Origin of the sequence: Eikenella sp. Marseille-P7795 (assembly GCF_916618725.1) — a bacterium.
Classification (GTDB): Bacteria; Pseudomonadota; Gammaproteobacteria; order Burkholderiales; family Neisseriaceae; genus Eikenella; species Eikenella longinqua.
Genome location: NZ_CAKAJZ010000002.1, coordinates 171,739 through 283,559 on the forward strand (window position 1 = coordinate 171,739; position 111,821 = coordinate 283,559).

119 protein-coding genes, 3 tRNA genes, 1 other RNA gene and 1 pseudogene (2 of these 124 only partly in view) are annotated in these 111,821 nt (G+C 57.3%); 38 read left to right on the top strand and 86 right to left on the bottom strand.

Annotated elements, in window-relative coordinates; genetic code table 11:
* The 22 genes from LG371_RS04180 to LG371_RS04285 form a co-directional block, all read right to left on the bottom strand.
* Positions 1-210, bottom strand: the 5' end (the start) of a protein-coding gene (locus tag LG371_RS04180) for a lytic transglycosylase domain-containing protein (RefSeq protein ID WP_225747806.1). It extends 501 nt beyond the left edge of the window; 210 of the gene's 711 nt are visible here — the first part of the coding sequence; its start codon is at positions 208-210; its stop codon lies off the left edge, out of view.
* Positions 211-1,049: 839 nt separating this feature from the next.
* Positions 1,050-1,379, bottom strand: coding sequence for a lysozyme inhibitor LprI family protein (locus tag LG371_RS04185; RefSeq protein WP_197903085.1), 330 nt, complete (start codon positions 1,377-1,379; stop codon positions 1,050-1,052).
* A 10-nt stretch (positions 1,380-1,389) separates the two neighbouring features.
* Positions 1,390-5,976, bottom strand: coding sequence for a conjugal transfer protein TraG N-terminal domain-containing protein (locus LG371_RS04190; protein WP_225747807.1), 4,587 nt, complete (start codon positions 5,974-5,976; stop codon positions 1,390-1,392).
* Positions 5,977-6,011: 35 nt separating this feature from the next.
* Entirely contained in the window at positions 6,012-7,544 is a 1,533-nt protein-coding gene (locus LG371_RS04195; protein ID WP_225747808.1) for a conjugal transfer protein TraH, read from the bottom strand.
* A 12-nt stretch (positions 7,545-7,556) separates the two neighbouring features.
* Complete coding sequence (gene traF / locus LG371_RS04200; protein ID WP_080984513.1) at positions 7,557-8,522, bottom strand: conjugal transfer protein TraF; 966 nt, start codon at positions 8,520-8,522, stop codon at positions 7,557-7,559.
* A gap of 12 nt (positions 8,523-8,534) precedes the next feature.
* The gene (locus LG371_RS04205) at positions 8,535-9,587 is read right to left on the bottom strand and encodes a tetratricopeptide repeat protein (RefSeq protein ID WP_225747809.1); all 1,053 of its coding nucleotides are present in this window, start codon (positions 9,585-9,587) and stop codon (positions 8,535-8,537) included.
* Positions 9,588-9,597: 10 nt separating this feature from the next.
* A complete protein-coding gene (locus LG371_RS04210) occupies positions 9,598-10,830 on the bottom strand; it encodes a TraU family protein (RefSeq protein WP_153716126.1) in 1,233 nt (410 codons plus the stop codon).
* 13 nt (positions 10,831-10,843) lie between these two features.
* On the bottom strand, positions 10,844-11,755 hold the full coding sequence (locus tag LG371_RS04215) for a TrbC family F-type conjugative pilus assembly protein (protein WP_225747810.1): 912 nt from the start codon (positions 11,753-11,755) through the stop codon (positions 10,844-10,846).
* A gap of 115 nt (positions 11,756-11,870) precedes the next feature.
* Positions 11,871-12,392 (bottom strand): S26 family signal peptidase, encoded by a 522-nt coding sequence (locus tag LG371_RS04220; protein ID WP_049258605.1) that lies wholly within the window; start codon positions 12,390-12,392, stop codon positions 11,871-11,873.
* An 11-nt stretch (positions 12,393-12,403) separates the two neighbouring features.
* On the bottom strand, positions 12,404-12,976 hold the full coding sequence (locus LG371_RS04225) for a TrbI F-type domain-containing protein (RefSeq protein ID WP_049258604.1): 573 nt from the start codon (positions 12,974-12,976) through the stop codon (positions 12,404-12,406).
* A 20-nt stretch (positions 12,977-12,996) separates the two neighbouring features.
* Positions 12,997-15,486, bottom strand: coding sequence for a TraC family protein (locus LG371_RS04230; RefSeq protein ID WP_225747811.1), 2,490 nt, complete (start codon positions 15,484-15,486; stop codon positions 12,997-12,999).
* 58 nt (positions 15,487-15,544) lie between these two features.
* Positions 15,545-15,976 (bottom strand): single-stranded DNA-binding protein, encoded by a 432-nt coding sequence (locus tag LG371_RS04235; protein WP_049258602.1) that lies wholly within the window; start codon positions 15,974-15,976, stop codon positions 15,545-15,547.
* A gap of 123 nt (positions 15,977-16,099) precedes the next feature.
* Positions 16,100-16,528 carry a type II toxin-antitoxin system VapC family toxin gene (locus LG371_RS04240; protein WP_049258601.1) on the bottom strand — a complete coding sequence of 143 codons (429 nt, stop codon included), beginning with the start codon at positions 16,526-16,528 and terminating at the stop codon, positions 16,100-16,102.
* Positions 16,525-16,764, bottom strand: a complete 240-nt coding sequence (locus LG371_RS04245; RefSeq protein WP_225747812.1) for an antitoxin — start codon at positions 16,762-16,764, stop codon at positions 16,525-16,527. Before LG371_RS04245 ends, LG371_RS04240 begins: the two co-directional genes overlap by 4 nt.
* A 127-nt stretch (positions 16,765-16,891) precedes the next feature.
* Entirely contained in the window at positions 16,892-17,182 is a 291-nt protein-coding gene (locus LG371_RS04250) for a hypothetical protein (protein ID WP_153716122.1), read from the bottom strand.
* A gap of 164 nt (positions 17,183-17,346) precedes the next feature.
* The gene (locus LG371_RS04255; RefSeq protein WP_064087632.1) at positions 17,347-17,892 is read right to left on the bottom strand and encodes a hypothetical protein; all 546 of its coding nucleotides are present in this window, start codon (positions 17,890-17,892) and stop codon (positions 17,347-17,349) included.
* Positions 17,870-18,970, bottom strand: coding sequence for an AcaB family transcriptional regulator (locus tag LG371_RS04260; protein ID WP_049258597.1), 1,101 nt, complete (start codon positions 18,968-18,970; stop codon positions 17,870-17,872). Before LG371_RS04260 ends, LG371_RS04255 begins: the two co-directional genes overlap by 23 nt.
* A 352-nt stretch (positions 18,971-19,322) precedes the next feature.
* Positions 19,323-20,924, bottom strand: coding sequence for a hypothetical protein (locus LG371_RS04265; RefSeq protein ID WP_155733302.1), 1,602 nt, complete (start codon positions 20,922-20,924; stop codon positions 19,323-19,325).
* Between the two features lie 17 nt (positions 20,925-20,941).
* Complete coding sequence (locus LG371_RS04270) at positions 20,942-21,694, bottom strand: hypothetical protein (RefSeq protein ID WP_049258595.1); 753 nt, start codon at positions 21,692-21,694, stop codon at positions 20,942-20,944.
* Entirely contained in the window at positions 21,691-22,293 is a 603-nt protein-coding gene (locus LG371_RS04275) for a DUF2857 family protein (protein ID WP_049258594.1), read from the bottom strand. The genes LG371_RS04270 and LG371_RS04275 overlap by 4 nt, the downstream gene beginning before the upstream one ends.
* Positions 22,286-23,902, bottom strand: coding sequence for a ParB N-terminal domain-containing protein (locus LG371_RS04280; RefSeq protein WP_049258593.1), 1,617 nt, complete (start codon positions 23,900-23,902; stop codon positions 22,286-22,288). The genes LG371_RS04275 and LG371_RS04280 overlap by 8 nt, the downstream gene beginning before the upstream one ends.
* A complete protein-coding gene (locus LG371_RS04285) occupies positions 23,899-24,819 on the bottom strand; it encodes a ParA family protein (RefSeq protein WP_218042256.1) in 921 nt (306 codons plus the stop codon). The genes LG371_RS04280 and LG371_RS04285 overlap by 4 nt, the downstream gene beginning before the upstream one ends.
* Positions 24,820-25,085: 266 nt before the next feature.
* Between LG371_RS04285 and LG371_RS04290 the strand changes: the two genes are divergently transcribed.
* Positions 25,086-25,871 (top strand): hypothetical protein, encoded by a 786-nt coding sequence (locus LG371_RS04290; RefSeq protein WP_225747813.1) that lies wholly within the window; start codon positions 25,086-25,088, stop codon positions 25,869-25,871.
* Between the two features lie 206 nt (positions 25,872-26,077).
* Here LG371_RS04290 and ruvX read toward each other — a convergent pair whose 3' ends face one another.
* The 3 genes from ruvX to LG371_RS12240 are packed head-to-tail and all read right to left on the bottom strand — an operon-like array spanning position 26,078 to position 27,251.
* Positions 26,078-26,533 carry a Holliday junction resolvase RuvX gene (gene ruvX, locus LG371_RS04295; protein ID WP_067589754.1) on the bottom strand — a complete coding sequence of 152 codons (456 nt, stop codon included), beginning with the start codon at positions 26,531-26,533 and terminating at the stop codon, positions 26,078-26,080.
* Positions 26,526-27,074 (bottom strand): YqgE/AlgH family protein, encoded by a 549-nt coding sequence (locus LG371_RS04300; protein ID WP_225747814.1) that lies wholly within the window; start codon positions 27,072-27,074, stop codon positions 26,526-26,528. The genes ruvX and LG371_RS04300 overlap by 8 nt, the downstream gene beginning before the upstream one ends.
* A gap of 54 nt (positions 27,075-27,128) precedes the next feature.
* Positions 27,129-27,251 (bottom strand): hypothetical protein, encoded by a 123-nt coding sequence (locus LG371_RS12240; protein WP_255593073.1) that lies wholly within the window; start codon positions 27,249-27,251, stop codon positions 27,129-27,131.
* Positions 27,252-27,255: 4 nt separating this feature from the next.
* Here LG371_RS12240 and LG371_RS04305 point away from each other — a divergent pair, with 4 nt between their 5' ends.
* The gene (locus tag LG371_RS04305) at positions 27,256-27,444 is read left to right on the top strand and encodes a hypothetical protein (RefSeq protein WP_225747815.1); all 189 of its coding nucleotides are present in this window, start codon (positions 27,256-27,258) and stop codon (positions 27,442-27,444) included.
* Between the two features lie 15 nt (positions 27,445-27,459).
* The gene (locus LG371_RS04310; RefSeq protein ID WP_305054841.1) at positions 27,460-28,329 is read left to right on the top strand and encodes a low specificity L-threonine aldolase; all 870 of its coding nucleotides are present in this window, start codon (positions 27,460-27,462) and stop codon (positions 28,327-28,329) included.
* 34 nt (positions 28,330-28,363) lie between these two features.
* Here the strand turns inward: LG371_RS04310 and LG371_RS04315 are convergent, their stop codons facing one another.
* The 3 genes from LG371_RS04315 to LG371_RS04325 all read right to left on the bottom strand — a co-directional run bounded on the left by LG371_RS04315 (position 28,364) and on the right by LG371_RS04325 (position 29,841).
* The gene (locus tag LG371_RS04315; RefSeq protein WP_225747816.1) at positions 28,364-28,756 is read right to left on the bottom strand and encodes a hypothetical protein; all 393 of its coding nucleotides are present in this window, start codon (positions 28,754-28,756) and stop codon (positions 28,364-28,366) included.
* Positions 28,757-28,771: 15 nt separating this feature from the next.
* A complete protein-coding gene (locus tag LG371_RS04320; protein WP_225747817.1) occupies positions 28,772-29,185 on the bottom strand; it encodes an alpha/beta fold hydrolase in 414 nt (137 codons plus the stop codon).
* Between the two features lie 257 nt (positions 29,186-29,442).
* Entirely contained in the window at positions 29,443-29,841 is a 399-nt protein-coding gene (locus tag LG371_RS04325; RefSeq protein WP_225747818.1) for a hypothetical protein, read from the bottom strand.
* Positions 29,842-29,977: 136 nt separating this feature from the next.
* Here LG371_RS04325 and gpmI point away from each other — a divergent pair, with 136 nt between their 5' ends.
* The 7 genes and pseudogenes from gpmI (at position 29,978) to LG371_RS04360 (ending at position 37,269) form a co-directional block, all read left to right on the top strand.
* Complete coding sequence (gene gpmI / locus LG371_RS04330; RefSeq protein WP_067589766.1) at positions 29,978-31,498, top strand: 2,3-bisphosphoglycerate-independent phosphoglycerate mutase; 1,521 nt, start codon at positions 29,978-29,980, stop codon at positions 31,496-31,498.
* A gap of 63 nt (positions 31,499-31,561) precedes the next feature.
* Positions 31,562-32,152: a manganese efflux pump gene (locus LG371_RS04335; protein WP_225747819.1), complete on the top strand. Its 591-nt coding sequence runs from the start codon at positions 31,562-31,564 to the stop codon at positions 32,150-32,152.
* A 21-nt stretch (positions 32,153-32,173) separates the two neighbouring features.
* A complete protein-coding gene (locus LG371_RS12330) occupies positions 32,174-33,502 on the top strand; it encodes a murein hydrolase activator EnvC (RefSeq protein ID WP_305054839.1) in 1,329 nt (442 codons plus the stop codon).
* A 285-nt stretch (positions 33,503-33,787) separates the two neighbouring features.
* Positions 33,788-34,672, top strand: a complete 885-nt coding sequence (locus tag LG371_RS04345) for a hypothetical protein (RefSeq protein WP_225747820.1) — start codon at positions 33,788-33,790, stop codon at positions 34,670-34,672.
* Positions 34,673-34,997: 325 nt separating this feature from the next.
* Entirely contained in the window at positions 34,998-36,440 is a 1,443-nt protein-coding gene (locus tag LG371_RS04350; protein ID WP_225747821.1) for a S41 family peptidase, read from the top strand.
* Positions 36,441-36,498: 58 nt separating this feature from the next.
* A pseudogene (locus LG371_RS04355) lies at positions 36,499-36,606 on the top strand (IS5/IS1182 family transposase); the annotation flags it as partial.
* Between the two features lie 132 nt (positions 36,607-36,738).
* Complete coding sequence (locus tag LG371_RS04360; protein WP_225747822.1) at positions 36,739-37,269, top strand: inorganic diphosphatase; 531 nt, start codon at positions 36,739-36,741, stop codon at positions 37,267-37,269.
* 265 nt (positions 37,270-37,534) lie between these two features.
* Here LG371_RS04360 and dxs read toward each other — a convergent pair whose 3' ends face one another.
* On the bottom strand, positions 37,535-39,409 hold the full coding sequence (dxs, locus tag LG371_RS04365) for a 1-deoxy-D-xylulose-5-phosphate synthase (protein ID WP_225747823.1): 1,875 nt from the start codon (positions 39,407-39,409) through the stop codon (positions 37,535-37,537).
* Positions 39,410-39,560: 151 nt separating this feature from the next.
* Here dxs and rsgA point away from each other — a divergent pair, with 151 nt between their 5' ends.
* Together rsgA and LG371_RS04375 are read left to right on the top strand one after the other, a co-directional pair.
* A complete protein-coding gene (rsgA, locus tag LG371_RS04370) occupies positions 39,561-40,436 on the top strand; it encodes a ribosome small subunit-dependent GTPase A (RefSeq protein ID WP_067589790.1) in 876 nt (291 codons plus the stop codon).
* Between the two features lie 187 nt (positions 40,437-40,623).
* Positions 40,624-40,818 (top strand): hypothetical protein, encoded by a 195-nt coding sequence (locus tag LG371_RS04375; RefSeq protein ID WP_067589793.1) that lies wholly within the window; start codon positions 40,624-40,626, stop codon positions 40,816-40,818.
* Between the two features lie 49 nt (positions 40,819-40,867).
* Here the strand turns inward: LG371_RS04375 and ffs are convergent.
* The 19 genes from ffs to LG371_RS04470 all read right to left on the bottom strand — a co-directional run bounded on the left by ffs (position 40,868) and on the right by LG371_RS04470 (position 58,479).
* Positions 40,868-40,965, bottom strand: an RNA gene (gene ffs, locus LG371_RS04380) — signal recognition particle sRNA small type.
* A gap of 244 nt (positions 40,966-41,209) precedes the next feature.
* Entirely contained in the window at positions 41,210-42,079 is an 870-nt protein-coding gene (locus LG371_RS04385; protein WP_067589796.1) for an endonuclease/exonuclease/phosphatase family protein, read from the bottom strand.
* Between the two features lie 156 nt (positions 42,080-42,235).
* Entirely contained in the window at positions 42,236-42,784 is a 549-nt protein-coding gene (locus tag LG371_RS04390; protein ID WP_067589799.1) for a carboxymuconolactone decarboxylase family protein, read from the bottom strand.
* A gap of 241 nt (positions 42,785-43,025) precedes the next feature.
* Entirely contained in the window at positions 43,026-44,738 is a 1,713-nt protein-coding gene (locus LG371_RS04395; RefSeq protein ID WP_225747824.1) for a proline--tRNA ligase, read from the bottom strand.
* 142 nt (positions 44,739-44,880) lie between these two features.
* Complete coding sequence (locus LG371_RS04400) at positions 44,881-45,684, bottom strand: outer membrane beta-barrel protein (RefSeq protein ID WP_225747825.1); 804 nt, start codon at positions 45,682-45,684, stop codon at positions 44,881-44,883.
* Positions 45,685-45,998: 314 nt separating this feature from the next.
* Positions 45,999-47,018: a UDP-glucose 4-epimerase GalE gene (gene galE / locus LG371_RS04405; protein ID WP_067589808.1), complete on the bottom strand. Its 1,020-nt coding sequence runs from the start codon at positions 47,016-47,018 to the stop codon at positions 45,999-46,001.
* A 130-nt stretch (positions 47,019-47,148) separates the two neighbouring features.
* The gene (locus tag LG371_RS04410; protein ID WP_225747826.1) at positions 47,149-48,384 is read right to left on the bottom strand and encodes a sugar transferase; all 1,236 of its coding nucleotides are present in this window, start codon (positions 48,382-48,384) and stop codon (positions 47,149-47,151) included.
* Positions 48,385-48,438: 54 nt separating this feature from the next.
* Positions 48,439-49,317, bottom strand: a complete 879-nt coding sequence (locus LG371_RS04415) for a glycosyltransferase (RefSeq protein ID WP_082890665.1) — start codon at positions 49,315-49,317, stop codon at positions 48,439-48,441.
* A complete protein-coding gene (locus LG371_RS04420) occupies positions 49,314-50,162 on the bottom strand; it encodes a beta-1,6-N-acetylglucosaminyltransferase (RefSeq protein ID WP_225747827.1) in 849 nt (282 codons plus the stop codon). The genes LG371_RS04415 and LG371_RS04420 overlap by 4 nt, the downstream gene beginning before the upstream one ends.
* On the bottom strand, positions 50,159-51,262 hold the full coding sequence (locus LG371_RS04425; RefSeq protein ID WP_067589814.1) for a glycosyltransferase family 52: 1,104 nt from the start codon (positions 51,260-51,262) through the stop codon (positions 50,159-50,161). The genes LG371_RS04420 and LG371_RS04425 overlap by 4 nt, the downstream gene beginning before the upstream one ends.
* Complete coding sequence (locus LG371_RS04430; RefSeq protein ID WP_067589817.1) at positions 51,255-52,451, bottom strand: oligosaccharide flippase family protein; 1,197 nt, start codon at positions 52,449-52,451, stop codon at positions 51,255-51,257. The genes LG371_RS04425 and LG371_RS04430 overlap by 8 nt, the downstream gene beginning before the upstream one ends.
* Before the next feature lie 84 nt (positions 52,452-52,535).
* Positions 52,536-53,588: a pseudaminic acid synthase gene (gene pseI, locus LG371_RS04435; protein WP_225747828.1), complete on the bottom strand. Its 1,053-nt coding sequence runs from the start codon at positions 53,586-53,588 to the stop codon at positions 52,536-52,538.
* A gap of 145 nt (positions 53,589-53,733) precedes the next feature.
* Positions 53,734-55,335 (bottom strand): UDP-2,4-diacetamido-2,4,6-trideoxy-beta-L-altropyranose hydrolase, encoded by a 1,602-nt coding sequence (pseG, locus tag LG371_RS04440; protein WP_225747829.1) that lies wholly within the window; start codon positions 55,333-55,335, stop codon positions 53,734-53,736.
* The gene (gene pseF, locus LG371_RS04445) at positions 55,332-56,069 is read right to left on the bottom strand and encodes a pseudaminic acid cytidylyltransferase (RefSeq protein ID WP_225747830.1); all 738 of its coding nucleotides are present in this window, start codon (positions 56,067-56,069) and stop codon (positions 55,332-55,334) included. The genes pseG and pseF overlap by 4 nt, the downstream gene beginning before the upstream one ends.
* Positions 56,070-56,394: 325 nt before the next feature.
* Positions 56,395-56,784, bottom strand: coding sequence for a VOC family protein (locus LG371_RS04450; protein ID WP_067589831.1), 390 nt, complete (start codon positions 56,782-56,784; stop codon positions 56,395-56,397).
* A gap of 10 nt (positions 56,785-56,794) precedes the next feature.
* Positions 56,795-57,520, bottom strand: a complete 726-nt coding sequence (locus tag LG371_RS04455) for a nitroreductase family protein (RefSeq protein ID WP_067589832.1) — start codon at positions 57,518-57,520, stop codon at positions 56,795-56,797.
* A 97-nt stretch (positions 57,521-57,617) separates the two neighbouring features.
* Positions 57,618-57,779 carry a hypothetical protein gene (locus LG371_RS04460; protein WP_156503454.1) on the bottom strand — a complete coding sequence of 54 codons (162 nt, stop codon included), beginning with the start codon at positions 57,777-57,779 and terminating at the stop codon, positions 57,618-57,620.
* A 101-nt stretch (positions 57,780-57,880) separates the two neighbouring features.
* Positions 57,881-58,078, bottom strand: a complete 198-nt coding sequence (locus tag LG371_RS04465) for a hypothetical protein (RefSeq protein WP_067589835.1) — start codon at positions 58,076-58,078, stop codon at positions 57,881-57,883.
* Positions 58,066-58,479: a YqaA family protein gene (locus tag LG371_RS04470; protein ID WP_067589840.1), complete on the bottom strand. Its 414-nt coding sequence runs from the start codon at positions 58,477-58,479 to the stop codon at positions 58,066-58,068. The genes LG371_RS04465 and LG371_RS04470 overlap by 13 nt, the downstream gene beginning before the upstream one ends.
* A gap of 77 nt (positions 58,480-58,556) precedes the next feature.
* Here LG371_RS04470 and LG371_RS04475 point away from each other — a divergent pair, with 77 nt between their 5' ends.
* A complete protein-coding gene (locus LG371_RS04475; protein ID WP_067589842.1) occupies positions 58,557-58,787 on the top strand; it encodes a DUF1653 domain-containing protein in 231 nt (76 codons plus the stop codon).
* A 200-nt stretch (positions 58,788-58,987) separates the two neighbouring features.
* The gene (locus tag LG371_RS04480) at positions 58,988-59,800 is read left to right on the top strand and encodes a formate/nitrite transporter family protein (protein WP_067589847.1); all 813 of its coding nucleotides are present in this window, start codon (positions 58,988-58,990) and stop codon (positions 59,798-59,800) included.
* Positions 59,801-59,910: 110 nt separating this feature from the next.
* On the opposite strand, the gene LG371_RS04485 is transcribed toward LG371_RS04480, so the two are convergent.
* From LG371_RS04485 to pseB, 7 genes are all read right to left on the bottom strand, one after another.
* Positions 59,911-60,309 carry a hypothetical protein gene (locus tag LG371_RS04485; protein WP_225747831.1) on the bottom strand — a complete coding sequence of 133 codons (399 nt, stop codon included), beginning with the start codon at positions 60,307-60,309 and terminating at the stop codon, positions 59,911-59,913.
* A 49-nt stretch (positions 60,310-60,358) separates the two neighbouring features.
* On the bottom strand, positions 60,359-61,516 hold the full coding sequence (gene pseC, locus LG371_RS04490; protein ID WP_225747832.1) for a UDP-4-amino-4,6-dideoxy-N-acetyl-beta-L-altrosamine transaminase: 1,158 nt from the start codon (positions 61,514-61,516) through the stop codon (positions 60,359-60,361).
* A 133-nt stretch (positions 61,517-61,649) separates the two neighbouring features.
* Positions 61,650-62,144: a hypothetical protein gene (locus tag LG371_RS04495; protein WP_225747833.1), complete on the bottom strand. Its 495-nt coding sequence runs from the start codon at positions 62,142-62,144 to the stop codon at positions 61,650-61,652.
* Between the two features lie 42 nt (positions 62,145-62,186).
* Positions 62,187-63,083, bottom strand: coding sequence for a DUF5984 family protein (locus tag LG371_RS04500; RefSeq protein ID WP_067589859.1), 897 nt, complete (start codon positions 63,081-63,083; stop codon positions 62,187-62,189).
* An 84-nt stretch (positions 63,084-63,167) separates the two neighbouring features.
* A complete protein-coding gene (locus LG371_RS04505) occupies positions 63,168-63,710 on the bottom strand; it encodes an Sbal_3080 family lipoprotein (protein ID WP_225747834.1) in 543 nt (180 codons plus the stop codon).
* Between the two features lie 134 nt (positions 63,711-63,844).
* Positions 63,845-64,234 (bottom strand): hypothetical protein, encoded by a 390-nt coding sequence (locus LG371_RS04510; protein ID WP_225747835.1) that lies wholly within the window; start codon positions 64,232-64,234, stop codon positions 63,845-63,847.
* Positions 64,235-64,358: 124 nt separating this feature from the next.
* Positions 64,359-65,357, bottom strand: a complete 999-nt coding sequence (pseB, locus tag LG371_RS04515; RefSeq protein WP_067589868.1) for a UDP-N-acetylglucosamine 4,6-dehydratase (inverting) — start codon at positions 65,355-65,357, stop codon at positions 64,359-64,361.
* Positions 65,358-65,692: 335 nt separating this feature from the next.
* Between pseB and LG371_RS04520 the strand changes: the two genes are divergently transcribed.
* The 3 genes from LG371_RS04520 (at position 65,693) to rpsI (ending at position 67,267) form a co-directional block, all read left to right on the top strand.
* A complete protein-coding gene (locus LG371_RS04520; protein ID WP_067589871.1) occupies positions 65,693-66,220 on the top strand; it encodes an alpha/beta hydrolase in 528 nt (175 codons plus the stop codon).
* A gap of 213 nt (positions 66,221-66,433) precedes the next feature.
* Positions 66,434-66,862 (top strand): 50S ribosomal protein L13, encoded by a 429-nt coding sequence (gene rplM / locus LG371_RS04525; RefSeq protein WP_067589874.1) that lies wholly within the window; start codon positions 66,434-66,436, stop codon positions 66,860-66,862.
* Between the two features lie 12 nt (positions 66,863-66,874).
* Complete coding sequence (rpsI, locus tag LG371_RS04530; RefSeq protein ID WP_067589877.1) at positions 66,875-67,267, top strand: 30S ribosomal protein S9; 393 nt, start codon at positions 66,875-66,877, stop codon at positions 67,265-67,267.
* A 328-nt stretch (positions 67,268-67,595) separates the two neighbouring features.
* On the opposite strand, the gene htpG is transcribed toward rpsI, so the two are convergent.
* The 5 genes from htpG to LG371_RS04555 form a co-directional block, all read right to left on the bottom strand.
* Positions 67,596-69,494, bottom strand: a complete 1,899-nt coding sequence (gene htpG / locus LG371_RS04535) for a molecular chaperone HtpG (RefSeq protein ID WP_225747836.1) — start codon at positions 69,492-69,494, stop codon at positions 67,596-67,598.
* A 276-nt stretch (positions 69,495-69,770) separates the two neighbouring features.
* On the bottom strand, positions 69,771-70,415 hold the full coding sequence (locus LG371_RS04540) for a response regulator transcription factor (RefSeq protein WP_225747837.1): 645 nt from the start codon (positions 70,413-70,415) through the stop codon (positions 69,771-69,773).
* Between the two features lie 243 nt (positions 70,416-70,658).
* The gene (locus tag LG371_RS04545) at positions 70,659-72,518 is read right to left on the bottom strand and encodes a histidine kinase (protein ID WP_225747838.1); all 1,860 of its coding nucleotides are present in this window, start codon (positions 72,516-72,518) and stop codon (positions 70,659-70,661) included.
* A 217-nt stretch (positions 72,519-72,735) separates the two neighbouring features.
* Positions 72,736-72,999: a 30S ribosomal protein S20 gene (gene rpsT / locus LG371_RS04550; RefSeq protein ID WP_003823349.1), complete on the bottom strand. Its 264-nt coding sequence runs from the start codon at positions 72,997-72,999 to the stop codon at positions 72,736-72,738.
* 200 nt (positions 73,000-73,199) lie between these two features.
* Complete coding sequence (locus LG371_RS04555; protein ID WP_067589888.1) at positions 73,200-74,273, bottom strand: AI-2E family transporter; 1,074 nt, start codon at positions 74,271-74,273, stop codon at positions 73,200-73,202.
* A gap of 246 nt (positions 74,274-74,519) precedes the next feature.
* Between LG371_RS04555 and LG371_RS04560 the strand changes: the two genes are divergently transcribed.
* The gene (locus LG371_RS04560) at positions 74,520-75,356 is read left to right on the top strand and encodes a DUF1853 family protein (RefSeq protein ID WP_225747839.1); all 837 of its coding nucleotides are present in this window, start codon (positions 74,520-74,522) and stop codon (positions 75,354-75,356) included.
* A gap of 190 nt (positions 75,357-75,546) precedes the next feature.
* Here LG371_RS04560 and LG371_RS04565 read toward each other — a convergent pair whose 3' ends face one another.
* The 7 genes from LG371_RS04565 to LG371_RS04595 form a co-directional block, all read right to left on the bottom strand.
* A complete protein-coding gene (locus LG371_RS04565; protein WP_225747840.1) occupies positions 75,547-76,197 on the bottom strand; it encodes a MarC family protein in 651 nt (216 codons plus the stop codon).
* Between the two features lie 23 nt (positions 76,198-76,220).
* Positions 76,221-76,757: a cysteine hydrolase family protein gene (locus LG371_RS04570; RefSeq protein WP_067589897.1), complete on the bottom strand. Its 537-nt coding sequence runs from the start codon at positions 76,755-76,757 to the stop codon at positions 76,221-76,223.
* A gap of 265 nt (positions 76,758-77,022) precedes the next feature.
* A complete protein-coding gene (rodA, locus tag LG371_RS04575) occupies positions 77,023-78,135 on the bottom strand; it encodes a rod shape-determining protein RodA (RefSeq protein WP_225747841.1) in 1,113 nt (370 codons plus the stop codon).
* A gap of 3 nt (positions 78,136-78,138) precedes the next feature.
* Positions 78,139-80,196 (bottom strand): penicillin-binding protein 2, encoded by a 2,058-nt coding sequence (mrdA, locus tag LG371_RS04580; protein ID WP_067589903.1) that lies wholly within the window; start codon positions 80,194-80,196, stop codon positions 78,139-78,141.
* Positions 80,193-80,696, bottom strand: coding sequence for a rod shape-determining protein MreD (mreD, locus tag LG371_RS04585; protein ID WP_225747842.1), 504 nt, complete (start codon positions 80,694-80,696; stop codon positions 80,193-80,195). Before mreD ends, mrdA begins: the two co-directional genes overlap by 4 nt.
* A 2-nt stretch (positions 80,697-80,698) precedes the next feature.
* Complete coding sequence (mreC, locus tag LG371_RS04590) at positions 80,699-81,574, bottom strand: rod shape-determining protein MreC (protein WP_225747843.1); 876 nt, start codon at positions 81,572-81,574, stop codon at positions 80,699-80,701.
* Positions 81,575-81,688: 114 nt separating this feature from the next.
* Complete coding sequence (locus LG371_RS04595) at positions 81,689-82,723, bottom strand: rod shape-determining protein (RefSeq protein WP_067589912.1); 1,035 nt, start codon at positions 82,721-82,723, stop codon at positions 81,689-81,691.
* Between the two features lie 197 nt (positions 82,724-82,920).
* Here LG371_RS04595 and gatC point away from each other — a divergent pair, with 197 nt between their 5' ends.
* The 13 genes from gatC (at position 82,921) to LG371_RS04660 (ending at position 93,682) form a co-directional block, all read left to right on the top strand.
* On the top strand, positions 82,921-83,211 hold the full coding sequence (gene gatC / locus LG371_RS04600) for an Asp-tRNA(Asn)/Glu-tRNA(Gln) amidotransferase subunit GatC (protein WP_067589915.1): 291 nt from the start codon (positions 82,921-82,923) through the stop codon (positions 83,209-83,211).
* A gap of 93 nt (positions 83,212-83,304) precedes the next feature.
* Positions 83,305-83,811 carry a hypothetical protein gene (locus LG371_RS04605; protein ID WP_225747844.1) on the top strand — a complete coding sequence of 169 codons (507 nt, stop codon included), beginning with the start codon at positions 83,305-83,307 and terminating at the stop codon, positions 83,809-83,811.
* Between the two features lie 179 nt (positions 83,812-83,990).
* Complete coding sequence (locus LG371_RS04610) at positions 83,991-84,713, top strand: hypothetical protein (RefSeq protein ID WP_225747845.1); 723 nt, start codon at positions 83,991-83,993, stop codon at positions 84,711-84,713.
* 56 nt (positions 84,714-84,769) lie between these two features.
* A complete protein-coding gene (locus LG371_RS04615) occupies positions 84,770-85,375 on the top strand; it encodes a DUF4240 domain-containing protein (protein WP_067589924.1) in 606 nt (201 codons plus the stop codon).
* A gap of 47 nt (positions 85,376-85,422) precedes the next feature.
* A complete protein-coding gene (locus tag LG371_RS04620; RefSeq protein ID WP_225747846.1) occupies positions 85,423-86,004 on the top strand; it encodes a DUF4303 domain-containing protein in 582 nt (193 codons plus the stop codon).
* A 68-nt stretch (positions 86,005-86,072) separates the two neighbouring features.
* Positions 86,073-87,521 (top strand): Asp-tRNA(Asn)/Glu-tRNA(Gln) amidotransferase subunit GatA, encoded by a 1,449-nt coding sequence (gene gatA / locus LG371_RS04625; RefSeq protein ID WP_225747847.1) that lies wholly within the window; start codon positions 86,073-86,075, stop codon positions 87,519-87,521.
* A gap of 30 nt (positions 87,522-87,551) precedes the next feature.
* Complete coding sequence (locus LG371_RS04630) at positions 87,552-87,935, top strand: hypothetical protein (RefSeq protein WP_225747848.1); 384 nt, start codon at positions 87,552-87,554, stop codon at positions 87,933-87,935.
* A gap of 84 nt (positions 87,936-88,019) precedes the next feature.
* Complete coding sequence (locus LG371_RS04635) at positions 88,020-88,643, top strand: trimeric intracellular cation channel family protein (RefSeq protein WP_067589933.1); 624 nt, start codon at positions 88,020-88,022, stop codon at positions 88,641-88,643.
* 85 nt (positions 88,644-88,728) lie between these two features.
* On the top strand, positions 88,729-90,159 hold the full coding sequence (gene gatB / locus LG371_RS04640) for an Asp-tRNA(Asn)/Glu-tRNA(Gln) amidotransferase subunit GatB (RefSeq protein WP_225747849.1): 1,431 nt from the start codon (positions 88,729-88,731) through the stop codon (positions 90,157-90,159).
* A 236-nt stretch (positions 90,160-90,395) separates the two neighbouring features.
* Complete coding sequence (tig, locus tag LG371_RS04645; protein WP_225747850.1) at positions 90,396-91,700, top strand: trigger factor; 1,305 nt, start codon at positions 90,396-90,398, stop codon at positions 91,698-91,700.
* Between the two features lie 128 nt (positions 91,701-91,828).
* Positions 91,829-92,449 (top strand): ATP-dependent Clp endopeptidase proteolytic subunit ClpP, encoded by a 621-nt coding sequence (gene clpP, locus LG371_RS04650; protein WP_067589942.1) that lies wholly within the window; start codon positions 91,829-91,831, stop codon positions 92,447-92,449.
* A 220-nt stretch (positions 92,450-92,669) separates the two neighbouring features.
* Positions 92,670-93,035 (top strand): STAS/SEC14 domain-containing protein, encoded by a 366-nt coding sequence (locus tag LG371_RS04655; RefSeq protein WP_067589945.1) that lies wholly within the window; start codon positions 92,670-92,672, stop codon positions 93,033-93,035.
* Positions 93,032-93,682 (top strand): triacylglycerol lipase, encoded by a 651-nt coding sequence (locus LG371_RS04660; RefSeq protein WP_067589947.1) that lies wholly within the window; start codon positions 93,032-93,034, stop codon positions 93,680-93,682. The genes LG371_RS04655 and LG371_RS04660 overlap by 4 nt, the downstream gene beginning before the upstream one ends.
* A 168-nt stretch (positions 93,683-93,850) precedes the next feature.
* Here the strand turns inward: LG371_RS04660 and rplI are convergent, their stop codons facing one another.
* The 7 genes from rplI to LG371_RS04695 form a co-directional block, all read right to left on the bottom strand.
* On the bottom strand, positions 93,851-94,303 hold the full coding sequence (gene rplI, locus LG371_RS04665; protein WP_225747851.1) for a 50S ribosomal protein L9: 453 nt from the start codon (positions 94,301-94,303) through the stop codon (positions 93,851-93,853).
* An 18-nt stretch (positions 94,304-94,321) separates the two neighbouring features.
* Positions 94,322-94,552 (bottom strand): 30S ribosomal protein S18, encoded by a 231-nt coding sequence (gene rpsR / locus LG371_RS04670; RefSeq protein ID WP_064089792.1) that lies wholly within the window; start codon positions 94,550-94,552, stop codon positions 94,322-94,324.
* Between the two features lie 5 nt (positions 94,553-94,557).
* Positions 94,558-94,854 (bottom strand): primosomal replication protein N, encoded by a 297-nt coding sequence (priB, locus tag LG371_RS04675; protein WP_067590345.1) that lies wholly within the window; start codon positions 94,852-94,854, stop codon positions 94,558-94,560.
* Between the two features lie 8 nt (positions 94,855-94,862).
* On the bottom strand, positions 94,863-95,240 hold the full coding sequence (rpsF, locus tag LG371_RS04680; protein WP_067589952.1) for a 30S ribosomal protein S6: 378 nt from the start codon (positions 95,238-95,240) through the stop codon (positions 94,863-94,865).
* Between the two features lie 219 nt (positions 95,241-95,459).
* A tRNA-His gene (locus tag LG371_RS04685) sits at positions 95,460-95,535 on the bottom strand.
* A gap of 13 nt (positions 95,536-95,548) precedes the next feature.
* A tRNA-Arg gene (locus LG371_RS04690) sits at positions 95,549-95,625 on the bottom strand.
* Between the two features lie 39 nt (positions 95,626-95,664).
* Positions 95,665-95,742 (bottom strand) — tRNA-Pro (locus LG371_RS04695).
* 302 nt (positions 95,743-96,044) lie between these two features.
* Between LG371_RS04695 and folD the strand changes: the two genes are divergently transcribed.
* From folD to LG371_RS04715, 4 genes are all read left to right on the top strand, one after another.
* On the top strand, positions 96,045-96,908 hold the full coding sequence (folD, locus tag LG371_RS04700; protein WP_225747852.1) for a bifunctional methylenetetrahydrofolate dehydrogenase/methenyltetrahydrofolate cyclohydrolase FolD: 864 nt from the start codon (positions 96,045-96,047) through the stop codon (positions 96,906-96,908).
* Positions 96,909-97,397: 489 nt separating this feature from the next.
* Positions 97,398-97,874 (top strand): LPS assembly lipoprotein LptE, encoded by a 477-nt coding sequence (gene lptE / locus LG371_RS04705; RefSeq protein ID WP_225747853.1) that lies wholly within the window; start codon positions 97,398-97,400, stop codon positions 97,872-97,874.
* Positions 97,874-98,881 carry a DNA polymerase III subunit delta gene (gene holA / locus LG371_RS04710; protein WP_067589960.1) on the top strand — a complete coding sequence of 336 codons (1,008 nt, stop codon included), beginning with the start codon at positions 97,874-97,876 and terminating at the stop codon, positions 98,879-98,881. The genes lptE and holA overlap by 1 nt, the downstream gene beginning before the upstream one ends.
* A 179-nt stretch (positions 98,882-99,060) precedes the next feature.
* Positions 99,061-99,507 (top strand): hypothetical protein, encoded by a 447-nt coding sequence (locus LG371_RS04715; RefSeq protein WP_225747854.1) that lies wholly within the window; start codon positions 99,061-99,063, stop codon positions 99,505-99,507.
* Between the two features lie 64 nt (positions 99,508-99,571).
* On the opposite strand, the gene LG371_RS04720 is transcribed toward LG371_RS04715, so the two are convergent.
* The 5 genes from LG371_RS04720 to LG371_RS04740 all read right to left on the bottom strand — a co-directional run bounded on the left by LG371_RS04720 (position 99,572) and on the right by LG371_RS04740 (position 102,276).
* Complete coding sequence (locus LG371_RS04720) at positions 99,572-99,766, bottom strand: DUF1737 domain-containing protein (RefSeq protein ID WP_067589966.1); 195 nt, start codon at positions 99,764-99,766, stop codon at positions 99,572-99,574.
* Between the two features lie 109 nt (positions 99,767-99,875).
* Positions 99,876-100,367, bottom strand: a complete 492-nt coding sequence (locus tag LG371_RS04725; RefSeq protein WP_067589969.1) for a hypothetical protein — start codon at positions 100,365-100,367, stop codon at positions 99,876-99,878.
* Positions 100,368-100,398: 31 nt separating this feature from the next.
* Positions 100,399-101,007, bottom strand: coding sequence for a BON domain-containing protein (locus tag LG371_RS04730; protein ID WP_067589971.1), 609 nt, complete (start codon positions 101,005-101,007; stop codon positions 100,399-100,401).
* A 57-nt stretch (positions 101,008-101,064) separates the two neighbouring features.
* Entirely contained in the window at positions 101,065-101,655 is a 591-nt protein-coding gene (locus tag LG371_RS04735; RefSeq protein ID WP_067589974.1) for a phosphoheptose isomerase, read from the bottom strand.
* Positions 101,656-101,928: 273 nt separating this feature from the next.
* Entirely contained in the window at positions 101,929-102,276 is a 348-nt protein-coding gene (locus LG371_RS04740; protein ID WP_067589977.1) for a YraN family protein, read from the bottom strand.
* A gap of 58 nt (positions 102,277-102,334) precedes the next feature.
* On the opposite strand from LG371_RS04740, the gene rsmI reads away from it, so the two are divergent.
* Positions 102,335-103,213, top strand: a complete 879-nt coding sequence (rsmI, locus tag LG371_RS04745; protein ID WP_225747855.1) for a 16S rRNA (cytidine(1402)-2'-O)-methyltransferase — start codon at positions 102,335-102,337, stop codon at positions 103,211-103,213.
* Positions 103,214-103,388: 175 nt separating this feature from the next.
* Entirely contained in the window at positions 103,389-103,658 is a 270-nt protein-coding gene (locus LG371_RS04750) for a hypothetical protein (RefSeq protein ID WP_156503456.1), read from the top strand.
* 28 nt (positions 103,659-103,686) lie between these two features.
* Here LG371_RS04750 and LG371_RS04755 read toward each other — a convergent pair whose 3' ends face one another.
* From LG371_RS04755 to gshB, 6 genes are all read right to left on the bottom strand, one after another.
* Positions 103,687-104,112 (bottom strand): hypothetical protein, encoded by a 426-nt coding sequence (locus tag LG371_RS04755; RefSeq protein ID WP_225747856.1) that lies wholly within the window; start codon positions 104,110-104,112, stop codon positions 103,687-103,689.
* 231 nt (positions 104,113-104,343) lie between these two features.
* Complete coding sequence (locus LG371_RS04760; RefSeq protein ID WP_225747857.1) at positions 104,344-104,787, bottom strand: hypothetical protein; 444 nt, start codon at positions 104,785-104,787, stop codon at positions 104,344-104,346.
* Between the two features lie 351 nt (positions 104,788-105,138).
* On the bottom strand, positions 105,139-105,603 hold the full coding sequence (locus LG371_RS04765) for a copper chaperone PCu(A)C (protein WP_067589990.1): 465 nt from the start codon (positions 105,601-105,603) through the stop codon (positions 105,139-105,141).
* A 24-nt stretch (positions 105,604-105,627) separates the two neighbouring features.
* On the bottom strand, positions 105,628-105,990 hold the full coding sequence (locus tag LG371_RS04770) for a diacylglycerol kinase (protein WP_225747859.1): 363 nt from the start codon (positions 105,988-105,990) through the stop codon (positions 105,628-105,630).
* Positions 105,987-106,706, bottom strand: coding sequence for a DUF6796 family protein (locus tag LG371_RS04775; RefSeq protein WP_225747860.1), 720 nt, complete (start codon positions 106,704-106,706; stop codon positions 105,987-105,989). The genes LG371_RS04770 and LG371_RS04775 overlap by 4 nt, the downstream gene beginning before the upstream one ends.
* A 377-nt stretch (positions 106,707-107,083) precedes the next feature.
* Positions 107,084-108,037, bottom strand: a complete 954-nt coding sequence (gene gshB / locus LG371_RS04780; protein ID WP_067589999.1) for a glutathione synthase — start codon at positions 108,035-108,037, stop codon at positions 107,084-107,086.
* 212 nt (positions 108,038-108,249) lie between these two features.
* Here gshB and folE2 point away from each other — a divergent pair, with 212 nt between their 5' ends.
* Positions 108,250-109,032, top strand: coding sequence for a GTP cyclohydrolase FolE2 (folE2, locus tag LG371_RS04785; protein WP_067590003.1), 783 nt, complete (start codon positions 108,250-108,252; stop codon positions 109,030-109,032).
* Positions 109,033-109,174: 142 nt separating this feature from the next.
* On the opposite strand, the gene LG371_RS04790 is transcribed toward folE2, so the two are convergent.
* On the bottom strand, positions 109,175-111,821 hold the 3' portion of the coding sequence (locus tag LG371_RS04790) for a type I restriction endonuclease subunit R (protein WP_225747861.1). Its footprint extends 518 nt past the window's final position; the window shows 2,647 of its 3,165 coding nt (coding positions 519-3,165); its start codon lies beyond the right edge, outside the window — the gene reads right to left on this strand; it ends in the stop codon at positions 109,175-109,177.

A 111,821-nucleotide genomic window follows, 5' to 3' on the forward strand; every position in this document is an offset into this window, starting at 1 on the left:
GGCAATGCGTTCAATGGCTGGAGCGTGCTGCCAATAATTCGCAATCATACGTCGGCAGTCTGGCGTGTTTGAAAAACCTTTCAGGCAATTTGAAACTCCATCCGATAAGGCAGGATAGCTAATAAAAAGTAATAGTAGAGCGAACCAAATGTAGCTTGGCTTTGTGAACAAAAAAGGATTTTTAAATGTTTGATCAGAATAATTCTTCATCTTTTAATCATAGCTCGTTAGATATGAATCGGCATACCAGTCAGAGCTTTTCTCACGAGTCTCATAATATTTGGTACCATACAAATGCCAACCCATTTAGAAACGTCGATATTGCTAACTCTAGCTACTCCAACCTACCTCGTCGGGGAATAATAAAGTCCTTTGGTGGCCAACCACAAAGAATAGGACTGGAAGAGATTATAGATACCCTAGGCAATAATAAATGGTTGCGATATGCACTATTATCAGCGCTTGCATTGGCGTTGATATCATCATATTTTTAATATTGCTTAACTAACTAAATTTAATAATATTAATAGATTCAAAAAATGGGTGCCAAATGTTAAAGCGAAAATTTAAGTATTTATCTAGCACTATTGTGATTGCATTATGTGTTGTTCCGTTGTGTGTAGTAGCCAAAAGTATTTCGGATGGCACAAAACAATCTGAGCGTGGAGACTTGGTCATCGACCACGTTGCCTGCACTCTGGAGGATGGAAGATACTTACTCGTACATCCTATCCCTAATAATTATTCAAGATATTCTTGGCAAGCAGATATTGGGCAAGGGGAATCTATGATTAAGCTGCGCAGGGGTTCGTATGATTATGTAGAGGATGGCAATGTCAAAATGGACTATCTATTCACGCAAGGCGGATTAAAATACCAGATCCACTTCGATTATGATAGCTTTTGTGAGAACCGTAGTAAAGGATATATTATTATCAGAAATAGAAATAGAATAATTTCCCGCATTCACTGCAAAACAACCCCAAAGTTTTGGGTTGAATAGATTATTTAGTTAAACCCGAATATCTTTCTCGATATTCGGGTTTATTTTATCTGTAATTATTTAAAATTTCCTGCATTTCCTTAGCTCTACGTGCATTCATATTTGTAAGGCATTCTATTTGCCCAGTAACATTTCTTCCATAATATCGGCAATTAGCATCTCTATAATCAATCCACTTTCTCTGAACAGCATCAAATCCTTGAACCTCAGCAACCGGCATACTCTGTCGCATTTGCTGGTATATACGGTTCATCTGTATTTTTGTTTGATTGTAAGCATTTTCTAATTGCCGCAGTTGTTCATTAGGGCCAACGCTTGGACCAGCGAAAGCACTAAGCGGAGTGAGTAATAGTAAAAAGTAAACTTTTTTGCTCATAGATCCTCCTTTAAAGGAAATATTTTCTGCGATGCTGTTTGAATTCAGGCGCTTCAACCATCTCGCCTTTTTCAATCACGTTATTTCTATTGGTATCCCATACAGAATTCAATTCGTATGCTGCTGATCCTTTCCTATACCCATATCCAGATACGGCAGTATAAAGATCGGCAATATTAGTTGGTTTATTTGCTCTAAATCCACGATCTTTGAAATAGTTTTCAACAAAGCCCATCTGTCTCTCAAATGATAGAGCGCCGAACTGATCCCGTGTCATGCCAAAATATAGCCCATCTTTTCTTCCATCTGTATATTCCATAAACTGGATCAGGCCTGTTGCAGATGAATGAGGGTTCTTTATGCTCGGACTGAATGTTCCTACTGTTTCAAAAGAAATAACAGCAGCCAAATCATTAGGGTTTGCCCCTATATTCCTAGCCACTCGTTCAATTATTGCAGCTTTTTCAGGTGTAAATCCCCTGATATTGGTTGCATATGAGTGTTGTGAACTTGGATTAGCTGGGTGATCTAACGGTACAGTCGTATTAGATAAACCTTTAAATCGAGCTACTACAGGCGTAATTCTGCCTGACGCTATGGCATCCTCATATGTTTTCCCTGGCGCTCCCCATTTACGCTCCTGTTCGAAATCAGAAACCCATTTTCCAGTATGTGCATTATAAATGGCTACGTGACCAGGAGCATTAGGGTTCCTTGGGTTAACAAGGGAAATTACATCGCCATGTTGGAATTGCATATTCCGATCAAAAGGAACACGTTCATATTGACTGGTAGAAAGCAATCTAGCTGCAACATTTTTCCCATCCCCCAATCCTGTGCCCTTGCCGAATGGGTTCATACCACTATCATCCAGTATCATGCGTACATTCAATGCACAATCCCCATCACCAAATCTCTTATGCCCCTGCCACTCTTTTGTCATATGGCCATTTGCATATTCTCTAAAGGTAAATCCGTGGTCATGCCGGTTTTGGAATGCGGCATCAAGTTTGGCATAAGTGGCATTGGATTGGCTGTTATGTTTTTCTGGTTCCACTCTATTGTCTAATGCGGAAGTGTTCTTATGCAATCTACCGTGCGCTGAAGCATGCTGATTAGCGGGGGAATGTTCTGTCCCGGTAGGCTCATGTGATCTTGATGTTGTTGCCTGCGAAGAGTCTGCTTGAGGCGTTAGCTTATGTCCGATAACCTCCTCAATTGGTTTACCATCAATTGTCTTCGTTGCATCGGACATATTGAATCCTTCCATCATTCTTCTATTGGCAGCCACTTGGTTGATTTTTTCATTCAACTCAGGATCAAGGGTAGCTGCCGGCATCCCGTCTTTACTATCCTGGGTGCTACCGAACATATCCCGCAAAACCCTACCACCACCTAATGATGCTGCATCTAATGCGCTGACTGCATAGCCAAACGTGGCACCAACGTAATCTCCTTGTTCCAGCTGTTCTCCTGCGCTATGCCATGCACTCCATGCGCCTGTCTGGGAGTAATCCAAGAACTTCTGTACAGGACCTCGTTCACTGAGCTCCTTCGCAACATTATTGTTAAATTCAGTCATCTCTGCCATTTTGGCACGGTTATAGGCCAAAATTTTCTGTCTATCCTCCAATGACAGATTATTTTGCTCCTTGCCATCACTATTATGGCGTGTTGCGAATGCTGATTCGGTACGGCCATGCGGATTGGCTTCCTCCAGCACTTCCTTGTTGCCCAGCGGTGCAGCAAACTTGCCAACACCTTCTGCTCGGTCAGCAGATATCTGAGCATCAATGGCCTCTTGGTTACTACTGTGCAACTTATTTGCATTTGTATGTACAGCCAATGCCCCTGCAGATAGATTGTGATAGGCCTGGGCATGAGCTGATGGATTAGCAGATGTCATACCGTGGATGGCAGCAAGAGCAGCCGCTTGTTCGTTACTTGATCCAGTGTACAGACGGGTTAGTGTGTTGAAGTATTCGCTATTATTGCCAATAGCATTTTGCAATGCAGCCCCAGCAGCCCTATCATATTTAGCTGCTTCGGTCGCACCTGCGGACAAGCGATTTTGTGTAACAGCTGCACTAGTGGGCTCAAGCAACGAGTCAAATGCAGTGCGATTGATACTACTACTGAACCCATGGCTAGTGGTGCTACTGGTTGCATGTTCGATACTGCGCATTTCTTCCCTAGCATCAGACAAGCCTTGTTGAACAGAGTGACTAATCTGATGAGAGTCAAGCTTACCAAATGCAGTCTGAATACCCTCAGTATCATCTAATCTAGTACCAACTTTCATATCGTGGCTTTGACCATTGCTGTCGGTATAGGTAACTGTATCTTTAACCTCTCCACCAACACCGGCAGTAATGATTTTCCCGCCTGAGGCGCCCACTACAAACGACTCTCCAGATTGGACAGCATGATCTCCCTGACGGGCAATACGTGCAATATCTTCACCACTCTCTGTTTTTGCATACACAATACCAGTAGTTTTTACTACTCCATCACTATCAATTTCCGCCAATGTACGGCTTTCTGTTGCGCCTTCCATCATCTGTATCTTAGACGAGACTGCATGACGGGCACTTTCGATAGAGTCTTGACTGGTCTGCAAGTTAATAGAGCCAGGATTAGAGGCATCTGCATTATGAACAAGGTTCTGACTAAAATTATCCGTAGTCAGCACCCCGCCAGCAGAACTGTTGGCAATCATTCGAGCAGTACCTATAACTTCCGATTGATCCAATTTTGGTGCAGCCTTATCCTCATCGACAAAGTCTTTGCCAACCATATTGGCGCGCTGTGCCAGTTGCACCAAACCGTAGATAGATGCACTCATCAACGACAGCATGACCAGTGGTACGGATGACATCATGGTGGATGCCGAAGCCAACATATCTTGGGTTCCATCAAAAATGCTGCTGATGACCGTTGGCGAATAAACTCTAGATGGTTCATTAGAGGCAGCAATCGTCAAAATCAAATCACGCATCCGGTTGTTATAGCTTTGCAGCATATAATAGGCAATGGCGCTATTCAGTGGTAGCCAAGAGTTGATCCAAGCTGCGAACATCAGGTAGCCGCCCATAATGCGGATGCCGTTCCAGCCCATAACCAGAATGATGAAAATCATGATTGGGGACATCACAATATAAATGAACATCAAGATGTTCATGCTATGCCCCATGAAATTCTGAAACAAAGATGCCTCACCGGCTGCATCAACGGCGGAACGGTTACGTGCTTCGGTCAACATAAAGGCTTGTCGTGCACAATTGGCATCATTGCTGCCGATACAGCTTTGCACGATGTGTGAGAAAATCATATTGGCTTCGATTTCGGCCACACTGACTGAATTGCCCGCAGTAAATACCTGAGCCAAGGCTGCAGGCTGTACCTGACCTTGTTGGATCTGGCTGCGTACGGTATTAAGGATGGCGGTCGGATCGTTTATCCCCATTGCTGCACCGCTGCGGCTGGTATCCCCGCTGGCGGCTGCAGCCATGGCTGCCGGCAGTTGGTCCAATTCTGATTGAGCGCGCTCATAACGTTTCGCGTCGCTGACACTCCCACCCTTTACGGTGGCCAGGTTTCGATTGTCAATAGCACTGACAGCTGTTTGTGAATAGTTTTTCCCAGGCAAGTTGACTACGTTCTGCACCATCATCAGGGAAATAATCTTGCCGGCATCGGAGCAACCGACTAATCCGATAACAGGAGGATCACCTGCTTTTTCTGCAGGAAGGGCTATTCGTACCATGCCAGTCTGTTTTCCGCGTGCCAACACATTGAAAATTCCCCCTTTATCTGCCTCACCCCAGCGATTCGACCAATTGCAGGTTTGTGAGGCATTAGCCAAATTGGCCAGCAGTAGGGTATTTTCCGGGCCTGAAAACTGATTCCGGAGTCTCAGTACAGTTTTCAGGGGGCTAAAGTAGCCTTCCGCCCCGTGGGTCAGGATGCCGCCTTCCGGAGCAGTAGTGCCGCCGGTCATGGCACTGTCCGGCATAACCTGCATCCCTGTGTCATACTGTTCGGTCAGCCGTTTGGAGACATAGGAAAACATTCCCAAGGGGTAGGCCACCCCAATCGGCACATTGTCCACTTTACGGAAACCAACTGCCCCGCCCGCGGCTCCACCAGTGGCATCATAATAGGATGCTACCCACACCGAAGTTTTGGGGATGAACAACGCCGATACGATGATGATCATTAGGAAGTTGTTGACTGGTTGCATGGTGCGCTTGGTAATAAACTGTACCAGCATCGAGGTCAGCGCCATCAGCGCCCCCAGCTGCAGCAGGCTGATCAGTGGCGAACCCGTGCCCGCACCGTTGAAGAACATAGCAACTGCATCCAGTCCTTTGGCCAAAACATCAATATCGCCCACTACCCATAATGTCGTGATATCTTGATCCGCGCCTGCATCGATGGATGCTGGCAGTGCATCCGCCCAAGCCGGCAGCTGAATCAACAGCATCATTATCAGGGATATGATTTTCCCGATACGGGTGCGGTTGTACAAAAATCGGCCTAATGGAAAGGCGGCTGTATTGAAGGTGGAGCGGATGAAGTGGGGACGGCTGGACATGGCTTTTCCCTTTATCGACATATTTGGTGTATTTGTTATTGAGATAATCCAGAGCTATTACCGGCCAGTAATACCGCCCCTCGCACCATGGTTACGAAATTCCGGTGTGCGGCGGCGCGGGTACTGCTGTCAGCATAACGTTCAGCTTGGGCCGTTAGTTCTGTCAGCTGTTTCTGTTGATTGGGTGATAAGCCGACGACACGTTTCCCGTTAGAGGTAATATTGGCTGAATAGGCAATAGAAACGATTTTATTCATTGCCATCACCATTTCTGCTGCCATTTGTTCGCCGTACAGGTGTGCGGCGGCATCGGCTGCTTGGATGGCTGTCTGCGGACCACCACGTGCGGCTTGGCTGAGCACATCAAGATCCTCTTTAGGCAACCGTCTGAGGAAGGCGATTTGTTGTTCAGTCAGCTGTTGGTTGTTATCGACAAAATAGGCCATGATCGAACCTTCTTGAATTTGTGATGGTATCGAATCACCTAATTTATTGCCGTCACCGAAGGCGGTCTGTTTGCCAATCAGAAGATTGAGAATGTAGCGGTGGGTTCCAGGATATTTTGAGTCGTTAGTTACCACCTCTTGGCAGCTGTCTGCTTTATGGATATCGAAATCCTTACATTGGTATTCGCTAAGTGCCGCACCGGTTGGTGCGCCATTGACTAAATCTTTAAACGACCAGATTGGAGCCAGGTCTTTGTCTACGCGCTCAGTGGATCCTTGGACAAATTGACCCCCAGCTGAGGAGGAAGTCGCCTTATCGCCGGTTAAGACAATTTGCGTACCATACAGACTCATGGCCATTTGCAGGAAAGCCTGATCGCCGCCATACGGGCGGGTATCGATCGCACCATCACCGGAAGATTTGAATACGCCGGCGGAAACCAAAGTATTCATTAGGTTGTTGCCATATTCGGTAGATTGGTCTGCCGCATCCGTCGGCCGATTGGCATTGCGGCCATCGTAGGTGCGGCTATCGTTCGCGGCAGCATAGTCTTTGGCTTTCCCGGAGGAAGCAGCCATTGCGGCTTCGGCCTGCCCCTTGCTGTCGTCGCCGAAGGCGGATGGGTTACGGTTACCACGTAGGTAGTCGATTCCCATGGTACCGAGTTGGCAGGTATTTTTGGCTTGGCTGTTGATTTTGGTGGTCCAATCTTGCAGGCCGGACATGATGTTCTGACAAGGTGGGCAGAGGTTATCCAGGGCAATCTTGATGGCATAACCCGTACCATTGGCCACAATGGCACGAACTAAGTTTTGCATGTTTTTTTCCGAGATCATGGAAAAACTGCCGAAATAGGCATCAATACCACCGCAACCCGCTCCGAAGCGTGGCGGATCAAAGGCCATTACATTGAAACTGCGTACCGGTGTGCGGACCGATAGCCCCCCTAAAGTGCCGCCGTAATTATCGTTGACTGCACCCACAGAGGGAGCGGTTTGGTTCCACATGGCATCCATGCCACCAGAAACATCGGCTTGTGCTGTAACACTTGTACCAAGCCATAGTGATAAGGCCAGCATGGTCGGTATGACGTATTTTCTAGTGTTCAAATAATTTTTCATGATTTCCTCCCGTTACATTCTGCGCTGTATCATTTCATTCAACATTTTGACCAGTTCGTCGGTGTTGTTCGGGTTACGTATCCGCCGCCGTACATCAGCCATGTCACCCGGTGTCAGGATACCCCTGTCTTGCAGCTTGGCAATGTTACTCAACTCGGGATTGGCAATCTGCATATCGATGGCCGCCAATACGATTTTTTCTTCCAACTCAGCTTGAGACATTGCGCCGTGCGCCACAATCGCCATTTTGTCCGGCGGAGCAACCAAGACCACGGCTGGGGTCAGTTTGATACCCAAAGAACGGGCGCGCGATGCACCACGGTCATATAACAGCTGTGTGGCAGGCATACCTTGGATCACACCGCCGTCGGTACTGATATAGCGCACCGGCAGGCCGTATTTCTGCGACAACATTCGGGTAACCGCAAACTGGCTGTGGCAAAAGCGGCATTGTGAATCGAAGAACAGCCATAGGCCGGCTTTGCTTCTCAGGTCGCGGATGATGCCCTCGCGGGCACGGCTGATCTGCGACAAGGCCTGCGCTCTGGCCATTGATGAAATCGGAAACCTTACCGACTCGTCCAGCATCGGATCGGTGCGCACCACTTGTTCGCTCATGTTGGCGTAGTTGGTGGACATGTCCAATGCCACTCGCTCCATATATTTATAGGCACGTACATTTTCTTCGGTCGGGTTGGTCATGGCACGGTCCAGCAAAATTGGTAGCTGCTGTCGTACCCAAGCAGCCGAAAACGGCTCAGGGCCGGTAGATTCCGGCTGCGCGGCTCTCGCTGGAGCGGCTGGCTGCGGAGCTGGTGGCCGCCGAGGTACCGGTTTAGGCTGCGCCGGTGTTTCTTCATACCACAGCCAGCCGCGTGGCGCGGCGCGCCGATAAGCATTGTCAGCATAAACGCTCGGCACAGTCACCAAGGTGGTCACCGTAACAGCAATCAGGATATTTTTAAGTCGGTATCGCATTGCCTTCCCTATTTAACGTTGCGGAATGGTGTCATTAATCGGCTGTCTCCAATCAAAAACCTTAGGAACAGTACCGTGCGTACCAAGCCAACTGCGCACTTGTGAACGTACCTGTTGCTGCTTTGGCGACGGCAGTGCTGCCAATGCCCGCTCTGCTCGACGGTTATGCCGGCGGTCGGCTACAGCAGCAATCATCAGCCATTTGGCGGCATCCACCGGATTAGCCTCACGCAGCCGGTCGCCCCTGCCCTGGTAATCGGCCAGCGCCAGCATGGCACCGACATGCCAGCGGTCGGCGGCCTGTACCAGCAATGGATAAGCGCGGTATGGGTTTTGAACACCGCCACGACCATTCAAGATAGCCATGCCGTAGCCGTACAGCCCCTCAGCTTCGTTGGCTCGTGCTGAACGTTCCCAATACTCCAATGCCTCACGTTCATTTTTTGCTACGCCGTAGCCCCGCTCCAAGATCTGTGCAATATAGACAGTAGCTGGCCAAAAAGCCTTGTGTTGGCCACCAGTTTTATAGGCACTTTCAGCTGCTCGAAACCAGCGCAATGCTTCCGCACCGTTGGTAGGCACGCCCTGACCGTAGTAGTACATCAACCCCATGTTATAGGCGGCTGCATAATTACCGTTGATATCTGCCAGCCGTCCACCATCCATACGTTTGGAGGCCAGATTGTAGGCCCGAGCAGCAGTGGCATAGTCAGGACGGCCACCCAGCCCAGGCAGTTTGCCAGTGTGTGCTAGGTAGCCATACTGCAATGCTGCCCAGCGATTACCTTGGTTAGCAGCATTTTTCAGATCGGTTGCAGCCGCACTGTCGCCGCCAATGACCCGACGGTACATGCTAAGAGCGAACTCCTGATCACGCTGCCACATCCGCTGCCGGCTTTCCGGTCGGGCAGCCTGGGTACGGGGGGCAGTATTGGTATTGGCCTGTCCAGCCAAACCCCTGTTACCGAATACTTGGTTGGGATTGGTTGCCGGCGTACCGAACGATAGGGAGGGCAGGCAGCACAATATCGCCGCCGTAACTGCCATCCTGTACTTCGTGGACATCTGTTTACTCCTAATTGAACTCACAGCAGTCCACCCAGCGCCACAGCAGGTAAACCGCATCGGAGTCGTTATTGTTTAAAGCCTGATCGCTACGCCCAATGGCCCAGGAAAAATCACTGGCACCGAGTCGGTGCGCACCTTTACTATTCAGATTGAAGAAATTGGCCACTTCTCCGCTCAGCTGGCCAAACAGCGTACCGTTGTCAATGCCACTGCCTGCGGCACTGCTGTTGGCTGACTGTGCTTCAGGGTAAGGGAACAGCATGGTAGCTTTGAATTCGGATTTGGATGGAAACGGCACGGGCACCGGGGTGCACAATGCTTTATCCCCTACGGTGGATACCGAGGCGAAACCTCCAGTGCGGTTGGACAACAGGATTGAGCGATTGAGGATGGTGGACGTGCCAATGATGCTGTTTTTCTCAGCTGACATCGAGCCGGCTGCCGGCAAATTGTTGCCCATACAACCACCCAGCCAGTAGGCAGCATCATCGGCCGGCCCCCAGCCAATACCGGTGGTATTGGCTACGCAGGAAGCAGTATGTGCCGGTATATCGAACAGCGGGTTATTGACCACGTTGCCGATAGCCATCCATTCCGGATACAGCAGGTTCATAAATACCGGATCTTTCGCCGACCAGGTAGGTTGTGTAATTGAGGTTTCCAGGTTACCACCCTTGTGGAAGCAACGAGGGCTCCAGCCATATGGATTGAATGGAAACTCCCAGCTGTGAAAATGGCGGAATGAGGTGTCGTAACGGCCTGCCGATCCTTCGCCGGCCGTTTGTAACGTAACCGGTTTCAGCGTGCCGGATAATCGTGCCATTTGGCTCAGCATAGGTTTGACTGATGCGCCGTACACCGGCGAGCAGTCGGCGCGGCGTACCACCTCAACAAAACGGGTTGGCAGCCACATACCGCGTGTGTAGCCGTACACCGCATAAGGTTCCTGCCCGCATTTGCAGGTAGACTGGTTGGTTGCGCCCGGGGGATGTGGTACATCGCTGCCAGCCACGGTGGTATTGCCCATAATCCGCAAAGGGAAACCTGAGTCATAGTTGAAATTCATCAAAGCGTTATAGCCGGCATTCGAACAGCTGCCGCTATCTGAATTGTCGCTTTTGGTACTGCCACTGTTTTGGGTGGTGCCTCCACTTGATCCGGTTGTTCCAGTGGCGTTCAGGCTGCCTGAAAATCCCAACAGTACGGCAGCCAGGCTTATAACAAAGTATCTGATCTGCATGATATGGCCTCAATTAATCAAACGGCGGAACAGAAACCATCCGCCAAGCGGTTCCTTGTTGCTGCATGTAGGTCGGCACAGTACGAAGGTTAAGTCGACCAGCTAGAGGGGGAGTCAACGGCGAAGCAGGCAGGCCGGCATCGGCCAGGCCACCCAGGCGGGTATAAAACAGGATGGTTTGCGGCCGCTCGCGCATAATCCGTTGTGCATAACGTACTTGACGAGCATCACGGCCATCTATAACCAATATGGAGCGGTGACCGACCGGGTCTAGCGCCAGTACGTTGAACCGTGTGCCTTTCGGATAGACGACCGCCCCAGTAGAAGGATGGCGGATCTCGTGGTCGGCGGCCACATAGGGGGTAAACAGACGGTTACTGATGGTGGTAGCTGTTGGTAAATCCATTGTGCCTGCCATTTGCCGGTTGAGTGCCTGCGAGGTTTGGCGGGCGTACGATCGCCAATCAAAGCGGGCGGCAGCCGAGCGCATCACTTCGGCTTGATCCGGCTCAGTCACGCGCCATTGCCGACCGAGCCGACGGTTGAATTCTTTTCTTTCTACCGCCCGTATGGCAGTAGCTAAATCAGGTACACCCTGCACCAGATACCATTTGCCACCATCCAAGTGCAGCATGGCAGGAACGTATCCGATGCGGTATTGTCGGAATGCCTGTGGCATGACCATGATATTGGGCGGATTGCGCCGGGCCGCTTCAGGCAGTTTGCGCACTAGGTGTTCGGCATAATCGAAAGCTTTGTCTGCCCCGCCGCTACCCCAGCCCCGGTATAGAAAAACCGTATCTTTACGACCTGCCCCTTGCGTCAGCAGCTTCAACAAATCCGTTTCCGGCATAGCGCGGGAAACGAATACCACAGTCTTTACCTCAGCCAGCTGCCGCATGGCAGGGTTCTGTCCAGACGGCATCAGCATCTCATTGGGGCGCAGTGGCAGACCGTTCAGGCTGCCTGAAAACTGTGCCGCACGCCGGTGCTGCGCCTCTAACAGATTTTGCAGACCGCCGTCTCCAGCTGCGGCATGGCTAGAATACAGGCACCAGACGGCCGCGCACCATAGAGAGCGGATAAGGCCCCCAATAGCGCGAGTCCCAAGAATGCTGTTCGGAGCCGAATACGAAAACTTCATCTCGATCCAATCTGTAAGTCTTGTCCCAAAAGGTCGGCGGTTTGCCCAGTTTGGCCGCACCGTAGCGTACATCGGCAATCAGCCGACCGTTGATGTAGACATTGCCGCCGGCAATGCGCACTTCGTCGCCGGGCAGTCCGGCCACCATCTTGCCGATCGGCTGGCCGTCGGCGATCACCGGTGCCATACCGCGTGCCGGAAACAGGATGATGTCACCACGCTGCAGAGGTCGTCTTTCCTGTTGTTTGTCATACCAGTACAGTTGCCAAGGTAGACAGCCCTGCACTTTGGCTTCAAATAACAAAGCACCACGTTGCTGCAATAATGGGCGTGCCGCCCAAGCAGCAGTAAAAACTGCTATGCCAATAGCAGAAACCAGCAAACGAATTTTGAGTGGCGGTAAAGCCTGTTTCGGCATACGCTGCCACCTTAATCCAATTGGCTACCCAGCCGTCCTTCAGAAGCTGCTGCGGGTAGAGCATCATGCCCGACAGGGGTAATGGCAGGAGAAGAAAGTGTCGGTGCGGGTGCAGGTGTGGTGGCAGATGCAGGTATGGGCGACAGTTTGATACCTAACTCAGCCGCCACCTGTTCAGTCATGTCGGCTTCCGGTGGATAGGTCAACACTGCCGATTTACGAACCACAATCCGACCGTCAGCGGCCAATTCATCTAATTTGGTTTGGATGCCGGCCAGCTGTGCCGCCAGTTTCTGCTGTGCCTGTTCCGGGCTGTCAGATTGGATATTGGCCAATGCCTCCTGCAGGTAGGCGGCAGCCAGGCGGTCTGAGTCGACTACGGCGATGCCGCCGGCAGCGTGACTGGGGAAAATGGTGCGGTAAAAGCTGTAGCCGCCCAGTAGTACTGCGAGCACCACCAACACAGTCAGTAGGGTATTGCCATTGCCGCCGGTTTGGCGCGACGGAGAAGCCTCCTCTGTTTTGATGGCAGGGGCGTGTGTGGAAGCGACCGGGCTGTCGGCCTGGGGATGTTGTTCTGTCATGATTCGTCCTTTTATAGCTTTTAGGAAGTGCCGTCGCCGTACAGCCTATTGGCTTCGGCTTCGACCAAATGAGTGATTTGTTCACCACCGCGCACGCGTCGTTGCAACTCTTTAAACAGATCACCTTCGGTGGAAAACAAGACTCGGTTAAACGGAGTTTCGATCAATCGGGCAATACCAGCACTGCTGCCGCTACGTACCAAAATTTCACTATATTGACCTTTGGCCGTCTGTACTTCGCGCATCAGCTGTTCGGTATAGGCATCTACCTGGATCCATTTTTTCTCGATCGCCTGGGCAATCGCCTCCGGCGTTTGCTGCATATGGAACTTGGTATGCGCCGAGGCCATGATGGCCGAGCCGTGCGGCGTGCTATAAATTTGGGCGAAGGTTTGCACTACCACACCGACCGAACCGTCTTCCTTGCGCACTTTGGAGTTCAGCTGGGCGATAAATTTGGCAAATGGTTCATCGGTTACCCGATCGCCACCCTCTTCGACCACCAGCATCCGGCGGCGCCCATCGCGACTGGTAAACATTTCTTGGGCGATGGTAGTAGACAGCATCATCAGTACCACGTCACATAGATGCTTGTTGGTGGTCAGGCCGGACAGTTCAATCACAGTCCAGTCGGCTTCAGTGCGGAAATTGTTTGCTCCACGGAACCAGCGACCCATCGATCCAGTTGAGCTGAACGGTGAGAGCAGCATCGCTAGTTCGTGCTGCCGGTCGGCCATACGGCCGGTTTGATTATTCAGAAATTGAATGACATCGGTAATTTCGGCCTGATTGCCCTTATTGGCATACACCGATTTAACTGCCTCTTCGGCCAAGGCACGCAGCGTATCGTCGAGACCTTCCTTCGGTTTGGCCATCTTGCCGATAATCGGCAGGATCAGCTCGATTTCACGGTCGATATTGGAAATCTTGGTAAACGGATTCAGACTGACTTCCGAATAGAAATCAAAGTCGATGATTTGTGCACCCGCCGCCCGGGCAGCGGCCAGATAGGACGAACCGGTATCCAGCGTCCAGATTTTGGTCCCCATTGACAGCTGGTCCTGGATCAAGCGCTGTACGGCAAAGGTTTTACCGGTACCGGAACCGCCGGTCCAAACCCAGTTGTAGTTGAGGTTGCGCGGGTCGAACAAGGCATAGCGAAACGGGCGGCCGATACGGGTGGTCAGCAGCATTTCGTTACCGAAGCCTTGCCATTCGTCGGTAACCGGCAACAAGTGGGCCGCATGGCTGCCGCCCATGGTTTTAAAACGGTGGGTATTCTTAATGGATTCTGGAGAAGCGTTCAGCGGCAGCTGGTTGAAGAAAGATACTTCCGGCATATAGCGCTCCGGCCGCATCACGAAACCAAGCCGTTTGTAATAGGAGGATAAGGTGGATTGAGCACCGCGAATGGCGTTGGCTGACGCATTGAATAAGCAAAGACTGGTGCTGACTTCCACCAGGTTGCCTCCCTCGACCATCAACTGAGCCAGCTGCTGATAGCCTTCGCGTTTTTTCTTTAGTTTCGGCGACCATTTCAGCATCAGCTGGTTGGCGGATTTCTCCACTTGACCCTGCATGGCACGCACCTTGGCTGCTTTGGTCTGCTGTTCCGGAAAATGGATGGTAGTGCACAACGCATAGGGCATACCAATCTGTGGTCCTTTCCCTGGCGGATTGCCTAACAGTTCAATCATGCGTGAAAAGTGGAAAGGCTTCTCCGAGCCTGGATAGCGGTCGATAGCCAGCAGACCGATATATTGCCGTTCATGCGAATAAGAAAAACCAGAGCAATGAAGTAAGTCGTGACGGCGGTTGTCCCAGTTCATGCGAGAACCGACTGGGAACAACTGTTCGTTCAAAGGTGTTTCCTCTTCCACACCGGTATCCCAATCTTCATACACCGAGAAATAGCGGCGCAACACACCCATCAGTGCCCGGGTAGATAATACGTTTACCTCGATACCCATCACAGCCAGCTGCGATAGCACGCGGTTGCGCAACTTCAAAAACTCATCACACTCCTTGCGGAAGGCATCCGTTTCTTTCGGACTACCTGAAAACGGATTCTGCGTTTTAAGTGGAATTTTGAAAGTCCACAGGCAGTAACTTCCCAAAATACGTGTTTCCGTGGTGGGCACCAACCGATGACGGCTGCCACGTTCGATAAAGGCAGCACGCTCGTGTACTCCGTACTGGGCGGTTTGTACCGCCGAGTCACCAGATATGCCCAAACGTGCCTGAGTATAAGCTTCGGTAACTGGACGGATATAGGGCGAACCAAAATGGATGAATTGCATGATGGTGCCGCCAGGATAAGGCTCATTCAATAGCACCGATGCTGCGTCCGGGGTTTTATCATCCCAGCCGGCTAGAGGGGGAAACATGCAAGCTGAACCGATGGCATTGTCCGCTTCACAATAGAAAATGCCGTCTTCGTCATTGCCGGCGGTTAAAGATACATATTGCCAGCCGACATCGCGCTGTTCATTTGATTGGAAAATATTCATACCGCTGTATGCATCTCGCTAAGCGGCAGCCGCATTCTGCAGGCTGCCGCAGAATGGGTCAGAGGGGGTTGTTATTATCGTCCGCAGCTGCAGCCTGATCCGATGTACGTGACGGATTCAGGGTAATGGATGCGATGCGTTCGGAATTGAGATTGAGGTATATGTTTTCCACGCGGATTTTGCGAGTCTTGATTGTTTGTCCGTCTTTTTCGTAGGTTTCGGACAGCTCCTCGCCTTCCACCACCACCGGCATACCTTTGACCAGCAGGCTATGCAGATGCGCCGCGCGGCGGTTCCAATACTCGCACTCCAGCCACTCAGTCGGCCCGGCCGCTACATAGCGGTCCTGACCGTCAACTTTTTGCCGTTTGAACCGGTTGGAAGCAATAGAAAAGTTCAGGACGGTACTGGTTTCGCCGTCGCTGCGATTGATTTCTTTGAGTTCGAAAGACTGTCCGAGATTACCTCGGACAACGATAGAAATAGACATACGGCCTGTCTCCACGTGGGAAACGGCCGAATTGTGAATAACAGATTGGCAATCAACCCGTTTTGTTGCAGATGGGGGTAAGGGGAGTGTAGTCTGGCATGACAGGTCTGTCAAGTGGGGTATTTACCCAGCATCAAACAGCCAAGGGTTAATTACCGCCAAACCGGCTGCTTCAAACGGCGAGGTATCCCGGGTTGCCACCATCAAACCGGCGGCATGGGCGGTAGCGGCAATATAACCGTCGGCTGCCGATACCCCCCGGCCCCGACGGCGGGCAGCAGCCATCAATTCGGCATACGATATCGCTGCTGCGCCATCAAAAGGCAGGATACGCCCCTCGAACAGGGGTAGTACCGACTGCTCCAGCCCGTTATGCAGCACTTGCCGCTTCCTGCCTTCCGGCAGTACGGCAATGCCGTAGCGCAGTTCGGCCACCGTCACGGCCGACAGATAAAGCGTTTCGATCGACTGGGCATCCATCCAGCGCACAACGGCAGGATCGGGCTGCTGCCGAAGGGTCTCGGAAATGACGTTGGTATCGACTAAAATCATTCGAATGACACCGGTCGTGCGACGGAAGGATCACGGACGGTTTCCAAATCCACCCCGCCGGCCTGCCGGCCCAAACCGGTCAGCAGCGAGCCCAATTTAACCCGCCGCTCGGGACGGGCAGCCTGCTCCAGAATCAGACGGATTTCCGCCTCGGTGCTGCGCCCGGACAAAGCCGCCCGAGCTTTCAGGGCACGGTGAGTTTCATCAGACAGGTTGCGGATGGTAATGGCGGCCATGACAGACTCCTTTGCGGGAATACGGGATGCTGAAATGCTATCATTTTTTAAAACTGATAGCAACCATACTGAACAGCAACCAACCACGGATCGGATGGTTTGTTAGGCTATGGTTTAATTATTCTCATCATTTTTCTTCTGATTTTAGCTTATATTCTAATGCACTGATAACAGCCATTGTTTTTCTTAATAACCTGAAACCTCTCACAACCATATACCCAAAAAATAAACTAAATCCAAGAAGCACTAAAACAAATGGCAATACCCATTCATCACTATTTAACTTAATAATTCCTAAAATAAGTGACAATATCGATATAATCTCCATTAATAATGCAAATCTATAATCTTTCTTCAAACCATCTCTTAGTTCATAGGTTTTAGATAATAATCCATTCAGATTTTCTTTTTCTTCCATGATGTACTCCAAATTATGATAAGTCTTAACCTCTGTTATTGCTGTTATACTGCACAAACCCATAATTGCCAAAAAACGTACTTAGAATAAATATTTTATCTATCTTTTCCTAATCCAATTATTTCTATCTGAACCTCAATGTCCTGTGTATCTTTATGTTCCTTTCACTTTGCACCAACCACCACCGAAACTGGAATATTTTGTGACGCCGACATAAACTCCAACTCATTCAGAAAAGCATAATCTGATTTCAACTGCTCCAGCATCCGTTTTACTTCATCATGGTACTGCCTCATGGCTAGGTGCACACGCATATGCAGCAGCCTTTCGTCATATGAGGCATTGGCGGCATCTAATTGTGCTGCAATAGTTGCCCAATCTGTGATGTCTTTTCGTTGTTTACCGATATATTCCGCCCAACAAATACTCGGGACGTGAAAGTCTTTGTTGGGGTATGCCGGCAAAGAGGCATGGTTTATCGGTGTGGCGCGATAGGCCACGCGGCGCACCAGACCCATTCGCCGAGCTGACTGCACAAACTGCTTGGCTTCACTTACCAGTCGATATACTTCTCCCTCGATGGAAGCAATTTCCACTGCTACAGCCGTCGGTGCCCTAACCTTCAATTGGCCACACTCTGCATCCTTACCATCAGAAAACAAATCGCCCATAACTGCCTCGAAGTTATCATTTATCAACAGCCGGAACATTGGCAGCTGCTTCAGTTAATCCTAATTCGAATGCGGCAGTTTTCAATGCAGCCAACGCTACCTCATCGGTTATGACTTGCTCAATAAACGCATAGGCCGGTGATACACGATACAACAGCACTGCTTCTGGTAATGGCGGTAATGCTCTAGCAGTCACGGCAGCAGACAGTTTGGCTGACATTTTCGGATCGTCCAGCAGGGTTTGTCTCGTTACTCCCTGGATTTGCCGCATTTTCATGGCGGCCGTATACAGTCCTTGTAGCAAGGAACGTATCCTACGGCCACCTTCGTAAATAATCCGATTGCTTTCAGTGTTACTGGTCAAACCTTTGCTGCCCATCGTTAGAGCTAAACGCACCAACATATCGTAGGACATCAAAAGTTGCAATAACCTGAAACCATACCCACGCATGGAATCTATCTTGATCAATAGTGGGTCACGATTAGCCATGACAGCAATATGGATGCCGGTGGCCGCGTAATCAGCAATCTGCTGCCTCATCTTCCCGGTTTCTTCTTCTAGGTAAGTTGCCACTGCCGCCAAATCCTGCTCAAAAGTCAGAAGTTCAGCGTGAGCAAATGGATTATCCTGTTTGGCTGCACGTACTAGTTCGCCGGATAGTGCCATACCGTAGCGAATACCTGGCCAACGGTGGCTTTTACGGTCATTTTGTCCTTCCCACATTCGCACTGCATGTTTGGTCTGCAACTCGAAGGTATCACCGCTGCCGCTCAGCTTACCCATGTCATCGAAAGCCTGGTCTTCAGATAAATAAACCTCGTAATCGTCCAAATTAATCGAAGAGGGAGAGCGGGAACGTGCCCGCCCTGAATGAATACGTAAACGCATGATGTGCTGCTTCAGCAACAATTCGTGTTCTGCCAATATTGCCAAATCGGCAGCATCGGTTCCGTCGCCATCTCCATTGGCAGTAGCCGCCAAGCGAGAGCGCTCCCGCAACCAGTCGTAGCCGTTTGAGAATACCGATTGCTCAGATGTTGGGAAGGGAGCATCGAAAGTTTGGGCCACTTGAATGGATTTTGGTTTGATAACCAACTTCTGTTTGTTGCGGGACATGCTGAATACTCCTATCTGTTGTGCGGTTGGTGACCGCAAAATAAAGATTAATATTTTCGGATCCGGTTACTAAGTTTTGGAAAAGCGAGTTGTGCTCTAAGCTACTGGTTTGTGACCAGTGGTCACAACTGTCGGGCGGCCTGGTTTAATACAAGCATGATTTCTGCCTCAGGGACTTTGGGAAAGATCCTCTTCTTTATTGGCGTTGTCATCCCACCAATTCTAGTTTGTGACCAGTGGTCACAAATGCCAGTTCGCTTGGATTATCGTTGGCCCAGTTCCCCCTTACCCTTAAAAGGCTTTTGTCGCACAAAATATCCTTACGGCGAGCTATTAAAGCCCATCACCTGCACTAACTGCTATTTTCTGTAGATCGTATCCCAACCGTACGTAATACCGAACGGCGTAAATCTTCCGTGTTGGTGGTACGTTTTACATCATTACCTGCTGTATTACCTGCTGTCGCAGTACCCTGCTTTTGCAGTGATTGTTCCTGCTCCAACCTGAATTGCTCCCAAGCTTGTTGTTTTTCTCGTTTATCCCGTACTAACGGAGCCAAGATGCAGAGTAATTCGCCAGCAGCAGCTTTGCGACAGAGCACGGTCAGTAGGCCGAGGGGGCTGGTTACGGGTTTGGTTTGGCCAGCGATCTCATCCAATATCTCCTGCAGGGTTTCGTTGGTAGCGGTGGGTAGCAGTTTATCGAACAGCTTGCGGCTTTGTGTTTTTAAGCTGCTACCAAAATTCTGTGGGTAAACTAGGCCGTCGAAGCGGTTTTGTGTTGAAATGGTGGCGGGGTTTTCATCTTGCGAAGCAGACACTCCTCCTACATCTGCCACACACTCTACCGCTTGCCTGTTTGGGTCGGAGGTTATGTTGTAGTTGTTCCCGATAGGGAACTGGGAGTAATCACAATCTATAATAATTTCCCCTTTTGTACCTTCCGTATTTTCTTCTTTGTAGTTTCCTAATTTCCCTTTTTGTTGTTTCTCGTTTTCCTGTTTTGTTACAGCTGTATTATCCCTTTTGTCGTTTCTGTTCTCTTGTTTTGTGACTACTGGATTAGGCTCTGCATTGTCAGTATTCTCCTGAAAATGCACTCCTGTATTTTCCCTTTTGTTCTTTCTGCGATAATCAAAGGGATAGGGGTCTGATTGGATTTCAGGTGAGTCTAGGGCGAGTGTAGTGTTCCGCTCATCACAGATACTCTGTTCTAATGCTGACCAGATGGCTCTACCATTGAGGAGAGTAAAGATGCGGCGTGAAGCGAAGAAATGTTTTTCGATAATGAATTGCATGTTCTTCAGCTTATTGCGGGCGGTCAGCTGGGTTTTATAGGGCAACAATAAATGGCGCTGCCAAGCATGGATATCAAAACTGACAAACCAGCGTTCCTCCGAACCCACCCCCTTAGCCACGCTCTGTTGCATAATAAAGGAAAGCATAATGGCCGAGTGGATACAGCCAGTCAGGGTGACTAAATCTCGATGGTAGGCGATACGTTCTTTGAAATAACGCAGAAAGAATAGATCGGATGGTTGCCGGAAAGTAGCCAAATCAATGGTTGAGTCAGAAGTGCTGCTGTTAGCATGGCAGAGAGCGGTGGCTAAGGCTGGTAAATTTACCCGCATTTCAAGCCGGGCACCGAAGCCAAAGCGGCGCGTTTCGATTAGGTTACGCTCCAGCAGTTTCTGTTTGCAGGTACCCTGTTCGCGCTTGTTCAGGCCGGTTTCTTCCTCCATTTGAGCAATGGATTTGAACAACCAACCGTCCCGCTCTACCACTGACACACCGTGTCGTGTCCAATAAATTAATTGCGACAGGAACACCGCTGCTTTAATCGAACCAGTTATGTCAACCAAAGATTTATAGACAGCAATAGTTCGCCCACCCTGCAATGCCTGCTTGCAGCGCATGATATCGCGATTGAATTGGGCGGGGGCGGGTAGTTTCACAGTTATCCCTTGTGCCATCAGATCGTTATGGTCTGCATATAGCTGTCACTTAGCTCCGCTAGCCGCTGCAAACTGTAACGGCAGTGGCGTATACGTGGGAAACCGTCGTATTTAGTTTCCAATACACCGATATTGCGCAAGTCTTCAGCGGCTCGCCGCTGTTCGGTACGGCTCAGAAAAGTACGTTCGGTAACCACTTGCTCCGGTAACGGCACCCATGGGCTGTAAGCCTGTCTATCGGCCAATGCGGTGTGGGGTGTATCTGCCTGTACTACTGCGAGCAGCAGGCAGGTTTTGAAAGATAGACCATGGTGCAACAGCGTTTTTAGATGTAGGCGGTTGAGCGATACTGGTGCGGCTGCAATAGCGCACAGCGATAAATCTGCATGTTGGCGTAGCAAGCTTTCCAGTCTATCTCCGTTCAACCGGTACATTGACACACCGATATCACGTTCGTTGGTCAGGATTCCAGCATTCAGTAGGGTATCGCGTACCTTGTACCAACGTCCTCTTCCCAATCCGGTTTCCTGTCGAACAATATCTTCGTTCAGACTAACCCATTCATCCGGACGGTAACGCTCAATATAACAACTAAGGAAGTAGCCTGCTGTCACTGAATCTAAAGCTTGGGCGAATTGCACCACATAGGTAACTGGTTCTTCCCACAATGCAGCCAAGTAGGCGGTATTGCGGATGTCCAAATACGGGTATCCGCTGCCAAACGACTCAGGCGGCAGAGTGGCGACTAGTTCGCTGGTTGCGGGTTTCACGGGCAGCCCCCTTCAATAGCGGCAACTGTGCTGTACAGCTGGCCAAGCGTATAGTCTGGATAGAGTTCGGATAAGCGCTGATAACGTAGGAAGGTATCAGGCTCATCAACCATTGCCTTCCAATCGGCGGCCACTGATAGCTGAGTTTCCAATGGCAATGCCGGTAATCTGCCCTTATTGACTGGAATACACAACCGCTGGCGCATTTGCCGAACGTCATCAGCACAGAGCACTGGGCACAGCAGCAGGATCATGCGGTTGCTGCCGCCGTGGCGGATCAGCCATTCACAGCGTTGCATGTAGTATTGGTGTCGTTTTTGACTACCAACCACTTCATGCACTGCTTTGTGCAATGCGGATGGTGATAAATGGATTTCTGCTGCACCATCCAGCAACCCGGCCACCGCATGCAGCTGCTCAGGTGGTAGGTGTGCCAACAGGTCAAAGGTGTCGGTATATTTGTTCAGGATATCGGCGTTGGTTGCCTGTTCAGCTTTGCTTTTAGGCAGGACTAGTGTGGAAATCAGCAATGCTAGTATTTGGCCATGTAGCGGACAGTGGTTATCCAAACTTAGTCGGTAGACTTTTGCTTCAAGCATGGCTACCTCCCATGTCAAAAGCACGAACAGCACGCATGGCCGTTAAAATGGCTGCCACCGGCGCGGTGTAGGGGGTATCAGCAGTCTGCCACTCCAAGACCCTGTCTAGTAGGTACACCCGTTCGCCGATACCCATCGTACTGTATTCGTCCAAGATGTCGGCATCCTGATAGGCCGCTCGCACAGCTGAGGTTTTAGGCAGCATAAGGATAGGATTTTTTGCTTCCATAAAGGCACTGCCCATCAGCATATCTTGACCGGAAACACGGCACAAAAAGGCGAATACGTTACCTGCCTCTTCGTGTAGGTGGTCGATGGCGAATACTGCCTGCGGGTTGGTCTGAGGGATATTTTGAAAATCAGGGTATTCGAGATAGAAGCTGTAAGGGAAAGCTTGGTGTCCGTGAAAGCAGCCTTCCAGCCCCACCATTGATAGCAGGCCGCGTACAGCGTGATGCAGGGCTTGAAGCGCTGTCTCACGGTTGGCATAGAGAGAAGTAGCAGCAGTTGCTATAGCCGAACGGGCATCGTGCCGTTGTGCCACCGCATCGAGCGGCTGCACAACGGTGGTAGTAGTATCCGGTGTAGTTGGCACGTTGGATACCGTCTCAGCCGGTTTGACGGTATCTGCTGCTGTGACAGCAGATTTGATGGTATGGTTGTCGCTTTCAGGTAGTCCCGAATCGAGAGTGGTTTTTGCAGCTTGTTGCCCCTGTATCTGTTGCAGTGCCATATCGCCAAATGTTTCAGCAAAACGCTGTTGCAGATAACGATTCAGGGAGGCTATATCCAGTTCCCGCGTCTCTCTACCACTCTGCTCGATCGCCCATGCGCTCAGGTTGCTGCTCCAGAAACCATCTAACTGTGGAAGTGAGCCAATAGTTTTAAGGGCATCTTGGAATTGATTGTAAAGTTTGCGGATATCAAAGGTCTTGGGATTGGACAGATGCTGCGCCAGTATTCCTAGGTCATTGAGATGATCAGCAGCAAAGAACATCAATCCTAATGTTTTGTAAGATAATGACAATCCATGTGTTAGAAAGAGCTGTTCCAACTCACGCAGACTGAGCCGTTTCTCACTTTCAGCCTGAAACATTCCCCGTATCGCGACATAGGCCTGCGCCTTGTCCCAAAAGCACATCTCCGCACGTTGTTCGTTCTCGATCAGATGGGCAATCTGAATATCAGCTTCCGATGTGTATTCGGCAAAGATTGCCGGGATGACGGCGAAACGCTCGTCGCCGGTTTCGGCAAATAGTTCCTGTACGATTTTAAGACGGGTGTTGCCGCCCTGAGCCAGCACGAAGCGGCTGTCGCCGGGGCGGCGGGTAATATGTACCGGCTGCTGCACACCGGTTTCGCGGATGGACTGTTTGATGTGGCCGTATTGCTCCGGGTCATGGTGGATACGCGGGTTTTTATCGAAGAAATCGATTTCGTGTATTGATACATTCATAAACAGCCCAGGAAACACATCGTCCTTGGGCGCAATGTCCATTCCAGTTTGCGCTGGAGGAGCGACTAGCAGGCTGGCGAATGCAGTTTCGGCATTCAGCTGCAATTTCGGCCCAGTACGTTTTATTGTGCCAGAACGGTTGCTGCTACTCATGATCGCACCTCTGCTGACATATTATCCGTACCGGTATCGGCTGCTGTTTCTTCAGGCAACAGATTTTCCAGATGTTCGCCGAACAGATGACATTCCACCTGCTGTTCTTGAATCGGCGGGAACAGTTCGTATACCAACCGAATCATCTGTTGGCGGGCAGATTCCGATTTGCCCGAATGCTTCCATTCGTGGCAATGCACTGGAATTCGCAGCGTGGCTGCTTCTTTGTAGGCTTTGGCATAGGGGATTTCTAAAGGCAGTAGCTGTTTTTTACCGTCCAAGCTCTGGTTGAAATAGGCCTTGATGCCCTCGGTAATGATGCGCGCATCTTTAGTGCGGTCGCGGGCATAAATTAACGCCCGCAGCGGTGGAATCGGCAAGTTCATTACTGCGCCATGCGCCAGCCGATCTAAAGCTTCTTGTGTGCCTGAAACGAATTCCCGCGCACTCAGTGTTTCCGGCATGATCGGCGAGAGCAGCAGGTTGGCAGCAAAGCAGGCTGCATCCTGAATCACGCCGACCGAGCCTTTGGTGTCAATTAACACTGCGTCGTAATTCTCGGCAATGCAAGGGTGCACCAGCTTGCTGCGCAGCAGGAAGGCCCGGTCGGGGCGGTTCTGCACCTTGTTTTGCACGTCGTCGCGGATATTGTTGGACAGGACAATGTCCAGATTGGGATAAACCGTATTGGAGATGGTCGATTGAATGACGGATTCGTCGTTTTTACCCAACAAGAGTTCTACTACACCGTTTGGTGCACGGTAGTGTATTGGGTAGAATTTGCTGAGCGATGCTTGGGTATCAGTGTCGATCATCAACACTCTGAAACCCATATCGGCCAGCACAGCCGACAAATTGGCGGTTACAGTTGTCTTACCAATGCCACCTTTGGTAGAGACTACAGTTAAAATTACCATAGCAAATATCCTTTTCTATCAAAAGCATATTCGCTTGAGGACAGTTAAAACCTATCGCACCGCATCTATTGAACTTACAGAAAACGATGTTTCCGAAAGAAGCAGAGTTTCTGCGCAGTTAAAACGATGTCTTGGCGCAGCCAAAGCAGAGTTTCTGCAACGCTAAAAACTGAAAACAACTTTTTCAGGTAGCCCTTTCCCCTTGAAGGCTACCTGAAAAACCGTTTACCATCCGCCCCACCGCACACCACACTCAAGGAAACAACATGAAACTCCGCATCCCCGCCGCCCTCCTTCCTGCCGCCGCAGCCGCCCTATTCTGGGCACAACCCGCGGCCGCCCAATGCAACGGCCACACCTGCAACGGCGTGCCCACCCACATCCTCCACGAATCGCAGCAACGCGCCATCGAGCAAGCCCGGCAAAGCCAATACCAGCGGCAGCAGCGCGAACAGCAAGCCCTGCGCGGCCCCCGCCCCATGACGGCCGAAGAAGAACGCGCCCTCGAAATCGTATTCAACGGCGACCCCAAAGCATCCCGGGGCTGCAATCCCACCCTGCAAGACGGCCGCCTCTCCTGCTGGGAATACATCAACGACCCCAGAATGAGCATGGTCTTCTTCTCCCACGTTACCCCAGTCACCGACCTGAACGACTGCATCCGAAACCCCCGGAGCTGCCACAGGCACGGCCTGAAATACACCTACGGCACCGACGGCCGACTCTACGACATCGAAATCTACGACCGAGGCATCCTCCCCAAAGGCGAAAACCGATACGATTTCCTCCCCAACGGCAGCGTTGAAGTATCCGACCTCAAACGCAGCAACGACCGCGACAACCTCCGCAACAGCTACACCATCACCCCCGACGAAGCCCTGCGCCGCCTCGGCCTGCCGCGCAGCCTACTCAACATCGGCCGCCTCACGGTGAACACCAGGCTGCTGGCCGGGAAAGCCGCCCAACTGCCCGCCGGCTGCCCCGGCACCGCCGAAAGCGGCTCGTGGTCTGCCGTGTGCAACATCAACCTGCTGTGGAAAAACGGCAGATAACACCACCGCCCGAGCATGGCAAAGGCTACCTGAAAACCCGTTTCCGGTTTTCAGGTAGCCTTTTTATTGGCCGCAGGGGGTGCTTGCTGCCTGCAAGCCGTTCAAGAAACGGCTTTTCAATACGCGCCAACCGGCAACGCCAAGCGCATGGGCAAGCAGTTGCCCGCCTGCTGCAAATATTTTTCAGGTAGCCTGCCGCCCTGCCGCTAGCCGTGGAATTCTTCCACCCAGCCGCCTTCGAAAAAGCCCTGCAAAATCGCCTGCGCGGCCACTTGGTCGAGCGCGGGCTTTTGTTTGCGGCCGCGCAGCCCAGCTTCGTTGAGCAGGTCGGAGGCGTAGAGGGAGGTGAGCCGCTCGTCGGCCCAATACACAGGCAGGCCGAAGCGGCCGTGCAGGCGGTGGCCGAAACGCCGTGCCAGGCGGGTGAGCTCGTGCTCGCTGCCGTCGGTGGAGAGGGGCAGGCCGACCACGAGCTGCACGGGCTGCCATTCGCGGATAAGCTCGGCGATGGCGGCGAATTTGCTGTTGTTGTCGGCGCCGCTAACGGTGGCGAGCGGGTGGGTGATGCCGAGCTCGGCGTCGCCTTGCGCTACGCCGATGCGGGTTTCGCCGAAGTCAAAGGCGAGGGTGGTGCCGCGGGGGATGGTGGGGGTGTTAGGCATGGCCGCCGATGCGGATGAGTTGTTCGGGGGTGATGTTGAGCAGGGCGAGGGCGGCGTGGTAGCGCTGGTCGGCAGGGAGCTCGAACAGGATTTGCTCGTTGGCGGGCACGGTGAGCCAGCTGTTGTCGGCCAGTTCGCGTTCGAGCTGGCCGGCGCTCCAGCCGGTGTAGCCCATGAAGAGGAGGGATTGCTTCACTTGCTGTTCGTCGTGCAGGTGGTTGAGGATGTCGCCGGAGGAGGTGAGGGCGAGATTGTCGTTGATGGCGATGCTGCTGAGCCAGTTGCCCACGGGGGTGTGCAGCACGAAGCCGCGGTCGGCCTGCACGGGGCCGCCCACCAGGATGTATTCGTCGGCGGGGCGCACGGGCAGCTCGTGCTGCTGGGCGGTGAGCACTTGGCGCAAGGGCAGCGGGGAGGGTTTGTTGATGATTACGCCCATGCAGCCTTCGGCGGAGTAGGAGCAGATGTACACCACGCTCTCGGCAAAGAAGTTATCTTGCATATCGGGCATGGCGATGAGGAAGTGGTTGCTTAAATCCATGATGGCTCGGCGTGTGTGGGAATAGGGTTGGATTATATAGCGGTTGTGCCTGATTTAATACTGCGCGGCGGGCGTTGGGCGGCGGTTTTTCAGGTAGCCTGTTTGGCGCTTGAGGCTACCTGAAAATAGCGAGCCTCCCGCTGCCGCCTTATAATCTCGCTTTTTTACAGGGAACACCGCCATGCCTTCCTTCGGCAACGACTACCTCGCCGGCTGCCTCCCGGCCATCCTCGAGCGCCTCGCCGACACCAACCTCGAGCAAACCCCCGGCTACGGCCTCGACCCCTATTGCGAATCCGCCCGCGCCAAAATCCGCGCCGCCATCGGCAGCGAAACGGCAGATGTGCACTTCCTCGTGGGCGGCACGTAAACCAACGCCACCGTAATCACCCACATCCTGCGCCCGCATCAAAGCGTGATCGCCGCCGCAGAAGCCCGCATCGCCACCCACGAAACCGGCGCCATCGAAGCCGGCGGCCACAAAGTGCTCGCCCTGCCCTCAGCAGACGGCAAGCTTAGCGCACGGCAAGTGCAGGATTTCATCCAGCAATACTACACCGGTAGCAACATCAAAGAACACATCGTCCAGCCCGGCATGGTGTATGTATCCCAGCCCACCGAGCTCGGCACCGCCTACAGCCACACCGAGCTTGCCGCCCTCGCGCAAGTATGCCGCCGCCACGGCCTGCCCCTGTTTGTGGACGGCGCCCGCCTCGGCTACGCCCTGCAACCCGAAGTGAGCGACCTCACCCTGCCCGCCCTCGCCGAGCTGGCCGACGTGTTCTACATCGGCGGCACCAAATGCGGCGCCCTGTTCGGCGAAGCCGTCGTCATCACAAACGATGCCTACCAGCCCCATTTCCGCGCCAGCATGAAACAACGCGGCGGCCTGCTCGCCAAAGGCCGACTGCTCGGCATCCAGTTCGACACCCTGTTTACCGACAATCTGTACCAAACCATCTGCCACGGCGCCATCGCCCACGCCCGCCGCATCCGCCAAGCCTTCGAAGCGCGCGGCATCCGCTTCTATGACGCCTCCACCACCAACCAGCAATTCCCCATCCTGCCCGAAGCTCAGGCCGACTATTTCATCCGCGAATTCGGCTTCGCCGCCTACTGGCCGGCAGAACACGGCTGGCAAATCGTGCGCTACTGCACCAGCTGGGCCACCACCGAGCGCGATGTGTCCGCCCTGCTGCGCGCCATCGAAAGCCTATCACCATCTGAAAATAAGGACGAATCGACACAAAAATAAGCGAGCCCGCTGCATTACGCTGGCTCGCCTTAAATTATTCCATTCTCAATCCATATGCTGCTCGACTCCTCTTTTGCAAATCATCAACAGCCTGGATAAAGATCGCTGCTTTTTCAGCATGGATATCGTGGCCACTCTGAATGTTATCTATTAAGTGATTGTTTGGTAAAAGTCTGTCCACTCGCTTAGCATCCTCGCCATCCATGGCACTCAAGAGAATGCCCTCTTTATCATAATAACCTTTCTGATTCGATGGCGGAGCCACATGAAGCAAAATAGACGGACATTGGACTTTTTTCAAGATTTCTTCCTGATGAAACCCCTTGAACCAAGAAAAATCATAAAACGTAGTGCCAAAACGAAAATCATAGCTTCCTGTTCCATCCTGCAGATTGGCCGTCAAATCATAAATTAAGTTTATCTGCAATCCTGGCGGATAATATCAAATTCTAGGAATCTGACCTGGGTGGGACTTCATATACTTTAGAGCAGGATTTTTAACAATCTTATTAAAGTTTTCTTGGCCAAAAATCGACCTTAGATAAGTATGCTCCAAAAAATAAGCCGTATAATTTTTTTCACCATTTTTAAAAAAATCATACATATCTTTAAAGCCTAACCAAGCAAAAGTAGATGTTGCCCGATTGGGTTCAGTTGAAAAGAACGGCGCATCTTCTATTAACAACCCTCTAACAGACTCAGGAGCCAGTGCAGCTATTACAGTTGCAAGAAGACCTCCTGATGAATGCCCTGAAATCAAAACAGGTTTTTTGATAATATTCTTGATAAACCAAATCCTGACTGTTTTCAAGGGCTGTATATTTGGCTGGATTTTTACTAGACCCACCATGCCCATAACAATCTATGACATAAACATGATAACTCTTGGACAATTCTCCAAAAACCTTCGCATAATCCTTCCAATCAACCTGCTGTCCGTGAATCAAGAGAAGAGGCTGCCGCCCATACTTAGGTCCTTCGCCATAATTAATAACGGATCCATCAGGTAAAATCACTTGCTTTTCAACAATTCTAGCTCGCTGGATTCGGTAAAGATTAATTTTATCATAATAAAGATTGTGACAAACAAAACAAGCCAGACCAACCAGCAAACTAGCTAGAAATAGCAAAACCAAAATCATTATGCTCTCCTTTCCAGTGATATAACCCTACTTTAAATGCTGCATGGTTTGCGTGAAGAACCTTGCCAAAAAAGGCCTCGGTGCGCCGCTTTATCTCGGGAAATCGGGATACTTTGTCTCGAATAAAATCAAAATCCATCCGCCCAATATCGGCCGACTCCAGCTGAACCGCCACCGGCATCCCCAGAAATTTTCCGATCAGGAAAACACTGCCCGCCGTCTCTTCCCACACCATTTCCCATGCGCCCAAAGGCGTGGCCAAGCTATCCATCATCATTCCTCCTATACCAAACGCCGCCAGCTTATACCGCATTCCGCCGCACCGCCAGCCCAGGCTACCTGAAAAACGCAGTTTCAACTGAATGAACACAAACGCAGCCAGTTTCCGCACAGCCAAAACCAATTTTCAGGTAGCCTTCCGCTTGCCAGCCCGCCATCCCCGCATTCAATTCCCACCCAATCCGCTATATAATGCCCCATCCCCACACCATCCGAAGCGCACACCCATGAGCACGCTCACCAAACCCATCGTCCTCCTCATCCTTGACGGTTTCGGCCACCGCCTCGAAGGCGACGACAACTCCGTCCTCCTCGCCCGCACCCCCAACCTCGACCGCCTCAAAGCCCAATACGCCTACGGCACCATCGACGCCTCCGAGCGCATGGTCGGCCTGCCCGCCGGCCAGTTTGGCAACTCCGAAGTCGGCCACCTCAACATCGGCGCCGGCCGCGTGGTGGAGCAAGACATCACCCGCATCGACATGGCCATCGAAAACGGCAGCCTCGCGCACAATCCCGCCCTCACCGCTGCTTGGCAAGCGCCCACGCACACCGTGCACCTGCTCGGCTGTTTCTCCGACGGCGGCGTGCACAGCCACATCGAGCACTTCTTCGCCGTGGCCGACGCCGCCATCGCCGCCGGCGTACAGAAAATCGTATTCCACCCCTTCCTAGACGGCCGCGACACCCCGCCGCAAAGCGCCGAAGGCTACCTGAAAAGATTGCAAAGCTATTGCCAGCAGCACCCGCAAGCGAAAGTGGGCAGCGTGATCGGCCGCTTCTTCGCCATGGACCGCGACAACCGCTGGGAACGCGTGGAGCAGGCCTACCACGCCCTGTTCGGCCAAGCCAAATTCCAAGCCGGCACCCCGCTGCAAGCCCTCGCCGCCGCCTATGAACGCGGCGAACACGACGAATTCGTGCAGCCCACCGTGATCGACCCCGCCTGTGCCCTGCACGACGGCGACGCGGTTATCTTCATGAACTTCCGCGCCGACCGTGCCCGCGAGCTTACCCAAGCCCTGCTGTTCGACGATTTCCAAGGCTTCGAGCGTCGCCAGCGCTTCCACCCCGGCTACTTCACCTCGCTCACCAGCTACGGCAAGCAATATGACTTCCCCGTGCTCTTCGCCCAAGAAAGCATCCGCAACGGCCTGGGCGAATACCTCTCCGCCCAAGGCATCAGCCAGCTGCGCATTGCTGAAACCGAGAAATATCCGCACGTTACCTATTTTCTCAGCGGCGGCCGCGAAGAGCCCTACCCCGGCGAAGAGCGCATCCTCGTGCCCTCGCCCAAAGTGGCTACCTACGATTTGCAGCCCGAAATGAGCGCGCCGCAAGTGTGCCAGCACATCCTCGACAGCCTCGCTGCCAAGCGTTTCGACGTGATCTTGTGCAACTTCGCCAACGGCGACATGGTCGGCCACAGCGGCGTGCTGGCCGCCACCATCAAAGCCGTGGAAACGCTGGACGACTGCGTGGGCAAAATCGTGGCCGCAGTGCAGGCCGCCGGCGGCGAAGTGCTGATTACCGCCGACCACGGCAACTGCGAGCAGATGTTCGACCCCGCCAACGGCCAGCCGCACACCCAGCACACCACCAACCCCGTGCCCTTCCTGTATGTCGGCCGCCCCGCCCGCATCAAATCCGGCGGTGCGCTGAAAGACATCGCCCCCACGCTCCTGGCCATGCTCGGCCTGCCCAAGCCGCCCGAAATGAGCGGCGAGAGCCTGATTGAGTTTGCCTGAGCGCGCATCACGCCCAACCCGTAAAAGGCTACCTGAAAATTTCAGGTAGCCTCCCCGAGCGCCATGAGCTTCCTCACCATCCTCGCCCTCGCCTTCGGCATGTCGATGGACGCCTTCGCCGCCGCCATCGCCCAAGGCGCCGCCATCGGCAGCCCCACCCGCCGCGGCATCCTGCGCACCGCCGCCGTGTTCGGCAGCGTGGAAACCGTTACCCCGCTTATCGGCTGGGCGCTCGGCTCGGTGGCACAGCGCTACATCGACGACTGGGACCACTGGATTGCCTTCACCCTGCTGCTCCTGCTCGGCCTGCGCATGATCTACGGCGGGCTGCGTGCCGGCCACGGCGCCGAAGAACACACCGCAAACGGCCGCTCCTGCCCACGCCACCCGCCCGGGCGCCTCATGCTCGTGGCCATCGCCTTCGCCACCAGCATCAACTCCATGATTGTCGGCGTCGGCCTCGCCTTCCTCGAAGTCAACATCCTGCTCACCGCGCTGGCCATCGGCTTCGCCACCACCCTCATGGCCGCCATCGGCATCCGCCTGGGCAGCCTGCTCGGCAGCGCCATCGGCAAACGCGCCGAAATCCTCGGCGGGCTCGTGCTCATCGGCATCGGCATCCTGATTTTGGCCGAACACCTGCACAGTCCCTAACCACCGTTTTCAGGTAGCCTCATGAACCCCAGCAAAATCCTCATCCCGCTCATCCTCCTGCTCACCGGCCTGCCCGCCCCCGCCGCCCCCAAAGACGACCTGCGCCAAGTGCAGCGCGCCATCCACGAAAGCCACCGCAAACTCCAACAGCAGCAAAGCGAACAGCGCCAGCTGCAAAGCAACATCCGCCAAACCCAAAGCGAGCTCGACAGCATCCGCCGCGAGCTCGACCAGCTCACCCGCCGCCGCCAAACCGCCTGGCGCGAGCTGCAAGCCATGCAAGCCAAGCTCGACAGCCTGCAAACCCGCATCCAAGGCACCCAAGCCCAAGCCGCCCGCCTGCTCAACAGCCGCTACCGCCAACCCCAGCCCAACGCCGTCACCCTCTTCCTGCAAAACACCGACCCCCAGCAAAAAGGCCGCCGGCTCGAATACTTGCGCCACCTCAACCAAGCCAACAGCCAAGCCCTCGCCCAGCTCCAACACAACCGCCAAGAGCTCAAACAGCAGCAAGACAGCATCAACCAGCAGCTCCAGCGCCTCGACAGCCTCAAACGCCAGCAGCAAAACACCGCCGCCCGCCTCGGCCGCCAGCAGCAGCAACAGCAACGCCAACAGCAAACCCTCGAACAAGACATCAGCCGCGAAACCGCCAAGCTGCACACCCTGCGCCAAAACGAAAGCCGCCTCAACAACCTCATCGCCAGCCTCAGCCGCCGCTCCGCCCAGCGCCAAGAAGCCCAACGCCGGCAACGCGCCGCCGCAGCCCAACAGCGCCGCCAGCAGCAAGCCGCCCAGCAAGCCCAAGCCCGCAGCCAGCCCAAGCCCCAAAGGCTACCTGAAAGCGAGCGCAGCGAGCTTCGCCAAAACGACCCCGCCGCCCCGCCATACAACACCCCCAACCCCAACACCCTCACCGCCGAAGACCTCGCCCTAGAAGCCCCCGCCGCCCCGAACCGCAAAGCCAAGGTTTCAGCCGCATGCAAGGCCGCCTGCCCCGCCCGTGGGTGGCAGCATCAGCGGCCGCTTCGGCCAAGCCGCCCCGGCGGCGGCACCTGGAAAGGCCTCTTCATCAGCACCCCGCCCGCCCCCGTGCGCAGCATCGCCGCCGGCGAAGTCGCCTACGCCGCCCCCCTGCAAGGCTACGGCAACACCGTCATCATCGACCACGGCGACGGCTACCTCAGCATCTACACCGGCCTCTCCCAAATCAGCGCCGGCAGCGGCAGCAGCGTATCCCCCCGCCAAACCATCGGCCGCAGCGGCAGCCTCCCCGGCGGTGAAAACGGCCTCTACTTCGAAATCCGCTACCGCAACCAAGCCATGAACCCCGCTTCATGGGTAAACTAGCCAAGCCGCGAGCAAAAATTTCAGGTAGCCTTCCCGCTTCCCAAAAGGCTACCTGAAAACAACACCGGCATGCCATCAGCGCAGCAGGTCGGTCATCCATTCCCGATAATTTTCAAATGCCGATAATAAGCCGTACATTTATCCCCGGCCCGCTCCAATTTTTCAGGTAGCCTTCTCAGCCCGAAGCCAGCCAAACCCAGCCCCTCCCGTGAGCAAAGATTAAGGTAAAAACAACAGCCCGTCTTACCAAACTACCGTTTCCCCAGCACCAAAGAACCCTTCAAAATGTACATCGCCCCCGAATTTATCCGCCCGTTTCCCCCGCCCGAAGACGTGTTCTCCGACGACATCGAGCGCCACGCACAATTTTTCCTGCCCATCTGCTCGCTGAACCTGCGTTTTATCCAGCCCGAACACGGCGACTACTGGCTGCATTTCGTCCAGCCCGCCGACATTTACGACGGCAGCATCGGCGAAAACACCCAGCCCTTCCACAGCCGCTACAATTTTGAAGACAGCATCTGCTTCGATGTGGATGCCGGCGGCAAATACCGCTTCAGCGGCGATTGGCGCTTTTTCGATGCGGAAACCGAAATCCCTGCCGACGTGATCGCCAAAGCGCGGGAGAAAATGGAAAAACACCATATCTCTTGGCAACGCGCCCTGCCCCAGCCCTACCGCATGATCGACTTCGACGGCATACACCACGCCCGCGAGCAAAACCATCAGGCTTATCAGCTTATTAAAGCCTTCTATCTGAAACACGGCCGGCTGCCGCTTTCGCTCTACGGCTGGGGAAAAGCCGTGGCCGGTGCCGAAAACTCGTCGGCAGCCTTGGCCGCATTCGAACAGTTCGACCAAGCAAATGAGCAAGAATATGTGCGGCACAATATGCCCGCCCCCTACCAAACCGAGCTGTTGCAAGACGCAGGCGGCCTCAGCCCCGATCTCCAAGCATGGATGAAAGAAGACGGCTTCAGCAACATAAACGAACTGATGCAGCATGGTTGCGGCAATTTGGAAAACCCGCCCCTGCGCGATGACGGGCGCGTGTTCGACTACATCGGCTGGCTCAGCGGCCACCGCTTCCAAGAGAGCGGCTGCGACGAACTCTTCTTGTTCTTCGACCACCGCAACCAAAAAGCCGTGATACGCCTGGTGTACAGCTGACAGTGCTTGGCCGCCCGCCGGCACAGCCCGTGTCGGAGTGCGCCGCAATTTCGGTTTTCAGGTAGCCTGCCCGCCCACTCTAAGGGCTACCTGAAAACACAAGCGCCACAAAGCCCAAACACCCGCCATATTTTTCAGGTAACCTTTTCCGGCCATAGCCGCCATTTAGCATTTATTTACCCCCACCCCCTTGCTGGAACAGGCAAATTTGCCTAAAGTTCAGCCTTCCGAGCCGCACGGCAGGCTACCTGAAAAAAGACAGCGCCCGCCGCAGCCCCATACTCCGGCTCGCCTTAGCAAAACCCGAAAGAGATACCCACCCATTATGTCCAACAACACATTCAAAAAAATCGCCCTCTACACCCTCGGCACATTCACCGGCATCGCCGTGAGCCTGAGCGTGCAGAGCGTGGCCGAAACCCGCAGCCGCCAGCCCCTGCCCGTGGATTCCCTGCGCACCATGGCCGAAGTGTACAGCCAGGTGAAAGCCAACTATTATCAAGACAAAACCGACGAAGAAATCCTCGAAGGCGCGCTCAAAGGCATGGTGTCCCACCTCGACCCGCACTCCGAATACATGAACACCAAAGACTACGCCGACCTGCAAGAAAACACCAAAGGCGAATTCGGCGGCCTAGGTATGGAAGTAAGCTCTGAAAACAACTTTGTCAAAGTCGTCTCCCCCATCGAAGACACCCCCGCCGAACGCGCCGGCATCCAAAGCGGCGACTTCATCATCAAAATCGACGACGCCTCCACCCGCAACATGAGCGTGAACGACGCCGTGAAACGCATGCGCGGCGAGCCCGGCACCAAAATCACCCTCACCCTCACCCGCAAAGACGCGCCCCAGCCTATCGTGATCACGCTCACCCGCGCCGTCATCAAAGTGCGCAGCGTGCGCCACGATCTGATCGAGCCCGGCTACGGCTACCTGCGCATCAGCCAGTTCCAAGAGCGCACCGTGCCCGCCATGGTGGAAGCCCTGCAAGCCATGCGCCGTAGCAACGGCGGCCCGCTCAAAGGCCTCGTGCTCGACCTGCGAGACGACCCCGGCGGCCTGCTCAACGGCGCTGTGGGCGTATCCGCCGCATTCCTGCAAAACAACCAGCTCGTGGTGAGCACCAAAGGCCGCAACGGCCAAGAAAACATGAGCCTCAAAGCCACCCCGTCCGACTACCAAATCGGCAGCGTCGGCAACCCCCTCGCCGGCCTGCCCGCCGAGTTTAAAAACATCCCGATCACCGTGCTCATCAACTCCGGCTCCGCCTCCGCCTCCGAAATCGTGGCCGGCGCCCTGCAAGACCACAAACGCGCCGTTATCGTGGGCACCCAAAGCTTCGGCAAAGGCTCCGTGCAATCCGTGATGCCCCTCTCCAACGGCGGCGCACTGAAAATCACCACCCAGCTCTACTACACCCCCAACGGCCGCTCCATCCAAGCCCAAGGCATCATACCCGACGTGGAAGTGGCCGACAAAACCCGCCGCTACGAAAGCCGTGAAGCCGACCTCTCCGGCCACCTGAGCAACCCCAACGGCGGCAACGAAGTGCGCGGCCGCTCGCTACACAGCAGCACCGAAGCCAAAGCTGCCTCCGAGCCCGCCGCCAAAGAAGAAGCCGACAACAACCCCGCCACTCGCTACAAGCCCAACCCGGCCAAAGACGACCAACTGCGCCGCGCATTGGAGCTGGTGAAAGCCCCGCAGCAATGGCGCGCCGCCCTCGGCCAAGCCGCCACCCGCCCGGCCAAGCCCATCGAACACTAAACCGCGCGGCAAACCACACAGGCTACCTGAAAAGCGCTTTTCAGGTAGCCTGTGGTTTTATAGTGGATTAAATTTAAATCAGGACAAGGCGACGAAGCCGCAGACAGTACAGATAGTACGGCAAGGCGAGGCAACGCAGTCCTGGTTTAAATTTAATTCACTATATTCAACTTTCCACGCAAGCCGTAAAGCAACAAACTTTTCAGGTAGCCCAAATCCCACTCCGCCTATAGCCTATGCCGCCGATGGGCGTTATAATCCGCCCTTCCCAACCGTTTCAAACACAAAGGAAAACACAATGGCAGATTTCAACCAAATCCTCGACGCCGGCAACGTAGACGGCGGCATCATCAACGTAGTCGTGGAAATCCCCCAAGGCTCCAACCAAAAAATCGAATGGGACCGCAAACTCGGCGCCATGAAGCTCGACCGCATCGAGCCGCAAATCTTCGCCAAACCCACCAACTACGGCTTCATCCCGCAAACCCTCGATGAAGACGGCGACGAGCTCGACGCCCTCATCATCACCGACCTGCCCCTGCCCACCGGCATCTACATGGAAGCCAAAGTCATCGGCGTGATGAAATTCGTGGACGACGGCGAAGTAGACGACAAAGTCGTAGTCGTGCCCGCCGATGACCGCCACAACGGCAACGTCATCAACACCCTGGCCGACCTGCCGCCGCAGCTGATCAAACAAATCGAATTCCACTTCAACCACTACAAAGACCTGAAAAAACCCGGCACCACCAAAGTCGGCCACTGGGGCGACATCGAAGAAGCCAAAGCCGTGATCCGCGAATCCCAAGTCCGCTGGAAAGCGCAATAAACCCATTCAGGCTACCTGAAAATCAAAGCCGTTGTTCCCATTGGAGAACAACGGCTTTATTGCCGCCTGCCCAAGCAGCAGATATTTTTCAGGTAGCCTGCACTCTTTACCAACCCGTTTCCATAATAATGGGTGAGGGCAACTCGTCCGAATTCCATTGGGCGGCTCCATGCACCAAAGCCCACCTGTTCAGCACAACAAAAGGCTACCTGAAAGATCGCATTGCTCATTTTCAGGTAGCCTCATCTGCTTTGCCGGAATATCCCTACCCCTGCTCCCACTCGGCCACCCGTGCCGCAATTTTCTCTGCGCTCAAGCCCAAGTCGCTCAGCAGCAGGGCGGGGTCGCCGTGGCCGGTTACGATGTCTTCGATGCCCAGCAGCAACACGGGCAGGCGGCAGCCCTGTTTGGCCAGCACTTCCAGCACCGCGCTGCCGGCGCCGCCCTGCACCGCGTTTTCCTCAATGCACACCAGCCACTGGTGGCTGGCGGCCAGCTCGGCAATCAGCGCTTCGTCCAGCGGTTTCACAAAGCGCATATCGGCCACCGTCCAATCGGCGGCTTCGGCGGCCTGCAAGGCGGGCTGCACCATGCTGCCGAAGGCCAGCACGGCGGTGCCTTTGCCCTGCCGCCGCAGCACGCCCTTGCCCAGCGGCACGGTATCCAAACCGGCCGGCGAAGCGGTGCTGCCGCTGGCGCCGCGCGGATAACGCACGGCGGCGGGGCCGTCCAGCGCGTAGCAGGTGGAGAGCAGCAGGCGGCATTCTTCGCCGCTGCTGGGCGCGGCCACCACCATATTGGGGATGCAGCGCAGGAAGCTCAAATCGTAGGCACCGGCGTGGGTGGGGCCGTCGGCGCCGACGATGCCGGCGCGGTCGATGGCAAACAGCACCGGCAGGTTTTGCAGTGCCACATCGTGCACCAGTTGGTCGTAGGCGCGCTGGAGGAAGGTGGAATAAATCGCTACCACGGGCTTCATGCCGCCGCAGGCCAGGCCGGCGGCAAAGGTAACGGCGTGCTGCTCGGCAATGCCCACGTCGAAATAGCGCTCGGGAAAGCGCTGCTCGAATTCCACCAGCCCGCTGCCTTCGCGCATGGCGGGCGTGATGGCGGCCAGTTTGTCGTCTGCCGCGGCCTGGTCGCACAGCCATTGGCCGAAAATCTGGGTGTAGCTCAAAGGGGCGGCCGCGCCGCTCACCGGGCCTTGGTCGGGGTTGAATTTGCCCACGGCATGAAAGCCCACGGGGTCGTTTTCGGCCAGCTTGTAGCCCTGCCCTTTTTGCGTGAGCACGTGCAAGAGCTGCGGGCCTTTGCGCTGCTTCATTTCTTTGAGCACGGCCACCAGTTGCAGCACGTTGTGGCCGTCCACCGGGCCGGTGTAGCTGAAGCCGAAGTTGTCAAACAGGGAATCGGGGCGGATGCGCGAGCCGTCGAGCACGCTCTTGAGCCGCTGTTCCACCTTTTGCGCGATGTGCAGCGCGCCGGGGAGCTTGTCGAGCACTTTTTCGGATTTGTGCTTGATATTGCGCAGGGTGCTGCGCCAGTCTTTGGCCTGGCTGCCGGCAAGGTATTTGGGAAAGGCGCCCACATTGGGGGAAATCGACATTTCGTTGTCGTTGAGGATAACGAGCAGGTCGGTATCCATGTCGCCGGCGTTATTCAGCGCTTCGAAGGCTTGGCCGGCGGTCATGGCGCCGTCGCCGATCACGGCCACACTGCGCTTGGGGCTACCTGAAAGTTTGTCGGCCACGGCCATGCCCAGCGCGGCGCCGATGGAAGTGGAAGAATGCCCTACGCCGAAATCGTCGTATTCCGATTCGCAGCGCTTGGGGAAGCCGGCCAGGCCGCCGTATTGGCGCATGGTGTGCATGCGGCGGCGGCGGCCGGTAAGCACTTTGTGCGGGTAGCTTTGGTGGCCCACGTCCCAAATCAGGTGGTCGTTGGGCGTGTCGTACACATAATGCAGCGCCACGGCCAGCTCCACGGCGCCCAGATTGCTGGCGAAATGGCCGCCGGTTTTGCTGATACTGTCGAGCAGGAAGGTGCGCAGTTCGGCCGCCAGCTGCGGCAGCTGGTCTTCGCGCAAACGGCGCAAATCCTGCGGGTAGTCGATGGTGTCGAGAAGCGGCGTGGTGGTCATGGTGTGGCGTTTCCCTGTTAGTTTGGGATAATTTAGTCGGGATAAATAAAACAGGATTATATAGCCATTCCGCCCGGCACGGCAGGCAAATTAGCCTTGGCGCGGCAAAGCTTGCTATGATGGCGGCTTCCCAACCCGCGCCCGCCCCGCCATGACCGACACCGCCCAAATCATCACCAGCTATGGCCGCCGCTTCATCGTACGCACGCCGCACGGCCAAACCTTCGAAGCCACCACCCGCAAAAAGCGCGTGGACTTCGCCTGCGGCGACCAGGTGCACATCACGCCGGTGAACGGCGAGCAGGCGGTGATTGAAGACTTCCTGCCGCGCCGCAGCCTGCTCTACCGCCAAGATGCTTGGAAAACCAAGCTGATTGCCGCCAACGTGAGCCAGCTCTTGATTGTGCTGGCCGCCGTGCCCACGCCCAGCGAGCCGCTGCTGCAACGCGCCCTGCTGGCGGCAGAAGCGGCCGGCATCCGCGCGGTAATCGTGCTCAACAAAACCGATTTGCCGGAAACGGCACAATGGCGTGGCAAACTGGCGTTTTACGAAGGCTTGGGCTACCCCGTACTCGCCGTCAGCGCCGTGCGCGATGCCGCCGCCCTGCTGCCGGTGTTGAGCGGGCACACCAACATCCTGCTCGGCCAAAGCGGCATGGGCAAATCCACCCTCATCAACGCCCTGCTCGGCCAAAGCATCGCCCGCACCAACGACATCTCCAGCGCCCTCGATTCCGGCAAACACACCACCACCCATGCCCAGCTCTACGACCTAAACAACCACACCCACATCATCGATTCCCCCGGCTTGCAGGAATTCGGCCTGCACCATCTTCAGGTAGCCTCACTATTGCACTATTTCCCCGATATGCGCCACCTCATCGGCCAATGCAAATTCCACAACTGCACCCACCGCCAAGAGCCCGGCTGTGCCGTGAAAGCCGCCGCCGAAGCCGGCCAAATCCGCCCCGACCGCCTCCAGCTTTTGCAGCAGCTCACCGACGAATTGTCGGCAAAAAAATGGTAATACACTGTTTTGCAAACACTTGTTTTACCTACACCTCTATATTTACATTGCCCCGCCTATCTTTACTTTTCCCAAACTTGCGCAAACAAAACAGATAATTTAGTATTCCCCCCATCAAGCAAACTGCCGGATAACGTTGAACAATTATCCCATTTTGCCGGAATAGCTAAATAAAGAGAGGTAAATCATGACAAAAAAAACCACCAACTACGTCGTTACCATTGCCGACGCAATGAACGCCAGCCGCAGCCGCCAAGTGCTGCTGCAACTGCCGCGCGAAGAAATTCGCTACCTGAACCAAGCCGAATTTAAAAAATTCGTGGCAGAGAAATGCAACGTCAGCTCGCTGAAAATCCACTCCATCGAGCGCTTCTACAAATAAGCAAGCAAACAAAACCGCTCTGGCAGCAACCGGAGCGGTTTTTCTATGGGGTGGCGAGCCGGAACCCCGGCACTGCCGAATTCGAGATGGGCTGCTTGCTTCCGCACCTGACCCCTTGTCCCAAACCTGCATGCGGGGAGACCCGCCATAGAGAGCGCGAATTATACGGAGGCCTCGCCGATTTGCCAAGCCAAACCTGCTCAAGGCTACCTGAAAACGAAGTTTCCGAAGGAAGCTGAGTTTCTGCGAAGCTAAAACGGCGCCGCGGAGTTTCCGCAAAGCCAAACCAAACCCCTTTGCCAAGCGCCAAATTTTTCAGGTAGCCCCAAGCCAAGCAAAGGCTACCTGAAAACCAAGCTCCAACAAAATTCAAACCGCACGCCACCCAAGCTCACCGATACTCCACCCGCAACGCCCGATGATCCGAATGCCGCCACGGCAAAGGCCGCACCGCCGCAGCCAAATTCTTCGCCAGCACATGATCGATATTCAGGAAAAACGGCTGCCATGTCGGCGTGAAATAGCGCGTGGCCGGCTGCGCGCCGCTGGTGTGCACAAAACGGCGGAACAGCGGCGAAAACGGGCTGCTGTTGAAATCGCCCACCGCCAGCGCGCGCGGTTCGGCAGCTATGGCAGCGGCCGTTTCGGCCAGATAAGCCTGCCGCGCCGCCGCCAGCTCGCTGCTGATGGGCGGCGGCGGGTGCAGCGCATACACCGCCGTGCCGTCTGCCGTTTGGGCGCGTATATAGGGGTAATCGCCCAGCATGCGCACTTCGCAGGCCGCCAGCGGCGCACGGCTCCACAAGGCCAGCGCAAACGGGCTGTGTTCACGGCGCTCGCAGCCGTGCGGATACGCCTCGCGCAAAGCCTGCCAGCCCATATCGTCCAAATTGATTTCGCCCAGCGCCAATATGTCCGCCCCTTCCGCGAGCAGCGCCGCGCCCTCTTCCGCCGCGGCCGGATTATCCAAATGCACGTTGTACCACACCAGCCGCGAGCCGCCCTGCCCCGCTGAGGGCAAAGCAAACGGCTGCGCCAGCCATAGCAGCGATGCCGCCGCACAACCCAGCCACACCGCACGCCACCGCCGCTGCGGCCACAGCGCCGCCAAAGCAAACACCGCCGCATAATACGGCAGGAAATGGCTAAACAGCTCCGCCAGCCAATGCAGACCGCCAAGCTGCCCGATGATTACGCCCGCCAAGCTGAGCAGCGCGAGCAGGTGCAAACGGCGGCGGAGAAACGCAAGAATTTTGTGCATACGCCATTCAGTGAGAGAAAACGTTTCAGACAAAGCCCTATTATCCTGCAAACAGGCTACCTGAAAAAGCATGGGCACAGGCGGGCAAAAGAAACAGCCGGAAAGCAACGATGCGTTTCCAGCTGTTTGTCCGATTTTCAGGTAGCCTCAAGCGGCTTAGGCGTAATCCTGCAATTCGGGGTTGATGGCGGTTTGCGCCAGGTTGTTGGTGTAGTTGCACAGGGTGGCCAGCGCCACGCCCATCACCACTTCCACCGCCTGCTGTCGGTTGTAGCCTGCATCCAAGAAGGCTTGCAGTTCGGCATCGGACACCGCGCCTTTTTTCGCCATCACGGCTTGGGTGAAGGCGGCCAGGGCGGCGAGTTTGGCATCGTCGAAGGCGGCGGGGTTCAACTCGCGGGAAGCTTGGATGGCCTGCTCGGAAAGCAGCTTTTTCAGGGTGGCGATTTTGGTGTGGCCGGCCACGCAGAAGCCGCATTCGTTGGTTTTGGCGGCGATAATCTGCACCACTTCCACTTCGCCCGGGGTGAGGCTGTTGGCAGCATTGAGCTTGCCCACTTCCTGATAAAACGCCAGGGCTTCGGGCGCATTGGCGAGCACGCCGATGAGGTTGGGGATGAAGCCGTTGGCCTTGAGCGCGGCTTCCACGCGCGGCTTGGCGGCTTCGGGGGCGGTTTCGACGGTGTGGATGGGGAGGCGTGCCATGTTTGGGTTCCTTTATGTGTGGTTGGGAAAGAGCGGGATTGTAGCGGAAAGCAGGCGGGAGGCTAAATAATCGTTTGTTTGGAGAGATAGAACGTTCGGGCATAAGGGCTACCTGAAAACGTGGGCTTCAAAGCAAGTTAAAGCGTTGCATTGGCATAGCCAAAACTGAGTTTCTGCCAATCTGAAAAGAAAGAGGCTACCTGAAAACTGTTTTTCAGGTAGCCTCTAATCCGCTGCGGCATTAGGCCAGCAGGGCTTTCAGCTTGGCGGCAATCTCGCCCGCGGCCACCAATTCGGTTTCGCCGCTGCGCCGCTCGGTGTATTCCACTTTGCCTTCTTTCAGGCCGCGGTCGCCGATGGCGATGCGGTGCGGGATGCCAAGCAGCTCGGAATCAGCCAGCAGCACGCCGGCTCGTTCGTCGCGGTCGTCGAGCAGCACATCGATGCCGGCGGCACTGAGCTCGGCGTAGATTTGGTCGGCGACAGCGCGCACGGCTTCGGATTTTTTGTAGTTCATCGGCACGATCACGGCTTGGAAGGGCGCCATGGCGTTGGTCCAGATGATGCCGCGCTCGTCGTTGTTTTGCTCGATGGCGGCAGCCACGATGCGGGTGATGCCGATGCCGTAGCAGCCCATTTCCATGATTTGCGATTTGCCGTTGTTGTCGAGGAAGCTGGCTTTGAGGGCGGCGGAATATTTGTCGCGCAGCTGGAACACGTGGCCGACTTCGATGCCGCGCGCGAGTTTCAGGTAGCCTTTGCCGCAAGGGCTGGGGTCGCCTTCCACCGCGTTTCGGATGTCGGCAAATTCGGGCTCGGGGCAGTCGCGGCCGAAGTTGAAGCCGGTGTAGTGCCAATCGTCTGCGTTGGCGCCGATTACCGTGTCGGCCAGTTTTTCCACGGCGAAGTCGGCATACACTTTGCCGGCAAAGCCCACGGGGCCGAGCGAGCCGCCGTTGGCGCCGAATTGGGCTTGGATGGCTTCGGGCGAAGCCATGGCCAGCGGGCTTTTCACGCCGGGCAGTTTTTCGGCTTTGATTTCGTTGAATTCGTGGTCGCCGCGCAACAGCAGCAGCACAAGTTCGCCTTCTTCTTCGCCTTCCACCACGATGGATTTGAGCGTGCGCTCAATCGGGATTTGCAAAAATTCCACCAGCGCGGCGATGGTTTTTACGCCCGGAGTGTGCACTTTCGCGAGCGTTTCTTGCGCGGGGGCGCGTTCGCCGCTTTGGCGCAGGGTGGCGGCGAGCTCGATATTGGCGGCGAAATCGGATTCGCTGCTGTAGGCAATCACGTCTTCGCCGCTCTCGGCCAACACTTGGAATTCGTGCGAGCCGGTGCCGCCGATGCTGCCGGTGTCGGCGGCCACGGGGCGGTAGTCGAGGCCCAGGCGGTCGAACACGCGGCAGTAGGCGTCATACATGGGCTGGTAGCCGTCGCGCACGAGGGATTCGTAGTCGGCGTGGAAGGAATAGGCGTCTTTCATGATGAATTCGCGCGCGCGCATCACGCCGAAACGGGGGCGGCGCTCGTCGCGGAATTTGGTTTGGATGTGGTAGAAGTTTTTCGGCAGCTGCTTATAGCTGGTGATTTCTTTGCGCACGATGTCGGTAATCAGCTCTTCGCAGGTGGGGCTGAAGCAGAAGAGGTTGTCGTGGCGGTCGGTGATGCGCAGCAGTTCGTCGCCGTAGAAATCCCAGCGGCCGCTTTCTTTCCACAAATCGGCAGGCTGAATCACCGGCATCAAAAGCTCGATGGCGCCGGCGCGGTTCATCTCTTCGCGCACCACGGCCTCCACTTTGCGCAACACGCGCAAGCCCATGGGCATCCAAGTGTAGAGCCCGGAGGCGTTGGCTTTGATCAGGCCGGCGCGCAGCATGAGCTTGTGGCTGGCCAGCGCGGCTTCGGTGGGGGCTTCTTTGAGGGTGGAAATGAAGAATTGGGAGGCTTTCATGGCGGTGCTTCTTTGCTTGGATTGGGGAAGTGGGAAATTGTATCAATGTTTCAGGTAGCCTGAAAGGCGGGGCGGCCGGCTGTTTGGGAAAAGAAAACCCCTTGCCGCTTGGCGGAAAGGGGTATAGCTTGGGCCGGGCGGTTTAGAAACGCAGCCCGCCGCGGATGCCGAAGGAATGTTGGCGGGTTTTTTCCACTTCCACGGTTTCGCCTTCGTGGGTGAAGCTGGTGGCTTTATCCCGTGTGTAGCGGTAGTAGGGGCCGAAGGTGAGGCTGAGGCTGTCGTTCAGCTGCTTGTTTACGTCCACACCCAGGCCGAGGCTGTAGCTGTTTTGCTTGTATTTGCCGTCGCTTTCATACTCGATTTGGGTGTATTTGTCTTCCACGCGGCGGTGTACGCTGACTTTGGCTTCGCCCCACGGCGTGATGCTCCAGCCGCTGCCCAGCTGTTGCTCGTATTCGGCATGCGCTTTCAGATAGAGGTTGTTGGCGCGGGTGTCTACGGCATCGCCGTCAGGATCAACCTGGTGGCTGTGCAAATCGGTTTTGCCGTGGCTGTAGCCCACACCGCCACCCACGCGCAAACCGCCGTTTTTAAAGCCGGAAGGGGAATACAGGTAGCCGGCATACACATCTACATTATGGGTGTTGGCGCCATTGATGATTTTCTCGCCTTCCACCTTCACATCGCTGTCGCGGTATTCGTAGCCCAGTTCGGTGCGGATGGCGTGCTGGTCGGCCAAGGGCAGGTCGGCGCGGCCTTGCAGGGTTACGCCGTCGCCGCTGGTTTTGAGCGGGTCGGTCTTGGCGTGGCTGTACACATAACCCAGCGATACGGTGTAGCGGCCGTCGTTAATCGGATGAATCGGCGTGCCTTCTTCGGCGGGCGCGGCCTGCACGGCGGCCGACAGAGCCAAAACGGATAAGGAAATCAAAGTTTTCTGCATATTTCTCTCCAAGGTTTGCAGGGAACGGCACGGCTGGATTGATTCCGCCGTGATTCACCTCTGCTTGCGTTGCCATGATAGCGAAGGGCTGGCAGGCATTCAAATTTTTTAGACAAATCGTCTTTTTCAGGTAGCCTGCAAGATTCGGTAAAAGCTGTGGAAACAAATCTAATCTACTGAATTTGTTTGATAAAAATAAAACTTATTATTTACCTACAGCGATGTTGGTTTTAGCCCACCTTTCAGGCTACCTGAAAATTTAGGCTACCTGAAAATGCCGGCAATATTTTTCCGGCCGCCCGGCCGTTGCCCGCTCAATCTGCAAAGCCGTTCGGATTATCCTGCTGCCAGCGCCAGGAATCGCGCATCATCTCGGCAATGCCGAATTCCGCCTGCCAGCCGATTTCGGCGGCGGCTTTGCCCGGGTCGGCATAGCATTCGGCGATGTCGCCGCTGCGGCGCGGTTTGAGCGCATAGGGCACGCGTTGGCCGCTGGCGGCTTCAAACGCGCGGACGATTTCGAGCACGGAATAGCCCTGCCCCGTGCCTAGGTTGTAGGTGTGCACGCCGGGCTGCCGGGCTTTGGCCTGCATGGTTTTGAGGTGGCCGTGCGCCAAATCGACCACGTGGATGTAGTCGCGCACACCGGTGCCGTCGCGGGTGGGGTAGTCGCTGCCGAACACGGAGAGCTCGGCCAGCCTGCCTGCGGCCACTTGGCAGATGTAGGGCAGGAGGTTGTTGGGGATGCCGTTGGGCTGCTCGCCGATGCGTCCGCTGGGATGGGCGCCGATGGGGTTGAAATAGCGCAATAAAATCACGCTCAAATCGGGGCGGGCGGCCTGCGTGTCTTGCAGGATGCGCTCAACCATGTGCTTGGACGTGCCGTAGGGGTTGGTGGTGGCGCCGGTGGGCATGTTTTCGGTAATCGGCATGCGCTCGGGGCTGCCATACACGGTGGCGGAGGAGCTGAACACGATGCTTTTCACGCCGGCAGCCAGCATTTCTTCCAGCAGGATGAGGCTACCTGAAACGTTGTTATCGTAGTATTTCACCGGCTCACGCACGCTCTCGCCCACGGCTTTGAGGCCGGCGAAGTGCATCACGGTGTCGATGCGGTGCGCGGCAAAAATCTGCTGCAAAAGGGCGCGGTCGCGAATGTCGCCACGGTAGAACACGGGCTCGCTGCCGCCCAGCTCGGCAATGCGCGGCAGCACCTGCGGCGAGGCGTTGCACAAATTGTCTAAAATCACGGTGCGGTATCCGGCTTGCAGCAGCTCGACTGCGGTGTGCGAGCCGATGAAACCGGCGCCGCCGGTGATGAGGATGGTGGGCATGGGTTTCCTTTCTATTGTCTTTCGGTTTGGCCGAAACTGATTGCGCTCGTTTTAGCTTCGCAGAAACTTGCTTCGCTCGTTTTCAAGTTTTCAGGTAGCCTTTGGCAATGAGCAAGAGGCTACCTGAAAATCATCTCGCGCCAAAGCCGGTGATAATCGTCTTCAGCGTTTTAAACAGAATCAGCACGTCCAGCGCAAAGGAGAAGTGCTTGATGTAGTAGAAATCGTGCTCGATTTTCACTTGGGTTTCGTCGGTGTTGCCGGCATAGCCCTGCATCACCTGCGCCCAGCCGGAAAGGCCGGGGCGCACGATGTGGCGGTAGCCGTAGAACGGGATGCTTTGCTCAAACTGCTGCACAAAGGCCTTTTGCTCGGGGCGCGGGCCGATGAGTGCCATGTCGCCTTTAATAATGTTCCAAAACTGCGGCAGCTCGTCCAGCCGGGTTTTTCGGATGAAGCGGCCGGTGCGGGTAACGCGCGCATCGCCTTCCTGCGCCAGCTGTGCGCCGTGTTTTTCCGAATCGCACACCATGCTGCGGAATTTATAAATTTTAAACTCGCGCCCGCCTCGGCCCACGCGGTTTTGCACAAACAGCACCGGCCCCGGGCTTTCCAGCCGGATGGCCAGCGCGGTGGCCAGCATCAGCGGCAGGGTGAGCGGCAGGCTGGCCACCACCATCAAGGCTTCCAGCGCCTGCTTAATCGCCATATAGGCCGGGCTGGGCAGCAGCGAGCCCAAATCGTTTTCATACATATGCCGGATTTTCACGCGGCCGGTGAGAGATTCCTCCACCTGGCGGATGTTGTAAACCGCAATGCCGCGCAAGGTACAATCGGCCAGGAAACGCTGCCAATCCGCCCCCAAATCGGGCGCGTGCAGATTGGTTACCACCGTGTTCACGCGGCCGGTTTCAGGTAACCTAGGCTCGGCAAGCTCGTGCCAACGGATGTTCGATAGCTGCGGCAAATCGCACATGCCTGCCACGTCGATGTAATACAGATGGCGGATGTGCCGCTTCTCCAGCCAGGTTTCGGCAAACAGATACAGCACGGTGAGCGCGAAACCCGCCGCCAGGTAATACACCGAATACGGCAGGCGCAGCATGGCGGCAAACACCAGCGGCAGCCCCAGCCCGATGGCCGACACGGGGATCACCGACAGCTTGGAACGCTCGCCGGGAAAGCGCGTGAGGTTGCGGCTCAAGGCATAGGAAAGCAGTAGGCCGGCCAGGAGCAGGCTATAGCTGGAAAGATTCGTGGCCGTGGGGTGCGACAGCTCGCGCGGCGGCCAAAACCACCACGCCGGCGCAATCAAAATTACCAAGGCGGCCGCGACAAAGCGCAGGGTCATTTTTATCGTTTTCATTATGTTTTTTATTTCTCGTTTGTCAGTTTGCTGAATCCCACAGGCTACCTGAAATTACTTCCTCAACCACACCCGATACACCCACTGCCGCACCCCGTTGGGCAGCAGCCGCACCGGCAGCCGCAGCAGCACGTTTTTCGCCCACTGCCCAGCGCTCAGAAAGCCCGCGCGGTAGAAACGCCGCTGCATGGCCAGCTCGTTTTTCGCATAAGCCCAGCCGCCGCGCCGCCGATACATCTCATCGCCCGCGCGCGCATACACCAGCACTTCGGGCAGGTTGGCGAAACAGCAGCCTTGCAGCAGCATGCGCACCCACAAATCATAATCCTCATACAGCGGCGCATGCTGATAATTGCCCGCCGCCAGCACCGCCGATTTGCGGTAGCACACCGTCATGTGGTTGATGGGATTGCGGCTTTTGGCAAAACGCGCAATCTCTTCGTGTGCGCAGGGCACGCGGCGGCTGTGCGCGGCATCATCCGGCGTGTGCGCAAATTCGTCAATCTGGCTGCCGCACACGTCCAGCTGCGGATGCGCCGCCACAAAAGCCAGCTGCCGCGCAAAACGCTCGGGGTGGCAAACATCATCCGTATCCATGCGGCAGACCCATTCGTGCGAGCAGGCCTGTAAGCCGGCATTCAGCGCCCGCCCCAGCCCCACATTTTGCGGCAGCCGCACAACCTTCAGCGGCAGGCTACCTGAAAACTCTGTAACTACTGCTTCCAAATTTTCAGGTAGCCCGCCGTCGTACACCAGCACGATTTCATCCGGCATCCGCGTTTGCGCGGCCAAACTGGCCAAGCATTGGCGCAGATATTCCGGCTGCTCGCGCGCATACAGCGACATCAGCACGGAAAACGGCGGCGTTTCCCCAGCTGCCAGGCTACCTGAAAGCGGGTTTGGCCCAAACTGATTTTGCTCACGCGCCGTCATGCCGCCCCCTCTTCCGTTTCGGCTAAAAAACGCAGCGCGGTGTCGTCGGCCACCTTACGCGCCAGCCAATTTTGGCCGTTTTGCAGGGCGTGCAGCTCGGGCAAGGCCAAAATGTCCGGATGGTTGCTGCCCGGGGCGAAGCGGATATAGCGGCGGTTGTGCGGAAACAGGGTGAGGCCGGCGTTGGGGCGAAACTCGCTGCGCTCGTTTTCAGGTAGCCTTTTCACCAAGTATTGGAAGAAATGCTCGTCCGGGCAGAGCTTCTTGCGGAAGAAAGCGCAGGTCGGCTCGTCTGCCGCATGCAGCAGCGTTTGTAAGGCGGCGCGGTCGGCGGAAAACCATTGGCTGCCGGCATAGGCGGTTTGCGCGGCGGGCAGGATTTTATCGGCTACCTGAAAAACTTTGGTAAGCAATTTGCCGGGCAGGCTGCGCTGCCAGGCGGTGTCGGCATGCGGCGTGTTGAAGCGCACGCGGTAGCGCAGGCGCGGTGCGGGGCGGCATTCCAAGAGCAGGCTGCCGAGCGGCAGTTCGGCAAATTCGCGCTCGATTTGCGCAGGCGGTTTCAACAACACGCAGTTGCCGCTGGCCAGGTGCACAAAGCGGATGCCTTCCTCGGCCAGCGCGGCACGCATCAGGTGCAGCGTGGCCTGCACCATGCTGAAGCCCGCCCAGCGGATATCCACGCGCTGCGGGATAAGCTGCGCATTCGGTGGCAGGGGTGGCAGGGCACCGATGTCTGCCTTGGCATCGTAGTGCAGCAGCAGGCGGATTTCGGGGTGGCGCTCGGCCAGCCGCAGCCAATACAGCGGCGGGCGGTGACACAGGATTAGGAAGGCGCTACTCATTCGGTGTGGTCTTCTAAATCAATAATCGGGATGCCCAGCTGCGCCATCACTTCGTAAATCCGCACGGCGGCAGGCGTTTGAAACGCAGGCTGCGCGGGGCGCACGGCATACACGGCGGTGCGCGGAAAGGCGTGCACATTCAGCGCGGCGGTGCTGATGAGGTGGTACACCTCGAAGCGGGTGTTGGGCTCGGCGCGCAGGCATTCCAGCAAATAATCTTCAAAAATCAGCGGGCTGGCAATATATCGCGCGCCGGATACGCGGTAGGTTTCGCGCGGGTGCGGAAAATATTCGCCGATGTCGAAACGGCGCAGCAGGCTTTCGGCCAGCGCGGCGTTATCTGCCGCATTAGGCAGCAATGGCTGGCCGAGCAGGATGCGGCGGGTGCGGGCGGCTGGCTCCCCGCATTTTTCAGGTAGCCTCCCGTTTGCGCCAAGCTCGTTTGCTACGCCGTTTTCGCCATGCAGCAACTCACTTCGTTCATTTCGGCGAAACTCGCTGTGCTCGTTTTGGCGAAACTCGCTGCGCTCGTTTTCAGGTAGCCCTTGCCCGGCTGCCGCCCACAAATCCAGCGGCACGGTGGGCGCGGCAATATTGGGCTGGCCGGGGTAGAGCGTGTGGTGCCGTTGCGAGAGGCGGCGCAAGTCTTCGGTTTGCAGGCGGATGCCGCGCAGGCGGTTCATCAGGTGGCGCTGGCAGTTGCCGCTGTTGCGGTAGAGCACGCTGCCGGGAATCAGATTGCCCGTGCCGTCGTCGAAGGTTTCCAGCGCGGCGAAGCGGATTTTGTTCAGCACGTATTGCACGTTCGGGTTGTCGATGCTGGCGGCAAAGGCGGTGGCGTATTGCCCATCCAGCCCGCGCAACAGGCGCGGCAGGCCGAGCTCGCGCCGCAATTTGCTTTGCGGAATCAGGGCATATTCGGCATGGCGGCTGCCCGCAGAGGCTACCTGAAAATAATGCCGGAACTTGGCGTTGTCTGCATCTTCGTAGCACAGCATCAGCAAATCGAAAGGCTGCGGCGCACGCTGCTCCATCAGCCGCCGCGCCATCAGCGCCTGCAAAGGCGTGAGGCAGATAATCAGGTTTGCCAACTCAGCCATACGGTTTCACCTGCCGGAATAATATCGGGAAAATCAACACATTGCCGGCAATCATCGCCAGCGGCACCCACGCTATGCCCACCCGCGCCGTGAGCAGCAACACCAGCAGATAGCCGCCCGCCGAGAGCAGCGACGTGAAGGCAATACGCCGGTTTTGCGCGTGGTAAAACAAATAATTCACCTGCAAATAATACGGCACCATCAAACCGAAACCAAGCAAAAACAGGCAGATATAATGGTGCACGCCCGCATACTGCGCGCCGAGCAGCCACAAAAACCACCGCTCCGGCAGCAGCCACGCCACCAGCGCCGGCAGCGGCGCCGCCGCCAGCGAAAGCAGCGACCAGCGGCGCACCGTGGCCGCCGTGATTTTGCCGCTGCGCAAAGCCTGGTAATAATACGGCACCGTGGCTTTATTCAGCGCCAGCAACAGCACGCCCAGCACGCTGGCGGTTTGGTAGCCCGCCGAATACACGCCCAGCGTAGCCGCCGAATAGCCCTGGTAAATCACCACGCGGTCGAACTGCCCCTTCACATAGTTGCCCGCATGGTGCACCACCAGCGGCAGCCCGAAAGCCAAAATATAGCCCAGCGCCTGACGCACCCGCCGCCGGCTGAAGCCCAGCCGCCCCGCGCCGCGCCGATACAGCCCATACGCCGCCAGCGACACCAGCGCATTGCCGGCAAACAGAGCCAAAAAGCGCCGCTCCACCGGATAATCCGCGCTCATTTCCAACAGCCACACCGTGAGCACGGTGGTGAATAAGCTGCTGCCGAACTGGATGGCGGTGTAGGAGAGCGCCTGCTTGCGGCATTGGCGCAGGCTCAGCTGCGTGGCCAAAGCCGTTTGCGCCGCCGCCGCGCACACCACCGCCGCCAAGGGCAGCGAACGCAGCTGCCACGCCGCCAACAGGCCGAACAGCGCCGCCGCCGCCGTATACAGCGCGCCGGCATACACCACGCTGTGCAGGTTGCGCTGACCATACACATAGTAATAACGCGTTACCGCGCCGTCTTGGCTCATGCCGAAGCCGATCAGCAGCAGCGAAAACGCCGCCTGATAATACGACAGCTCGCCAAAGCCCGCCGTGCCCAGCTTGCGCGTGAGGTAGGGCAGCAGCAGAAAGGGCATGGCCTTGGCCAGCATTTCGCCGATAAGGTAGATCAGGCTGTCTTTTAAAATCTTCATGTTGGCATTTTTCAGGTAGCCTCTGCGAACCGCTTGAGGCTACCTGAAAACGAACGCAGTGAGTTTCTGCATAGCTAAAATTTCCTACTCTTCCACGCAATCCCAGCCAGTAGCCGTATTGGCCGCCACATCGCGGCGCAGGCGTTTGCCGATGAGCGCGTCGTAATGCTTCGGCGCCAGCCCGTAGCCGGGGCGCACGCTGCGGATACAGTCGGCGCCGATGATGTCGCCCGCTTTCAGGTCTTTCACAAAATACAGCGAACGGCGGAACTGGATATTGCCCTGCTCGCTCGATTTCAAGCCGTAATCGGCCTGCCCCAGCGCCTGCCAGGCAGTGCGGCTGTCGCGGCACAGCGCGGCCAAATCTTGCGGTTCTAAAGAAAAACTGTCATCCGGGCCGCCGCCGTTTCTATCCAGCGTGAAATGTTTTTCAATCACGCAGGCGCCGAGCGCCACGGCGGCGATGGCGGTGGTGTTGTCGAGCGTGTGGTCGGACAAACCCGCCGGCACGCCGAAGCGCCGCGCCATATCGGGCAGCGTACGCAGGTTGTAGTCTGCCGCCGGGGCGGGATAGCCGCTCACGCAGTGCAGCAGCACCAATTCTTTGCAGCCACCCTCGCGCGCGGCGGCCACGGCTTCGGCGATTTCTTCGGCATCGGCCATGCCGGTGGACACAATCATCGGTTTGCCGGTTTGCGCCACATAGCGGATCAGCGGCAAATCCACTGCTTCAAACGAAGCGATTTTGTAGGCCGGGGCGTTCAGGCTTTCCAGCAAATCCACGGCGGTGAAATCGAAGGGCGAGCTGAAAATGGTAATACCCTGCTCGCGGGCAAAATCAAACAGGAGCTGGTGCCATTCCCAAGGCATATGCGCCTTTTGATACAGCTCGTGCAGGGTTTGGCCGTCCCACAGGCCGCCTTTGATTTGGAAATCGGGCGCGTTGCTGCGCAGCGTGATGGTGTCGGCGGTGTAGGTTTGGATTTTGACGGCATCCGCGCCGGCAGCTTTGGCTTCTTCAATGATTTTGAAGGCGGTTTGCAGGCTGCCGTTATGGTTGGCCGACATTTCGGCAATGATGTAGGGCGGGTGGGCGCCGCCGATGGGGCGGCCGTTGATGTGGAAATCGGGTTTCATATTATTGGGTGGCAATGAAATTTTTAGCTACGCAGAAATGTGCTGCGCTCATTTTAATCACGTTGAAGCTAGCGTTTTAGCTTCGCAGAAACTCACTACGTTCGTTTTCAGGTAGCCTCAGCAGGCAGCGCCAATGGGGTGACGTTCAATACAAAAACTCTTCGGCAGGCAGCACAAACAGCTGCGCCCGCCCCACTCCTTCATCCGCTTCTCGGAAACGAAGACGACGGTGCAAGGCGAGGCTGGCGGCGTTGTGCGGCAGCACTTGGCCATACACTTCGCACAGACTCAGGCGGGAGAAGGCGTATTGTAACGCCAGCCGCCCCAGCCTGCTGCCGTGTCCTTGGCCGCGCGGGCAATCGGGCGCGAGATAGAAGCCCCACTCGGCGATGCCGTTGCCCAGATGCTTGAAGCAGGCATAGCCCTGTGCCGCGCCGCCGGCTTCATACAGCAGCATGGCGAAATCGGGGTTGGCCAGCTGGCGGGCAAACCAAGCCTGATGGCCATCCCAGGCGATTTCCGCGCTATCGAACATAAAGCGGCGGATGTCGGGATGGTTGCGCCATTCAAACAGGCGGCGGCAGTCTTCGGGGCAGGCGGCGCGCAGCACGGCCGGCGTGAAATCGGCCAAATGATTGGCCGCACGGATGGCGCCGCGCCCGTCGCACAGCACGGCGGCACGTTTGCCCTGCTCCGCCCACACGGCGGGCAGCTCGGCCAGCAGGCGGCTCAGGCCGGCGGGCAAATCATCCAGCCCCGCCACCCGCGCCGCGCCAGCCTGCTGCAAGGCTTCGGCCACGCCGCGCTGGTTTGCCGCCAACACCAGCATGATGGTGGGCAAGCCCAAACAGCAGCGTTCCCACGAAGTGCTGCCCGCCGCGCCGATGGCCAAATCGGCTTCGGCCATCAGCTCGGCCATATTATCCGCCCCCACCAGCACGCGGCAGGGATACGGCGCGGCGGCAGCAAAGGCCTGCACGGCCTCGGTGTGCGGCGCGGTACGCCCCATCACCACGGTAACGCGGCAACCTTGTGGCAGGCTACCTGAAAGCGCCCGGAGCACGGCGAGCGTGTGATTGTCTTTATCCACACCGCCGAGGTTCAGCAAAATATTTCGCAGGCCGCCTTTCCCGGCGCGGGCGGCGCGGCGCTCCAGGCTCTTTTCGCGCCATCGGGCAAACTCTTCGCGCAACAGGGCATAGCGGGTGCCGGTGAGCAGGCAGCAGGCGGCAGGCACGAGGCCGGTGTAGTCGGCGGGGCGGCGGCCGAGGCTTTGGTCGAGCAGCAAATCGGCGGCGTGGGGGCGGTCGGCCAAATCATCTATCGCCATCAGGCGGCTGCCAGCGGCGGCGCGGGCGATCTGTTCCCACTCGGCGGAGAGCGCGTAGTGGTCGCAGATAATCCAATCCGGCGCAAAGGCGCGGATGTGCGGCACGCAGTCGGCGGCATCCTGCGCCTGCGACACGGGCAGCCAATGCGCGTGGGCGGGCTGGGGGGAGTGCGTTGCTGCGTTCTGTTCGGGCGCATCACGATTTTCAGGTAGCCTTCCGGCCTGCGGCGGCACGGGCAGCAACACCAGGCCGAAGCCCGCGCGCTCAATCGTTTCGCCCAAATGGCCGGGCAGCGCGCGGCAGATAAAGCGCACTTCGTGGCCGCGCCGCGAGAGCTCGTGCGCCAGCGTGAGGCAGCGCATGATGTGGCCGCTGCCGATTTGCAGGGAAGCGTCTGCGCGGATGAGGAATTTCATTCCCCCCGCTCCCGCAACACGCGCCACATCACTTCTGCCCGCGCCCAATCTTCGGGCGTATCAATATCCTGCACACGGTAGCGCGGCAGCTTCACGGCGGCGGCGCGGCTGTTGAAAATCGGCTTTTCCGCCAGCCAAGCTTCGGCGCTGCCCCAATAAAACTGCCCCGCATCGTGCCAGGCGGGCTCCAAATCCTGCGAGCGCGCGGCAAAGTTTTCCGGCTGAAACATGGATACGCCGCCCTCCCCGTTCAGCCGCAGGGCCCGCTGGATGGGGAAAGGGAAATCGGTTACGGAAAAGGCATAGTCGCCGCCGCTTCGGCGCAGCGTTTCCAGCCCGCGTTGCAGGTCGGCGGGGCACACGAAGGGGGCGGTGGCATACAGGCAGCAGATTTCGGGCAGGGGCAGCCGGAGGCTACCTGAAACATGCGACAGCCCGCTTTCCGGCAGCTCGTCGGCCAGAAGCATGGCCACGGCGTGGCGCATCACGGCACCGGTGGTGGCGAAATCATCGGCCAGCTCGGGCGGGCGCTCAAACGGGGTTTCCGCGCCGTATTGCCGCGCCACGGCGGCGATTTCCGCATCGTCGGTGGACACGGCCACGCGCGCAAAGCAGCCGCTCTCCAGCGCGGCTTCGATGGAATAGGCAATCATCGGTTTGCCGTTGAAGGGATTGATGTTTTTTCGCGGGATGCGTTTGCTGCCGCCGCGTGCGGGGATGATGCAGAGGGTCATGATGCGGGGTTTTCAGGTAGCCTTTGGCCGGGTTGGGCGGAGGCTGTGGAAGAAGGCGGGGATTATAGCCGATTTGGGCGAACAAACGCAGCGGCCGGCGGCGCATTCGGGCGCGGTTCGTCGTGGCTGCAACACGGGTTTCGGGCGGGCGGTGCAGCGTGGGCAGATGATTTTCAGGTAGCCTGGGCAAGCATGGCGAAGGCTACCTGAAAGCGTGAGCTTCAACGTAGTTAAAACAAGTGCAGCGAGTTTTACCAAAACAAACGCAAACGCAGCGAGTTTCTGCGAAGCTGAAAATATTTGAGCCAAAACGACAGCGCCGCTTTCACCCCGCCTCTTCATAGCAGCTAATTTCCAGCAGATTGCCGTCGGGGTCGCGCAGGTAAACAGATTGAATGGCACCAAGCGCGCCGGTGCGCGACACGATGCCGCCAAGGGTTTCGATGCCGTGGGCGGCCAGCTCGGCCCGTACCTGCGGCAGCGGGGTATCGGTGAGGAGGCAGAGGTCGGCGCTGCCGCAAGCGGGGTTCACGGCATGCGGGGTAATTTCGGCACCGCACCGGTGCAGGTTGATCTTCTGGCGGCCAAACAGCAGCGCCTTACGCCCATCGCCGAAAGTGGTTTCTCGCATACCCAGCACACGGGTATAAAATGCGATGCTACGCGGAATATCGGCCACGGTTAAAACCAAATGGTCTAGTGCGGTGATGTTCATGGCTTGCCTCTCAGATATGCCGGTACACCTCGTCAAACGGCAGGCGGTAGCGTTCGCCCCAGATGCCGTGGCCTTCTTTGCGAATGCCGCAGGACACAACCATGTTGATTTCCGCGCCGCGCGGCAGGTTTAGGATGCGTTTGACGCGGCTGCTGTCGAGCCCTTCCATCGGGCAGGTGTCGTAGCCGGCTTCGGCCATGGCGAGCATGAAGGTTTGCGCCGCCAAGCCGCAGCTTTTGTGCACCACCACGCGCATATCGGCTTCGGACACGTCGCGCATCATCGGGCGGAACAGGCCGACGAGGTGAAACAGGGTTTTGCGCAACGCGCCGAGCAGGCCGAAGCAGCGGGCATACACAAAGGGCATGAGCTTGGTGCGGTAGCCTTCTTCTGCTTGGATGCGTTTGGCCTGTTTTTCGGGCGGGCTGTGGCGGCGGATGTTGCCGCGCTCGAAATCGAGCACGGTTTGGGCGCGGCTGCGGTGCAGGTCTTGGCAGGTAACGAACACCACCATTTGCGGTGCGGTGGCGGCGGCTTTTTGGCCGAGGCAGGCTTCGGCAAGCTGCTTCAACACGGCGGGGTCGGTAATGTGGTAGAACTCGTAGAGCTGCATATTGGAGCTGCTGGGGGCGAGTTGGGCGAGGCGCAGGCATTGGCGCACGGTGTCGGCATCGATGGGGGTGTCGGCATAGTGGCGCACGGAGCGGCGGCGTTCGAGGGTGCGTTGCAGGGTCATGGCTGTTCCTTTTTCAGGTAGCCTTTCGGGCGGCTGCGGATAAGGCTCGGGGCTGCCTGAAAAGCTGTGGGAGAAGGCTGATCAATATTGAAACTTTTCAATACACTATCCAATCGTAAGCATACTCCAAATAGGTCAGCATTGGCTGCCAATCTTGGCCGTAGCGCTGGCGGCGCAGGTGTTCGGGCAGGGTGGCGATGTCGTTTACGGCGCGGAGTATCCGCTCGGCAAACAGGGTGCGGTGGGCGGCGTCGGCCATCCAACTGTGCAGGGTATTTTCGCTGTGTTCGGGCTGCCCCAATTGTGGCGGGCAACGGCGTGGGCGTAGTGCAGCACGGCGTGGGGCGTGTCGGTGTGCAGTCAGTGCGCCAGCAGGGGCCGGATGCTGATGCTGCTGGCGGCAAACTCTTCGAGCAGTCGGTATGGCGGCAGCTTGGCGGTGTGGCTGGAATGTGTGGCCAATTGTGCGGTAAACAGGGCGGCGGCAAAGTTTTCCACGGCCTGCCATTCTTCGCGGCTGAAAAACGCTTGCGGGCAGCTGCCAATCACAACAACCACCCCGCCGCCTGCCAAATCAGGGCATAGCGGGCAAACTTGCCGACGGCCAACGCCGCCGCGCAAACCCATGCGTTCAGGCGCAGCCAGCCTGCGGCCAAGGGCAGCGCGTCGCCCAGCAGGGGCAGCCAGGCCAACAGCAGCAGCCATGCGCCGTGCCGTCGCAACAGGCGCACCGCGCGCGGCGAAAGTTTGCCCGCGCGTTCGGGCAGCCTGCGGCCGAGCCAATAAGAAGTGAGGCTGCCCAGCGTGTTGCCGCTGCCCGCCGCCAGCCATGCCGCCCACGCGGCTTCGGGGCGTTGCCACAAAAAAGCGGCAAACGCGGCGTCGGAAGTGCCGGGCAGCAGCGTGGCCGAAGTGAAGGCGGAAAGCCACAGCGCGGCGAGCAGGGAGAAATCAGACATGGCGGGAGATTGGGGCTACCTGAAACGGTTTTCGCTATATAATCCGCCGTCATTCTACACCACCGCAGGAAATCCCCATGACCAAGCCCCACCCCCTGCCGCGCGGCCTCTACCGCCACTACAAAGGCCGGCTCTACGAACTGCTGCACACGGCGCGGCACAGCGAAACGGAAGAGCCGCTGGCCGTGTATCGCGCGCTCTACGGCGACTACGGCGTGTGGGTGCGGCCGCTGGCGATGTTTGCGGAAGAAGTGGAAACGGAGCATGGGCGCGTGGCGCGCTTCGCGCTGGTGCAGGCCTTCGACTAGCACTCGGGCAAACCAGAAAAGGCTACCTGAAAACGGGCATTCCGGTTTTCAGGTAGCCTTTCCGCGCTTTGGCGGCTGCCGGCAAACGCCCCGCCTTTTGCTTATAACCGGCAGCCATTTCCATAAAAGCAATCGTTCTTTCACAGAAAGCCGCGCGCTTGATACAGTGCGCGGCTTTCCATTGCCCTTGAGGACAAACCATGAATGCGGTGAAACCGGAACATTTGCGCGACTTCTACCCCCATGAAATTTTGCAGGATTCTTTGCAGAAAGCGCAGGCCAAATCGGGCTCCAGCCTGAAAACGCTGGCAATTTTGAGCTTTTTGGGCGGCGGCTATGTGGGCTTCGGCTATTTGGCGTTTTTGAAAGTGGTAACCGGCATTCCGCCGGAATGGTCGGGGCTGGCCAACCTGCTGGGTGCGGCGGTGTTCCCCATCTGCCTGATTTGCATCCTGATTGGCGGCGGCGAGCTGGCCACAGGCAATATGATGCTGATGGGGCTGGGCTGGTTTGGCAAAAAAATCAAGGTGTCGCACCTGGCGCGCAACTGGATGGTGGTGAGCCTGGGCAATTTGGCGGGCGCGCTGTGTATGGCGTATTTCCTCGGGCACTATGTGGGCTTGGCCGAGGGGGTGGCGGCGGCGAAAACGGTGGCGATTGCCGAGGCCAAGGTGGGCATGGGCTTCGGGCGCTCGTTTGTGTCGGCCGTGGCCTGCAACTGGATGGTGTGCATGGGGATTTGGTTTTATTTCGGCGCGAAGCAGACTTCGGGGCGGATTTTGGCGATGTGGTTTCCGGTGATGACTTTTGTGCTGATTGGGCTGCAACACTTTGTGGCGAATATGTTTATTATTCCGGCGGGGATGTTTGCGGGGGCGGATGTGTCGTGGGGGCAGTTTGCCGCCAGCATGCTGCCCGTGTTTTTGGGCAACGTGGCCGGCGGCACGGCGTTTGTGGCGGCTTCGTATCTGCATGCGTATAAGCATCTGCTGAAAGACGATTATTCGATTTAGCCGGCGTGCGGCGGTGCGAAAAGGCTACCTGAAAGCGTAGCGCAGCGAAGTTTCTGCGAAGCTGAAATTTTCAGGTAGCCTTTTTTGCGCCTCCAAGCTGCCTCAAGCCGCTATCTGCCGCGCTGTGCGGCAAAGCGTTCCAGCAAACGCTGTTTTTCCCGGTTCACGGTTTCCGCGTCCAACTGCCGGCATTTTTCGGGCGAGAAATCGGGGTTGGGCTGGCGGAAGGCGTTTTGGTAGGCCTGATAAAACGTTTGCGGGAAGGCTTGGTCTTCGGGCGCGATGCGCCGCATATGCGCCGCCATGTGTTGCTGGATGGGGTTGCCCTCGGCAAAAAAGGGGTCGTTTTCCTGCGACAGGCCGCAGCGCACCAATACCTGATGCGCCTGCCCCAGCATGGCCGCCACCATCAGCGCGTAGCCGCGCTCCTGCTCTGGCGCAGGCACAGGCTCGGCACGGGCGGACAAGGCAGCGCAGGCCAGCAGTATGCATAATGTTTGTTTGCTCATGATTGTCCTTTCGGCAAAGTGCGGGCGGGGCGGGCAAAGCAGGAAAAGGCTACCTGAAAGCCGCTTCCAGCGTTTGCACCACTTTGTCCTGCTCCGCTTCGGTCAGGCCGAAATACAGCGGGATGCTGATTGCGCCGGCGTAATAGGCTTCGGCGGCGGGGAAGTCGCCGGTTTGGAAGCCGAAATGTTGGCGGTAATACGGCTGGGTGTGCACGGGGATGTAGTGCACGTTGGCACCGATGCCGTGTTGCCGCAGAAAGTCGAACACTTGGCGGCGGGTTTTGCCGCTTTCAGGCAGCACTTGCACGGGATAAAGGTGCAGGGCGGAGCGGTTTTGCGGATTGCGCTGCGGCAGGATGAGCGGCAGGTGGGCGAGCAGGCGGTCGTAGCGCGCGGCGAGCTCTTGGCGGCGGGATACGAATTCGTCGATGCGGGTCATCTGGCTCACGCCGAGGGCGGCTTGCAGCTCGGTCATGCGGTAGTTGTAGCCGAGGTCGATTTGCTGGTAATACCACGCGCCATCGCTTTCGCCCACCATTTCTTCGGGATTGCGGGTGATGCCGTGGCTGCGCAGCAGGGCGAGTTTGGCGGCGAGTTCGGGGCGGTTGGTGAGGGCTGCGCCGCCTTCGGCGGTGGTGATGATTTTGACGGGGTGGAAGCTGAATACGGTGATGTCGCTGTATTCACAATTGCCGATTTTGCCGCCGCAATAGCTGCCGCCTATGGCGTGGGACGCGTCTTCGATGATTTTGAAGCCGTATTGTTGCGAGAGCGCGTGAATGGCCGCCATGTCGCAGGGTTCGCCCGCAAAATGGACGGGCACGACGATTTTGGGCAGGCTGCCTGAAATTTGGGCGGCTTTGAGCTTGGCTTCCAGCGCGGCGGGGGACAGATTCAGCGTGTGCGGGTCGATGTCCACAAAATCCACGTCTGCGCCGCAATAGCGGGCGCAGTTGGCGGAGGCGGTGAAGGTGATGGGCGTGGTCCAGAGCGTGTCGCCTTTGCCCAGCCCGAGGGCGAGGCAGGCAAGATGCAGGGCGGAGGTGGCGGAATTGACGGCCACGGCGTGCGCTGCGCCGCAGTAGGCTTTCAGGCTGCCTTCAAAGGCGGGCACCTGCGGCCCTTGGGTGAGAAAGTCGGATTGGAGCACGCGCACGACGGCGGCGATGTCGGCTTCGGAAATGGTTTGCTTGCCGTAGGGAATCATTTTTCGGGGTCTCCTTTGGTTGGGGATGGGGTTTCAGGCAGCCTTCGGGGAGGCTACCTGAAAAAATGTCGGGCAAGTCGGGTTTTCAGGCAGCCTTTCCCTAATTGCAGGCTACCTGAAAATGCTAACCAAACTAGGGCTTGTGCAAATGCGGATACCGCCCTTCGCGCGCGTCTTGGTACACCATCACCATGCCGGGCGCTTCCACCGCCATGCCCGTGCCGTGGTACAGGCACTTTTGCCGGGGGTCGGGGGCAAGCCCGCCGCCGAGATAGCCGATGTGCACGGGTTTGTGTTCGGCGGCGCGGCGTTGCAGCAGCGCGGCGGCGGCTTGGGTTTGCGCGGCGGTGGGATGGCCGGAAGCCAATTTGCCGATGCCGAGCTTGTCCCAAAAGCTGAGGTTGGGCGGAATGATGCGGACGCGGTATTGCGTGCAGCCGTCGGCGCGGAGCGTGCGCCCCACTTGGCGGACGGCGAATTGGTAGCGGCCTTGCCCGCCTGAAATATCAGTTATATAAGCTTCCGCCGCATCGCCGCCCGCTCGGGCGGGCAGGGAGAGCAGCAGCAACAGGAAAACGGAATGGCGCATGGTTCGGGCTACCTGAAAACGGGTTGGGGGTTTGGCCAAGCTGCCTTCTTATATTTTCAGGTAGCCTGTATGTTTTTGGGCTTAACAACCCGTTATGCGGATGATGTCTATCGGATAGGGGTTGTCGGCGAGCAGTTGGCGCAGGTGGATGCCGGCACGCAAATTGTCCTGCTCGAAATTTGGGTTGCCAGCGTTTTTATTTTGCAACGCCTGCTCCCATTCCCGTTCGCGCTCTCGATGTTCGGCCAGCAGGCCGGCCAGGTCATAGGTGGTTTCGCCCATCGGTGTGCCGTCTTTATCCGCTATGTCTTGAACAACGGGATAAAAATCGGGAAAGCCGGTTTGGATTTGGTGAATGCGCTCTGCCATGGCGTTCATCAGGCGATGGTGGAAATCGTGTGCTTCGCGCATAAAATCGTGGTGGCTGATAACGAACACGGCTTCGCCCGTGTGCTGAAAGTAGGATATGCCGTGTTCGTTTTTGTGCTTGCCGTTCCAATAAATATAGATTTCATCGGCATAACGCCACACGCGGAATTCGGGCATCAACATATGGCCGCTGCCGAAATTCCCGTAGCGAAACATACATTTTTCCAATAGTTCGATGTCTTCATCAAGTATCGGGTTATCCCAATGTTTTTTATCGGCCAAACGGTGGGCGGCGGGATTGAGCAGGCATTGGTGTTCTATTTCGCTCACATTGTGCCATGTGTATGGCAGGGCATCGTGCAGCAGGTCTTCATACAGGCGCACGATGTAGTAGTCGGGTTCACAAAAGGGCAGGCCGTTTTTACGGGCTTGCTGCTTGAGCTGAGCCTGTTCTGCTGCGGTGAAACTGTCGGGATGGTAGGACAACAGCCGCTTGCCGTTGATGCAGATGTTGTAGCTGCCGTCGGTCAGCCAAAACCAGCATGGGCTGGAATGGTTGAATTCCAGGGTTTGTTTGATGTTTTTGAGAGTGAAGTCGAATAGGGGCATGGGCTTTTGTTTTCAGGTAGCCTCTAAGCAGGCTACCTGAAAAATTATTCTTTACTTAAATATAGCTGCTTCCTACGCTCCTATTCACATTGGCTGCGCTTGCTCGATTTGCTGAGGTCTTGGTTGCATAGGAACGGGGGAAACTCGCGGCTGTGTGATATTGGATGCAGGCATATTTTGTCTCATTTCGCCACTTCTTCCTAACAGTTGATCTATCACAGGCTCCATCTTAGTTCGCGTAGAAGCAAACTTGGTGAGCGCAAACCCTCCCTTTCCTCGCAAATGATATTCCGCTTGCGCAATTTGTCTTCCATCTTTCCAAAGATATAGTTCGGCATGAGATAGATAAGTCGTTATGTCCCAAGAGCGCAATGCATTATAGGTCATAGAATAGACACAGCCTTGATTTGCTTTATTCTCCACAACCTGCGATTGGATATTGTGGTAGGCCAAGCGATTTTGCAGCACACTAACAAAATCCCGCACCTGCACACGCGGGTTATTTTCAATACAAACTTCCTTAATATCTTCGGCAGCACTAACTGGTTGAACTGTAACAGATGTGCAAGCCGAAAGGGCCGTTGCGCCTAACAATACGGCAAAGACTTTCTTCTTCATTGAATACATGTTTTCTCCTTTATTAAAGTCTCTATCATAAAATTCGGCTACCTGAAGATCCGTCCAACTGTTTTAGCTCCGTTGAACTTCGTTTTCAGATAGCTTTTTTTAGGTTACAAACTGCCTGAAACGGCAAAGCCAGCCTATTTTCTCAACCCTGCGCACCCAGCACCAACAAACCGTAGGCAAACCACAACCACAGTGCAAACGACACCAGCCGCCTGCCTGTGGCGGTGTGCCGTTTCAGGTAGCGCAAACAGCGCGGCAGCGATAATCAACAGCACGGCAACGGTATATTCGGGCGGCATATTCGGAAAAGCGAACACGCCGCGCCAAGCGAGTGTGCCGCCGAGCAGCCAAAGCAGCAGTGGAGAAAACAAGGCAGAAAGTGCTTCAGGCAATGCCGCCTTACCACTCCAAAGCAGCGGAACCGCGTGCGGCAGAACAAACAACTCCAGCAGCAGTAAGCTACAAAATGCGGCAGCAGGATGGTTTTCAGCCAAGCTTTCATGATGGTCGGCATGGTTTTTCACGGTAATACGGTTTCAGGCTACCTGAAAACTTATCCAAACATTTTAGCTTCGCAGAAACTCTGCCTTGCTTCGCAAGACATCGTTTTAACTGCGTTGAAGCTGCGCTTTCAGGTAGCCTTTCCCATCAAATCGCGCCGATTTTCCCCTGATTCTGCGCCACCCATTCCTGCAATGCCTCGCGCGACATCCATTCCGTATTGTTGTCGCTGGCATACACAAAACCTTCGGGCACTTTCACGCCGTTTTTGATGCGCTCGGGCGTTTCGTCCCAGCCGTTGATGGCGGGCAGGATTTTGAAGTGTTCGGGATATTCATAAGTGTGGAACGAATCTTCCGCGCCAATCATCTGCTCGTGCAGCTTTTCGCCGGGGCGGATGCCCACGGTTTCCTGACGGCACTCGGGAGCGACGGCGGCGGCCAGCTCGCAAATATTCATCGACGGGATTTTCTTCACATAGATTTCGCCGCCCACCATGTCCTCAAACGCGTGCCACACCAGCTCCACGCCCTGTTCCAGCGAAATCATGAAGCGCGTCATGCGCGGGTCGGTAATCGGCAGCACGCCGGTGTGCCGCTGCGACAAAAAGAAGGGGATGACCGAGCCGCGCGAGCCCATCACGTTGCCGTAGCGCACCACGGCGAAGCGGCTGCCGTGTTCGCCGGAATAGGCGTTGCCGGCCACAAAAAGCTTGTCGCTGGCGAGTTTGGTTGCGCCGTATAGATTGACGGGGCTGCTGGCTTTGTCGGTGGACAGGGCGACGACGCGCTTCACGCCTTTGTCGATGCAGGCGTCAATCAGGTTCATCGCGCCGTTGATGTTGGTTTTCACACACTCGAAGGGGTTGTATTCGGCGGTGGGGACGATTTTGGTGGCGGCGGCATGGACGACGTAATCCACACCGTCGAGCGCGCGGTAGAGCCGTTCTTTGTCGCGCACGTCGCCGATGAAGAAGCGCACGCGTTTATCGCCTTGGAATTTTTTCGCCATCTCCCACTGCTTCATTTCGTCGCGGGAGAAGATGATGATTTTTTTGGGATTGTATTTGGCCAGCGTCATCGGCACGAAGGTGTTGCCGAACGAGCCGGTGCCGCCGGTGATGAGGATAGTGGAGTGGGTGAGCATGGATAACCTAATAGAAAAGCTTGCAAAAACACCTGCCAAACCGCCGCAACGGCAGCACTTTGAAGCAGGCCGGGAAACAGCACGGAATTATAGCACTGCCCCCCCGCCTGTTCTATCCACACCGCCACCCAAAGGTTACCTGAAAAACAAGTGCAGCAGGCTTCTGCGAAGCCCAAAGCAGTATCCGCAAAATATACGGCCCCAGCCCCTTGCCCACGCAACAAAATACCGCCTTTAATAAGACAAATCCGGCAGAGCCTGCATCCAAACCCATCTAGCCGGCCCAACTTGCTTTACAATATCTCTTCCCGTTTCCCCTGCCCGCACCATCAGCCATGCCCTCCCCCGACCTCACCCTGCTCCTTATCCGCGACCGCGCCGAGCCGCCCATGTGGATCGACACCTGGGCACGCAGCTACCCCCTCGTGCAAACCGTTGCCTGCGCCGCCGATGAAAGCATTGCCAGTTGGCAAGCCCGCATCCAAGCCGCTTGGCAGCAGATTCCCGAGCAGGCCATGATCGTGGCGCACGGAGCGGGCACCGTGGCGGCGATGGCGTGGCAGTTTCAAAACAGCCTTTCCGGCCAGCAACGCATCCGCGGCATGATCCTCGTTTCGCCCCTGCAATCCGCCTACACCAACGATGCGCAGCACACCCTGCAACGCGCCCGCACCAACTGCAAAGCCGCCCTCGTGATCGGGCAAGGCGAAAACCCCCGCTGCCCTACCGCATGGGCAGCGGAAACAGCCGTCCTGTGGCAGGCACGTTTGCTGCGCGCCCCGCAACCCGGCCACCTCAACCAACACTTCGGCGGCTGGCAATGGGGCATGCAGCTGATGCAGGAAATGCTGCTTTCCGGCTGATGGCCCAACCGGTTTTAACTTCGTTGCAGTTTGGTTTTCAGGTAGCCTCCCTATCGGTTCCCTAGCAGCCATCAAGCTCTGCTTGTTCCAAAAAAGACACCATTTACGCCCCGCCCCGCTCCCGTTTCTATTTCAGCCCAGGATAAACATTGACAGCATCCGGCAGAGTCTTTAAAATTAAAGTTTTCTTATATTAATTTGGATTTTCCTGCTATGAAAACCTTCTCAGCCAAACCGCACGAGGTGAAGCGCGAATGGTATGTCATTGACGCCCAAGACAAAGTTCTCGGTCGCGTGGCTGCCGAAGTCGCCCGTCGCTTGCGTGGCAAACACAAGCCCGAATACACCCCGCACGTGGACACCGGCGATTACATCATCGTAATCAATGCCGACAAACTGCGTGTTACCGGTGATAAAAACGAAGGCAAAATCTACTACCGCCATTCCGGTTTCCCCGGCGGCATCTACCAGCGCACCTTCAAGGAAATGCAAGACAAATTCCCCGGCCGCGCTCTGGAACAAGCCGTTAAAGGCATGCTGCCCAAAGGCCCCCTGGGCTACGCCATGATCCGCAAGCTGAAAGTGTACGCCGGCAGCGAACACCAGCACGCCGCCCAACAACCCAAAGTATTGGAAATTTAAGGACACGACATTATGAACGGTAAATACTACTACGGCACCGGCCGTCGCAAGAGTTCTGTAGCCCGCGTGTTCCTGCAAAAAGGTTCCGGCAAGATTGTGGTGAACGGCCGCCCGGTGGACGAATTTTTCGCCCGCGAAACCAGCCGCATGGTGGTGCGCCAGCCTTTGGTGCTGACTGAAAACGCCGAAGCGTTCGACATCATGGTGAACGTGGTGGGCGGCGGCGAAACCGGCCAGTCCGGCGCCATCCGCCACGGCATCACCCGCGCCCTGATCGACTACGATGCCGGTTTGAAACCTGCCCTGTCTCAGGCTGGCTTCGTTACCCGCGATGCCCGCGAAGTGGAACGCAAAAAGTTCGGCCTGCGCAAAGCTCGCCGCGCCAAACAGTTCTCCAAACGCTAATCAGCTTTGGCAAAACAAAAGAGTCGGATTATTCCGGCTCTTTTTGTTTGCACGGATACTGCTGCTAAGTTTTCAGGTAGCCTCAAAGGCTACCTGAAAATATAGTGGATTAACAAAAAACGGGACAAGGCGGCGAGCCGCAGACAGTACAGGTAGTACGGCAAGGCGAGCCAACGCCGTAGCGTTTTTGTTAATCCACTATACTATGAGCCATACAATATATGGCCAGACACTGACACTAAAGGCTACCTGAAAACGCCATGCGGCTGCTGCCGCGTAAACTTTTTCAGGTAGCCTCTTGCTTGCCCGGCACTTCGGCCGGAAGCGTTTATTTATCCAAAGCCAGCAACAAGCCGTTCATCCGTTTCACGAATGCGGCGGGGTTGTCCAGCTTGCCGCCTTCCGCCAGCAGAGCCTGCTCATACACCAGCTCGGCCAAATCGGTGCGTTGCGCTTCGTCTGCCGATTCGGCGATTTTGCGGATCAGAAGATGGCCCGGGTTGATTTCTAGTGTGGGTTTGGCGCTGGGAATCTGGTCGGCGGCGCCGGCGGCTTCCAACATCCGCGCCAGGTGGCGGCTCATGTCGTGCTCGCCTGCCACCAGGCAGGCCGGGCTTTCGGTGAGGCGGGAAGTGGCGCGCACTTCGGCCACTTTGTCGCCCAGCACGGCTTGGATGGCAGCGGCCACGTCTTTGCCCGCGGCTTCGGCCTTGGCCTGCTCGGCCTTTTCTGCTTCATCGGTGAGGCTGCCCAAATCGAGTTCGCCCTTGGCCACGCTGGCCAACGGTTTACCTTCAAATTCAAACAGGCTGCCCACTACCCATTCGTCCACGCGGTCGGTGAGCAGTAGCACTTCCACTCCTTTCTTGGCAAACACTTCCAAGTGCGGGCTGTTTTTGGCGGCGACGTAGCTGTCGGCGGTGATGTAGTAGATTTTGTCTTGGCCTTCTTTCATGCGCGAAATGTAGTCGGCCAGGCTCACGTTTTGCTCGGCGTTGTCGTTGTGCGTGCTGGCGAAGCGGCACAGGGCGGCGATTTTGTCTTTGTTGGCAAAGTCTTCGCCGATGCCTTCTTTCAACGCATTGCCGAAAGCCTGCCAAAATTCGGCGTATTTTTCCGGCTGGTTTTTCTGCAAATCATCCAGCAGCGAAAGCACTTTCTTCACGCTGCCGGCGCGGATGGCATCCAAATCTTTGCTTTCCTGCAAGATTTCGCGCGACACATTCAGCGGCAAATCGCTGCTGTCGATCACACCTTTCACCCAACGCAGATACAGCGGCATCAGCTTTTTGGCATCGTCCATGATGAACACGCGCTTCACATACAGCTTCACGCCGTGCTTGGGGTCGCGCTCGTAGAGGTCGTAGGGGGCGCGTTTGGGGATGTAGAGCAGGCCTGTATAGTCTTGGAGGCCTTCCACTTTGAAATGAGTCCAGGCCAGCGCGTTGTCGAAATCGTGGGCGACATGTTTGTAAAACTCTTGGTATTGCTCGTCGGTAATGTCTTGTTTCGGCAGCGTCCACAGGGCTTGGGCGCGGTTTACCACTTCCAGCTCGTCAGACAGCTTGAGGTTGCCTTCGCTGTCGTATTCCGGCGCTTTTTTCATGTAGATGGGCACGGAAATATGGTCGCTGTAGGTGGTGACGATGCGGCGCAGCGCCCAGTCGGAAAGCAGCTCGTCTTGGTCGGCTTTCAGGTGCAGGGTAACGCGGGTGCCGCGTTCGGCCTGCTCGATCGGCTCCACGGTAAATTCGCCGTCGCCGGCGGAAACCCAGCGCACACCTTGGCTGGCAGGCAGCCCGGCGCGGCGGCTTTCCACGCTGACTTTGTCGGCCACGATGAAGGCGGAATAAAAGCCGACGCCGAATTGGCCAATAAGGTGGGCGTCTTTCTGCGCATCGCCGGTGAGCTGCTCGAAGAAGGCTTTGGTGCCGGATTTGGCGATGGTGCCGAGGTGTTCGATGATTTCGGCTTCGCTCATGCCGATGCCGTTGTCGGCCACGGTGAGGGTGCGCGCTTCGCGGTTGGCGGTGATGGTGATGGCCAGCTCGCCGCCGCCTTCCAGCAGCTCGGGGCGGTTTAGCGCTTCGAAACGCAGCTTGTCGCAGGCGTCGGCGGCGTTGGACACCAGCTCGCGCAGGAAGATTTCTTTGTTGGAATAGAGGGAGTGAATCATCAACTGCAACAGTTGTTTGACTTCGGTTTGGAATGCGTGGGTCTGTTTCATGATGTTAAATGGAATGAAATAAAAACGATGCTGTGCAAAATAGGGATGGGGCGGCGGGTTTCAAGTGCGGGCGCTTTAGCTTCCATAACATTCCAAGCAATTCGGCTCGCGGCAAGCGGAAAATTTTCAGGTAGCCTGCTTCTCACAAGAGGCTACCTGAAAAATTGCAGGCATCAATCAAGCGGGCTATCCGCGCGGGCAACGAGCGCCCCGTCTGCCGCAACCATTTTCAGGTAGCCCTCCCCGCTGCCCAGAGGCTACCTGAAAAACCCAGCCCTACTCCCCCTTATCCAGCCCTAATTCACGCGCATACACCGCCGCCTGCACGCGATTGTCCACGTTCAGCTTGCGGAAAATATTCTGCATATGCGCCTTCACCGTGTTTTCCGACACAAACATCCGCCGCGCAATCAGCTTGTTGCTGATGCCCTCGGCCACATAGCGCAACACGTCGCGCTCGCGCTGGGTGAGCGCTTCGAGCACGGCCGAATGCTCCGGCGGCAGGCTTTGGCCGCGCGCCGCCATTTCCGGCGACACGGTTTGCCGCCCCGCCACCGCCGCCCGGATGGCATCCACCAGAAAATCGGTATCCGCATTTTTCAGGATATAACCGCGCGCGCCCAGCTCGAGGCATTTTTGCAGGTTGGCCGCGTCTTCGGAAATGGTGAGCATCAGCACGGGCAGGTCGGGCTGGAAATCCAGCATCTGCGCCAGCGCCTCCGGCCCGTTCATCACCGGCATTTCCACATCGAGCAGCACCAAATCGGGGCGGCACACGCGCGCCAGCTTCACGCCCTCCAGCCCGTCAGCGGTTTCGGCGGCAATCTCAAAGCCGTATTCCTGCGCCAGCAGGAAACTCAGCCCGCGCCGGAACAGCGGATGGTCGTCCACCAAAAGGATTCGGATGTCTTCATTGCTCATCTGAGGCTACCTGAAAACTGTAAACATATAAAATACAAACAATTATAAACTCCGCTGCAATAAGCAGGCTACCTGAAAAGGCTACCTGAAAAGGCTACCTGAAAAGGCTACCTGAAAAGGCTACCTGAAAGCGCAGCTTCAACGCAGTTAAAACGATGTTTCCGAAGGAAGCTGAGTTTCTGCGAAGCTAAAACGCAGGCTGCAATGCGAGTTAAACCATCCCGGCACAGCCTGCCCACCCGGCTACACTGCCGGAATATGCAGCCGCACCTCCGTGCCGCCGCCCGGCTGCGACGCGATGCCGATTTGCGCACCGATTTTCTCCGCCCGCTCGCGCATCACGGCTAGGCCGATGTGTTGGCCGGGCGCGGCGGCGGTGGCCGCGACATCGAAGCCGCAGCCGTTGTCGCGTACAGTCATCGTGAAGCCGTCGGCGTTTTCCAGCCGCACTTCTGCCTGCGTGGCGGCGGCGTGTTTGCGGATGTTGGACAGCGCTTCCTGCAAAATAAACAGCGCCTGCGTTTGCTGCTCGCTGTTGAGCGGCCAGTCTCCTCCCGCCAAGTGCAGCGCCACGGGAATGCCGGATTGCCGCCGGCTGCGCTCGATCACGCTGCGCACGGTTTCGGCGAAATTGCCGTATTGCGGCTGGGCGCGGAAATGGTCGAGCAGCTCGCGCACGTCTTCGTAGCAATATTGGATGCCGTTGCGGATCATCTCGATATTGTCGCGCACCGATTTATCATCCGGCAACAATTTGTTTTTGCTGAGCATCTGAAAGCGCATATTGATAAACGACAGCGACTGCGCCAGGCTGTCGTGCAGGCTGCGGGCGATACGGTTGCGCTCTTCCAACACCGCATTTTGCTGCTTGAGCAACACCATCGCGGCGTTTTCGCGGGCAATGCCAAGCTGCGTGCACAACAGCCGGATCAGGCCCACATCGCGGGCAGAAAGCGAGCGCGGGTCGGCCAGCGCCAGCCAGCCGCGAAAGCCGCCCAGCGCCTCAACCAGCACCAGCGCCAGCATCTCCCCGCCCGCCTGCATCCACACCACCTCCCCCGCCCCACCCGCTTCCGGTGCATCAGGCTCGCCCGGCAGCTTGGCAGCCACATCCTCGGGCAGGCCGTGCACGCAGGCGGCGGCAAAGCCGTTTTCCGTGTGCCAAAACAAGCCGCCGCCCACGCTGTCGGAAAGGCGCAGCATCCGCTCCAAAAAGGCCTGCTCCACTTCGCTGCCGAAGCTTTGCTTGTGCAGATAGGAAGTTACGTAATACAGCATTTCCCACTCGCTTTTCTGGCGCAGCAGAGCGGCGGTTTTCTCCGTCACTTTGTCTTCCAAGTGGGCATACATTTCCTGCAAGTTGCCGGCCATGCGGTTGAAACCGTCGGCCAGCGCTTCAAATTCATCGCCCGATGGGCGCAGGGCAAGGCGCGTGTCGAAACAGCCTTGGGTGAGCCGGCTCATGGCCTGATATAGCGCGCCCAAAGGCCGCAGCACCCCCTGCCGCAGCAGCCGGAAGCTAACCGCCGCCGACAGCACAATCAGCAGCACCAGCCCGATGCGCCCCATGCGCAGCCAGCCGATGCTGCGGGCATTTTGTTCTTCCAAAACTTGGGCATAGGCATCGATGCTGCGGTGCAGGCGCTCGGCCTGCCCGGCAAAGGCGGCAGCATCGGCCTGCCCGGCCAGGCCCAGCAGCGCGGCGGTTCGCGCGCGCACGTCGCTTAACCGGCCGGCCGCCGGCTCGCGCCACCAATTGCAGCACAAGCCGGGCTGCGGGTCGGCCAACCGCGCCAGCTCGGTTTCCACTTCTTTCACCGGCAGAGCCGCGCCCGGTTCGCGCACGGCGACGCTCAGGCGGTGCACACGGTCGTTCAGGCGCGCAGCCTGGTGGATGGCCGCCGCCCGCTCCTCCAGCCGCCACGTTACCGCGCCGGTGAGCGACACAAACAGCAGCAGCCCGCCCGCCAGCAGCCACACCGCCGCCCGCAGCCGTGCCGACAGGCTGCGGCGCAAAGCCTGCTGCGGCGGCAGGCTACCTGAAAACGGGTCGGGCGGGTTCGGCCACGGCGGCACGTCGTCGGAAATGATGTGTTTGGGCATGGACTTGGAGATGGGAAACAATGGAAGGTGGAGCGATTATAGCTGCTTTGTGCGGCAGCAAGGCTACCTGAAAATGTCGGCTTGATTGCGCCGAAACATCAGCCCGCCGGGTTGAGGCTGCCTTTTTTCAGGTAGCCTTTATCTTACCAAGCAAACAGGCAAAACAAAGCCGCATCTGTTTATCATCAGATGCGGCAGCGTCGATACAGGCAGGCGTTTAGGCCATGGCTTTGATTTTGGCGGCCAAACGGCTCTTATGGCGGGCAGCCTTGTTTTTGTGGAACACGCCTTTGTCGGCAATGCGGTCCATCACTTTGGTGGCAGCCACGAATTCGGCTTGGGCGGCGGCTTTGTCGCCACTTTCAACAACTTTCAAAACTTTCTTTACCGCAGTGCGGAAAGCAGTACGCAGGCTGGCATTGTGTGCACGGTTTTTCTGCGACTGGCGGGCGCGTTTGCGTGCCTGGGCGCTATTGGCCATATGAAAAATCTCCTGATAAGTAAAATAAAATCCGTAAGCGCGGCATTTTACTGGCGATATTGTTTAAATGCAAGCAGGTAATGGGTACTTTGCCGGCAGATTGCGGCAGGCAGGCGGGCTTGCAACAAATCTGCCCGCCGGAAGGCGGCCTGAAAATGCAGCGGCAGATTTTTCAGGTAGCCCCTATGGCCCGCCCGGCCTCACTTCTCGCTACGGTAAAACCGGCTACCCATATAGGCCGAGGCCGCCTCGCGCAGCAGCACCAGCGTCACCGCCGCCAAAGGCAGCGCCAGCAGCATGCCCACAAAGCCAAACAGGCTGCCGAAGGCCATCAGGGCGAAAATCACCCAAAACGGCGACAGGCCGATGCGGTCGCCCACAATCTTCGGCGTGATGAAGAAGCTCTCCAGAAACTGCCCCACCGCAAACACCGCCCACACCGTGAGCAGCCCCTGCCAAGTGCCGAATTGCAACAGCGCCGCCATCGTGGCCAGCAGCAGCCCGGTGAACGCCCCCAAATACGGCACAAACACCAGCAGCCCAGCCACCATGCCGATAGCAAAGCCCGATTCCAGCCCCGCCAGCATCAGGCCCAAACCGTAGAGCAGCCCCATCACCAGCATCACCGTGAGCTGCCCGCGCAAAAATTCGCCCAACACCGTATCCATATTGCCGCCGATGCGCGTGTAGGCCGCCAGATAGCGGCGCGGCACCATCTTCCTGATGCCTTCCGTCCAGCGCGCCCAATCCAGCAGGAAGTAGTAGAGCAAAAAGGGCAGCAGCGCCAAATTGCCCGCCATCGAAACCAGGCTGCCGCCCTGCGCCATCAACGCCGACACCGCCTTGGAAAGATTGGCGCGAATGCTGCCCAAATGCTGGGTGAGCAGCGCCGTTACCGATTCCTCGTTCAGCACAAAATGCGTGCCCAACGCATGATTCAGCCGCGGCAGCGCCTTCTGCTGCACAAACGCCACCAGCGCCGGCAATTTTTCCAGCAAACTGCCAAACTGCTGCACCAGCATCGGCACCACAATCAGCAGCAGCAACACCAAAAGCAGCAGCGCAAACACCATCACCAGCATCGAAGCCACCGAGCGCCGCACCTTGTGCCGGCAAAGCTTCTCCACCAGCGGGTTCAAAATATAAGCCAGTACCGCCGCCGTAATAAACGGCGAGAGCACATCCCGCATCTGCACCACCAGCGCCACCACCGTGAGCAACACCGCCAAGCCCACCGCCCACGGCAGCCAGCCGCGTTTCTTTGCCTGATACATCCGTCTTTTCCTATCAAAATAAACATTTCCGGCCAAGAGCCGTGAGGCGCGCATTATCCGGCGTCGCGCCGCAAAACACAAACCCTTTGCCGCCGCCCCGCAAGCCAAAGCCCGCCCAAAACGCAGCTTCAATGCAACAAAACAGCCGCCAAACCATTTTTCAGGTAGCCTCTTCCCTGCCAAGCACCCTTTTCAAAGCCACTTATTTTCAGGTAGCCTTAAGCCCCCTTCCCAGCGCATTCCCCCATGAACTACGCCCTCGACGCCCTCTGGTGGCAGCTACGCCACCCCGCCGCCCGCGACCTCGCCGCCCTGCTCACGCCCGCCCCTGTGGCACAGCGGCTGCGAGCTCCCGTAGCCAAACTGCTCGGCGGCCACGGCTTCCGCTTCCTGCTCCGGCTCGACCAAGAGCCCGCCCCCCTGCAACACTGGCTTCAGCAAGAAGCCCCCTTCGGTCAGCGCCTCGGCCACTACGCCGAAAGCCTGCTCGCCTTCTGGCTCAGCCACGCCCCCCATTGCCAACTCATCGCCCGCAACCACCCCATCCGCGATACAAACGGCCGCACCCTCGGCGCCGCCGACTTCCTCTGCCTCATCCACCGGCAGCCCCACCACCTCGAGCTCACCTGCAAATACTACGGCGGCCGCAGCCCGCGAACTGCGCGGCCTCAACCCCGCCGACACCCTCCCACAAAGCCGCCAAAATCCGGCAGCAAACCCAACTGCTGCACAGCCCCGCCGCCCAAGCCCAACTGCCGCACAGCTTCAAGGCTACCTGAAACCTCCCCACGCCCCGCTCCACACCGCCACCATCGTGCGCGGCATCGGCTTCACCCCAAACGGCACACCCAACGGCGCCCCGCTCAACCCCTCGGCTGGAGCGGCCTGCTGCTCAAAGTATGGGCCGACTATCCGCCCAGCCCCAGCAGCGCTCACCCCTGCCCCGCCTCGCCTACCTCGCCCCCGCCCGCGTGCCCATTGAGCACACCCTCACTGCCGCCGAGCTCGCCAGCCAGCCGCCCGGCCTCATCGCCGTGGTTGAGCCGCGCCCCGACGGCCTGTGGCACGAAACTCAGCGCCTGATGCGCCTGCCATAGCCGCAGAAAACCGAAGCCGGATATTTTTCAGGTAGCCTCCAATCTGTACTCAGGCTACCTGAAAATAGAAACCGCACAGCATCAGCACCTTTTCAGGTAGCCCCTCCCCTACGCCCATCCCGCATAAAACAACAGGGCGGGTATCCCCGCCCTGCATCACAGCCAGCAATTTCCCATTAGCCCATAATTTTCAAGCCCGGGAACAAACCGCGCAAACCAGAGAGCACAATCTCCACCGCAATCGCCGCCAGCAGCAGGCCGGACACACGGTTGATGATTTTGATGCCCACGCTGCCGAGCAGCTTGCTCAACCTGGCCGCACCCGCCAGCAGCAGATAGCAGGCCACCCCCACCATAAAGCAGGCGGCCAGCAGCTGCACAGCGTCAATCCACGTTTTCACATGGCTGCTGTGAATAATCACAATGGAGAAACCGCCCGGGCCCACGATAATCGGCGTGGCCATCGGCACCACGGCAAAAGCAAACTGCTTCTCCGGCGGCAGGCTCGAATGCTCATGCTCATTGTTGAAACTAGGCTTCACCGGATTGTCTTCGCCGCCCATCATGCTCAGGGCAATCACAAACACCAAAATCCCGCCGGAAATCTGGAAAGCCGGAATGCTGATGCCCAACACTTTCAGCAGCGGCGTGCCGATCACCCCGGCCACCACCATGCACACAAAAGCGCTCATCGCCACCAGGCGCGCGGTTTTGCGCTGCTCCTTCGGCGTGAAGTTTTCTGTTTTCTCCACAAAGTAGCCCAGTGCAATCAATGGGTTGTTCAGCACAATCAGGCCGGTAAACAAATATAGGGTATAGGTAATCATCTTTTTTCTCTCAAACAATCCAATCAGGCAGACAGCAGCGCCACGGCTTCGTCCACGCTCGGCATGGCGGCAAAACGGTCGCGCATAATATCGAAATTGTGGTGCTCATACAGCTCTTGCGCCGACCAGCGGCCGTTGCCCAGCGTGCTGTTGGCGCCTTCCGGCAAAATCACTTCAAAGCCCAAATCGCTGGCGGTGCGCACCGTGGTTTCCACGCAGTATTCGGTCATCATGCCGGCCACCACCAGGCGCGCCACGCCCTTGCCGTGCAGATAATCCAACAAATCCGTGCCGCGGAAGGCGCTGCTATACCATTTATCCACCACCTTTTCGCCGGGCTGCGGCGCCACGGCGGCGGCAATCTGCCAGCCGGGCGTGTGCGGCGCAAAGGGCGAGCCAGCTTCGTTTTCGTTGTGGCGCACATAAATCACTTCGTGCCCGTGCGCACGGGCGGCGGCCAGCAGGCGGCCGATGGCGGCGAGCATTTCCGCGCCGCGATACGCGCCCATATCCAGCAGCGCCTGCTGGGTGTCGATGACCAGTAAAACGGTTTTCTTCATGTTGTTCTTTCTGTGGCGAAGGCTACCTGAAATTTCGGCTTCAGCGCAGCCAAAAACAATAAGCCCGGCGCAGGCCGGAGCAATGCCGCTATTTTATACGCGCGGCGCGGGCTTTGCTATGGAGGAACACCACACTGGGTCAAATATATAGCGGATTCAACACACCTAGCGGCCATTTTGCATGGGAAATCCCTACCTACGGCAAAGGCTACCTGAAAGCGTGAGCTTCGCAGAAACTCACTACGTTCGTTTTCAGGTAGCCTGCTTACATCTTGGTCTGCTGGTTGCTGATGCCCATCAGCATGGCGATGATGATCATGATGGAGAGCGTGGCCGTGCCACCGTAGCTCACCAGGGGCAGCGGCACGCCCACCACCGGCAGAATGCCGCTCACCATGCCCATGTTCACGAAAATATAGCAAAACAGCGTCATGGTGAGTGCGCCGGCCAAGGTGCGGCTGTAGAGCGTGGGCGCTTTGGCGGCAATGTAGAGGCCGCGCCCCAGCATCACGGTGTACACCAGCAGGAGCAGGATGTTGCCGATGAGGCCGAATTCTTCGCCATACACGGCAAAGATGAAGTCGGTGGTGGATTCGGGGATGTAGTCGAGATGGGTTTGCGTGCCGTTGAGCCAACCTTTGCCCCAGATGCCGCCGGAGCCGATGGCGGTCATCGACTGCAAAATGTGGTAGCCGGCGCCGAGCGGATCTTTACTTGGATCAAGCAGGGTGAGTACGCGGGTGCGCTGGTAGTCGTGCATCACATAATTCCACATCAGCGGCAGCGAGGCGAAAAAGCCCACCACCGACACGGCAATCACGCGCCACGACAGCCCGGCGAAAAACATCACAAACAGCCCGGAAGCCATAATCAGCACCGCTGTGCCCAAATCGGGCTGCTTCAAAATCAAGAACACCGGCGCCATCACCAGCCCCAGCGCGCCCAAATAATGCTTCCAATCCAGCTCCGTTTCGTGCTTCTGCAAAAACCAGGCCACCGTCATCGGCAGCGCGATTTTCATCAGCTCGGAAGGCTGCAGGCGCACGATGCCCAAGTTCAGCCAGCGCTGCGAGCCGTTTACGGTGATGCCGAAAAAGTGCACGCCGATCAGCATCAGCAGGCTGAAGGCATACAGCGGCACGGCAAAATTGCCCAACACCTGCGGCCGCGTGCGGGCGATGCCCCACAGCAGCACGAAGCCCAATACCGTGTGCAGGGTTTTGTTTTCCAGCTGGCCGATGCTCTGGCCGTCGGCCGAATACAGCAGAAACAGGCTCATCACATAGATGGCGAGCATGCTGTAAAACAGCCACATATCCATCGGCTCCCAGATTTTCTGCCAATAGCGGCGGATTGAACGGACGGGATGTTGTTGCATGGCTTATCGCACCTCCGACGCGGCGGCGGGCTGGCTGGCCGGAAGGCTACCTGAAACCGCCTGATAGGCAGACAGCGTGCGCACCGCCTGGGCATGGATGATCGGATATTCGGTTTGACTCATCGCCCCGGCGCCGGGCACGGCCGGCTTGGGCAAGGGCAGGTCTTTGCCATTTTCGCCCTGCAGCTGGAGCAGGTAGAAATCGGCCAGCTGGCGGGCAATCGGCGCGGCGTTGGCGCCCCAACCGCCGTTTTCCAGCAACACGGCAATGGCGATTTTCGGATTTTGCACGGGCGCAAAGGCGATAAACCAGGCGTGGTCGCGGTGCTGCTCGGCCAGCGCCGCCGCATTATAGGATGCGCCCTGCCGAATCTGCACCACCTGCGCGGTGCCGGTTTTGCCGCCCATGCTGTATTTCAGCCCGCTGCCCACGCGCCAGGCCGTGCCGCCCGGGCGCAGCACGCGCTCCATGCTCTGCTTCACAAAGGTGAAATATTCCGGCTTGAACGGCAGGCGGGCGCTGGGCTCGGTGCCCACCAGCATGCGGGTTTGGTTTTGATGATCAATCAGCTCGCGCACCAGATGCGGGCGGTACATCACGCCGTCATTGGCCAGGGTGGCGGTGGCGTGCGCCATTTGCAGCGGCGTGTAGGCGTTGTAGCCCTGCCCGATGCTCACCGGCACCATATCGGCCGGATTCCAGCGGCGGGCGGATTCGTTGCGGGCGTTGGCAAAACGGCGCGCTTTCCATTCGGGGCTGGGCAGGATGCCTTTGTATTCGTTGGGCAGGTCGATGCCGGTTTGCCGGCCGAAACCGAAGTGCGCCAGATAGGGGTAGGCTTTGTTGATGCCCATTTCGTAGCCCAGGCGGTAGAAGAAGGTGTCGGACGATACTTGGATGGCCTTGCCCAAATTGGCCGAGCCATGCCCGCTGCGCACCGAATCGCGGAACTGGTGTCGGCTGCCGGGAATGCTCCACGCGCCGGGGGCGGGCAGCACGGTATAGGGCGTAATCTGCCCGCTTTGCAGTGCGGCCATGCCCATGAAGGGCTTGAAGGTGGAACCGGGCGGATACAGGCCTTGGGTTACGCGGTTGATCAACGGGCGCTGCCAATCTTCGTTCAGGCTTTTCCAGGTGTCGCCGTCGATGCCGTCGATAAACAGGTTGGCATCGTAGGACGGCTTGGACACCAAAGCCAGCACGCCGCCGCTTTGCGGGTCGATCGCCACCACCGCGCCGCGCCGGTTGCCCAGCAAATCGCTGGCTTTCTGCTGCATGCGGATGTCGAGCGACAGGCGCAGGGTTTGCCCGCTCACCGCCGGCGCGGTTTTCAGGGTGCGCACGATGTTGCCCTGCGCGTCTTTTTCCACTTCCTGATAGCCGGGCATGCCGTGCAGCTGCTGTTCGTAGAAGTTTTCCAAGCCCATTTTGCCGATGTGGGTGGTGCCGCGGTAAAGCTCGTAGCGGTCTTCGCTTTCCAGACGGTCACGGTCTTTGTCGCTGATGCGGCCGATGTAGCCGAGGATGTGGGTGGTGAGCTCGCCGTAGGGGTATTCGCGGAAGGTGCGGGCGTTCACTTCCACGCCTTTGAAGCGGAACAGCACCGCAGCCAGTCTGGCGGATTCTTCGGTGCTCAGTTTCAGTTTCAGCGGGATGCGTTCATAAGAGCGGGAATCGGCGCGGAAACGCTGAAAGCGTTTCAAATCGGCCTCGCTGATGTCCACATAGGAGCTCAGCGCCGGCACCAATTCCTCGATTTTCATTTCCAATTCGTTTGGGATGATTTCCAGCGAATAGGCCGGATAATTGTGAGCCAGCACCACGCCGTTCACATCGGTGATTTCGCCGCGAATCGGCGGAGTGGGGATAAGGGAGATGCGATTGGTGGCGGCTTTGGCCACGAATTCTTCGTGCCGGGCTACCTGAAGCCGCACAAATTGCCACACCAACACGCTGAAAAACACCAAAATCATAGCAAAAGCCACCATCAGCCGCAGCAGGTAATCCTTCTGCCGGCGGCGGACAGGTTTGGCAGGTGTGTAATGGCGGCGCGACTTCATTTGCGGTTACGGCGGAAATGGGCGATGGCGAGCATCATATTGTTGAGCTGCGGCCACAAGAGGCCGGTGGTGACCGAGGGCAGCCACAGCCGCCACAACGAAAACAGCTGCTGCTGAAACAGGCTCACCAAGAAAATCACCGTTTGGCTGGCCAACATCGCGCCGGCCATCGCCACCGCCTGCCAGCCGAAAGAATTGAGCGCAATCTGCCGCCGCTTGCGTTCAATCAGAAACGCCGCCACGGTATAGGCCAAAGCATGCTGCCCCAAGAGCGAATTGCTGCCGATGTCCACCAGCAGGCCGATGCAGAATGCCGCGCCAATGCCGATCAGCTGCGGGCGGTGCAGCAGCCAATAAGCCAGCAGAATCAGCGTGAAATCCGGCAGCGGATACACCCAGGGCGGCGGCACCGGAATAAAATCCAGCAGCAACACCAGCAAAAAGCTGAACGCCACCCAGCGTTTGGGCGTGGCTTCTTTGAGCGGGTTCACCGGCGCCATGGCTACTCCTCCTCGGCCGGGGCGGAAGCACTTTCAGGTAGCCTGGCGGCGGCCTGCGGCTTCTGCGGAATCACCAGCACATAGCTGCTGCTGTTTAAATGGGCGGCCGGTTGCAGCGTGGTGCGGTAATACGGCGTGCCGGAATTGCGGTCGGCACGCAGCACCTTGGCAATCGGGATGCCGGCCGGGTAGATGCTGTCGATGCCGGAGGTCACCAGCAAATCGCCTTCTTTCAGCTCTGCCGACACCGGAAAATAGCGCAAATCCAGCATATCGCCGCGCCCGTACACCAGCGTGCGCACCCCGCTCTCGGCCACCATCGCCGGAATCACAAACTGGCGGTGGTTGATCAGCGTCACCTCCGCCGTGGCCGGCTGCACGGCGGTAACCTGGCCGATTAAGCCCTGCTCGTCGCTCACCGGGTCACCCACTCGGATGCCGCTGCCGCTGCCCTTGGTAATCAAGATGCGGTCGGCCTGCGGGATGCGCCCGTTGGACACAATCTCCGCCAGCACGGCCTGCGGTGTCAGAAGCGGCTGCAGGCGGTTGAGCGTTTTCAGTTCGCCCAATTCGCGCGCCGCTGGCGCCTGCAACTGCAACTGCATGCTCAGGCGGGCGTTTCCTTCTTTCAGGCGGGCGTTTTCAGCCAGCAGCTGCTGTTTGTCCTGCATATAGGACGTGCCGCTGCGCACCCATTGGGCCGGCTGGCGCGCCACCCACTGCAGCGGATACAGCCCAGTGGCCACATAAGATTTGGCCTGCTGCAAGGCGGCATAGCGGTTGTCGAGCACCATCAGCGCCATCGACAGCATGCCCAGCAGCACCAGCTTGCCGGTGGGCGTGATAATCGGACTGACAAAATTGATTTCTTGCGACATGGGGGATACAGGCTACCTGAAAACTGAAAACACAATACCAACAGGCATGTCTGGAAAGGGAAGCCGGTATTCCGCGCCAAGCAGCGTGTGCCGGGCGGAATACCGGGGAAGAAATTATACGGTGGTGAACACGGAATTCATCTTGCCGATGTAATCCAAAGCTTTGCCCGAACCGCGCACCACGCAGGTGAGCGGATCTTCGGCAATGCTCACCGGCAGGCCGGTTTCCTCGGCCAGCAAGCGGTCCAAACCGTTGAGCAGCGCGCCGCCGCCGGTGAGCACCAGGCCGCGGTCGGCAATATCCGCGCCCAGCTCGGGCGGGGTTTGCTCCAGCGCGTTTTTCACGGCCTGCACGATTTGGTTCAGCGGCTCGGCCAAGGCTTCTAGCACTTCGTTGGAGCTGATGGTGAAGGCGCGCGGCACGCCCTCGGCCAGGTTGCGGCCCTTGGCTTCGATTTCGCGCACGGCGGTGCCCGGGAAAGCGGTGCCGATGGCTTTTTTGATTTCCTCGGCGGTGGTTTCGCCGATCAGCATGCCGTAGTTGCGGCGCACGTAGTTGATAATGGCTTCGTCGAAGGCATCGCCGGCCACGCGGATGGAATGGGAATACACCACGCCGGTGAGGGAGATGATGCCCACTTCGGTGGTGCCGCCGCCGATGTCCACCACCATGGAGCCGGTGGGCTCTTCAATCGGCAGGCCGGCGCCGATGGCTGCGGCCATAGGCTCTTCAATCAGGTTTACCGAAGCCGCACCGGCCTGCTTGGCCGAATCGTGAATCGCTTTGCGCTCCACCTGGGTGGAGCCGCAGGGCACGCAAATCACGATGCGCGGCGCGGCGGCGAAGCGGCTGTTGTTCACTTTGCGGATGAAGTGCTTGAGCATTTTTTCGGTTACGTCGAAATCGGCAATCACGCCGTCTTTCATCGGGCGCACGGCCTGAATCGTGCCGGGCGTGCGGCCCAACATGCGCTTGGCTTCCGCACCCACCGCCACCGTGGCATTGTTGTTGCTCATGTCGTTGGGCAGCGCCACCACCGAGGGCTCGTCCAAAACGATGCCGCGGCCTTTGATGTAAATCAGGGTGTTGGCCGTACCTAAGTCGATGGCCAGATCATTGGAGAAATATCGGGTGAGAAAGCGGAACATGCTTTAAATCCTAGCGTTTGAATACAGAGAAAACCAAGCCTGATGAGAACCGGCGCATTTTCAGGTAGCCTCTTCACACGCCGTGCCGAGCGGCAGGCTTTTAGGCTATAATCCGAGCTTTGCAAGCCGGTTTTGATTGAAACGCGTAATGATACCCGAGATTGGGCGGTTTGCTAAACATAATTTAAGGAAATTTTATGTCGCTTACACTTTCCGACGTCGAAAAAATCGCCCGCCTGTCGCGCCTGAGCCTGGACGAAACCGAGAAAAACACCGTGTTGGGCGAGCTCAACGGCATTCTCGACATGGTGGCGCAAATGCAGAGCGTGAACACCGACGGCGTCGAGCCGATGACCCATCCGCACGAAGTCGCCCTGCGCCTGCGCGAAGACCAAATCACCGAAACCGACCACGCCGCCGAATACCAGGCCTGCGCACCCGAAGTGCGCAACCGCCTGTATATCGTGCCGCAGGTGATTGAAGAATAATTTTCAGGTAGCCTTTACCCGCAGCAGGCTACCTGAAAAATATCCGCTTCCGCATAGCCGACCCAATGCACCCCCTCTGCCCACCCCGACACCATGAAAAAATTCCTCCTTGCCGCCCTCTTCGGCCTCCTCGCCGCCGGCGTTCACGCCGAAGTGAGTCCTGCCGAACGCGAAGCCAACCCCAAAGCCGCCGAACTGGCGCAAACCAAGCTGGGCGAGCCCGTGCGCCTCTACAGCTACCAAAGCGACGACGACGGCGCCTACACCGCCCATCTCTACCCCGACACCATCCGCCCCCTCGGCGAAGGCTGGTATGCCGCCGTATCGCGCCACCGTTCGCAACGCGGCGACACCGAGCCCTATATGCTCGTGCTCGACTGGGTATTTTGCGGCAGCAGCAAGCAGCAGTCCGTGATGAGTGCGCTGGCCCTGTTTGACGCCGACGGCAAACCCAACGGCCTGAAAGACACCCACCCCTATGCCAAACCCGCCGAACTGAGCGAAGGAGACATCGGCGAGCTCAACGCTCCCGAAGGCGAAGAAAAACACAGCGCCGAAATGGTGCAGGCCGTATGCAGCCGCGTGGAAGCACGCAAATAGCGCAACCCAGTTTTCAGGTAGCCTCCCGCATCAATCAGGCTACCTGAAAGCGCGAGCTTCAACGCAGCTAAACGAGCAAAGCAAGTTTCTGCGAAGCGAAAACGCAGGCCGCAACACGGCAAAACCCGCCGCGATATTTTTCAGGTAGCCCGAAACGCCCGCCCAGCAAAGACCACCCCATGCCCATCCGCCGCCCTCTCCCCGCCCTCGCCGCCTTCTACCAAACCGTGCACGGGCTGGAAACCAACGGATACCTGCCCCTGCATTACCCCGCAAACGGCAACCCAAACGCATTCCGCAGCGATTATTTCGGCGATGAATACCCCCACCGCCACATCATCGCCCTCAACAGCATGGACGATTTCTTTTTTGTAGACGACCGCGAAGCCGCGCAAGGTTTTCCCGTGTATTTCTGCTACCACGACGGCGATTGGGAGCAGCCCTTTGCCGTATCTCCCGCTTTGGCAGAATTTGCCCGCTTCCTGCTGCGCCTGCGCCAAATCATGGAAACGGGGCAAGACAGCAGCCAAACCGCCGACTTCATCGCCCGACATTGCGACGTGGCGCACAACGGATTCTGGCAGGAAGTGCACCAAAGCCTGTGCGAACAAAAAGAGCTGGAAGCCGAGTGGGCGCGCCAAGAAGCCCTCCGCCAAGCCAAAATTGCCGGCGGCGACTGGGTGTTCGGCCACATCGTGATTACCGACTTGGGCCAAGCCAAAACCAAAGTGGCCGCCCGCATGAAACAGCTCCACGGCCTAAGCACCGCCGAAGCCCTGGCCGCCGCCAACCGCCTCCCCATCCTCTACCGCAGCGGGCTGTGGCAATATATGCGCGCCCATTTGGAAGAACTGCATTCGTGGGGCGTCAGCGCGCAATTCGTCCCTCAGTCCGAGCAATAACAGTTTTCAGGTAGCCTCTTTTTCAGGCAGCCTGAAAACAGAACGGCAGCAACACCATGACCCCGAACGACTTTTGGCACATCATCGAACAAGCCCGACCCGCATCGCACAGCATCGCCGAGTTCAACCACAACCTCGGCCGCGCACTGGCCGCGCTGCCCGACGAAGACTTGCTGTATTTCCATGATTTTTTTGAACACTACGAAACCGCCGTCATCGCCAGCCCCAACCAGCTCATTTGGTCCGCCCTGTCGCTGGTGCACGGCGGCAAACACGCCTACCACACCTACGGCTTTGCCGCCTGGCTGATTTTGCAGGGCAAAAGCACCTATCTTGCCGTATTGCACGATGCCGACCGCCTTGCCGACACCGCAGCCGCCCCCGACTATTGCAGCGGCTGCCTGAAAGGGCACGAACACGAATTTCCCGAGCAGCGTTATCTCGCCGGCAAAATCTACCGCGAACGCACCCGCACCGGCATCCGCGCCTTCAAAAAAACCGCCGCCGAATTCGCCAAAAAAGCCCATGCCCAATGGCAAAACACCGCGCGGCAGGAATTGGACATCCCCGTCTGCCCCCGCGACAGGAATTGGACAATGGAAGACCTCGCCGCCGTGCTGCCCAACACCTACCGCAAATACATCCTGCACCAACACAGTTAAAGGCAGAATCCGATTTTTCAGGTAGCCCCAAAACCCGAAGGAAACCCATGCCCGCCGAAGCACAAACCCTGCACCACACCGCCGCCGCCCACATCCGCCAATGCTTCGCCCGCATCAGGCAGCAGGCCGAACAGGACGGCAAAGACATCGCCGCCTATTATTTCTATTTGGTGGACGACTTTTTCGCCGCCGGCAACGCCGCCATCACCCGCCAAGATTTCGCCGCCTTCGCCGCCCGGCACGCAGACGACTACCCGAACTGCACCCTGCTGCACGCCATTTGGGACGGCCGATGCACACTGTACGAAGGCGACGACGAAATCCAAAATATTTCAGACAACTGGCTGGAAAACCAAAGCAAACTCTACCAAACGGCCTACCACAGCATAGAAAACCTAGGCGGCGACGAAGATGCCTACCAACAAAAACGCGCCGCATACGAAACCGCCCTGATTGCCGCCCTGCAACAATGCGACCGAGAAGGCCTGTTCGGCAACCGCGCCGAAAACGGCATCCTGCTGTTTGCATTTTATATTGATGACTACGACGAAAATGACGGACAATCCCTGCTTTACCGTTCCACCACGCAGCTCAACCCGGCGGATACCTACCAAAAACTGGCAGGCTGATATTTTCAGGCAGCCTCACACCCAATTAACCCTTTTAAAATCCAATACATTTCCAAGCGAAAGACCTTATGACCACCTACACCCTCAAACAAGCCAGCACCCTGCTGCAATCCAAACAAACCTCCGCCGTCGAACTCGCGCAGGAATACCTTGCCGCCATCGCCGCGCAAAACCCCGCCATCAACAGCTACATCACGCTGGACGCGGAAAAAACCCTCGCCGAAGCCCGCGCGGCGGACGAACGCATCGCGCAAGGCAGGGGTGGCGCGCTCACCGGCGTGCCCGTCGCCTACAAAGACATCTTCTGCCAAACCGGCTGGCGCAGCGCGTGCGGCTCGAAAATGCTCGACAACTTCGTCGCCCCCTACACCGCCACTGTGGTGCAAAACCTACTCGACGCGGGCATGGTAACGCTCGGCCGCACCAATATGGACGAATTCGCCATGGGCTCGACCAACGAAAGCTCGTTCTATGGCGCAACCAAAAATCCGTGGCATACCGAACACGTTCCCGGCGGCTCGTCCGGCGGTTCGGCAGCCGTGGTGGCCGCGCGCCTTGCCCCCGCCGCGCTCGGTTCGGACACCGGCGGCTCCATCCGCCAGCCCGCCGCCCACTGCGGCATCACCGGCATCAAGCCGACTTACGGCATCGTCTCCCGCTTCGGCATGGTGGCCTACGCATCCAGCTTCGACCAGGCCGGCCCGATGGCGCAAACCGCCGAAGACTGCGCTATTTTGTTGAACGCGATGGCGGGCTTTGACGAGCGCGATTCCACCAGTCTGGAACGCGAAAAAGAAGACTACACCCGCGATTTAAACCAACCGCTCAAAGGCTTGCGCGTCGGCCTGCCCAAAGAATACTTCACCGCCAGCAACAGCCCCGATGTGCAGGCTGCCTTGGAAAACGCCAAAACCCTGCTGCAACAACAGGGCGCGGAATTGGTGGAAGTTTCCCTACCGCAAACCGAGCTTTCCATCCCCGCGTATTACGTGCTCGCCTCCGCTGAAGCCAGCACCAACCTCTCGCGCTACGACGGCGTGCGCTACGGCCACCGCGCCGCCCAGTTCGCCGACTTGGACGAAATGTACAGCCGCACCCGCGCCGAAGGCTTCGGCAGCGAAGTGAAACGCCGCATCATGATTGGCACTTATGTGTTAAGCCACGGATATTACGACGCTTATTACCTGAAAGCGCAAAAACTGCGCCGCCTCGTCGCCAACGATTTTCAGGTAGCCTTCGCCCAATGCGACCTCATCCTCGCCCCCGCCGCGCCCACCGCCGCACCCAAACTCGGCGAGCTGAACCAAGACCCCGTGCAGGCGTATCTCTCTGATATTTATACCATCGCCGTCAATCTCGCCGGCCTGCCTGCCCTGTCCCTGCCCGCAGGCTTTGCCGCCAACGGCCTGCCCATCGGCGTGCAGTTGATTGGCAACTATTTTGCCGAAGCCAAAATCCTTGGCGCGGCGCACCAGATGCAGTTGGCGAGCGATTGGCATACGAAAGTGCCGGAGTAAAAATTTTCAGGTAGCCAAAAAATGGTTTTTATGCTTAAAAAACACATTATTGCATTACTTCTTACTTTCCCACTAATAGTACAAGCGGAGAGCTGCCTGAATTACGGCTGTGTCGTTTTATGGCGCAGACAAGCATATGACGAAGCTGTGTTACCCCAATGGAACCAATTGAAAAAAGTGGTAGAAAAACAATCTATATCTGATAGAGAAGCTTCTTTCATTTTGAATCACTATCAAGAATGGCGCGATATAAGCCTGAATGAATGTGAAGCGTACACACAAGAAGTGAGGCTGATAACACAGGACAAAAGGCAACAAGTCTCTACCTGTGTCAGCAGCATGATTGATAGGCGCGTGCTATTTCTAAAACAGAAACTTTCATACTTAAGAAACAATATACATTCAACATTTTAACTGAAAATTAAACCTAACCTTTCAGATAGATTTCCTTAAATAGATTTCCTTATCAATCGGCTACCTGAAAACCGAAATTACCCCATGACCTCCACCGATTTCATCCAAATCATCGGCACCGCCGCCTTCGCCGTATCCGGCTACCTCGTCGGCTACGGCAAGCGGCTCGACGTGCTCGGCGTCATCATCACCGCCCTGCTCACCGCTGTGGGCGGCGGCATGATGCGCGACGCCCTGGTCGGGCAAATCCCACAGGTATTCCAGCACACCGACGCGCTGATTGTCGTGTTTGCTACCCTCGCCCTCGCCTGGCTGCTGCGCCTGCAACGCTACCGCCGCACCTACCTGGCCGCCGCCTTCCTCATCGCCGACGCCATCGGCCTGGCCGCCTTCAGCATCACCGGCGCGCAAATCGGCATCGGCCTGCATCTAAACCTGTTCGGCGTCATCGTGCTCGCCTTCGTTACCGCCGTGGGCGGCGGCATCGCCCGCGACATTTTGGTAAACGACGTACCCATCGTATTGCGCGCCGACCTTTACGGCAGCGTCGCCATCCTCATCGGCGGCCTGATGTACCTCTTCGCGCGGCTCGGCTGGATCAACGCCTTCACCCTACACCTGCTGTTTGCCGCCGGCCTATTCCTGCGCCTGGCCGCCTACCGCTTCCACTGGCAGCTCCCCGGCTTCCAGCCGCACCGAAGGAAATAACGGAGGCTACCTGAAAAACAGATGGCATATTTTTCAGGTAGCCTTTGCAAACGATTAACCCTTTTCTCAATAGAAAGAACCTGCTATGACCTGGGAAACCGTAATCGGACTGGAAATCCACGTCCAACTCAACACCCAATCCAAAATTTTCAGCGGCGCATCGACCGCATTCGGTGCAGAACCCAACGCACACGCCAGCGTGGTGGAATGCGCCTTGCCGGGCGTTTTGCCCGTGATGAACCGCGAAGTCGTTGAAAAAGCCATCAAATTGGGCTTGGCTTTGGATGCGAAAATCAACCGGAAAAACGTGTTCGACCGCAAAAACTACTTCTATCCCGACCTGCCAAAAGGCTATCAAATCAGCCAGTTGGACTTGCCGATTGTGGAACACGGCAAGCTGGAAATCGTTGTCGGCGATGAAGTCAAGACCATCAACGTAACCCGCGCGCATATGGAAGAAGACGCGGGCAAATCCGTGCATGAAGGCTTGAACGGCGCGACCGGTATCGACCTGAACCGCGCCGGCACGCCGCTGCTGGAAGTGGTATCCGAACCCGAAATGCGCTCCGCTGCCGAAGCCGTGGCCTACGCCAAAGCCTTGCACGGTCTGGTAACTTGGCTGGACATCTGCGACGGCAATATGGCGGAAGGCTCGTTCCGCGTCGATGCCAACGTATCCGTGCACCCGAAAGGTCAGGCGGAGTTCGGCACGCGCCGCGAGATTAAAAACCTCAATTCCTTCCGCTTCTTGGAGCAGGCGATTAATTACGAAGTGGAAGCGCAAATCGAAATTTTGGAAGACGGCGGCAAAGTACAGCAGGCAACCATGCTGTTCGACCCCGAAAAAGGCGAAACCCGCGTGATGCGCCTGAAAGAAGACGCACACGACTACCGCTACTTCCCCGACCCCGACCTGCTGCCCGTCATCATTTCAGACGGCCAAATGCAGAAAGCCAAAGACGAAATGCCCGAGCTGCCGAAAGAAATGGCGGCGCGTTTCGTGGCGGATTACGGCGTGAGCGAATACGACGCGCGTCTCTTGACCGCCAGCCGCGTGCAGGCTGCCTATTTTGAAGAAGCCGCCAAAGCCAGCGGGCAAGGCAAATTGGTTGCCAACTGGATGAACGGTGAATTGGCCGCCGCGTTGCACAAAACCGAACTGGGGCTACCTGAAAGCCCGATTACCGCGCCGCGCCTTGCCGAACTGGTGGGCAAAATCGCCGACGGTACTTTAAGCAGTAAATTAGCGAAAAAAGCCTTTGAAGCCATGTGGGCAGAACCCGAAGCCTCCATCGCCCAAATCATCGAAAAACACGGCTTGCAGCAGATTACCGACACGGGCGCGATTGAAGCGATGGTCGATGAAGTGTTGGCAAACAACGCCAAAGCCGTCGAGCAGTTCAAATCGGGCAACGACAAAGCCCTGAATGCGATTGTGGGGCAGGTGATGAAGGCCAGCAGGGGCAAAGCCAATCCCGCGCAAGTGCAGGAGTTGGTGCGCGCAAAATTGCAGTAAGGCAGGTTGAGGCTACCTGAAAATTAGGAATACGTTTTTCAGGTAGCCTCCAACCCTCCGCCCAAACCCAAACCGCGCCACAATTCCGCCGCCGGATACTGCCCGCAACCCCAAGTTATGATACACTTGCGGCTTTCATTTGCCGCCGGCACCCGCTTAAGCGCGCCGGCTAATTCCAACTTTTCCGCCGGGCATCCCGCCTGTCGGCTTGATCAACACGAAAACAAGGTTTTACGATGAGCGTAACAATAGAAAAACTGGAAGGTCTAGAACGCAGCCTGCAGCTCGAGCTGCCGTGGGCAGAAATTGAAGCAGCCGTGCAAAAACGCCTGCAAGCCACCCAAAAACGCGCCCGGGTAGATGGCTTCCGCCCCGGCAAAGCGCCGCTGCGCATGATTGAATCCATGTATGGCGCCGGCATCCGCGACGAAGTAATGAACGAGAGCCTGCGCCGCAAGTTCGCCGAAACCATCGACACCGAAGAAATCCGCTTCGCCGGCCTGCTCGCTTTCGATGCGGCCGAGCAGCAGGATGACGAAAAAGTATTCAAAGTAAACGCCCGTTTCGAAGTGTTCCCCGAAATCGCCGTGGGCAACTTGGCCGACCAGGAAATCGAAAAAGTGGTGTGTGAAGTGGGCGAGGAAGAAGTGAAAAAAACCATCGACATCCTGCGCCGCCAGCGCACCCGCTTCAACCGCGTGGAACGCGAAGCCAAAGACGGCGACCGCGTGATCATCGACTTTGCCGGCACCATCGACGGCACCCCGTTTGAAGGCGGCTCTTCGCAAAACTACCCCTTCATCCTCGGCCAAGGCCAAATGCTGCCGGAATTTGAAGCCGGCATCCGCGGCATGAAAGAAGGCGAAACCAAAGACGTTCCCGTAAACTTCCCCGCCGACTACCACGGCAAAGAAGTGGCCGGCAAAACCGCTGTATTCGCCATCACCCTGCGCAACGTGGCCGAAGCCGTGCTGCCCGAAGTGGACGAGCAATTCGCCAAATCCTTGGGCATCCCAGACGGCGACGTGGCCAAAATGCGCGAAGAAGTGAAGAAAAACATTGAGCGCGAAGTGACCCGCCGCGTGGAAGCGCAAACCAAAGACAACGTGATGAAAGTGCTGCTGGACGTTACCCCCGTTGAGCTGCCGAAAACCCTGGTGCAGGAAGAAACCGCTCGCCTGGCCAGCAACGCGCGCAACAACCTGATCAACCAAGGCATGAAAGCAGAAGATTTGGATCTGTCCGACAGCCTCTTTACCGAGCAGGCCGAGCGCCGCACCGCCTTGGGTTTGATTTTGTCTGAGCTGGTGGCCGAGCACAAACTGGAACCCTCCGATGACCAAATCAAAGCCGTGGTGCAAACCTTCTCCGAAAGCTATGAAGACCCGCAGGAAGTGGTGGATTGGTATTTTGCCGACCGCTCCCGCCTAGAAGGCCCGATTTCCATGGCCGTGGAAGCCAATGTGGTGGACTACGTGCTCGGTCAGGCCAAGGTAAACGAGAAAAAACTGAGCTTCGACGAAGTGATGGGCCAGCAGTAACAGGCTACCTGAAAAATACTGGCTTCAACCAAGCGCAAAGCTGAAGCCAGCATCTGCCACAACAAAAAGCACCGAGGCCGCCTCCGCCGCCGAGGTGCTTTTTCCCAAACACCCCTTGCGAGGACAATATGAATTCCGTAATTGAAAACAACTACCTGGTGCCCACCGTTATCGAGCAGAGCGGCCGCGGCGAACGCGCCTTCGACATCTACTCCCGCCTGCTCAAAGAGCGGATTATCTTCCTGGTCGGCCCGGTGGACGACCACAGCGCCAACCTGGTTGTGGCTCAACTGCTGTTTCTGGAAAGCGAAAACCCCGATAAAGACATCTTCCTCTATATCAACAGCCCGGGCGGCTCCGTTACCGCCGGCATGTCGATCTACGACACCATGAACTTCATCAAGCCCGACGTGTCCACCCTCTGCCTCGGCCAGGCCGCCAGCATGGGCGCCTTCCTGCTTTCCGCCGGCGCCAAAGGCAAACGTTTCGCCCTGCCCAACAGCCGCGTGATGATCCACCAGCCGCTCATCAGCGGCGGCCTCGGCGGCCAAGCCTCCGACATCGAAATCCACGCCAAAGAGCTGCTCAAACTGAAAGCCAAGCTCAACCAGCTCCTGGCCGAACACTGCGGCCGCACCCTAGACGAACTGGAACGCGACACCGACCGCGACAACTTCATGTCTGCCGAAGAAGCCCAAGCCTACGGCCTCATCGACCAAGTCCTCTCCAGCCGCAGCGACATCAAATAACGCCTTCCGGCAAACCATAAAGGCTACCTGAAAAACCCAATCCGTTTTTCAGGTAGCCTTTTGCTTCATACCGCCGCAAACGTTTACCCACGTCAAACCTTCGCCCACCCCCGCATAGAAAACCGCCAAACCGCCCCCATTTCGCTATAATAAGCAGGCACACCCAGTGCCGGTACCACTCCCACCCTTGCGGGAAACCCATCTCAACAGGAGTTCTGCCATGATTTCCATCCGCCAGCAAAACTACGGCCTCAACGTTGCCCTCTACAACGAATTCACCCTCGAAGACTTCAAAACCCTAGAAGCCGCCATCATCGAATGCCTCGGTCGCGTCCACCGCCCCGACATTCTGCTCGACCTCTCCCTGCTGCGCGACTACACCATCGACATGGCCGCCGAACAACTGCGCTTCCTAAATATCCACGACAACGACTTCGGCCGTATCGCCGTCGTCACCAACGACCTCTGGATCCGCCTCTCCTCCCACATCTCCAGCCTGCTCACCCGCCAACACCCCAAATACTTCAACGACGCCGCCGAAGCCCAGCAATGGATACTCTCCAGCGGCAGCCACCAACAGCCATGAACCCGAACACCCCCCTGCACGTCATGCTGCTGCACGGCCTGCACATGCACGCCTGGGCCATGCTCCCCTTCAGCCGCCACCTGCGCCCATACGGTATCCACAGCCAGCGCTTCGGCTACTACAGCGTCGCCCAAACCCTGCCCCAGCACAGCCGCCGACTCGCCGAAGCCGTGCGCCACCACTACCAACAACACAGCGAACCCCTGCACTTTGTCTGCCACAGCCTCGGCGGCCTCGTCCTGCGCCGCTTCGCCGCCGACCACCCCGAGCTGATACGCGGCCGCAGCGTCACCCTCGCCACCCCGCACCTAGGCAGCGAAGCCGCCGACCGCCTGCACCGTCTCGCCCCCGCCCTGATCCGCGGTGCCTACCCCGCCGGGCTCGATGGCCAAGTCCCGCCCTGGCCGCCCCAGCTCGAACTCGGCTGCATCGCCGGCAGCCGCAACCTCGGGCTCGGCCAGCTCATCGGCCTGCGCGGCGAAGGCGACGGCTCCGTATTGCTCAGTGAAACCAAAGCAGAAAACTGCCGTGACTACTTAGTCTTGCCCGTGAGTCACTCCGCCATGCTCACCGACAAAACCGTCGCCATGCAAACCGCCCACTTCCTGCGCCACGGCCACTTCCTCCATACTGAAGAATCCGCCTGAGCCAGCACGAATTGCCGTACCACAAGATTTTCAGGTAGCCTTCCCTATCAATTAAAGCTACCCGACAATACCGATAGCACCCACCCCTTGGCAATTTAAACTGGCATACAAAAAGGCTACCTGAAAATTTTCAGGTAGCCTTTCGTCTTGTATCACACAAACCGAAGATTATTCCTCAGTCGGCACCACCACCACTTTGACGCCGGCCACGGCATCGGTATGCAGCGCCACTTCGATTTCGTATTCGCCCACAGCTTTGAACGGACCGCTGGGCAGGCGAACGTTGGCTTTCACCGCTTCCACACCGAATGCGCGGATGGCTTCGGCGATGTCGGCATTGGTAACGGAACCGAACAGACGGCCATCCACACCGGCTTTCTGCGCGATGGTGATGATCTGGCCTTCCAGCTTGGCCTGGCGAGCCTGGGCATCAGCCAGAATTTCAGCCTGACGGGCTTCCAGCTCGGCGCGGCGGGCTTCGAAATCAGCCAGAGCAGCTTCGGTAGCACGCTTAGCTTTACCTTGCGGAATCAGGAAATTGCGGGCATAACCGTTTTTCACGGTTACCACGTCGCCCAAGTTACCCAAACCGCCAATTTTTTCTAACAGAATGATTTGCATAATAAAATTCTCCGTTAATTATTTGTGTTGGTCGGTGTAGGGCAGCAGAGCCAGGAAACGGGCACGTTTCACGGCCACAGACAGCTGGCGCTGGTAGTGGGCTTTGGTGCCGGTAATGCGGGCGGGGATGATTTTGCCGTTTTCAGAAATGAAATCTTTCAGCAAATCCACTGCTTTGTAATCTACTTGTTTGATACCTTCCGCGGTGAAGCGGCAGAATTTTCTACGTTTAAATGTTTGACGAGCCATCTCATTCAACCTTTATTTTCATCAATAGTCTGTATATGCAGTATGGGGCGGCGGTATTTTTGGCTGTATGCGGCAAGAAACCCTGCCACCTCCACCACACTGCCTACTTTGTTTTGCCAGATTTTCGCCTGTTCGCCGATGATTTTCGCCTGTATTTCAAACCGGGCGAGATACGGTTCGCCTGCTTCAAGCTGCCAAGATTCGTGCTCTAAAACCAAACCCAGCACAGCAATGCCGGCCGGCGTATAGCGCAAAGTATCGGCTTCTTTAATGCGGGCTCCGAAGCGAACGGCGTTATCCAAAATCAATCTCAGGCTTCGGCGGCAGCCGCTTCTTCCTGGGGCTGGCCATCCAGCAGGTTTTTGGATTTTTCTTCTTTCATCATCGGGGAAGCTTCAGTAACGGCTTCGTCCATCTTAACAGTGAGATGGCGCAGAACGGCATCGTTGAAGCGGAAACCGGTTTCCAGCTCTTCGATCACTTCCGGGGTGCACTCGATGTTCATCAGCACATAGTGTGCTTTGTGCAGCTTGTTGATGGGGTAAGCCAATTGGCGGCGGCCCCAGTCTTCCAAGCGGTGGATGTGGCCGCCCGATTCGGCGATCAGGGTTTTGTAGCGCTCAACCATAGCGGGCACTTGCTCGCTCTGGTCGGGGTGAACGATGAATACAATCTCGTAATGACGCATGCTCTCTCCTTACGGCTAATACAGCCCGCCATCATGCGGATATAGCGGGCAAGGGGTGGAAAATGCGGCATTATATTAGTAAAAACCAGTTTAAGCAAACATTTGCCAGACCAAAGCCCAAGCGGCTACCTGAAAATTCAGCCGCACCGAAGTAAAAATGCAACAACAAAACACAAGCAAAAGAAAACCCGCGCGGTCTCGCACGGGTTTTCAGATGGGTGGGGTGGCTGATGGGGCTCGAACCCACGACAACCGGAATCACAATCCGGGGCTCTACCAACTGAGCTACAGCCACCACAAAAAACTTTTGGCGCGCCCGACAGGAATCGAACCTGTAACCGCCCGCTTAGAAGGCGGGTGCTCTATCCGGTTGAGCTACGGGCGCTCTACCTTTTCCTGTCGTTCACAACATTTCGGAGGACTTTGGTCGGGGCGGTGGGATTCGAACTCACGACCCTCTGCTCCCAAAGCAGATGCGCTAACCAGACTGCGCTACGCCCCGATAAGAAAGATGGATTCTACGCAAGCACCTTCCCGCTTGTCAAGCAGGCTACCTGAAAATAAATCGGCAACCTTATCCACAACCCAACCTAGCCAATTTAAATCAACCATTTAACCAAACCCAAACCACCGCATAGTAAACACAAAAACAGCACTCCCGCACACTAACCCAGCCCCCGTTTTCCCGATAAAAATCATTAACAACGTGCTATAATCAACACAATAAATCATCTCTATCGCCGCCAAGTTACCCACATGCGGCACGCCCCGATTCCCCCTCACCAACCCACGAAAGGAATAGTCATGACCGCACAGATTCTCGATGGCAAAGCCGTAGCCGAGCAGCGCCTGCAGAAAATTGCCGAGCAGGTGGCCGAGCGCCGCAAACAAGGCCTGCGCACCCCGTGTTTGGCCGTAGTGTTGGTGGGCAACGACCCGGCCAGCACCGTATATGTGCGCAACAAAAAATTTGCCTGCGAAAAAGCCAGCTTCGCCTCCCGTTCCTACGAGCTGCCCGCCTCCACCACCCAAGAAGAGCTGCTGCAACTGATCGACGAGCTCAACGCCAGCCCCGCCGTGGACGGCATTCTCGTGCAGCTCCCCCTGCCCCCCCACCTCAACAGCCAATCCATCATCGAACGCATCCAGCCCGACAAAGACGTGGACGGCTTCCACCCCTACAACGTCGGCCGCCTTGCCGTGCGCATGCCCTTGATGCGCCCCTGCACCCCCAAAGGCGTGATGACCCTGCTGGAAACCTACAGCGTGGAGATTCGCGGCAAAAAAGTCGTCATCGTGGGCGCATCCAACATCGTCGGCCGCCCGCAGGCCTTGGAAATGCTGCTGGCCGAAGCCACCGTTACCGTGTGCCACAAAGCCACGCAAAACCTAGAACACGAAGTGAGCGAAGCCGACATCGTCATCGTGGCCGCCGGCAAACCCAAGCTGGTGAAAGGCAGCTGGATCAAGCCCGGCGCCATCGTGGTGGACGTGGGCATCAACCGCCTAGACAACGGCCAGCTCTGCGGCGACGTGGAATTTGAAGCTGCCAAAGAACGCGCCGCCATGATTACCCCTGTGCCCGGCGGCGTCGGCCCCATGACCATCGCCACCCTGCTGGAAAACACCCTCTACGCCGCCACTCTGCACGACAAACCCGCCGCCTAATCCGGCTTCGGCATCAAACTAAAAGGGCAAACTGCTTCCATCGGCAGTTTGCCCTTTTATGCGCCCAACCTCCGCCGAAGCAAAAGGCTACCTGAAACCATTCAAACCATTCTTCGCAAAAACCCCGCTCCGCTTTCACTTCGTTGAAGCCGATATTTTTCAGGTAGCCTGATTGCGCACACCCAAAGGCTACCCGAAAGCGCAAGCTTCAGCGCAGTTAAAACGGAGCTTCCACAGGAATCGGAGTTTCTGCTCAGCTAAAACGGAGCTGCCGCAGGAAGCACAGTTTCTGCGAAACTAAAACAAAGCTCACCCAGCAACACAAATGCCGGCCCCGCCCAAACCCCGCAACCCTTTCCACTTCTCTCAGCCTCGCCGAAACCTCGTTTTCACTTCGTTGCCGCCGCGCTTTCAGGTAGCCTCCCCCCGCCACAATCCGCTAGAATACGCCCCAGCCTGCGGCACCCGCCGCCCAAGCAAGGAACCCCCATGAAAAAATACCTGATGCTGCCCCTCGTGCTGCTGCTCGCCGCCTGCGGCTTCCGCCTGGCCGGCACCGACCCCGCGCTCACCCCCCCGCTGCCCTACCAAACCTGGTCGGTGCAAGGCCGCGAATTGCAGCAGGCCATCGAAACCGAGCTGCTACGCCGCCATGCCAAGCTCGACAACGCCTTTGCCCAAGCCGGCGTGAAGGTTACCGGCATCCAAACCAACAAAGACATCCAAACCCTCAACCTCTCCGGCACGGTCAGCGAATACCGGCTCGAGCTCAAAGTGTCCGCCCAAGCCTGGCACGGCGAGAAAACCCTCGGCGAGCCGATGGTGGTCACCGTATACCGCACGCTCGACTACAGCGACAGCGAAATCCTCGGCAAACAAGAAGAAGAAGCCCAGCTCTGGGCCGAAATGCGCACCGACGCCGCCCGCCAGCTGGTGCGCCGCCTAGGCTACCTGAAAGCCGAATAATGGCCGCCCTCAGCACCGAGCGCCTGCTGCAACAGCTGGATGCGCCGCTGCAAGCCCTGTATGTGCTGCACGGCGAAGAAGACCTGCTGCGCATCGAAGCGCTGGATGCCCTGCGCGCCGCCGCCAAAGCCCAAGGCTACCTGAACCGCGAAGTGCACACCGCCGACACCGGCTTCGACTGGCAAGAGTTGCTCGCCTCCGCCAACAGCATCGGCCTGTTTGCCGAACTCAAGCTGCTCGAAATCCACATCCCAAGCGGCAAGCCAGGCAAAGCCGGCGGCGACGCCCTGGAGCAACTCGCCGCCAACCTGCCGCCCGACACCGTCACCATCATGCTGCTGCCCAAGCTGGAGCGCACACAAACCCAGGCCAAATGGTTTGCCGCGCTGGCCCGCAGCGGCGTGGTGGCCGAAGCCAAAGCGGTGGACAGCCAAGCCCTGCCCGGCTGGATACGCGGCCGCCTCGCACAGCACGATTTATCTATCGGCCACGAAGCGCTGGCGCTGTTTGCCGAACGCGTGGAAGGCAACCTGTTGGCCGCCAAGCAGGAAATCGACAAACTCGCCCTGCTCCACCCCGCCGGCCACGAATTGAGCATTGCCGAAACCGAAGCCGCCGTGGCCGATGTGGCGCGCTTCGACGTGTTCCAGCTTGCCGCCGCCTGGATGACCGGCGACGCCGCCCGCGTGGTGCGCCTGCTCGAAGGCCTGGAAGCCGAAGGCGAAGAGCCGGTGATGCTGCTGTGGATGCTGGCCGACGACATCCGCACCCTCATCCGTCTCACCGCCGCGCTCAAGCAGGGGCAAACCGTGGCGCAGGTGCGCAACAGCCTGCGCCTGTGGGGCAGCAAACAGCAGCTCGCGCCGCTTGCCGTGCGCCGCATCGCCACGCCGCGCCTCTTGGCCGCCTTGCAGGAATGCGCACGCATCGACCGCATCATCAAAGGCGCGGAAACCGGCGCGGCCTGGCCCGCCATCCGCCAGCTGCTGGTGAGCCTGGCCGGCTAGCGCAAATCAAGCCATGCGGCAAGCTTTTGAACCGCATTGAAATTCCACTTCCTTCGGAAGCTCCGTTTTAACTGCGCTGAAGCTTGCGCTTTCAGGTAGCCTGTGCGGCACACGGGAGGCTACCTGAAAAACTATCCCCGCCAGAAACCATCCTTTCCCAATCAAACCAAGGAGAAGCCATGTCCCCAAAAGCCAAAAAAATCCTCATCGGCGCCGCCGTCGCCCTTTTGGGCTGGCGCGGCTACGATGCCGTGAAAACCGTGAAGCTGAGAGAGTTTGTGGAACACTATAATGTCTTCATCGACAACGAAAACCGCTTCGTCTCCCACCTCAACGAGCGCACCGATTTCGGCGCCGTGCCCGAAAACGTGATGATGCCCGTGCGGCACAGCGCCGGCTTCATGGCCAACTCCGACCGCGGCGGCTGCCACTCCATCCCCGACGAAGCCCTCGTTGCCGAATGCACCGGCGCCTTCACCGAATACCACAGCATTCTGCAAGAAGTAGAAAAACAAGGGCTGGACGAAACGCGACTGAAACAAGTGGTGGAACGCGGCGAACGCACACACCGCATCATCAACCAAGTGGCGGCCAAATTCCCAAACCAAGTGGAAGTGCAAAACTAGGCCTTCGCAACAAAACAGGCTACCTGAAAAAGGTTTTCAGGTAGCCTGTTTGCCATTTTCGCCATCAATACTCGCTCAAGGGCTTGGCCGGGTCGTAATGTTCCACTTCCTTCACAATCGCCTGCCCTACGCGCACGCCGTTGTCGGTGTGCGTCATGGTGGGGCTGCCGTGCAGCTCCCAGCCTTGCTGCAAAGCCTCGGTTACACGGCGGCAAAACACGGAATCGTCCGGGCCGGTGAGCATACGGTACACTTTCATCGCGGTCTCCTTCGCTTTCTCAATTCGTGACAACACCTTGCCGGCGTTATCCATTCAAACAAAACAGGCTACCTGAAAACAACACCTGCTTTTCAGGTAGCCCTACGGATTAAAACAGGCTGTCCACCGGATTGCCGCCGCCCTCGCCTGCCGGCTGGCGCGGCACCGGCTGCGGCGCTGGTTTCACCGGCACTTCAATCGGGCGGATTTCGGTTTCCGGCTGCGGCGCCACCGGCTGAATCGGCACTTCCTTCACCACCGCCGGCGCAGAAGCCGCTGCCGCGCGGCGCGGTGCGGCAGGCCTTGCGTTGGCCAGGGGTGCGGAAGCTTGCGAAGCCGCATTCATATCGGCAGCAGGCGGCAGGCTGTAGGTTTGGCCGGCGGCGGCCGATGCGCCGTTGGGCTGCCAGATTTCCACGCCCTGCGCCGCAGAGGCATCCTGACTGTCGGTGCGGCTGTCTGGCCGGCTCAACATCAGCCACGCCATCATCACCAGCGCCATCACCACAACAAACGCCACAACAAACGAAATCAGCACCACGCGGCTGAACATGCTGCGCTGCGGCTTTCTGGAAGAAGGAGGCATCTCTTTGCCAGACATGGGTTTTCCTTAAAATTCAAAAACAGGTGTATCAGCGCACATTGCTGGGCACGAAGGTTTCATACAGCGTTACCACCTGCTGCACGCCGGCAGTGGTGCTCACGGTTTGGCTCACGCGCGCCTGCTCTTCCGGCGTGAGGATGCCCATCACATAAGTGATGCCGTTATACGTAACCACTTTCACATGGTTGGCTGACACGCCCTTGGTGCCGATCAGCGTGGTGCGCACTTTGGACGTGATCCAAGAATCGTTGCTCACGTCGCCGAAGCCGCGGTGGCCGGAGGCTACCTGAATATGGTTGTAGATCTTCTCGGCATTGGGCTGCGAGCGTGCCACGCGTTCCACAAAGGCCTTATCCGCCTCGCTCGCCACCAGGCCCATCAGCAGAATCTGGCGGTTGAAGCTCACCACGGAAAGCTTCGGCTCGAAATTCGGCGTGGTGTTGCTGTTGCGCAGGTGGGTGAGCGCCGTATTTTGGATGCGCACTTCCATCACTTGGTCGTCGGCCTGCGCGCCGGTGCTGCGGCGGTCGGTGGCCGACATCACGCCGAGCGCGCCGGCACCGGCCACGGCGGCAAAACAGCCGGAAAGCGACAGCGGCAGCAGGCACAACAGCAGGAGGCGGAAACTTTTTTTCATGATTGGTCCTTTCGGCAATGATGGGAATGCGGGCGTGATGTTTCAGGTAGCCTTCGGCTATTCTTCAAACAGGGTGGCGTCGATGTGGTCGCACAGGGCGTGAATCAGCAGGATATGGATTTCCTGAATGCGCGCGGTGCGGCGGTGCGGCACGTTGAGCAGCACGTCGCCTTCGGCCAGCACGCCGCCGATTTTGCCGCCGTCGCGGCCGGTGAGCGCCACCACCTGCATGCCCTGCTCGCGGGCGGCTTCGATGGCACAGAGCACGTTGCCGGAATTGCCGGAAGTGGAAATCGCCACCAGCACGTCGCCCGGGCGGCCGAGCGCCGACACCTGGCGGGCGAAGATCTGCTCGAAGGCATAGTCGTTGCCGATGGCGGTGAGCGCGGAGGTGTCGGTGGTGAGCGCGACGGCGGCCAGCGGCATGCGTTCTTTTTCGAAGCGGCCGGTGAGCTCGGCGGCAAAGTGCTGCGCGTCGGCAGCGGAACCGCCGTTGCCGCAGATGAGGATTTTGCCGTCGGCGGTGAGCGAATTCACCAGCAGCTCGGCGGCGCGGGCGGTGGGCGCAGCCAGCTCTTCGGCACACTGCTGCTTGGCGGCAATGCTGTCTTGAAAATGCTGCAACACACGTTCTGCGGCGGATTTCATCAGAGGCTACCTGAAAAACGAAATGAAAACGCTGGCTATTGTAGCGGCATACGGCGGTTTGAACAATTGCCGGCGCGGGTTGGCGGAGGTAAAGAGGCGAATAAAAGGCTACCTGAAAACGATGTCTTGCGAAGCAAGGCTGAGTTTCTGCGAAGCTAAAGCGCCAGCTTCAGCGAAGCTAAAACGGAGCTTCCGAAGAAAGCAGCGTTTCTGCAAAGCTAAAATGCCGCACAATTTTTCAGGTAGCCTTCCCGTCCCGCACAGCTCGCCGCCTCAATACCCGCCGATATTCTGCACCCACTGCGGCGGGGCGCTGCCTTCGAGCAGCACGGCGTCGAGGCGGCAGGCTTGGTTCGGGGCGTGCTGCTGGAGCCAGGCTTCGGCGCTGCGGCTGAGTTTGGCCAGCTTGGCGGGAGTGATGCTGGCCGCCGCGCCGCCGAAGGACTGGCTGCGCCGCTGCCGCACTTCCACAAATAAGTACACCCCGCCCTGCTCGGCGATGATGTCGATTTCGCCGTAGCGGCAGTGCCAGTTGCGCGCGAGGATACGGCAGCCTTGTTTTTTCAGGTAGCCTGCGGCGGTGTCTTCGGCGGCTTGGCCGGCGGCGTGGTTGAGGCGCATGGGTTTCCTTTCGTGTTATAGTTTGCGGCGTTTCAAACGCAATGATACCCGAAGACAAATGTGGCAAAAAATATTGGATAAGGCGGCGGCGCAAATCGAGCCGCACACGCTGTATGTGGTGGCAACGCCCATCGGCAACCTGGCCGACATCACGCTGCGCGCGCTGGCGGTATTGCAGCGGGCGGATTTGGTGTGTGCGGAAGACACGCGCGTGAGCCAGCAGCTGCTTTCGGCCTACGGCATCCGCGCCAAGCTCATCAGCGTGCGCGAACACAACGAGCGGCAGATGGTGGACACGGTTTGCGCCGCCTTGGCTGCCGGGCAGGTGGTGGCACAGGTGTCGGACGCGGGCACGCCGGCGGTGTGCGACCCGGGTGCGCGGCTGGCTGCGGGCGTGCGCGCGGCGGGCTTCAAGGTGGTGCCGGTGGCGGGAGCGAGCGCGGTGATGGCGACCTTGAGCGTGGCCGGGGTAACGCAATCGGACTTTTATTTTGCCGGCTTCCTGCCGCCCAAGGCGGGTGAGCGCGCACAATGGTTTGAACGCTGGGAAAACGTGCCCTATGCCGTGGCGGCTTTTGAAACACCGCACCGCATCGAGGCGGCGCTCGCGCAGATGGCGGAGCTTCTGCCCGGTCGGCATTTGCTGCTGGCGCGCGAAATCAGCAAAACGTTTGAAACCTTTATCAGCGGCAGCGTGGCCGAAGTGCTGGCCGCCGTGCGCGCCGATGCCAACCAAACGCGCGGCGAGATGGTGCTGGTGCTACACCCGGCCGAAGAGGCGGAAACGGCCGGATTGAGCAAACAGGCGCAGCACATCATGAGCCTGCTCGCCGCCGAGCTGCCGCCGAAAAAAGCCGCCGCGCTGGCTGCAACCATCAGCGGGGCAAACAAAAAGGCGCTGTATGAATGGGCGGTGGCGCAGAAGCGGGAAGAATAAGGGCAGTTTGCTTGAACAGGCGAGAGGCTACCTGAAAATGGTTTTTCAGGGAGCCTCTTATACAGCCGCATCAATGCTAGATTGGGCATGAATGCTTGGCTTAGCGCTCATGCGGTTTGACGTGGGCGTAGCGTTCGCTGAGCTCAATGGGGTAGGTTTTCAGCAGTAGGCAGGAATGGCCCGCGCTGCGTGGGATTCAAGCTTCGCTGCCGTTTTCGTAGTGGCAGTGTTCCAGATGGGCGCTGCTGAAGTTTTGGATGAACTGGGTGGTTTTTTGGTGCGCTTTGCTGGGCGTGATGATTTGGTTTTGCACCGCCTATTCATACACGGGATTGTCAACCGGATAGGCGGTGAGCAAGCCGCTGAGGGCGTGTTTTTGAATCCAACGCTCTGCATTTTCTTTGCAAAAAAGCAGGCGGACACATTTTGGCTGCCACTGCCTTGAAATACCCAAACCCGATTATCTGCCCGGCTCATGCCGCACCCCCTTGCTTGAGCCGCTCGCGCAGTTTGCCGTTTTCGCCGAATTCGGCCAGCGTGCCGCCGAGGTCGAACCAGACTTGCTGGCTTGGCTCCCCGCCTTTGCCGTCGAGGTGCCAGACCGCCCAGCTATACACGCCCCGGAGCTCGTGGGTGCGGCCGCCGGAGGAGGCGTGCAGGCAGAATTCGAAGGCGACGGCGGTGCGGCTCACGGCCACGATGTTGGGGTCGCCGGCGGAGCGGGTGGCGGCGGTGAGCCAATCGGGCGGGGAGGTAACGGCGAAATCGAGCAGGCGGCTGTCGGTGGCTTGGGCGCGCAGGATGCTTTCGATGCTGGCGCGGATTTCGGCGTAGGGCTCGGCGGCGAGCCATTGCAGCATGTGGCGGGTGTCGTCGAGGAGTTGGAAGTTGTCTGGCATGGGTTTGGAATCCTGTGTTGGCTATTGGCTTTGCAAGGTATCGTTTTAGCTTCGCAGAAACTCCGCCTCCTTCGGAAACTTCGTTTTAGCTCCGCAGAAACTCCGCCTCCTTCGGAAACTTCGTTTTCAGGTAGCCTCTGTTTGGCAGATGGGGCTACCTGAAAGTTTGGACTAACGAGATGGGGCGATGTTTCTGCGCAGCCACAAATGGCGGGCTATGCCGGGGAACGCTTAATTCAGCGCGTTCAGGCGTTCGGCCAGGCGGCTGCCACCGAATTCGGCCAGCGTGCCGCGCAGGTCGAGCCAGGTTTGCTGGCGCTGTTCGGCGGGAGGGCGGTTGAGGCGGCTGCCTGCCCAGGTGTACACGCCGCGCAGTTCGTGGGTTTTGCCCCGGCCGGACACGTGCAGCACAAACTCAAACGCCAGGCCGGTACGGCGGGCGGCAACGGTTTGGCCGTTTTCTTCTTCCTGCGCGGTAACGGTTTGCCATTGCGGCATGGAGGTGGCGGCGATGCTGAGCAGGCGGCTGTCGGAAACTTGTTGGCGCAGCAGGTGTTCGATGTTTTGGCAGATGTGTTGGTAGGGGGCGTCAGCCAGCCATTGCAGCATATGGTAGGAGGCGTGCAGCATTTGGAAATCGTAGAGGTCGGTGGCATGCGGCTCGGGTGGTGGCATATTGATTCGGCGTTGCTGGTATGCAGCCGTTTCTTGTTGCTGTATAGGTGATGCCACTCCACTCTTGTTAAATAGGTTAACAAATACAACATACACTACGGCAATTATGAAAATAATCAGTAGCAAAATACCACCCCAACCAAGCATAAGAAATGGTAACAATATGAATATGCCCAGAATGGGACCCCAAACATAAAGCACTACAATCACTGCAACCACTGCAACCACTCTCACAAAAGTTCGCAGGAAATCATTCATCATCTCTCTCCAATCATCTTTTACACCAAACTATCCTTATCTATTTTTCAGGTAGCCTCCACCCCCGCCAAGAGGCTACCTGAAAACCTCCCGCTAATGCGCGTGATGGTGGCGATGCTGCATCCCGCCCGCTTCCTCCGCCGGGCTTTTCACTTCCACCTGCACGGTTTGCGCCGGAGCGTGGCGGAATTTCAGCGTGAGCGGGAAGCGGCTGCCGGCGGCGAGCGGCTGTTTGAGGCCGATGAGCATGATGTGGTGGCCGCCGGGCTTGAGCTCGGTGCGCGAACGCTCGGGCAGCGGCAGGCCGTGCGGCATGGCCTGCATGCGCATTTGCCCGCCCTGCATGATGTGCTCGTGGATTTCCACGCGCTCGGCCACGGGCGTGCTGCCGCCGATGAGCGCGTCGGCGGGGCGGCCGTTTTCCAGCCGCACAAACACGCCGCCGGACTGCATGCCGGGCACGGTGAAGCGCGCCCAGGCTTGGCTGGCGTGCACTTCGGCCTGCGCGGCGGCGGCCAGGCACAGCAGGCAGGCGGCGAGGAGGGAGGGCTTGTTCATCATCATTCCTTTCTTGTCAATTGCTTACAGCGTATTCAAAGCCATCAGCCAAAACGCGGCCAGCAGCAGCAATGCCACCATCTGCGCCGCCGAGCCGGCATCTTTGGCGATTTTGGAGAGCGGGTGCAGTTCTTCGGAAATCCTGTCCACCACGGCTTCAATGGCGGTGTTGAACAGCTCCACAATCAGCGAGAGCAGCGAAGCGCCCACCAGCAGCATGCGCACGGGCGTGTCGAAATCGAGGCAGCAGGCCAGGGGCAGCAGCACGGCGTGCAGCCACACCAGCTGGCGGAAGGCGGCTTCGTTGCGGTAGGCGGCGGCGAGGCCGTCGCGGGAATACTGTGCGGCGGCGATGATGCGCGCGAGGCCGCGTTTGCCGGGTTTCATAAAAGCTCCTTTGGATGCGGATGATGTGAATGAAGGCCATACCAAGCGGCAGCAAAAAACACCGCTTGGGCAATATTAAACGTGGCGCCGCCGATGGCTGCCGCCCAGACCGATTGCGGAAACAGGCTGCACACGAGCGCCACCGCCGCGCCCACCGGCAGCGGATTGGCCCACGCCGATGCTCGCGGCAAAACAGAGCGCCCGCGCACGGTTTGCACCAGCAACACCAGCCAGCCCGCGGCCAGCAGCCCCACCGAGGCAAACCAATGCACCGCCAGCATGGCATGAAACGCCCGAAACTGCGCCAGCAGCGGCAGATGGGCTGCGGGCGGGCTGTGCAGCAGGGTTTGCGCGCTGATGCCCATATAATAAAAGCCCGCATGCCCCAAGGGCGAGAGCGCATAGCCCGCCAAGAGCAGGCACAACACCGCGCGCGCCGCCCTGCCGCGCAGCAAACGGCACACGCCGAAAGCCGCAGCCAGATAAAACACCGCACTAAACGTGGCCGGCAGCACGCCCCAAAACAGCCGCTGCGGCGAGCCGGCCAGCATCAGGACCGCCAAATCCACATCGTCGCCCAAGGCAGCGGCCAGCGTGTGCGAAAACAGCGGATATTGCTCGGGCGTTTGCACAAAGCCCACCAGCAGCATATCTGCCGCCGTCCAACACAGCGCGGCAAACAGGCCGGATAGAAATAATGTGCGTGGTTCGGTCATGCTGGCGTGCTCCGAATGATGGGTGAGGCTACCTGAAAAATCAGGGCGGCAACAAAGCGGAAACGAGCAATGCGGCTCGGCACGAAGGGCAAACCTGCGGTTTGCCTGCCCTTCCCACAGGATGCAGTACAGGCTGCGCTGAATTTTTCAGGTAGCCTTCAATCGTGCGCGTGCAATGTGCAAACAATTGAATACAATGCGTTCCCATTTTTCAGGTAGCCTCTACCCTGTCGCAGGCTACCTGAAAGCGCAGCTTCAACGCAGTTAAAACGAAGTTTCTGAAGGAAGCGAAGTTTCTGCGAAGCTAAAACGATGTTTGAGCATAGCCCAAGCAAAGTTTCTGCGAAGCCAAAGCGCGAGCTTCCATTCCGCAACGCCTACCGCGCATTGCGTTCCACCGCGTCGATAAACTTAGCCGCCACATCAAAGCCCTTCTGCTTCATGATTTCCTGGAAACCGGTGGGGCTGGTTACGTTCACTTCGGTGAGATATTCGCCAATCACGTCCAAGCCCGCCAGCAAAATGCCGCGCCGTTTCAGCTCGGGGGCGAGGGTTTCGGCGATTTCGCGGTCGCGGGCGGACAATTCCTGCGCCACACCGCGTCCGCCTGCGGCCAAATTGCCGCGCGTTTCGCCCTGCTGCGGGATGCGCGCCAGCGCGTAGGGCACGACTTCGCCGTCTATCACCAGAATGCGTTTGTCGCCGTGCACGATGTCGGGGATATAACGCTGCGCCATGATGGTGCGCGTGTCGAGCCGCATCAGGGTTTCGAGGATGCTGCCGATGTTGGGGTCGCGCGCGGTGAGGCGGAAGATGCCCATGCCGCCCATGCCGTCCAGCGGTTTCACGATGATGTCGCCGTGTTCGGCTAGAAAGGCGCGCACATCGGCGGCGCGGGTGGAAACGAGCGTGGGTGCGGTGAATTGGGGGAAGTTCAGAATCGCCAGTTTTTCGTTGAAATCGCGCATGGCCTGCCCGCTGTTGAATACGCGCGAACCCTGTTGTTCGGCAAGAGTGAGCAGTTGGGTGCTGTATAAATATTGTATATCGAACGGCGGGTCGGTGCGCATAATCACGGCGTCGAAATCGCTCAGCGCGCGCTGCTCGGCGGAGGCTACCTGAAACCAATTGTGATCGTGGTCGCTTTTTGCGCCGATAAATTGGAACGGCGCGGCTTGGGCGATGACTCGGCCGTTTTGCACGGAGAGTTCGCCTGCGAGCGCGTGGTGCAGCGTGTGGCCGCGTTGGGCGGCTTCGCGCATCATGGCGTAGGTGGTGTCTTTGTAGGTTTTGAAGCTGGAAAGCGGGTCGGCGATGAAGAGGATGTTCATGGGCTGTCCTTAAAATCAGTGTGCGGATAAGGGCGTTATGATAAACCAAAAGCGCTCGGCACACCCGCCGCCCGGGCAAGCCGCGCCCGAGTACGCAAAATCGCCGCCATAAACCCGCGCTATAAAGGCAGGCCGCCATTTGCCCCCAAGCCACGGCGGGGCTATACTTCGCACCCTGTTTCCCATCACACGCACCCAAAAGGATAATACGGATGAATGCCATTGCCGACGTGCAAAGCAGCCCCGACCAACGCAATATGCCCATCAACCAAGTGGGCATCAAAGACCTGCATTTCCCGCTGCAAATCCAAAGCGCGGAAGGCGTGCAGCACACCATCGCCCGCATCGGCATGACCGTGGCCCTGCCCGCCTCGCAAAAGGGCACGCATATGTCGCGCTTCGTGGCGCTGATGGAAGAGCGACAGCACCTCGTGCTCGACTTCGCCAGCCTGCACCAGCTCACGCTCGACATGCTCGAACGGCTCGACGCCCAAGCCGGCCGCATCACCATCAGCTTCCCCTTCTTCCGCAAAAAAGCCGCCCCCGTGAGCGGCATCACCTCCTTCCTCGACTATGCCGTCACCTGGCAGGGCGAAGTGCAGGCAGGCGGAGAATACAGCTACCAAATCAAAGTATTGGCACCGGTAACCAGCCTCTGCCCCTGCTCCAAGGAAATCTCGCAATACGGCGCGCACAACCAGCGCTCGCACGTTACCGTAACCCTCACCTGCCACAAACAGGAAGTTTCCATTGAAGAAATCATCGACTTGGTGGAAAACAAAGCCTCCTGCCAGCTCTACGGCCTGCTCAAGCGCCCCGACGAGAAATACGTTACCGAACACGCCTACGAAAACCCCAAATTCGTGGAAGACATGGTGCGCGACATCGCCGTGGCGCTAAAACACGACCCGCGCATCGACCGCTTCACCGTGGAAAGCGAAAACTTCGAAAGCATCCACAACCACTCGGCCTATGCGCTGATTGAGTATCCCTAAGGCACAACATTGCCGCACAAAGCAAAGGCTACCTGAAAATGCAGATTCAACGAAGTTAAAATACAGTGCAGCGAACTTTCTGCGAAGCCAAAATTTTCAGGTAGCCTTTGTTTATCTAAGACTACACACCATATACATTTCCTTAACCAGCTAACTCATCCGCAATCTCCTCCGCCTGTTTCAGCACAAATTCCACCGCGCCTTCTGCCTGATCGGGCGGGTATTTGTATTTCTGCAAGGCGCGGCGAACCAGCAACCGGATTCTTGCCCGCACGGCTTCCTTATGCTGCCAATCAATACTCACCGATTTACGCAAAATATCGGTAATTTCTTTTGCCAATTTGGAAAGCACTTCATCATTCATCAATTCCCTTGCGCTGTCATTTTGGGCTAGCGCGTCGTAAAACGCCAATTCTGCGCTGTTTAAACCCAATTTTTCGCCACGCGATAAGCGCTCGGAAAAATCCCGCCCCATTTGCACGAGGGCGTCGAGAATTTCTACCACGCTCAAATTATGATTGTGATATTGCGTGAGTGCTTCTTGCAAGCGTTGCTCAAAATCTTTTTGTGCTGTCAGATTACGGCTGGCTTTGGCTTTGATTTCCTGCTTCAAATAACGCTCCATTGCCAGCACCCACAGGCTTTTGATCTCAGAGTTTTTGATTGCCTGCAAAAATTCGTCGGAAAGCAAATTAATCTGCGTTTGTTCTTTGCCTAATAAATCGAACAAATCAATCGTGCCTTCCGACACAATGCTTTGGTTAATCAAGGCTTTGAGCTGAATCAAGCGTTCGTTTGAGCCTTTGCCATTTTGCGAACGTTTAGAAAGTACAGCACGCACCGCATCATAAAAAGCAATTTCTTGCTGATACGGCTCGGCTTCAGGCAACGCACCGCATAAGGCGTAGCCTTTTTTCAAACTGCCGACGGCTTTTAGAAAGGCTTTTTTACGCGGTTCTGGGTCGTCCGCATTATGCCAATGTTGCTCGTGGGCTTTGCCTTCGTTGGGAAGCTGATCCAGCGTGGCGATATGGTTCGCCGCTTGTGCGACGGCTTCGATCAATACCGCAGGTTCGGTTTTTTGAATTGCCGCCTGAACATCAAAGGTTTTGCCTTCGATTTTTGTATCGAACAACGTGCGGACAAATTCGAGCTGTTCTTTCATTTTGAAGAACACGCTTTGCACGTCTTCCGCCAATTGCCCTTTGCCGGTGGAGTTGGTGTATTGCAGCGTTGCGTCGCGCAGCTCTTCCGCCAGGCCGACATAATCGACAATCAGCCCGCCGTTTTCGCGGCTTTTGTTGGCGAACACACGGTTCACGCGCGTAATCGCCTGCATCAGGTTATGCCCCTTCATCGGCTTATCGAGATACATGGTGTTACAGCACGGCGCATCAAAACCCGTCAGCCACATATCGCGCACAATCACCACTTTCAGCGAATCGGCTGGGTCTTTAAAACGGCGTTCCAGCGTTTGCTTTTCCTGCTTGCTGTAAACGTGTTTCTGCATTTCGGGCGCATCGCTTGCCGAACCTGTCATCACAATTTTAATCGCCCCTTCATTGATGCCGTCTGAATGCCATTCAGGGTGCAGGGCGATAATCTGATTGTACAAATCCACGCAAATTTGACGGCTAGACACCACAATCATCGCCTTGCCTTCTTGCTGCTGATTGCGTTTGGCAAAATGCTCGACGAAATCGGCCGCTAAATCGTGCAACCGTGCTTCCGAACCGAGCAATTTTTCCCGCAGGCGCAATTTCGGGTTATCTTCGCCTTCCAGCAGCTCGTCAATTTCCGCAAACAGCTCCTCGTGGTTTACATTTTCCGCCAGCTTGATTTGGCGGGCTTCATAAACAATCGGCACGGTCGCGCCATCTTCCACTGCGTCTTGCAAATCGTAAATCGATACATACTGCCCGAACACATCCTGCGTATCGCGATCTTCCAGACTGATTGGCGTACCCGTAAAGCCGATAAAGGAGGCATTCGGCAGAGCATCGCGCAAATGGCGGGCATAACCTGCCTGGAATTTGCCGTTTTGCAATTTTTGCGTGAAGCCATATTGACTGCGGTGCGCTTCGTCGCTAATCACAATAATGTTGGAACGGCTGTTCAGCACAGGGAATTGGCTTTCTTCCTCATCCAGGCCGAATTTTTGAATGGTGGTGAAGAACACGCCGCCCGATTCCCGCTCGCTCAATAATTGGCGCAAGGCATCGCGGTCTTCCACCTGCTGTGGCGTTTGCTTAATCAGGGCTTTGCCACTGCTGAATGTTTGGAACAACTGACCGTCCAAATCGTTGCGGTCGGTCACGACTAAAATGGTTGGATTCTTCAATTCCGGTTGGGAAAGCAGTTTGCCCGCGTAAAACAACATGGAAATGGATTTGCCCGAACCCTGTGTATGCCACATCACGCCGATGCGTTTGTCGCCTTGCTCACTTGTGGCAAAAATCGTGGATTCCACCGCTTCATTCACGCCGTAGTATTGATGATAAGCGGCGATTTTCTTGATTAACGCACCGTTAGAACCGCGTTCAAACAGCACGAAATAACGCACATAATCCAGCAATTTTTGCGGCGTAAGTAAACCGTTGAGCAGACTTTCCAGCTCGTTTTCAAATGGCTTCCTCTTGCTTTGCGCCTTTTCATCCACCACTTTCCACGGCGTAAAACGCTGAAAATCCGCCGACAGCGAACCGAGCCTTGCATTCAAGCCGTCTGAAATAATCAGTGTTTGGTTATAAACGAACAAATCGGCGATTTCATCTTTATAAGTCTGCAAC

Bases quoted from the DNA above. Each gene is read 5' to 3' on its own strand.
- folD (WP_225747852.1), top strand. From the start codon at position 96,045: ATGACCGCACAGATTCTCGATGGCAAAGCCGTAGCCGAGCAGCGCCTG.
- gatC (WP_067589915.1), top strand. From the start codon at position 82,921: ATGTCGCTTACACTTTCCGACGTCGAAAAAATCGCCCGCCTGTCGCGC.
- LG371_RS04385 (WP_067589796.1), bottom strand. From the start codon at position 42,079: ATGCACAAAATTCTTGCGTTTCTCCGCCGCCGTTTGCACCTGCTCGCG.
- LG371_RS04545 (WP_225747838.1), bottom strand. From the start codon at position 72,518: ATGCCCAAACACATCATTTCCGACGACGTGCCGCCGTGGCCGAACCCG.
- LG371_RS04220 (WP_049258605.1), bottom strand. From the start codon at position 12,392: ATGCCGAAACAGGCTTTACCGCCACTCAAAATTCGTTTGCTGGTTTCT.
- clpP (WP_067589942.1), top strand. From the start codon at position 91,829: ATGAATTCCGTAATTGAAAACAACTACCTGGTGCCCACCGTTATCGAG.
- LG371_RS04540 (WP_225747837.1), bottom strand. From the start codon at position 70,415: ATGAGCAATGAAGACATCCGAATCCTTTTGGTGGACGACCATCCGCTG.
- pseI (WP_225747828.1), bottom strand. From the start codon at position 53,588: ATGAAACCCGATTTCCACATCAACGGCCGCCCCATCGGCGGCGCCCAC.
- LG371_RS04630 (WP_225747848.1), top strand. From the start codon at position 87,552: ATGCTTAAAAAACACATTATTGCATTACTTCTTACTTTCCCACTAATA.
- LG371_RS04755 (WP_225747856.1), bottom strand. From the start codon at position 104,112: ATGCCAGACAACTTCCAACTCCTCGACGACACCCGCCACATGCTGCAA.
- LG371_RS04300 (WP_225747814.1), bottom strand. From the start codon at position 27,074: ATGGATTTAAGCAACCACTTCCTCATCGCCATGCCCGATATGCAAGAT.
- LG371_RS04225 (WP_049258604.1), bottom strand. From the start codon at position 12,976: ATGACAGAACAACATCCCCAGGCCGACAGCCCGGTCGCTTCCACACAC.
- galE (WP_067589808.1), bottom strand. From the start codon at position 47,018: ATGCCCACCATCCTCATCACCGGCGGCGCCGGTTTCATCGGCTCGCAC.
- folE2 (WP_067590003.1), top strand. From the start codon at position 108,250: ATGAATGCCATTGCCGACGTGCAAAGCAGCCCCGACCAACGCAATATG.
- LG371_RS04750 (WP_156503456.1), top strand. From the start codon at position 103,389: ATGGCCCGCGCTGCGTGGGATTCAAGCTTCGCTGCCGTTTTCGTAGTG.
- LG371_RS04715 (WP_225747854.1), top strand. From the start codon at position 99,061: ATGTCCCCAAAAGCCAAAAAAATCCTCATCGGCGCCGCCGTCGCCCTT.
- LG371_RS04395 (WP_225747824.1), bottom strand. From the start codon at position 44,738: ATGAAAGCCTCCCAATTCTTCATTTCCACCCTCAAAGAAGCCCCCACC.
- ruvX (WP_067589754.1), bottom strand. From the start codon at position 26,533: ATGCCTAACACCCCCACCATCCCCCGCGGCACCACCCTCGCCTTTGAC.
- rsmI (WP_225747855.1), top strand. From the start codon at position 102,335: ATGTGGCAAAAAATATTGGATAAGGCGGCGGCGCAAATCGAGCCGCAC.
- LG371_RS04565 (WP_225747840.1), bottom strand. From the start codon at position 76,197: ATGATTACCTATACCCTATATTTGTTTACCGGCCTGATTGTGCTGAAC.
- LG371_RS04290 (WP_225747813.1), top strand. From the start codon at position 25,086: ATGAAACTCCGCATCCCCGCCGCCCTCCTTCCTGCCGCCGCAGCCGCC.
- LG371_RS04185 (WP_197903085.1), bottom strand. From the start codon at position 1,379: ATGAGCAAAAAAGTTTACTTTTTACTATTACTCACTCCGCTTAGTGCT.
- LG371_RS04570 (WP_067589897.1), bottom strand. From the start codon at position 76,757: ATGAAGAAAACCGTTTTACTGGTCATCGACACCCAGCAGGCGCTGCTG.
- LG371_RS04335 (WP_225747819.1), top strand. From the start codon at position 31,562: ATGAGCTTCCTCACCATCCTCGCCCTCGCCTTCGGCATGTCGATGGAC.
- LG371_RS04240 (WP_049258601.1), bottom strand. From the start codon at position 16,528: ATGATTTTAGTCGATACCAACGTCATTTCCGAGACCCTTCGGCAGCAG.
- LG371_RS04305 (WP_225747815.1), top strand. From the start codon at position 27,256: ATGCCTTCCTTCGGCAACGACTACCTCGCCGGCTGCCTCCCGGCCATC.
- traF (WP_080984513.1), bottom strand. From the start codon at position 8,522: ATGCGATACCGACTTAAAAATATCCTGATTGCTGTTACGGTGACCACC.
- LG371_RS04360 (WP_225747822.1), top strand. From the start codon at position 36,739: ATGGCAGATTTCAACCAAATCCTCGACGCCGGCAACGTAGACGGCGGC.
- LG371_RS04660 (WP_067589947.1), top strand. From the start codon at position 93,032: ATGAACCCGAACACCCCCCTGCACGTCATGCTGCTGCACGGCCTGCAC.
- pseC (WP_225747832.1), bottom strand. From the start codon at position 61,516: ATGATTCCCTACGGCAAGCAAACCATTTCCGAAGCCGACATCGCCGCC.
- LG371_RS04610 (WP_225747845.1), top strand. From the start codon at position 83,991: ATGCCCATCCGCCGCCCTCTCCCCGCCCTCGCCGCCTTCTACCAAACC.
- LG371_RS04555 (WP_067589888.1), bottom strand. From the start codon at position 74,273: ATGTATCAGGCAAAGAAACGCGGCTGGCTGCCGTGGGCGGTGGGCTTG.
- LG371_RS04285 (WP_218042256.1), bottom strand. From the start codon at position 24,819: ATGGTAATTTTAACTGTAGTCTCTACCAAAGGTGGCATTGGTAAGACA.
- LG371_RS04620 (WP_225747846.1), top strand. From the start codon at position 85,423: ATGCCCGCCGAAGCACAAACCCTGCACCACACCGCCGCCGCCCACATC.
- pseG (WP_225747829.1), bottom strand. From the start codon at position 55,335: ATGAAATTCCTCATCCGCGCAGACGCTTCCCTGCAAATCGGCAGCGGC.
- LG371_RS04720 (WP_067589966.1), bottom strand. From the start codon at position 99,766: ATGAAAGTGTACCGTATGCTCACCGGCCCGGACGATTCCGTGTTTTGC.
- gatA (WP_225747847.1), top strand. From the start codon at position 86,073: ATGACCACCTACACCCTCAAACAAGCCAGCACCCTGCTGCAATCCAAA.
- rpsF (WP_067589952.1), bottom strand. From the start codon at position 95,240: ATGCGTCATTACGAGATTGTATTCATCGTTCACCCCGACCAGAGCGAG.
- LG371_RS04770 (WP_225747859.1), bottom strand. From the start codon at position 105,990: ATGAAACCCGGCAAACGCGGCCTCGCGCGCATCATCGCCGCCGCACAG.
- pseF (WP_225747830.1), bottom strand. From the start codon at position 56,069: ATGACCCTCTGCATCATCCCCGCACGCGGCGGCAGCAAACGCATCCCG.
- LG371_RS04505 (WP_225747834.1), bottom strand. From the start codon at position 63,710: ATGTATTCAATGAAGAAGAAAGTCTTTGCCGTATTGTTAGGCGCAACG.
- LG371_RS04410 (WP_225747826.1), bottom strand. From the start codon at position 48,384: ATGAAAACGATAAAAATGACCCTGCGCTTTGTCGCGGCCGCCTTGGTA.
- dxs (WP_225747823.1), bottom strand. From the start codon at position 39,409: ATGACCACCACGCCGCTTCTCGACACCATCGACTACCCGCAGGATTTG.
- LG371_RS04375 (WP_067589793.1), top strand. From the start codon at position 40,624: ATGACAAAAAAAACCACCAACTACGTCGTTACCATTGCCGACGCAATG.
- LG371_RS04215 (WP_225747810.1), bottom strand. From the start codon at position 11,755: ATGCCGTCTGGACAGAACCCTGCCATGCGGCAGCTGGCTGAGGTAAAG.
- LG371_RS04460 (WP_156503454.1), bottom strand. From the start codon at position 57,779: ATGGCCGACGCCGCCCACCGCACCCTGTTTGCCGAGCGGATACTCCGC.
- holA (WP_067589960.1), top strand. From the start codon at position 97,874: ATGGCCGCCCTCAGCACCGAGCGCCTGCTGCAACAGCTGGATGCGCCG.
- LG371_RS04730 (WP_067589971.1), bottom strand. From the start codon at position 101,007: ATGAAAAAAAGTTTCCGCCTCCTGCTGTTGTGCCTGCTGCCGCTGTCG.
- LG371_RS04390 (WP_067589799.1), bottom strand. From the start codon at position 42,784: ATGGCACGCCTCCCCATCCACACCGTCGAAACCGCCCCCGAAGCCGCC.
- LG371_RS04320 (WP_225747817.1), bottom strand. From the start codon at position 29,185: ATGGGCATGGTGGGTCTAGTAAAAATCCAGCCAAATATACAGCCCTTG.
- LG371_RS04430 (WP_067589817.1), bottom strand. From the start codon at position 52,451: ATGAAGATTTTAAAAGACAGCCTGATCTACCTTATCGGCGAAATGCTG.
- LG371_RS04775 (WP_225747860.1), bottom strand. From the start codon at position 106,706: ATGACCGAACCACGCACATTATTTCTATCCGGCCTGTTTGCCGCGCTG.
- LG371_RS04420 (WP_225747827.1), bottom strand. From the start codon at position 50,162: ATGAGTAGCGCCTTCCTAATCCTGTGTCACCGCCCGCCGCTGTATTGG.
- gatB (WP_225747849.1), top strand. From the start codon at position 88,729: ATGACCTGGGAAACCGTAATCGGACTGGAAATCCACGTCCAACTCAAC.
- LG371_RS04245 (WP_225747812.1), bottom strand. From the start codon at position 16,764: ATGGCCGCCATTACCATCCGCAACCTGTCTGATGAAACTCACCGTGCC.
- LG371_RS04560 (WP_225747839.1), top strand. From the start codon at position 74,520: ATGAACTACGCCCTCGACGCCCTCTGGTGGCAGCTACGCCACCCCGCC.
- LG371_RS04615 (WP_067589924.1), top strand. From the start codon at position 84,770: ATGACCCCGAACGACTTTTGGCACATCATCGAACAAGCCCGACCCGCA.
- LG371_RS04765 (WP_067589990.1), bottom strand. From the start codon at position 105,603: ATGAACAAGCCCTCCCTCCTCGCCGCCTGCCTGCTGTGCCTGGCCGCC.
- LG371_RS04595 (WP_067589912.1), bottom strand. From the start codon at position 82,723: ATGTTCCGCTTTCTCACCCGATATTTCTCCAATGATCTGGCCATCGAC.
- gpmI (WP_067589766.1), top strand. From the start codon at position 29,978: ATGAGCACGCTCACCAAACCCATCGTCCTCCTCATCCTTGACGGTTTC.
- LG371_RS04470 (WP_067589840.1), bottom strand. From the start codon at position 58,479: ATGTCTGATTTCTCCCTGCTCGCCGCGCTGTGGCTTTCCGCCTTCACT.
- LG371_RS04740 (WP_067589977.1), bottom strand. From the start codon at position 102,276: ATGCGCCTCAACCACGCCGCCGGCCAAGCCGCCGAAGACACCGCCGCA.
- LG371_RS04725 (WP_067589969.1), bottom strand. From the start codon at position 100,367: ATGTCTGGCAAAGAGATGCCTCCTTCTTCCAGAAAGCCGCAGCGCAGC.
- rplM (WP_067589874.1), top strand. From the start codon at position 66,434: ATGAAAACCTTCTCAGCCAAACCGCACGAGGTGAAGCGCGAATGGTAT.
- htpG (WP_225747836.1), bottom strand. From the start codon at position 69,494: ATGAAACAGACCCACGCATTCCAAACCGAAGTCAAACAACTGTTGCAG.
- tig (WP_225747850.1), top strand. From the start codon at position 90,396: ATGAGCGTAACAATAGAAAAACTGGAAGGTCTAGAACGCAGCCTGCAG.
- mreC (WP_225747843.1), bottom strand. From the start codon at position 81,574: ATGTCGCAAGAAATCAATTTTGTCAGTCCGATTATCACGCCCACCGGC.
- gshB (WP_067589999.1), bottom strand. From the start codon at position 108,037: ATGAACATCCTCTTCATCGCCGACCCGCTTTCCAGCTTCAAAACCTAC.
- LG371_RS04205 (WP_225747809.1), bottom strand. From the start codon at position 9,587: ATGTCCACGAAGTACAGGATGGCAGTTACGGCGGCGATATTGTGCTGC.
- LG371_RS04280 (WP_049258593.1), bottom strand. From the start codon at position 23,902: ATGAGTAGCAGCAACCGTTCTGGCACAATAAAACGTACTGGGCCGAAA.
- LG371_RS04195 (WP_225747808.1), bottom strand. From the start codon at position 7,544: ATGAAAAATTATTTGAACACTAGAAAATACGTCATACCGACCATGCTG.
- LG371_RS04485 (WP_225747831.1), bottom strand. From the start codon at position 60,309: ATGAGCAAACAAACATTATGCATACTGCTGGCCTGCGCTGCCTTGTCC.
- mrdA (WP_067589903.1), bottom strand. From the start codon at position 80,196: ATGAAGTCGCGCCGCCATTACACACCTGCCAAACCTGTCCGCCGCCGG.
- rodA (WP_225747841.1), bottom strand. From the start codon at position 78,135: ATGCAACAACATCCCGTCCGTTCAATCCGCCGCTATTGGCAGAAAATC.
- rplI (WP_225747851.1), bottom strand. From the start codon at position 94,303: ATGCAAATCATTCTGTTAGAAAAAATTGGCGGTTTGGGTAACTTGGGC.
- LG371_RS04760 (WP_225747857.1), bottom strand. From the start codon at position 104,787: ATGCCACCACCCGAGCCGCATGCCACCGACCTCTACGATTTCCAAATG.
- LG371_RS04450 (WP_067589831.1), bottom strand. From the start codon at position 56,784: ATGAACATCACCGCACTAGACCATTTGGTTTTAACCGTGGCCGATATT.
- LG371_RS04250 (WP_153716122.1), bottom strand. From the start codon at position 17,182: ATGGAAGAAAAAGAAAATCTGAATGGATTATTATCTAAAACCTATGAA.
- LG371_RS04735 (WP_067589974.1), bottom strand. From the start codon at position 101,655: ATGAAATCCGCCGCAGAACGTGTGTTGCAGCATTTTCAAGACAGCATT.
- LG371_RS04425 (WP_067589814.1), bottom strand. From the start codon at position 51,262: ATGGCTGAGTTGGCAAACCTGATTATCTGCCTCACGCCTTTGCAGGCG.
- LG371_RS04190 (WP_225747807.1), bottom strand. From the start codon at position 5,976: ATGTCCAGCCGTCCCCACTTCATCCGCTCCACCTTCAATACAGCCGCC.
- rpsR (WP_064089792.1), bottom strand. From the start codon at position 94,552: ATGGCTCGTCAAACATTTAAACGTAGAAAATTCTGCCGCTTCACCGCG.
- LG371_RS04255 (WP_064087632.1), bottom strand. From the start codon at position 17,892: ATGTTCCGGCTGTTGATAAATGATAACTTCGAGGCAGTTATGGGCGAT.
- lptE (WP_225747853.1), top strand. From the start codon at position 97,398: ATGAAAAAATACCTGATGCTGCCCCTCGTGCTGCTGCTCGCCGCCTGC.
- LG371_RS04520 (WP_067589871.1), top strand. From the start codon at position 65,693: ATGCCCTCCCCCGACCTCACCCTGCTCCTTATCCGCGACCGCGCCGAG.
- pseB (WP_067589868.1), bottom strand. From the start codon at position 65,357: ATGCTCACCCACTCCACTATCCTCATCACCGGCGGCACCGGCTCGTTC.
- rpsI (WP_067589877.1), top strand. From the start codon at position 66,875: ATGAACGGTAAATACTACTACGGCACCGGCCGTCGCAAGAGTTCTGTA.
- LG371_RS04635 (WP_067589933.1), top strand. From the start codon at position 88,020: ATGACCTCCACCGATTTCATCCAAATCATCGGCACCGCCGCCTTCGCC.
- LG371_RS04415 (WP_082890665.1), bottom strand. From the start codon at position 49,317: ATGACGGCGCGTGAGCAAAATCAGTTTGGGCCAAACCCGCTTTCAGGT.
- LG371_RS04480 (WP_067589847.1), top strand. From the start codon at position 58,988: ATGAATGCGGTGAAACCGGAACATTTGCGCGACTTCTACCCCCATGAA.
- rpsT (WP_003823349.1), bottom strand. From the start codon at position 72,999: ATGGCCAATAGCGCCCAGGCACGCAAACGCGCCCGCCAGTCGCAGAAA.
- LG371_RS04260 (WP_049258597.1), bottom strand. From the start codon at position 18,970: ATGTCCCGCAACAAACAGAAGTTGGTTATCAAACCAAAATCCATTCAA.
- LG371_RS04655 (WP_067589945.1), top strand. From the start codon at position 92,670: ATGATTTCCATCCGCCAGCAAAACTACGGCCTCAACGTTGCCCTCTAC.
- LG371_RS04500 (WP_067589859.1), bottom strand. From the start codon at position 63,083: ATGCCCCTATTCGACTTCACTCTCAAAAACATCAAACAAACCCTGGAA.
- LG371_RS04475 (WP_067589842.1), top strand. From the start codon at position 58,557: ATGACCAAGCCCCACCCCCTGCCGCGCGGCCTCTACCGCCACTACAAA.
- LG371_RS04350 (WP_225747821.1), top strand. From the start codon at position 34,998: ATGTCCAACAACACATTCAAAAAAATCGCCCTCTACACCCTCGGCACA.
- LG371_RS04605 (WP_225747844.1), top strand. From the start codon at position 83,305: ATGAAAAAATTCCTCCTTGCCGCCCTCTTCGGCCTCCTCGCCGCCGGC.
- mreD (WP_225747842.1), bottom strand. From the start codon at position 80,696: ATGGCGCCGGTGAACCCGCTCAAAGAAGCCACGCCCAAACGCTGGGTG.
- LG371_RS12330 (WP_305054839.1), top strand. From the start codon at position 32,174: ATGAACCCCAGCAAAATCCTCATCCCGCTCATCCTCCTGCTCACCGGC.
- LG371_RS04210 (WP_153716126.1), bottom strand. From the start codon at position 10,830: ATGCAGATCAGATACTTTGTTATAAGCCTGGCTGCCGTACTGTTGGGA.
- LG371_RS04230 (WP_225747811.1), bottom strand. From the start codon at position 15,486: ATGAATATTTTCCAATCAAATGAACAGCGCGATGTCGGCTGGCAATAT.
- LG371_RS04455 (WP_067589832.1), bottom strand. From the start codon at position 57,520: ATGACCCTGCAACGCACCCTCGAACGCCGCCGCTCCGTGCGCCACTAT.
- rsgA (WP_067589790.1), top strand. From the start codon at position 39,561: ATGACCGACACCGCCCAAATCATCACCAGCTATGGCCGCCGCTTCATC.
- LG371_RS04275 (WP_049258594.1), bottom strand. From the start codon at position 22,293: ATGCTTGAAGCAAAAGTCTACCGACTAAGTTTGGATAACCACTGTCCG.
- LG371_RS04235 (WP_049258602.1), bottom strand. From the start codon at position 15,976: ATGTCTATTTCTATCGTTGTCCGAGGTAATCTCGGACAGTCTTTCGAA.
- LG371_RS04345 (WP_225747820.1), top strand. From the start codon at position 33,788: ATGTACATCGCCCCCGAATTTATCCGCCCGTTTCCCCCGCCCGAAGAC.
- LG371_RS04400 (WP_225747825.1), bottom strand. From the start codon at position 45,684: ATGCAGAAAACTTTGATTTCCTTATCCGTTTTGGCTCTGTCGGCCGCC.